This is a genomic window from Massilia sp. WG5 (assembly GCF_001412595.2).
Lineage (GTDB): Bacteria > Pseudomonadota > Gammaproteobacteria > Burkholderiales > Burkholderiaceae_D > Telluria.
The window spans coordinates 4,099,141-4,214,483 of the sequence record NZ_CP012640.2; the positions used below are offsets into that span (position 1 = coordinate 4,099,141).

The 115,343-nt window shown below is 64.3% G+C and carries 81 protein-coding genes, 9 tRNA genes, 9 rRNA genes and 1 riboswitch (1 of these 100 running past the window's edge); of the genes, 55 read left to right on the forward strand and 44 right to left on the reverse strand.

Features of this window, described 5'->3' with window-relative positions; genetic code table 11:
• Positions 1 to 87: 87 nt before the first annotated feature.
• The 11 genes from AM586_RS18320 to AM586_RS18370 all read left to right on the forward strand — a co-directional run bounded on the left by AM586_RS18320 (position 88) and on the right by AM586_RS18370 (position 21,288).
• Positions 88 to 3,114: a TonB-dependent receptor gene (locus AM586_RS18320; protein WP_229411283.1), complete on the forward strand. Its 3,027-nt coding sequence runs from the start codon at positions 88 to 90 to the stop codon at positions 3,112 to 3,114.
• A 58-nt stretch (positions 3,115 to 3,172) separates the two neighbouring features.
• A complete protein-coding gene (locus AM586_RS18325; RefSeq protein WP_047826560.1) occupies positions 3,173 to 4,693 on the forward strand; it encodes a tryptophan halogenase family protein in 1,521 nt (506 codons plus the stop codon).
• Positions 4,657 to 7,365 (forward strand): glycoside hydrolase family 2 protein, encoded by a 2,709-nt coding sequence (locus tag AM586_RS18330; protein ID WP_229412935.1) that lies wholly within the window; start codon positions 4,657 to 4,659, stop codon positions 7,363 to 7,365. Before AM586_RS18325 ends, AM586_RS18330 begins: the two co-directional genes overlap by 37 nt.
• A 140-nt stretch (positions 7,366 to 7,505) precedes the next feature.
• A complete protein-coding gene (locus AM586_RS18335) occupies positions 7,506 to 8,492 on the forward strand; it encodes a LacI family DNA-binding transcriptional regulator (protein ID WP_047826561.1) in 987 nt (328 codons plus the stop codon).
• 29 nt (positions 8,493 to 8,521) lie between these two features.
• Positions 8,522 to 9,739 carry an AGE family epimerase/isomerase gene (locus AM586_RS18340; RefSeq protein ID WP_047826562.1) on the forward strand — a complete coding sequence of 406 codons (1,218 nt, stop codon included), beginning with the start codon at positions 8,522 to 8,524 and terminating at the stop codon, positions 9,737 to 9,739.
• Positions 9,732 to 10,670: a carbohydrate kinase gene (locus AM586_RS18345; protein WP_047826624.1), complete on the forward strand. Its 939-nt coding sequence runs from the start codon at positions 9,732 to 9,734 to the stop codon at positions 10,668 to 10,670. The genes AM586_RS18340 and AM586_RS18345 overlap by 8 nt, the downstream gene beginning before the upstream one ends.
• Positions 10,667 to 13,078 (forward strand): GH92 family glycosyl hydrolase, encoded by a 2,412-nt coding sequence (locus AM586_RS18350; protein WP_052234462.1) that lies wholly within the window; start codon positions 10,667 to 10,669, stop codon positions 13,076 to 13,078. The genes AM586_RS18345 and AM586_RS18350 overlap by 4 nt, the downstream gene beginning before the upstream one ends.
• 9 nt (positions 13,079 to 13,087) lie before the next feature.
• The gene (locus AM586_RS18355; protein WP_047826563.1) at positions 13,088 to 14,371 is read left to right on the forward strand and encodes a sugar MFS transporter; all 1,284 of its coding nucleotides are present in this window, start codon (positions 13,088 to 13,090) and stop codon (positions 14,369 to 14,371) included.
• Positions 14,368 to 16,836, forward strand: a complete 2,469-nt coding sequence (locus tag AM586_RS18360; protein WP_060566654.1) for a TIM-barrel domain-containing protein — start codon at positions 14,368 to 14,370, stop codon at positions 16,834 to 16,836. Before AM586_RS18355 ends, AM586_RS18360 begins: the two co-directional genes overlap by 4 nt.
• Before the next feature lie 76 nt (positions 16,837 to 16,912).
• Positions 16,913 to 19,843 carry an EAL domain-containing protein gene (locus AM586_RS18365; protein ID WP_052234464.1) on the forward strand — a complete coding sequence of 977 codons (2,931 nt, stop codon included), beginning with the start codon at positions 16,913 to 16,915 and terminating at the stop codon, positions 19,841 to 19,843.
• 83 nt (positions 19,844 to 19,926) lie between these two features.
• Positions 19,927 to 21,288: a 2-hydroxycarboxylate transporter family protein gene (locus AM586_RS18370; RefSeq protein WP_047826564.1), complete on the forward strand. Its 1,362-nt coding sequence runs from the start codon at positions 19,927 to 19,929 to the stop codon at positions 21,286 to 21,288.
• A gap of 21 nt (positions 21,289 to 21,309) precedes the next feature.
• Here AM586_RS18370 and AM586_RS18375 read toward each other — a convergent pair whose 3' ends face one another.
• Positions 21,310 to 22,062: a hypothetical protein gene (locus AM586_RS18375; RefSeq protein WP_156328271.1), complete on the reverse strand. Its 753-nt coding sequence runs from the start codon at positions 22,060 to 22,062 to the stop codon at positions 21,310 to 21,312.
• A gap of 241 nt (positions 22,063 to 22,303) precedes the next feature.
• On the opposite strand from AM586_RS18375, the gene AM586_RS18380 reads away from it, so the two are divergent.
• Positions 22,304 to 23,230, forward strand: coding sequence for an ornithine cyclodeaminase family protein (locus AM586_RS18380; protein ID WP_047826566.1), 927 nt, complete (start codon positions 22,304 to 22,306; stop codon positions 23,228 to 23,230).
• Between the two features lie 89 nt (positions 23,231 to 23,319).
• Here the strand turns inward: AM586_RS18380 and AM586_RS18385 are convergent, their stop codons facing one another.
• The 5 genes from AM586_RS18385 to AM586_RS28205 form a co-directional block, all read right to left on the reverse strand.
• On the reverse strand, positions 23,320 to 23,646 hold the full coding sequence (locus AM586_RS18385) for a hypothetical protein (protein WP_047826567.1): 327 nt from the start codon (positions 23,644 to 23,646) through the stop codon (positions 23,320 to 23,322).
• Positions 23,647 to 23,661: 15 nt separating this feature from the next.
• Positions 23,662 to 23,985, reverse strand: a complete 324-nt coding sequence (locus AM586_RS18390) for a glycoside hydrolase family protein (RefSeq protein ID WP_052234465.1) — start codon at positions 23,983 to 23,985, stop codon at positions 23,662 to 23,664.
• Complete coding sequence (locus tag AM586_RS28200; protein WP_162600560.1) at positions 23,982 to 24,194, reverse strand: hypothetical protein; 213 nt, start codon at positions 24,192 to 24,194, stop codon at positions 23,982 to 23,984. Before AM586_RS28200 ends, AM586_RS18390 begins: the two co-directional genes overlap by 4 nt.
• Positions 24,195 to 24,334: 140 nt before the next feature.
• A complete protein-coding gene (locus tag AM586_RS18395) occupies positions 24,335 to 25,135 on the reverse strand; it encodes a PEP-CTERM sorting domain-containing protein (RefSeq protein ID WP_047826628.1) in 801 nt (266 codons plus the stop codon).
• Between the two features lie 198 nt (positions 25,136 to 25,333).
• Positions 25,334 to 25,404: transfer RNA gene (locus AM586_RS28205), tRNA-Ser, on the reverse strand.
• Between the two features lie 92 nt (positions 25,405 to 25,496).
• Between AM586_RS28205 and AM586_RS18400 the strand changes: the two genes are divergently transcribed.
• The 4 genes from AM586_RS18400 (at position 25,497) to AM586_RS18415 (ending at position 28,936) form a co-directional block, all read left to right on the forward strand.
• The gene (locus AM586_RS18400; protein WP_047826568.1) at positions 25,497 to 26,657 is read left to right on the forward strand and encodes a low temperature requirement protein A; all 1,161 of its coding nucleotides are present in this window, start codon (positions 25,497 to 25,499) and stop codon (positions 26,655 to 26,657) included.
• Between the two features lie 174 nt (positions 26,658 to 26,831).
• Positions 26,832 to 27,323, forward strand: a complete 492-nt coding sequence (locus AM586_RS18405) for a redoxin domain-containing protein (RefSeq protein ID WP_047826569.1) — start codon at positions 26,832 to 26,834, stop codon at positions 27,321 to 27,323.
• Positions 27,301 to 27,876 (forward strand): thioredoxin domain-containing protein, encoded by a 576-nt coding sequence (locus AM586_RS18410; RefSeq protein ID WP_052234472.1) that lies wholly within the window; start codon positions 27,301 to 27,303, stop codon positions 27,874 to 27,876. The genes AM586_RS18405 and AM586_RS18410 overlap by 23 nt, the downstream gene beginning before the upstream one ends.
• 76 nt (positions 27,877 to 27,952) lie before the next feature.
• Positions 27,953 to 28,936 (forward strand): LLM class oxidoreductase, encoded by a 984-nt coding sequence (locus AM586_RS18415; RefSeq protein ID WP_047826571.1) that lies wholly within the window; start codon positions 27,953 to 27,955, stop codon positions 28,934 to 28,936.
• A gap of 183 nt (positions 28,937 to 29,119) precedes the next feature.
• Here AM586_RS18415 and AM586_RS18420 read toward each other — a convergent pair.
• The 3 genes from AM586_RS18420 to AM586_RS18430 all read right to left on the reverse strand — a co-directional run bounded on the left by AM586_RS18420 (position 29,120) and on the right by AM586_RS18430 (position 31,270).
• Positions 29,120 to 29,195 (reverse strand) — tRNA-Phe (locus AM586_RS18420).
• A 76-nt stretch (positions 29,196 to 29,271) separates the two neighbouring features.
• Positions 29,272 to 29,757, reverse strand: coding sequence for an acyl-CoA thioesterase (locus tag AM586_RS18425; RefSeq protein WP_047826572.1), 486 nt, complete (start codon positions 29,755 to 29,757; stop codon positions 29,272 to 29,274).
• Positions 29,758 to 29,782: 25 nt separating this feature from the next.
• Positions 29,783 to 31,270, reverse strand: a complete 1,488-nt coding sequence (locus tag AM586_RS18430; protein ID WP_047826573.1) for an amidohydrolase family protein — start codon at positions 31,268 to 31,270, stop codon at positions 29,783 to 29,785.
• A 39-nt stretch (positions 31,271 to 31,309) separates the two neighbouring features.
• Between AM586_RS18430 and AM586_RS18435 the strand changes: the two genes are divergently transcribed.
• Positions 31,310 to 32,017 (forward strand): alpha/beta fold hydrolase, encoded by a 708-nt coding sequence (locus tag AM586_RS18435; RefSeq protein ID WP_047826574.1) that lies wholly within the window; start codon positions 31,310 to 31,312, stop codon positions 32,015 to 32,017.
• Here AM586_RS18435 and AM586_RS18440 read toward each other — a convergent pair.
• The 3 genes from AM586_RS18440 to AM586_RS18450 form a co-directional block, all read right to left on the reverse strand.
• Positions 32,002 to 35,256 carry a DUF4214 domain-containing protein gene (locus AM586_RS18440; RefSeq protein ID WP_047826575.1) on the reverse strand — a complete coding sequence of 1,085 codons (3,255 nt, stop codon included), beginning with the start codon at positions 35,254 to 35,256 and terminating at the stop codon, positions 32,002 to 32,004. The genes AM586_RS18435 and AM586_RS18440 overlap by 16 nt on opposite strands.
• A gap of 106 nt (positions 35,257 to 35,362) precedes the next feature.
• Positions 35,363 to 41,437, reverse strand: a complete 6,075-nt coding sequence (locus AM586_RS28900) for a type I secretion C-terminal target domain-containing protein (RefSeq protein WP_060566656.1) — start codon at positions 41,435 to 41,437, stop codon at positions 35,363 to 35,365.
• A 79-nt stretch (positions 41,438 to 41,516) separates the two neighbouring features.
• A complete protein-coding gene (locus tag AM586_RS18450; protein ID WP_047826577.1) occupies positions 41,517 to 42,992 on the reverse strand; it encodes a catalase in 1,476 nt (491 codons plus the stop codon).
• 214 nt (positions 42,993 to 43,206) lie between these two features.
• On the opposite strand from AM586_RS18450, the gene AM586_RS18455 reads away from it, so the two are divergent.
• On the forward strand, positions 43,207 to 44,589 hold the full coding sequence (locus tag AM586_RS18455) for an HD-GYP domain-containing protein (RefSeq protein WP_047826578.1): 1,383 nt from the start codon (positions 43,207 to 43,209) through the stop codon (positions 44,587 to 44,589).
• Positions 44,590 to 44,690: 101 nt separating this feature from the next.
• Here AM586_RS18455 and AM586_RS18460 read toward each other — a convergent pair whose 3' ends face one another.
• Positions 44,691 to 45,119, reverse strand: coding sequence for an organic hydroperoxide resistance protein (locus AM586_RS18460; RefSeq protein WP_047826579.1), 429 nt, complete (start codon positions 45,117 to 45,119; stop codon positions 44,691 to 44,693).
• 130 nt (positions 45,120 to 45,249) lie between these two features.
• A complete protein-coding gene (locus tag AM586_RS18465; RefSeq protein WP_047826580.1) occupies positions 45,250 to 46,104 on the reverse strand; it encodes a CAP domain-containing protein in 855 nt (284 codons plus the stop codon).
• A gap of 161 nt (positions 46,105 to 46,265) precedes the next feature.
• Here AM586_RS18465 and AM586_RS18470 point away from each other — a divergent pair, with 161 nt between their 5' ends.
• The 3 genes from AM586_RS18470 to AM586_RS18480 all read left to right on the forward strand — a co-directional run bounded on the left by AM586_RS18470 (position 46,266) and on the right by AM586_RS18480 (position 49,993).
• The gene (locus AM586_RS18470) at positions 46,266 to 48,347 is read left to right on the forward strand and encodes a M13 family metallopeptidase (protein ID WP_047826581.1); all 2,082 of its coding nucleotides are present in this window, start codon (positions 46,266 to 46,268) and stop codon (positions 48,345 to 48,347) included.
• 306 nt (positions 48,348 to 48,653) lie between these two features.
• Positions 48,654 to 48,998 carry a CzcE family metal-binding protein gene (locus tag AM586_RS18475; protein ID WP_047826629.1) on the forward strand — a complete coding sequence of 115 codons (345 nt, stop codon included), beginning with the start codon at positions 48,654 to 48,656 and terminating at the stop codon, positions 48,996 to 48,998.
• Between the two features lie 41 nt (positions 48,999 to 49,039).
• Positions 49,040 to 49,993 (forward strand): LysR family transcriptional regulator, encoded by a 954-nt coding sequence (locus tag AM586_RS18480; RefSeq protein WP_047826582.1) that lies wholly within the window; start codon positions 49,040 to 49,042, stop codon positions 49,991 to 49,993.
• A gap of 18 nt (positions 49,994 to 50,011) precedes the next feature.
• Here the strand turns inward: AM586_RS18480 and AM586_RS18485 are convergent, their stop codons facing one another.
• Together AM586_RS18485 and AM586_RS18490 are read right to left on the reverse strand one after the other, a co-directional pair.
• Complete coding sequence (locus AM586_RS18485) at positions 50,012 to 50,902, reverse strand: PEP-CTERM sorting domain-containing protein (protein ID WP_082439396.1); 891 nt, start codon at positions 50,900 to 50,902, stop codon at positions 50,012 to 50,014.
• Positions 50,903 to 50,954: 52 nt separating this feature from the next.
• On the reverse strand, positions 50,955 to 51,110 hold the full coding sequence (locus tag AM586_RS18490) for a DUF2256 domain-containing protein (protein WP_082439397.1): 156 nt from the start codon (positions 51,108 to 51,110) through the stop codon (positions 50,955 to 50,957).
• A 30-nt stretch (positions 51,111 to 51,140) separates the two neighbouring features.
• Between AM586_RS18490 and AM586_RS18495 the strand changes: the two genes are divergently transcribed.
• From AM586_RS18495 to AM586_RS28255, 3 genes are all read left to right on the forward strand, one after another.
• Positions 51,141 to 52,283 carry a branched-chain amino acid ABC transporter substrate-binding protein gene (locus tag AM586_RS18495; protein WP_047826584.1) on the forward strand — a complete coding sequence of 381 codons (1,143 nt, stop codon included), beginning with the start codon at positions 51,141 to 51,143 and terminating at the stop codon, positions 52,281 to 52,283.
• Between the two features lie 79 nt (positions 52,284 to 52,362).
• Positions 52,363 to 53,880, forward strand: a complete 1,518-nt coding sequence (locus tag AM586_RS18500) for a BCCT family transporter (protein WP_047826585.1) — start codon at positions 52,363 to 52,365, stop codon at positions 53,878 to 53,880.
• Positions 53,880 to 54,524: a hypothetical protein gene (locus tag AM586_RS28255; protein WP_047826630.1), complete on the forward strand. Its 645-nt coding sequence runs from the start codon at positions 53,880 to 53,882 to the stop codon at positions 54,522 to 54,524. The genes AM586_RS18500 and AM586_RS28255 overlap by 1 nt, the downstream gene beginning before the upstream one ends.
• On the opposite strand, the gene AM586_RS18510 is transcribed toward AM586_RS28255, so the two are convergent.
• Entirely contained in the window at positions 54,521 to 54,892 is a 372-nt protein-coding gene (locus AM586_RS18510; protein WP_047826586.1) for a lipoprotein, read from the reverse strand. The genes AM586_RS28255 and AM586_RS18510 overlap by 4 nt on opposite strands.
• Positions 54,893 to 55,622: 730 nt before the next feature.
• On the opposite strand from AM586_RS18510, the gene proV reads away from it, so the two are divergent.
• From proV to proX, 3 genes are read left to right on the forward strand one after another with little or no spacing between them, the layout of a single operon-like run.
• Positions 55,623 to 56,858, forward strand: coding sequence for a glycine betaine/L-proline ABC transporter ATP-binding protein ProV (proV, locus tag AM586_RS18515; RefSeq protein WP_047826587.1), 1,236 nt, complete (start codon positions 55,623 to 55,625; stop codon positions 56,856 to 56,858).
• Positions 56,855 to 57,937 carry a glycine betaine/L-proline ABC transporter permease ProW gene (gene proW / locus AM586_RS18520; protein ID WP_047826588.1) on the forward strand — a complete coding sequence of 361 codons (1,083 nt, stop codon included), beginning with the start codon at positions 56,855 to 56,857 and terminating at the stop codon, positions 57,935 to 57,937. The genes proV and proW overlap by 4 nt, the downstream gene beginning before the upstream one ends.
• Before the next feature lie 14 nt (positions 57,938 to 57,951).
• Positions 57,952 to 59,001: a glycine betaine/L-proline ABC transporter substrate-binding protein ProX gene (gene proX / locus AM586_RS18525; protein WP_052234467.1), complete on the forward strand. Its 1,050-nt coding sequence runs from the start codon at positions 57,952 to 57,954 to the stop codon at positions 58,999 to 59,001.
• Positions 59,002 to 59,034: 33 nt separating this feature from the next.
• Here the strand turns inward: proX and AM586_RS18530 are convergent, their stop codons facing one another.
• Both AM586_RS18530 and AM586_RS18535 read right to left on the reverse strand, forming a co-directional pair.
• Positions 59,035 to 59,379: a zinc ribbon domain-containing protein YjdM gene (locus AM586_RS18530; RefSeq protein WP_047826589.1), complete on the reverse strand. Its 345-nt coding sequence runs from the start codon at positions 59,377 to 59,379 to the stop codon at positions 59,035 to 59,037.
• Positions 59,380 to 59,445: 66 nt separating this feature from the next.
• Positions 59,446 to 59,521: transfer RNA gene (locus AM586_RS18535), tRNA-Phe, on the reverse strand.
• A gap of 130 nt (positions 59,522 to 59,651) precedes the next feature.
• Here AM586_RS18535 and AM586_RS18540 point away from each other — a divergent pair.
• The 6 genes from AM586_RS18540 to AM586_RS18565 all read left to right on the forward strand — a co-directional run bounded on the left by AM586_RS18540 (position 59,652) and on the right by AM586_RS18565 (position 67,031).
• A complete protein-coding gene (locus tag AM586_RS18540) occupies positions 59,652 to 60,902 on the forward strand; it encodes an FAD-dependent monooxygenase (protein ID WP_047826590.1) in 1,251 nt (416 codons plus the stop codon).
• Between the two features lie 30 nt (positions 60,903 to 60,932).
• Positions 60,933 to 61,655: a DsbC family protein gene (locus AM586_RS18545; RefSeq protein ID WP_047826591.1), complete on the forward strand. Its 723-nt coding sequence runs from the start codon at positions 60,933 to 60,935 to the stop codon at positions 61,653 to 61,655.
• 180 nt (positions 61,656 to 61,835) lie between these two features.
• The gene (locus tag AM586_RS18550; protein ID WP_047826592.1) at positions 61,836 to 62,294 is read left to right on the forward strand and encodes a (2Fe-2S)-binding protein; all 459 of its coding nucleotides are present in this window, start codon (positions 61,836 to 61,838) and stop codon (positions 62,292 to 62,294) included.
• Positions 62,295 to 62,303: 9 nt separating this feature from the next.
• On the forward strand, positions 62,304 to 64,538 hold the full coding sequence (locus tag AM586_RS18555) for a xanthine dehydrogenase family protein molybdopterin-binding subunit (RefSeq protein WP_047826593.1): 2,235 nt from the start codon (positions 62,304 to 62,306) through the stop codon (positions 64,536 to 64,538).
• A gap of 4 nt (positions 64,539 to 64,542) precedes the next feature.
• On the forward strand, positions 64,543 to 65,127 hold the full coding sequence (locus tag AM586_RS18560; protein ID WP_047826594.1) for an NTP transferase domain-containing protein: 585 nt from the start codon (positions 64,543 to 64,545) through the stop codon (positions 65,125 to 65,127).
• A gap of 71 nt (positions 65,128 to 65,198) precedes the next feature.
• A complete protein-coding gene (locus AM586_RS18565; protein ID WP_047826595.1) occupies positions 65,199 to 67,031 on the forward strand; it encodes a M61 family metallopeptidase in 1,833 nt (610 codons plus the stop codon).
• 1 nt (position 67,032) lies between these two features.
• Here the strand turns inward: AM586_RS18565 and AM586_RS18570 are convergent, their stop codons facing one another.
• The 8 genes from AM586_RS18570 to rpe form a co-directional block, all read right to left on the reverse strand.
• On the reverse strand, positions 67,033 to 67,473 hold the full coding sequence (locus AM586_RS18570) for a TonB C-terminal domain-containing protein (protein ID WP_052234468.1): 441 nt from the start codon (positions 67,471 to 67,473) through the stop codon (positions 67,033 to 67,035).
• Between the two features lie 75 nt (positions 67,474 to 67,548).
• The gene (trpC, locus tag AM586_RS18575) at positions 67,549 to 68,349 is read right to left on the reverse strand and encodes an indole-3-glycerol phosphate synthase TrpC (RefSeq protein ID WP_047826596.1); all 801 of its coding nucleotides are present in this window, start codon (positions 68,347 to 68,349) and stop codon (positions 67,549 to 67,551) included.
• Between the two features lie 10 nt (positions 68,350 to 68,359).
• Positions 68,360 to 69,001 (reverse strand): LysE family translocator, encoded by a 642-nt coding sequence (locus tag AM586_RS18580; RefSeq protein WP_047826597.1) that lies wholly within the window; start codon positions 68,999 to 69,001, stop codon positions 68,360 to 68,362.
• Between the two features lies 1 nt (position 69,002).
• Complete coding sequence (gene trpD / locus AM586_RS18585) at positions 69,003 to 70,037, reverse strand: anthranilate phosphoribosyltransferase (protein WP_047826598.1); 1,035 nt, start codon at positions 70,035 to 70,037, stop codon at positions 69,003 to 69,005.
• A gap of 2 nt (positions 70,038 to 70,039) precedes the next feature.
• Positions 70,040 to 70,603, reverse strand: a complete 564-nt coding sequence (locus tag AM586_RS18590; protein ID WP_047826599.1) for an aminodeoxychorismate/anthranilate synthase component II — start codon at positions 70,601 to 70,603, stop codon at positions 70,040 to 70,042.
• A gap of 1 nt (position 70,604) precedes the next feature.
• Positions 70,605 to 72,107, reverse strand: coding sequence for an anthranilate synthase component I (gene trpE, locus AM586_RS18595; protein ID WP_047826600.1), 1,503 nt, complete (start codon positions 72,105 to 72,107; stop codon positions 70,605 to 70,607).
• Positions 72,108 to 72,313: 206 nt separating this feature from the next.
• Positions 72,314 to 73,012, reverse strand: a complete 699-nt coding sequence (locus tag AM586_RS18600; RefSeq protein WP_047826601.1) for a phosphoglycolate phosphatase — start codon at positions 73,010 to 73,012, stop codon at positions 72,314 to 72,316.
• Positions 73,012 to 73,686, reverse strand: a complete 675-nt coding sequence (gene rpe / locus AM586_RS18605; protein WP_047826602.1) for a ribulose-phosphate 3-epimerase — start codon at positions 73,684 to 73,686, stop codon at positions 73,012 to 73,014. Before rpe ends, AM586_RS18600 begins: the two co-directional genes overlap by 1 nt.
• Before the next feature lie 97 nt (positions 73,687 to 73,783).
• Between rpe and apaG the strand changes: the two genes are divergently transcribed.
• Positions 73,784 to 74,158: a Co2+/Mg2+ efflux protein ApaG gene (apaG, locus tag AM586_RS18610; RefSeq protein ID WP_047826603.1), complete on the forward strand. Its 375-nt coding sequence runs from the start codon at positions 73,784 to 73,786 to the stop codon at positions 74,156 to 74,158.
• Positions 74,159 to 74,182: 24 nt separating this feature from the next.
• Here the strand turns inward: apaG and AM586_RS28260 are convergent, their stop codons facing one another.
• A complete protein-coding gene (locus AM586_RS28260; protein WP_162600505.1) occupies positions 74,183 to 74,338 on the reverse strand; it encodes a hypothetical protein in 156 nt (51 codons plus the stop codon).
• On the opposite strand from AM586_RS28260, the gene AM586_RS18615 reads away from it, so the two are divergent.
• Complete coding sequence (locus tag AM586_RS18615) at positions 74,283 to 75,554, forward strand: murein transglycosylase A (protein WP_047826604.1); 1,272 nt, start codon at positions 74,283 to 74,285, stop codon at positions 75,552 to 75,554. The genes AM586_RS28260 and AM586_RS18615 overlap by 56 nt on opposite strands.
• 12 nt (positions 75,555 to 75,566) lie before the next feature.
• Here AM586_RS18615 and AM586_RS18620 read toward each other — a convergent pair whose 3' ends face one another.
• Positions 75,567 to 76,829 (reverse strand): MFS transporter, encoded by a 1,263-nt coding sequence (locus AM586_RS18620; RefSeq protein WP_047826605.1) that lies wholly within the window; start codon positions 76,827 to 76,829, stop codon positions 75,567 to 75,569.
• Between the two features lie 94 nt (positions 76,830 to 76,923).
• On the opposite strand from AM586_RS18620, the gene AM586_RS18625 reads away from it, so the two are divergent.
• The 6 genes from AM586_RS18625 (at position 76,924) to rrf (AM586_RS18650) (ending at position 83,298) form a co-directional block, all read left to right on the forward strand.
• Positions 76,924 to 77,700 (forward strand): enoyl-CoA hydratase, encoded by a 777-nt coding sequence (locus tag AM586_RS18625; protein WP_047826606.1) that lies wholly within the window; start codon positions 76,924 to 76,926, stop codon positions 77,698 to 77,700.
• A gap of 476 nt (positions 77,701 to 78,176) precedes the next feature.
• Positions 78,177 to 79,709, forward strand: a 16S ribosomal RNA gene (locus AM586_RS18630).
• Positions 79,710 to 79,790: 81 nt separating this feature from the next.
• Positions 79,791 to 79,867, forward strand: a tRNA-Ile gene (locus AM586_RS18635).
• A gap of 15 nt (positions 79,868 to 79,882) precedes the next feature.
• Positions 79,883 to 79,958 (forward strand) — tRNA-Ala (locus AM586_RS18640).
• A gap of 217 nt (positions 79,959 to 80,175) precedes the next feature.
• Positions 80,176 to 83,068 (forward strand): 23S ribosomal RNA (locus AM586_RS18645).
• A 117-nt stretch (positions 83,069 to 83,185) separates the two neighbouring features.
• Positions 83,186 to 83,298, forward strand: a 5S ribosomal RNA gene (gene rrf / locus AM586_RS18650).
• Together the 16S, 23S and 5S rRNA genes with 2 tRNA genes alongside form the textbook arrangement of a ribosomal RNA operon.
• A gap of 32 nt (positions 83,299 to 83,330) precedes the next feature.
• On the opposite strand, the gene AM586_RS18655 is transcribed toward rrf (AM586_RS18650), so the two are convergent.
• From AM586_RS18655 to cobT, 15 genes are all read right to left on the reverse strand, one after another.
• Complete coding sequence (locus AM586_RS18655; protein WP_109370487.1) at positions 83,331 to 84,182, reverse strand: M20/M25/M40 family metallo-hydrolase; 852 nt, start codon at positions 84,180 to 84,182, stop codon at positions 83,331 to 83,333.
• Between the two features lie 468 nt (positions 84,183 to 84,650).
• Complete coding sequence (locus AM586_RS18660) at positions 84,651 to 85,049, reverse strand: DUF2061 domain-containing protein (RefSeq protein ID WP_060566662.1); 399 nt, start codon at positions 85,047 to 85,049, stop codon at positions 84,651 to 84,653.
• Positions 85,050 to 85,122: 73 nt separating this feature from the next.
• Positions 85,123 to 86,583 carry a cobyric acid synthase gene (locus tag AM586_RS18665; RefSeq protein ID WP_060566664.1) on the reverse strand — a complete coding sequence of 487 codons (1,461 nt, stop codon included), beginning with the start codon at positions 86,581 to 86,583 and terminating at the stop codon, positions 85,123 to 85,125.
• A complete protein-coding gene (locus AM586_RS18670) occupies positions 86,580 to 87,482 on the reverse strand; it encodes a cobalamin-binding protein (RefSeq protein WP_060567154.1) in 903 nt (300 codons plus the stop codon). Before AM586_RS18670 ends, AM586_RS18665 begins: the two co-directional genes overlap by 4 nt.
• Complete coding sequence (gene cobD, locus AM586_RS18675) at positions 87,479 to 88,459, reverse strand: threonine-phosphate decarboxylase CobD (RefSeq protein WP_060566665.1); 981 nt, start codon at positions 88,457 to 88,459, stop codon at positions 87,479 to 87,481. Before cobD ends, AM586_RS18670 begins: the two co-directional genes overlap by 4 nt.
• Positions 88,452 to 89,408, reverse strand: a complete 957-nt coding sequence (locus tag AM586_RS18680) for a CobD/CbiB family cobalamin biosynthesis protein (RefSeq protein WP_060566667.1) — start codon at positions 89,406 to 89,408, stop codon at positions 88,452 to 88,454. Before AM586_RS18680 ends, cobD begins: the two co-directional genes overlap by 8 nt.
• Positions 89,402 to 89,962: a bifunctional adenosylcobinamide kinase/adenosylcobinamide-phosphate guanylyltransferase gene (gene cobU, locus AM586_RS28630; RefSeq protein WP_060566669.1), complete on the reverse strand. Its 561-nt coding sequence runs from the start codon at positions 89,960 to 89,962 to the stop codon at positions 89,402 to 89,404. The genes AM586_RS18680 and cobU overlap by 7 nt, the downstream gene beginning before the upstream one ends.
• Entirely contained in the window at positions 89,959 to 91,260 is a 1,302-nt protein-coding gene (locus AM586_RS18685; protein WP_060566671.1) for a cobyrinate a,c-diamide synthase, read from the reverse strand. The genes cobU and AM586_RS18685 overlap by 4 nt, the downstream gene beginning before the upstream one ends.
• Entirely contained in the window at positions 91,260 to 91,901 is a 642-nt protein-coding gene (gene cobO, locus AM586_RS18690) for a cob(I)yrinic acid a,c-diamide adenosyltransferase (RefSeq protein ID WP_060566673.1), read from the reverse strand. Before cobO ends, AM586_RS18685 begins: the two co-directional genes overlap by 1 nt.
• Positions 91,882 to 92,685 (reverse strand): ABC transporter ATP-binding protein, encoded by an 804-nt coding sequence (locus tag AM586_RS18695; RefSeq protein ID WP_060566675.1) that lies wholly within the window; start codon positions 92,683 to 92,685, stop codon positions 91,882 to 91,884. Before AM586_RS18695 ends, cobO begins: the two co-directional genes overlap by 20 nt.
• A 1-nt stretch (position 92,686) precedes the next feature.
• On the reverse strand, positions 92,687 to 93,709 hold the full coding sequence (locus AM586_RS18700; protein WP_060566677.1) for an iron ABC transporter permease: 1,023 nt from the start codon (positions 93,707 to 93,709) through the stop codon (positions 92,687 to 92,689).
• Positions 93,710 to 93,727: 18 nt separating this feature from the next.
• The gene (locus AM586_RS18705; RefSeq protein WP_060566679.1) at positions 93,728 to 95,578 is read right to left on the reverse strand and encodes a TonB-dependent siderophore receptor; all 1,851 of its coding nucleotides are present in this window, start codon (positions 95,576 to 95,578) and stop codon (positions 93,728 to 93,730) included.
• Between the two features lie 71 nt (positions 95,579 to 95,649).
• A riboswitch (cobalamin riboswitch) is annotated at positions 95,650 to 95,881 on the reverse strand.
• A gap of 20 nt (positions 95,882 to 95,901) precedes the next feature.
• Positions 95,902 to 96,447: a histidine phosphatase family protein gene (locus tag AM586_RS18710; protein WP_060566681.1), complete on the reverse strand. Its 546-nt coding sequence runs from the start codon at positions 96,445 to 96,447 to the stop codon at positions 95,902 to 95,904.
• 3 nt (positions 96,448 to 96,450) lie between these two features.
• Positions 96,451 to 97,230 (reverse strand): adenosylcobinamide-GDP ribazoletransferase, encoded by a 780-nt coding sequence (locus tag AM586_RS18715; RefSeq protein WP_060566682.1) that lies wholly within the window; start codon positions 97,228 to 97,230, stop codon positions 96,451 to 96,453.
• Positions 97,231 to 98,271: a nicotinate-nucleotide--dimethylbenzimidazole phosphoribosyltransferase gene (cobT, locus tag AM586_RS18720; protein WP_060566685.1), complete on the reverse strand. Its 1,041-nt coding sequence runs from the start codon at positions 98,269 to 98,271 to the stop codon at positions 97,231 to 97,233. It lies immediately after the preceding gene.
• Between the two features lie 425 nt (positions 98,272 to 98,696).
• Here cobT and AM586_RS18725 point away from each other — a divergent pair.
• The 14 genes from AM586_RS18725 to AM586_RS18790 all read left to right on the forward strand — a co-directional run.
• Positions 98,697 to 100,229: ribosomal RNA gene (locus AM586_RS18725) — 16S ribosomal RNA — on the forward strand.
• Between the two features lie 81 nt (positions 100,230 to 100,310).
• Positions 100,311 to 100,387 (forward strand) — tRNA-Ile (locus tag AM586_RS18730).
• Positions 100,388 to 100,402: 15 nt separating this feature from the next.
• Positions 100,403 to 100,478: transfer RNA gene (locus AM586_RS18735), tRNA-Ala, on the forward strand.
• Between the two features lie 217 nt (positions 100,479 to 100,695).
• Positions 100,696 to 103,572: ribosomal RNA gene (locus AM586_RS18740) — 23S ribosomal RNA — on the forward strand.
• Between the two features lie 118 nt (positions 103,573 to 103,690).
• A 5S ribosomal RNA gene (gene rrf / locus AM586_RS18745) occupies positions 103,691 to 103,803 on the forward strand.
• Between the two features lie 338 nt (positions 103,804 to 104,141).
• Positions 104,142 to 106,778 (forward strand): TonB-dependent receptor, encoded by a 2,637-nt coding sequence (locus AM586_RS18750; protein WP_229412936.1) that lies wholly within the window; start codon positions 104,142 to 104,144, stop codon positions 106,776 to 106,778.
• 373 nt (positions 106,779 to 107,151) lie between these two features.
• Positions 107,152 to 107,817, forward strand: coding sequence for a TonB-dependent receptor plug domain-containing protein (locus tag AM586_RS29290; protein ID WP_373995246.1), 666 nt, complete (start codon positions 107,152 to 107,154; stop codon positions 107,815 to 107,817).
• Positions 107,818 to 107,883: 66 nt separating this feature from the next.
• Entirely contained in the window at positions 107,884 to 108,198 is a 315-nt protein-coding gene (locus AM586_RS18760; RefSeq protein WP_162600562.1) for a hypothetical protein, read from the forward strand.
• A gap of 570 nt (positions 108,199 to 108,768) precedes the next feature.
• Positions 108,769 to 110,301 (forward strand): 16S ribosomal RNA (locus AM586_RS18765).
• 81 nt (positions 110,302 to 110,382) lie between these two features.
• A tRNA-Ile gene (locus AM586_RS18770) sits at positions 110,383 to 110,459 on the forward strand.
• 15 nt (positions 110,460 to 110,474) lie between these two features.
• A tRNA-Ala gene (locus tag AM586_RS18775) sits at positions 110,475 to 110,550 on the forward strand.
• Positions 110,551 to 110,767: 217 nt separating this feature from the next.
• Positions 110,768 to 113,660, forward strand: a 23S ribosomal RNA gene (locus tag AM586_RS18780).
• Positions 113,661 to 113,777: 117 nt separating this feature from the next.
• A 5S ribosomal RNA gene (rrf, locus tag AM586_RS18785) occupies positions 113,778 to 113,890 on the forward strand.
• A 123-nt stretch (positions 113,891 to 114,013) separates the two neighbouring features.
• On the forward strand, positions 114,014 to 115,343 hold the 5' portion of the coding sequence (locus AM586_RS18790; protein WP_047826815.1) for a DUF2868 domain-containing protein. 155 nt of this gene lie beyond the right edge of the window; the window shows 1,330 of its 1,485 coding nt (coding positions 1-1,330); its start codon is at positions 114,014 to 114,016; the stop codon falls past the right edge of the window.

The window sequence follows — 115,343 nt, forward strand, 5'->3', positions numbered from 1 at the left end:
CTGCATATGATGTTCAGGAACGTTCTTGCTTCTCGACAGGGCGGGCGCCTGTGCGCAACCCCGATTGCCACGGCAGTTGCTTTGGCTATGTTGAGCATTGGCACTGCCCAAGCGCAAACCGCCGCCGACCAGCCGGCCGCGCCGCAGGCCGATACCCCGCAACCGGAGAAAGTGGTCGTCACCGGTTACCGCTATTCGATCGAGAAGAGCCTCGACCAGAAGCGCAACGCCAACGCGGTGGTCGACGTGGTCACCGCCGAGGATATCGGTAAATTCCCAGACAAGAACGTGGCCGACGCGCTGCAGCGCGTGCCGGGCGTGATCATCGACCGCAGCGGCGGCGAGGGCAAGAACGTCAGCGTCCGCGGCCTGTCCTCGGAACTGACCCTGACCGAACTGAACGGCAACTACGTCGCCACCGCCGAATCCAACGGCGATCCGACCCGTTCCTTCAACTACACCCTGATGCCGTCGAACATGCTGTCGAGCGCCGAGCTGTTCAAGACGCCGGAAGCGCGCATCGACGAGGGCGGCATCGGCGGCACCGTGATCCTGCACACCCGCCGTCCGCTGGAGGTGAAGTCGGGCAGCGGCTTCGTCAACGCCGAGGGCACCTGGGCCGACACGACCAAGAAGGGCGACGGCCAGTTCTCCGGCCAGTACGCCTGGCATGACGAGAGCAACCGCTTCGGCGTCCTGGTCGGCTATACCCAGCAGAAGCGCACCACGCGCACCATGGCCGGCAGCACCGAAAACTGGCAGTGGTACGCGGATGACTACAAGACGCATCCGGCCACCGACGTCAACGGCCGGCCTTCGGGCCTGACTTCGCGCTGGTGGGGCCAGTCGGGCTTCTACGACCAGAGCGGCAAGTACTACACCAACTTCATGATGCCGACCTCGGTCAACGAGAGCGTCAAGACCGAGGACCGCGAACGCAAGGGCGGCCAGCTGACCCTGCAGTTCAAGCCGATGCGCAACCTGAACCTGACGGCCAACTACTTCCGCTTCGACCTGTCGCAGAACTCGCAGACCAATACCCTGAAGATCCCGGAGTGGAACCTGGCCCGCTATGACGGCGACGGCAACTGGCCGGGCGGCCGCATGCTGGACGGCCTGACATTCGATCCGAGCGGCACCATCGTCACCGGCGCGAACTACAGCGCCCATCCGGGCAAGACCTACTATTGCAGCGAAGCGCAGGCCGCGGCGGCGGGCCAGAAACCGGGCGGCTGGGGGCCGGACGACTGCACCATCCCGACCCCGCAGATCACCGGCAGCTACAACCGCGAAAAAGCGCGCTCGCAGACCTTCGACATCGGCGCCGAATGGCGCGGCGCGTCGCTGGACGCCGACTTCAAGGCCGGCCGCACCTGGGCCTCGGGCGGTCCGTCGCTGCAGTTCACCATGCCGATCAAGCCGCGCGTGCAGAATGCGGACGGCAGCTGGACCCTCGGCAACTACGCCAGCGCCTGGAACACGGCCGGCACGCCGACCATGACCTTTTCGCCGGAACTGATGGCCAACCTGGCGAAGGGCATCGGCGAGATCGACCTCGGTTCGACCTCGTCCTCGTGGACCCACAACAGCAACAAGCAGAACTACGCCCAGGCCGATTTCACCTGGCATACCGACTTCAACTACCTGGACTCGCTGCAGTTCGGCGCCAAGTACCGCGACGGCGGCATCCACCGCAACACCGGCAACAACTACTGGGTCTGCCCGGGCGCCGATCCGAGCAACTACGACGCGCGCTACCAGGCCGGTTGCGATCCGACCGCCAACAAGTTCCAGCCGTCCTTCCTGTACTCGCAATCGCTGGGCAACCTGGCCGGCGGCATCAAGGCCAGCGCCTTCCCGGCGATCGACTACGCGAGCTACATCGCTTACCTGAACAAGACCTACGGGCAGCAGCAGACGCGTAACGAAGACAACTTCGTCTACAACGTCGACGAGAAGATCACCTCGACCTACCTGCAGGCCAACTTCAAGGCCGACCGCATGCGCGGCAACTTCGGTGTACGCCTGGTGCGCACCAAGCAGCATGCCGACTCGACCGACCAGGTCGACAACTACAAGGACTACTTCTACAACGGCGCCAACGGCGCACCGGCGCCTTGCCAGGCGGGCGGCGCACCGGCCGCCGGCGCGCCAAGCGGTTCGGGTTGCGTGAGCGGCTTCACAACCCTGCCGGACAGCACCGCGCATACCCAGTCCTTCGCCGTCAGCGCGCTCGACCGCACCTACAACGACGTGCTGCCGAGCCTGAACGTCGCCTACGACCTGACCGACACCCTGCTGCTGCGCGCCGCCGCATCGAAGGTGATCGCACGTCCGAGCTACGGCGACATCGCGGCCCCGGGCGGCCTGCAGAACTACAGCCAGGAATACGTCAACGACCGCCGCCTGATCGGTGGCGGCGACGAGGTGGGCTGGTTCGGCAGCGGCAGCAACAAGAACCTGCAGCCGTACAAGGCCACCCAGTTCGACCTGGGCCTGGAGTGGTACTACCAGCGCGGCTCGGTGCTCGGCCTCGACCTGTTCCGCAAGAACGTCAGCAACTTCTCGGTGCCGGTCGTCATGAACGTGAACATGAGCGTCGCCGGCGAGGCTGTGACGGTGCAGAACTACTCGACCAGCGCCGGCGGACGTAACGGCGTGTCGCAGGGCGCCGAGTTCTACGCACAGCATACGCTGCCTTCCGGTATCGGCTTCCAGTTCAACTACACGTACAACAAGACCAACGAGGCGGCCATCACCCTGGAAGACGGCACCAACGTCGGCCAGTCGCCGCTGGTCGGCAGCGCGAAGAACCAGCTGAACCTGACCGTGTTCTACGAAACCGACAAGCTGCTGCTGCGCGCTTCGTACAACCGCCGCGGCGAAGTGGTGGACGGCCTGATCAACGGCTTGAACGTGTATGAGGATCCGTACAGCCAGGTCGACCTGAACGCGGCCTACAACTTCACCAAGCAGCTGAGCCTGACCGCCTCGGTGTTGAACCTGACCAGGCAGGAGACCCGTTCCCACCTGGGCAACGACACCAAGGACCGCTTCTACTCCAACGGTTACGCCGGCCGCATCGCGTACGTCGGTCTGAACTACAAGTTCTGAATCCCCTTCATCCTCCCCGGGCCTGGCAGGCCGGGGAGGTTTTTTTTTGGGAGGCCGTATGGAGTCGCACAAGCGCATCAACCGCATCACCATCGTCGGCGGCGGCAGCGCCGGCTGGATGGCCGCCGCCGCCCTGGCCACCTACCTGGGCAAGGGCGCCACGATCCGCCTGATCGAGTCCGAGGAAATCGGCATCGTCGGCGTGGGCGAGGCCAGCGTGCCGCACATCCGGATGTTCAACGGGCAGTGGCTGGGCATCGACGAAGCCGAATTCGTCAAGCGGACCCAGGCCACGGTCAAGCTCGGCATCCAGTTCAATGACTGGGGCCGCATCGGCGACAGCTACATCCACGGCTTCGGCGCCATCGGCCGTTCGCTGGGGCCGCTACCCTTCCACCAGTTCTGGCTCAAGCTGCACCTGGCCGGGCGCGCGGGGCCGATCGGCGACTATTCGCCGCAGACCGTGATGGCGCCGCAGGGCAAGTTCGCGCCCGGCGACCGCAACGCCGCGCCGAACTCGCCGCTGGCCGACATCGCCTACGCCTACCACTTCGACGCCACCCTGTACGCGCGCTTCCTGCGCGAACTGGCGGAACAGCGCGGCGTGCAGCGCATCGAGGGCAAGGTCGTCGGGGTGCAGCAGCGCGCCGGCGACGGCTTCATCGAGTCGGTGACGCTGGAAAGCGGCCGCCTCGTCGATGGCGAACTGTTCATCGACTGCTCGGGTTTCCGCGGCCTGCTGATCGAGCAGACCCTCGATACCGGCTACGAGGACTGGTCGCACTGGCTGCCCTGCGACCGCGCGCTGGCCGTGCCCTGCGAAAGCGTCGCTCCGATCACGCCTTATACGCGCTCGACCGCGCGCGCGGCCGGCTGGCAGTGGCGGATCCCGCTGCAGCACCGCACCGGCAACGGCTACGTCTATTCGAGCAAACACCTCAGCGACGACGAAGCCACCGCGACCCTGCTGGCGAACCTGGACGGCAAGCCGCTGGGCGAGCCGCGTCCCTTGCGCTTCACCACCGGCATGCGCAAGAAGCTGTGGAACAAGAACGTGGTGGCGCTGGGATTGGCCAGCGGCTTCCTGGAGCCGCTCGAGTCGACCAGCATCTACTCGGCCCAGTCGGGCATCACGCGCCTGCTGAGCTTATTCCCCACGCGCGACTTCAATCCGCTGCTGGCCGAACGCTACAACCGCGATTCCGTGTTCGAATTCGAACGGATCCGCGATTTCCTGATTCTCCACTACCACGCGACCGAACGGAAGGACACGCCGTTCTGGGACTATTGCCGCACAATGGCTATCCCGGACAGCCTGCGCGAGGCGATGGACCTGTTCCGCGCCGATGGCCGCTACTTCCGCAACGGCGAGGATTTCTTCGCGCTGCCGAGCTGGGTCCAGGTGATGCTGGGCCAGCGCATCGTGCCGCAAGGCTACCACCCGATGGTGGACGAGATGCCCGAAGACCGGCTGCTCGACCATGTCGACAGCATGCGCGCGCTGCTGGCGCATGCCGTTGCCGCGATGCCGACCCACCAGGAGTGGATCGATCGCTACTGGAAAGCCCCGGCGGCATGAGGGCGCGGCGCTTCCTGGGACTGTGCCTGGTCCTGGCCGCGGCGGGCGCGGCATCGGCCATGGCGGCCACGCCGGACGGCTTCGCGATCGACAAGGGTTGGCGCTTCCGCCTGGTTCCCGGCAACGCACAGGCGGCGTCCCATCCCGAAGCCGCGCCCTGGCACACGGCGGCGGTGCCCGGCACGGTGCATACCGACCTGTTCGCGAACAGGGTGATTCCCGACCCGTATGTGGGCGCGCCCGAAGCCGGCCTGCAATGGATCGGCCTGGCCGACTGGGAATACCGCACGCGCTTCGACGCGCCGCGCGGCGCACTGTCGGCCGCGCGCAGCGACCTGGTGCTCGACGGCCTCGACACCTTCGCCGAGGTCTGGCTGAACGGCGTCAAGCTGCTCGATGCCGACAACGCCTTCCGCACCTGGCGCCTGCCGGTGCAGGGCCGGCTGCGTGCCCGGGGCAACGACCTGCGCATCGTGCTGCATTCGCCGATCGCGAAGCTGCTGCCGCAGGTCGAGGCAATGCCGCACAAGCTGCTCGGCAACTATCCCTCTCCCTACGGCGACGAGCCGAAGGACGCGATGACCGCGAATTTCGCGCGCAAGCCCGGCTACCACTACGGCTGGGACTGGGGCCCGCGCTACGTCACCGCCGGCATCTGGAAACCGGTCGTGCTGCAGAGTTGGGATGCGGTGCGCATCGATGACCTGCAACTGCGCCAGGACCACGTCGACGCCGCGCGCGCCGACATCGCCGCCATCGCCTCGCTCGACGCGGTGCGCGACGGCGCGGCCGAGCTGCGCCTGTGGCAGACGACCCCGGGTGGCCGGCGCTCGCTGGCGGCGCGGCAGCGCGTCGCACTGCACGCCGGCGCGAACCGCATCGACCTCCCCGTGCACGTCGACCGGCCGCAGCGCTGGTACCCGAACGGCTACGGGGCGCAGCCGCTGTACCGCTACGAGCTGGAAGTCCGGGCCGAGCATGGCAAGGGCGCAGGCAAGGCCGCGATTGCCAGGGCCGGCGCACGCACCGGCCTGCGCAGCATCGAATTGCGCCGCGATCCCGACGACAGGGGCCGCAGCTTCTACTTCGCCGTCAACGGCATCCCGGTCTTCGCCAAGGGCGCCAACACCATCCCCTTCGACATGTTCCAGCCGCGCGTGAGCAAGGCCCGGCTGCGCCGCGTGCTGCAATCGGCCGCCGATGCGAACATGAATTTCCTGCGCAGCTGGGGCGGCGGGTATTACGAGAGCGAGGATTTCTTCGACCTGGCCGACGAACTGGGCTTGCTGGTCTGGCAGGACTTCATGTTCGGCGGCGGCATGCCGCCGGCCTACGACGAAGCCTTCCGCGCCAATGTGGTGGCGGAAGCCCGCGACAACGTGCGCCGCCTGCGCAATCACCCTAGCCTGGCCCTGTGGTGCGGCAACAATGAGGAAGAGATCGCCTGGAAATACTGGGGTGCGGGCAAGGAAATGAAGGCCGCCGCCCCAAGCCTCGCCGACAAGGTGTGGAAGGGCTATGTGCAGCTGTTCGGCGCCGACCTGCGCAAGGTGGTCGCGGAGGAGGGCGGCGGCATCGCCTACTGGGCCAGTTCGCCCGGCGACGACCTGGCCGAGGTGGCGAACACCCCGGCCAGCGGCGACATGCATTACTGGGAGGTGTGGGGCAACCCGGCTTACCCGCCAAGCAAATACCTGGAGATCACGCCGCGCTTCATGTCGGAGTACGGCCTGCAGGCCTGGCCGGTGCAGGCCACGATCGACGCCTTCGCCAGGCGCGCGGAGCAGGGCATCGCCGCGCCGGTGATCGAGGCCCATCAAAAATTCCTTGCTGGCAAGGGTAACGAGCGGCTGATGAAGTACGTCGACTACGAATTCGGCGCCACGCAGGATTTCGCCGGCTTCGTCTACCTGAGCCAGGCCGCGCAGGCCGAGGGCATCGAACTGGCCGCGCTGCACCACCGCGCCAGCCGTCCGTTCACCATGGGTTCGCTGTACTGGCAGCTCAACGACGTGTGGCCGGGCGCGTCCTGGTCGAGCGTGGACTGGTTCGGGCGCTGGAAGGCGCTGCACTTCCATGCGCGCCGCTTCTATGCGCCGGTTGCGCTTGCCGCGCTGCGCGACGCCGGGGGCAAGACGACCGTCAGCCTGCTGAACGACCGCACCCGGCCGCTGCGGGGCGAGCTGCGCCTGCGCCTGATGAGCCTCGACGGCCAGGTATTGCGCGACGAGCGCAGGCCGGTCGAGCTGGCGCCGCTGTCGTCGACGAGGGCGGGCGATTACCTGGACGCGGATTTGCTCGGCGGCGCCGACCCGGCGCGCACCGTCGCGGTGTTCGAGCTGCGGGCCGAGGGCGAGCCGGCGTCGCGCGGGGTCGTGTATTTCCGCGCGGCCAAGGAGATGGCCTGGCCCGACCCTGGCCTGCAGGCGCAGTTGCGCCGCGATGACGCCGGCTACGCGCTCGAGCTGCACGCGGCGCGCTTCGCCCGCGCCGTCTGGATCGATGTGGACGGCGCCGATGCCGATGCCGGGCTGTCCGACAATGCCCTGACCCTGTTGCCGAACGAAAGCGTCTCCCTGCGCCTGTCGTCGAAAGCGGGGCTCGAAGCGCTGCGCGGCGCGCTGCGCCTGCGTTCCCTGGCCGACATGCCATCGTTTACTAAAACGCGCTAAAAAGCACGCTGTTTTAGCCGACCTGGTTGACGCTCCAGAGACGGCTGGGATAAAAAAGCGTTTATTAAACAAAAATACCGGAGACCCATCATGCACTCGATTCCGCTGCATGAGCGCCCGCGCCGCACACGGAGGCGGACGTGAGCCACGCTACCCTGCGCGACATTGCGGAGACCACCGGCCTGTCGATCGGCACCGTGTCGCGCGCCCTCAAGAACCAGGCCGGCATGACCGAGGCGACGCGCAACAAGGTGCGCGAAGCGGCATTGCATCTGGGCTACGACTTCTCGCAGCTCAAGAAGGGCCGCATCCGCCGCATCGCCTTCCTGCTGCACAGCCAGCACAACACGCTGGCCTCCAGCCCCTTCTTCTCGCCGGTGCTGCATGGCGCGGAAGAGGCCTGCCGGCGCGAAGGCGTCGCCCTGTCCTTCATCGCGGTCGATCCGGCCGAGCCGGTGCTGGCGCAGATACGCGTGCACCAGCCCGACGCCATCATCTGCGCCGGCTTCTTCGAGCCGGAGGTGCTGGCGGCGCTGCAGCAGGTCGGCAAGCCGATCGTGCTGGTGGACATCCACCGGCGCGGCTTCACCTCGGTCAACCCCGACAACATGCGCGGCGGCTACCTGGCCACCCAGCACCTGCTGCGCTGCGGCCGCAAGCGCATCGCCATGCTGTCCGGCTCGCTGGCCCACTACAGCATCCAGCAGCGCAACCGCGGCTTCCGCCAGGCCTTGTTCGACGCCAGGGTGCACGCCGATCCGGACCTCGAAGTCATCGTGCCGACCATGGGCGAGGGCGAGGAGGCCGTGGTGGAAGCCATGCGCAGCCTGCTCAGCCTGCCGAAACGGGCCGATGCGGTCTTTTGCTACAACGACAGCACCGCGCTGGCCGCCATGAAGTATTGCCTGAACGAGGGGATGAAGATCCCCCACGACATCGCGATCGTCGGTTTCGACGACATCGCCGCGGCGGCCGCCGCCATCCCCCCGCTCAGCACGATCCGTGTGGACAAGGAAGCGCTGGGGCGGGCCGGGGTCGAATTATTGCTCCACAAGCCAGAAGAAAACGCCCCCCAGATAACCGTGCCAGTCCAGCTGATCGTGCGCGAGAGCAGCTGCGACGACTAAGCCCACTGCACCCTAACCCAACAACGACCATGTCCACTTTCCCGAACTTCCGCAGCCCGGCCGTCCTGCTCGAGCATGCGCAGCACACCATGCGCTTCTATCACCCGCGTGCGATCGACCCTGCCGGCGGCCTGTACCAGTACTTCAAGGACGACGGCGCCATCTACGACGCCCAGCACCGGCACCTGGTCAGCAGCACGCGCTTCGTGTTTACCTATGCGATGGCGTACCGGCATTTCAAGGATCCGGCCTACCTGGATGGGGCGAAGCACGCGCTGCGCTTCCTGCGCGAGGCGCACCGGGCGCCGGATGGCGACGGCTACGCCTGGATGCTGAACGGCCGCGCGGTCGAGGACGGCACCCAGCACGCCTACGGCGAAGCCTTCGTGCTGCTGGCCTATGCGCACGCCACGATGGCGGGGATCGACGAAGCGCGCGCCTGGATCGGCGAAACCTTCGAACTGATGGAAAAGCGCTTCTGGGACGAACAGGCCGGCCTGTATGCCGACGAGGCCAGCCAGGACTGGGACGTGCTCTCCAGCTACCGCGGCCAGAACGCGAACATGCACTCGGTCGAGGCGCTGCTGGCCGCGCACCAGGCCACCGGCGAGATCCGTTACCTGGAACGCGCCTACACGGTGGCCTCCAACATCACCCGGCGCCAGGCCGAGCGCTGCGGCGGCCTGATCTGGGAGCACTACGACGAGCAATGGCAGCCCGACTGGCGCTTCAACTTCGACGACCCGGAAAACCTGTTCCGCCCCTGGGGCTACCAGCCCGGCCATTTCACGGAGTGGGCCAAGCTGCTGCTGCAGCTGGAGGCGCGCGCCGTAGGCGTCCTGGAACAGGACCTGGGCTGGCTGCTGCCGACCGCCGAGAAGCTGTTCGGCGTTGCGCTGGACAAGGGCTGGGATGCGCAGCATGGCGGCGTCTGCTACTCGCTGGCCCCGGACCTGAGCGTGTGCGACGCGCACAAGTATTTCTGGGTGCAGGCCGAGAGCGCTGCCGCCGCCGCCATGCTGGCGCAGCGCACCGGCAATGCGAGCTACTGGGACTGGTACCAGCGCCTGTGGGAATACAGCTGGACCCATTTCGTCGATCACCGCTACGGCGCCTGGTACCGCATCCTCGACCGCGAAAACCGCAAGCTGAGCGACGAGAAGAGCCCGGCCGGCAAGGTGGATTACCACACCATGGGCGCCTGCTACGACATCGTGGCCGTGCTCGGAAAGGCCGGCAATGAATGATGTGACGACCAATACGACGCCGCTGATGCTGTGCGCCGGCGAGGCCCTGACCGACATGATCGACCAGGGCGGCGAGCGGTGGGTGAGCCGCGTCGGCGGTTCGGTGTGGAACGTGGCGCGCGCGCTGGCGGTGCTGGGCGAGCCGACCGCCTTCGCCGGCGCCATCAGCCGCGACCGTTTCGGCGATGCGCTGTGGGCGGCCAGCGAGGAAGTCGGCCTGGACCTGCGCCTGCTGCAGCGCGTCGAGCGCTCGCCGCTGCTGGCGGTGGTCGAGAAATGCGAGCCGCCGCGCTACTTCTTCATCGGCGACGACAGCGCCGACCTGCACTTCGATCCGGCGCAGCTGCCCGCCGGCTGGGCGGATTCGCTGCGCTGGGCCCACTTCGGCGGCATCAGCCTGGCGCGCGAGCCGCTGGCCGCGACCCTGGTCGCGCTGGCCGCGCAGCTCAAGGAAAAAGGCGTGGCGATCAGCTACGACCCGAATTACCGCAAGCTGATGGACGAGCGCTACACGCCGACGCTGGAACGCATGGCGGGCCTGGCCGACGTGATCAAGGTCTCCGACGACGATTTGCGCGGCCTGTTCCCGAAGCTCGAACTCGACCAGGCGCTGCAGCGCGTGCGCGCCTTCAACCCGGCGGCGTACTGCCTGCTGACCCGCGGCGGCGAGGGCGCCAGCCTGTACCACGGCGCGCAGCGCTGCGACGCCCGCGCGCCCAGGGTCGAGGTGGTGGACACGGTCGGCGCCGGCGACGCCAGCGTAGCGGGCCTCCTGCACAGCCTGGCGCGCCACCCGGGCCGGCCCTTGCTGTCCCACCTGCACGCCGCGCTGGCGGCCGGTTCCGCCGCCTGCCTGCAGGCCGGCGCGACCCCGCCGCCGCCGGCGGCCATGCACCGATTGTTCGAACTGCTCCAAGGAGAGACCTCGTGACGAGCCGCACCCGCATCACCCTGTTCCTGCTGGCGGCGTTTGCGCTGCCGCTGGCTGCCGACTGTGCCCCCCAGGGCGCGGCGCCTGCCACGCCGGTCAACACCTTCATCGGCACCCAGGACGAGGGCAATACCTTCCCCGGCGCCTCGGCCCCGTTCGGCATGATCCAGGTCGGCCCGATCACCGACCATTACGCCGGCTACCGCTACAGCGACAAGCGCATCCGCGGCTTCGGCCACTCCTTCCTGTCCGGCGCCGGCTGCTGGGAGCAGGGCGGGCAGCTGTCGGTACTGCCGGTGACCGGCACCATCGGCCCCGGCGGCGAGTTCGACACCAGGAAGGCGGACAGCTTCAACCACAAGACCTACGCCGCCGAATACAGCCACGAGGGCGAGGTCGGCCAGGCCGGCTACTACAAGGTCCAGCTCACCAGCTATGGCGGCATCACCGCCGAGACCACCGCGCTGACCCGCGCCGCGGCCGAGCGCTACACCTTCGCCCCCGGCGCGAATACCGGCCACGTGCTGCTGAATGTCGGCCAGGCCAACGAGCGCCATTCGGTGGTCGGCAGCGAACTGCGGGTGCTGGACGAGCACAGCGTCGAAGGCAAGATCGTCACCAACAGCTTCTGCGGCGGCGCCAAGTACACCACCTGGTTCCGCATCACCTTCGACCAGCCCATCGCCGCGCACGGCATCTGGGACGAACGCGGCGGCTTCCCGGGCGCCAGCGGCCCGACCCAGCAGGGCGACAGCCGCCCGCACGGCGCCTGGCTGAGCTTCGACCTGAAGAACGGGCGCGCGGTCACGGCGGTCAGCGCCATCTCCCACGTCGACGCCGCGGGGGCGCGCGCCAACCTGCAGGCCGAGGGCATGGCCGGCGGCAAGCCGTTGGGCTTCGACGCGATGCGCGCCAAGGCGCAGGCGGCGTGGCAGCGCGAACTGGGCAGCGTGCGCATCGACGGCGGCAGCAACGACGACCGCACCGTGTTCTATACCGCGCTCTACCACGCGCTGCTGCAGCCGCTGACCGGCAACGACGCCGACGGCCGCTACCGCGGCTACGACGACGCCATCCACACCGCCAGGGACTGGACCTATTACGAGTTCTTCTCGCTGTGGGACACCTACCGCGCGCAGAACCAGCTGCTGGCCCTGCTGCGCCCGCAGCGCGCGCGCGACATCGCCAATTCGGTGCTGAAGATCCGCGAGCAGGGCGGCTGGCTGCCGCGCTGGGGCTACGCCAACTTCGAGACCAATGTGATGACCGGCGACCCGGTCACGCCTTTCCTGGTCGACCTGTGGCGCTTCGGCGCGCTCAAGGGCCGCGAGCAGGAAGCCTATGCGGCGCTGCGCCAGAATGCGTTCGGCGTACCCCCGTTCAATATCCGCCCGCAGGGTCGCTCGGGTAACCCCAGTTACCTGCGCCAGGGCTTCGTGCAGTACGACCGCACCTTCATGGCCAAGGGCATGGATACCGATCCGCACCACGGCGCCTCGGCGACCCTGGAATATGCGCTGGCCGACAGCGCGCTGGCGAAGATGGCCTGGGCCCTCGGCCAGGAAGACGACGCGCTGACGCTGTCGCAGCGCGCCCTCAACTGGAAGAAGGTCTGGGATGCGGGCGTGCAGGACGCCCCGACCGGGCTGCACGGCTTCCCGCGTCCGCGCCTGCTCGACGGTGCCTGGTTCAAGGACGTCGGCGGCACCTACGATCCGCGCAGCGAGAGCGGCTTCCACGAGGGCACGGCCTGGCAATACCAGTGGCTGGTGCGCCAGGACATCCCGGGCCTGGCCGCGGCGATGGGCGGTCCGGACGAGGCGCTGCGCCGCCTGGACCTGTTCTTCGACTACGACGCCCTGCAGGCCGATCCGCAGGCGGTGCGCAAGTCCTGGGTGGTCGGACCGTACAGCTACTACAGCCAGTTCCGCTACAACCCGAACAACGAGCCCGACCTGCATGCGCCCTGGGTCTACACCCTGATGGGCCAGCCCTGGAAGACCACCACCGTGCTGCGCGCCGCCGAGACCCTGTTCGGCAACGGCCCCAGCGGCGTGACCGGCAACGACGACCTCGGCACCATGTCGGCCTGGTACATCTTCAGCGCGCTGGGCATGTACCCGGACACGCCGGGCAGCGGCCGCTTCCTGCTGCATGCGCCGCGTTTCGCCCGCGCCGAGATCGACCTGACGAACGGCCGTACCTTGCGCATCGAGGCGCCCGAGGCGAAGGTCGGCGAGCGCCGCTACGTGCAGTCCGTGAACTGGGCCGGCAAGCCGGCGCCGCGCGTGTGGCTGGACTGGGAGCAGCTGCAGGCCGGCGGCAAGCTGGAGTACCGCCTGGCGCCGCAGCCGGACAAGAACGGGTGGGGCACGCAGGCGCGTGACCTGCCGGCCGCACTACAATAAGGAGACAGCATGGAACATATCTCGCAGCCGTCGCTGCGGCCGCAATCGCAGCCGGCAACCGGGAATACCGGTCCGCTCGTCATCGTCACCACCCTGTTCTTCATGTGGGGCCTGCTGACCGCGCTGAACGACGTGCTGATCCCGCACCTGAAGGCGCTGTACACGCTGAGCTACGTGCAGGCCATGCTGGTGCAGTTCTGCTTCTTCGGCGCCTATTTCGCGGTATCGCTGCCGGCAGGCATGCTGATCAGGAAGATCGGCTACCAGAACGGCGCGGTGGCCGGCCTGGTCGTCGCGGCCGGCGGCTGCACGCTGTTCTACCCGGCCTCGAACAGCGGCTACGGCCTGTTCCTGCTCGGCTTTTTCGTGCTGGCTTCCGGCATCACCATCCTGCAGGTGGCGGCCAATCCTTACGTGACGGTGCTGGGCGACGCGCGCAACGCGTCGAGCCGGCTGACCCTGACCCAGGCCTTCAACTCGCTGGGCACCACGGTGGCGCCGGCCCTGGGCGGCATCCTGATCCTGTCCGGACACGCGCTGGACCGCGCGGCCCAGGCGGCCAGCGTGCAGGGACCTTACCTGGTGCTGGCCGCCGCGCTGCTGGTGCTGGCCCTGCTGTTCGCCTTTGCGCGCCTGCCGAAAATCGAACACGCGGACGAGGGCGCGGTGCAGGCCGCGGGCGTCGAGAGCGCCGCCGGCATCGACGGCGTCCCCAGGGGCTCGCTGCTGGCCCATCGGCACCTGGTGCTGGGAGCCATCGGCATCTTCCTGTATGTCGGCGCCGAGGTGAGCATCGGCAGCTTCCTGATCAACTTCTTCGGCGAGCCGGACATCGCCGGCCTGGCGCCCGCCGACGCCGCCCACTACGTCAGTTACTATTGGGGCGGCGCCATGATCGGGCGCTTCATCGGCTTTGCGGTCATGCGTTTCATCAGCCCGGGCAAGGCGCTGGCCTTCAATGCGGCCATGTCGATCGCGCTGGTCATGGTGGCCATCTTCGGCCATGGCCACGCCGCCATGTGGGCGCTGATCGCGGTCGGCCTGTTCAACTCGATCATGTTCCCGACGATCTTCAGCATGGCCCTGTACCGGCTCGGCAAACTCACCGGCCAGGCCTCGGGCGTCCTGTGCATGGCCATCGTCGGCGGCGCCCTGGTGCCCTTCGTGCAGGGCATGCTGGCCGATACCCTCGGCCTGCACTGGTCCTTCCTGATGCCGGCGGCCTGCTATGCCTTCATCCTGTATTTCGGCCTGAAGTTCGCGGGACTGTACGGCGCGGGCCCACAGCAATGAGGACAGCGCGGCGGCTGCCGGCTGCCCTGGCCTGCGCCGGGCTGCTGGCGCTGGCGGCGACGCCGGCCGCCGCCGCCCTGCGCACGGTCGGCGCCGTGGTGCAGGCCGTGCCGACCGGTGACGGCCTGGACCTGCGCCTGTCCAGCGGCGCGCGCGTGCACGTCGGCTTCGTCACGCCCGACGTGGTGCGGGTGCGCATGAACCCCGGCGGCCGCTTCGGACCGGATGTCTCCTATGCCATCGAAGGCGCGCCGCCGCGCGCCAGGGTAAGGCTGGCGACCAGGGGAGGGGTGCGGGAACTGCGTTCCGCGAGCGGCACGCGGGTGGTGATCCGCAGCGCGCCCGAGCTGGCGATCTCGGTGTACGACCCCGGTGGCCGCCTGGTCGTCGCTGGCGATCCGGCGCGGCCGATGGCCTTCGACCCGCAGGACGGCGCCATCGAAACGGCGATGCGCCGCGACGACTACGAGCTGTATTACGGCTTCGGCGAAAAGACCCTGCCGCTGTCGCGCCACCAGCAGAACATGGTGATGTGGAACGCGGACGTGGCCCCGTATCCGGCCGGCCACGATCCTTCCTACCAGGCGATTCCCTTCTTCATCGCCCTGCACGAAGGCAGGAGCTACGGCCTGTTCTTCAACAATACCTGGCGCAGCTGGTTCGACATGGGCAAGCGCGACCCGCATCGCTACAGCTTCGGCGCCAGCGGCGGCGAGCTGGATTACTACGTCTTCACCGGCGGCCCCGAACGCACGCCGGCCGGCGTGCTGCGCGACTACACGGCGCTGGCCGGACGCGGCGCCCTGCCGCCGCTGTGGGCGCTGGGCTACCAGCAGTCGCGCTGGTCCTACATGAGCCAGGAAAAGCTGCTGGACATCGCGGGCAGCTTCCGCCGGCGCCGCATCCCGGCCGATGTGCTCTACCTCGACATCGACCACATGGACGGCTTCCGCGTGTTCACCTGGAATCCGAAGACCTTTCCCGATCCGCAAGCGATGCTGGACCGCCTGCACGAGGAGGGCTTCCACGCGGTGACCATCGTCGACCCGGGCATCAAGTTCGACCAGGACTACCCGATCTACCGCAGCGGCCGCGAGCAGGGCGCCTACGTGCGCAATGCCGACGGCAGCGAGCTGCACGCCAAGGTCTGGCCCGGCGTCTGCGCCTTCCCGGATTTCACCGCGCCGGCGGCGCGCGCCTGGTTCGGCGGCCTGTACAAGAATGCGCTCGACCTCGGCGTCGACGGCTTCTGGAACGACATGAACGAGCCCGGCGTGTTCCCGGCCGACGGCTTCGACCGGCCCGAGATCAGCCTGGGACCGCAGCGCAGCTTCCCGCTCGACGTGCGCCACGCCGGCGACGGCCATCCCGGCAGCCATGCGCAGTACCACAACGTCTACGGCATGCAGATGGCGCGCGCCAGCTTCGAAGGGCTGCGCAGGCTGCGGCCGGAAAAGCGCCCGCTGGTGCTGACGCGCGCCGGTTTCGCCGGCGTGCAGCGCTACGCCGCGGTCTGGACCGGCGACAATTCGCCGAGCTGGAGCCACCTGGCGCTGAGCATCCCGATGCTGAGCAATCTGTCGGTATCGGGCGTGCCTTTCGTGGGCGCCGACGTCGGCGGCTTCATGGGCAGCCCGAGCGCGGAGCTGTACGCGCGCTGGCTGCAGGCGGCGGCGCTGACCCCGTATTTCCGCACCCATTCCAACGACGTCTCCGCCGCGCGCGAGCCCTGGGCCTTCGGCGCCGACTACGAGCGCATCAACCGCGCCACCATCGAGCTGCGCTACCGCCTGCTTCCCTACCTGTACACGCTGTTCGCGGACAGCGAGCAGTCGGGGCTGCCGCCGATGCGTCCCCTGTGGTTCGCCTATCCCGGCGACACCCGCGCCAGCCTGGTCGACGACCAGTTCCTGCTGGGCGGCGACCTGCTGGCGGCGCCGGTCCTGCACGAGGCCCAGCGCAGCCGGGAAGTCTATTTTCCGAAGGGCGATGCCTGGATCGACTGGTGGGATGGCAGCCGCCACGAAGGCGGCAGCTCGGCCATGGTCGCCGCGCCGCTGGAGCGCCTGCCGCTGTTCATCCGCGCCGGCGCCGGCGTGCCGGCGGCGCCGGTGGTGCAGCACACGGGCGAGCTGAAGGACGCGCCGCTGACGCTGGTCGTGGCGCTGGGCGGGCAGGGCGCAAGCCACGTCTTCCAGGATGCCGGCGACGGCTATGGCTACCGCGAGGGCGCTTTCCGCAGGATCGAGGTGCGCGCGGACGGACAGGGGCTGCGGCTGGAGATCCCGCCGAACCACGGCTATCAGCGCGTGGGCGCGGTCGAGTTCATCGGCCTGGCGCTGGCGCCCGCTGGCGTGCGCATCGACGGCAAGCCCGCGCAAGAGGTCCGCTTCGACGCCGCAACCCGCCGTCTGCGCATCGCCTTGCCGGATGAAAACGTAAAAGAGCTTGTCTTGAGTCGATAGGCCTTGGCGCGGGGCTGGAACCAAAGGCCATGCCAGAGGTCTGAAATCTATCGGCTCGGATGTGGGAGGGGCAAGCATGAGTGCGGGGGCGCTCGACGACACCATTCCGGCGGAACTGGAGCAAACCTGTGCGCAGGAGCCGATCCATCTGCTGGGCACCGTGCAGGCCTACGGTTTCCTGCTGGCCGTCGACCTGGCGAGCGGGCGTATCGTGCAGGTGTCCGAGGGCATCCTGCGCCATTGGCCGGGGCTCGAGAACGTCGCCGCGCTGCTCTCCCGGCCGCTGTCCGAATGGGCCGCTGCCGTGGAAGATCCCGCGATCCCGCTCGATCTCGAATCCTTGCCCACCATGCACACGGTGTCCTTGCCCTGGCGCCCCCGCTTCGAACAGACCTGTCCCTTGCCGGCCCCGCCCTTGGCCGTGCAATGGGAATGCCTCGGCCACCGCAGCGGCGCAGTCGCCGTGATCGAATGGCTGCCGGTGAACACCAATACCGACGAGTTCCGGCGCCAGCACCAGATCCTTGCCGCGTTCGGGGAAGTGATTGCCCGCCTGCGCCGCGTGGAGGGACTCGGGCCCTTCCTTGACGAATGCGTGAAGGTGATCCAGGAAGTCACCCAGTTCGACCGGGTGATGATCTACCGTTTCATGGCCGACGGCTGCGGCGACGTCGTGGCCGAGCACACCGCCAGGGCTTACCAGCAAAAATACCTGGGACTGCGCTTTCCCGCTTCCGATGTTCCCAGCCAGGCGCGCCGGCTCTACCTGATCAACCGGCTGCGCGTGCTGGCGGATGTGGAGGCGTCGATGGATGCGCTGGTCCCGTCGGCGCTGCCGGATGGAAGCGCGCTCGATCAAAGCCACTGCATGCTGCGCGGCCTGTCCGAAGTCCACCTGGCCTATATGCGGAACATGGGCGTGCGCGCCACGCTGACCCTGTCGATCGTGTGCAATGGCAGGCTGTGGGGGCTGGTCGCCTGCCACCACCACCGTCCCAGGACGCCGCCGGACCAGCTCAGCGACGGTATCCGCCAGCTGTCCGAGCTGCTGGCGGAAATCGCCAGCATGCGCATCGAGGCCCTGTCCAACCTGGAAGCGATGCGCCATCGCCTGGCGCTGGACCGCTTGCTGAACCAGTTCCACCAGGCCCTGATCCAGGATGGCGATATCCCGAACCTGCTGGAACTGTGGCTGCCCAGGCTGCTGCCCGCTTTCAATGCCAGCACGCTCGGCGTGCAGATCGGTACGCTCGCCTGGGTCGGCGGACCGGCAAGGCGGCAGGGGGCCGCGCACCAGGTCCTCGACGAGGTCGCGGCCCGGCTCGACATACGCAACCCCAGCCCGTATGTCCGCATGTGGGACGACCTGTTGGCGTCCAGGAAAAACGCGCTGACGTTCCTGCCGGAAGCGGCGGGCCTGTTGCTGGCGCAGCGGCATGATGGCGACATCATTTTCTGCTTCATGACCCGGCCGGAAGTGGTGCAGCAGGTGCACTGGGGCGGCGAGCCCGTGAAGGACCTGGTCGCGCTTCCCGATGGACGCATCCGCCTGGAGCCGCGGCGATCCTTCGAAGTATGGAAGCAGGCGGTGCGCGGCCATGCGGATCCCTGGCACCAGGCCGAGGCGGATGCGCTGCAAAGCCTGCTGCAGATCCTGAGCGAAGTGAACAAGCTGCGGGTCAACCGGAAAATGCAGGAAACCCTGCACTGGCGGGCCCACCACGACCATCTGACCGGGCTGTACAACCGCCGGGCCATGGAGGACGAGGTCTCCAGGCGCCTGGAAGACAGCCAGTACGACACCGCGCTGATGCTGCTGGACCTGGACCATTTCAAGAAGATCAACGACACCTACGGCCACGAAACCGGCGACCAGGTGCTCCAGCAATTGAGCCTGAGGCTGAAGGCGGTGATGCGGGAGGGCGACCTGCTGGCGCGCCTCGGCGGCGACGAATTCATGCTGCTGCTGCAGATCCCGCACCCGAACGCCGCTACCGCCCTGACCTTTGCCGAGCGCCTGCACCAGGCGGTTGCCGCCCCGTTCGACATCAAGGGCCAGCAATTCCGTCTCGGGATTTCGGTCGGCATTGCGATACCGCCCGCCCACGGCCGCACGGTCAGCGAACTGCTGCGCCACGCCGACCTCGCGCTGTACCAGGCCAAATCGCTGGGCCGCTGCCGCAGCGTGGTGTTCGAACTGGCGATGGCGGCGAACCAGCGCGACTACTACCTGCTCGAACGCGACCTGGACGAAGCGGTCGAGCGCAACCAGTTGTCGCTGGTGTTCCAGCCCAAGGTGGATCTCATCAGCAGCAAGGTGGTGGGCCTGGAAGCGCTGGTGCGCTGGAACCATCCGACCCGGGGCCAGAACAGTCCTTGTTCCTTCATCCCGATCGCCGAGAACAGCGACCAGATCATCCGGATCGACCGCTGGGTCATGCGCCACGCCATCGCCGAGCAGGCCCGCCTGCGCGCGCACGGCCTGATGGCGCTGCCGATCGCGATCAACCTGTCGATTGCGGACATCCTGTCGCCGAACCTGGTGGCCTACCTGACCGAGCTGCTGGAGGAATACCAGGTGCCGCCGGACGCCCTGGAAATCGAGGTGACCGAATCGAGCTTCATGCGCCAGCTCGACGAGACCCAGAGCGTGCTGCGGGCCCTGAACGAGAGCGGCATTTCCACCGCCCTGGACGATTTCGGCACCGGCTTTTCCTCGCTGAGCTACCTGCGCCAGCTGCCGCTGCAATGCCTGAAGATCGACCAGTCCTTCACGCGCAGCATGCTGGTGGACCCGAATGCGGAGAAGCTGACCCAGGCCATCGTCGCCATGGGCAACGCCCTGCAGATGACCATCGTGGCCGAAGGCGTGGAAACCAGGGAGCAGATGAACTGGCTGCTCGCCCATGGCTGCCACATCGGCCAGGGCTATTTCTTCAGCCCGCCGGTACCGTCCGAGGACGTGCACCGGGTGATCGAACGCATCGAGGTGCGCTTGACGAGCTGATCGATCCGTTTGAAGACTGAAAGCTAAATGAAGGGGAGCCGCGGTTAGAGTTGCGTCATTCATCAGAATCATAGGTGGTATTCATGACGCAAGCTAACCGACTCCCGCGCGAACAAGCGCAAGCACCAACCGAGGCACAGGCACCTGTTCAGGCCAAGCCGCATCTGTTCTGGAAACTGATGGACATCCGCCTGGGCATCATCCCGCTGCCCACGTATCTCCTGCTGGTGGCGCTGATCGGCGGCTTTGTCGCGACCGGCAAGGTGCCCAACGATATCTGCATCTCGATCGCGATCCTGACCGTCGGCGGCTTCTCGTGCGCGGAACTGGGCAAGCGCCTGCCGTTCTTCCGCAACATCGGCGCCGCCGCCATCTTCGCCACCTTCATCCCGTCCTACCTGGCCTTCAGCCACCTGATTCCCGAGCCGGTGCTGAAGAACGTGGTGAGCTTCACCAAATCCACCAACTTCCTCTACCTGTTCATCTCCTCGATCATCGTCGGCAGCATCCTGAGCATGGACCGCTCGGTGCTGATCAAGGGCTTCATCAAGATCTTCGTGCCGCTCGCGGCTGGTTCGGTCGTGGCCGCCATCGTCGGCACCGCGGTCGGCGTGGCGCTGGGCGAGGACGCCTTCCACACCTTCTTCTACCTGGTCGCGCCGATCATGGCCGGCGGCGTCGGCGAAGGCGCGATCCCGCTGTCGATCGGCTATGCCGGCATCCTGCACCAGGAACAGGGCGAGATCTTCGCGCACGTGCTGCCGGCCGTCATGCTGGGCAGCCTGACCGCGATCCTGCTGTCGGGCATGCTGAACGGGATCGGCAAGAAGCGTCCGCACCTCACCGGCGAAGGCCGCCTGCAGCCGGGCGAACACGACGACGGCAAGCCGCTGGCGGAAGTCCTGCCGCTGCACATGGACATCGGCCATATCGCCGCCGCAGGGATCACCTCGATTTCGCTGTACATGGTCGGCGTGCTCAGCTTCAAGCTGTTCGAATTCCCGGCGCCGGTGGTCATGCTGTTCGTGGCCGTCATCTTCAAGCTGTCGCGCGCGGTGTCGCCGCAGCTGCAGCAAAGCTCCTACGTGGTCTATAAATTCTTCTCGACCGCCGTCACCTATCCGCTGCTGTTCGCGATCGGCGCCTCGATGACGCCGTGGGACAAGCTGGTTGCCGCATTCACCGTCGTGAACCTCGTCATCATCGCATCGACGGTGGTCAGCCTGATGGCAACCGGCTTCCTGGTCGGCCGCAAGATGAATATGTACCCGATCGAAGCGGCGATCATCAACGCCTGCCACAGCGGCCAGGGCGGCACCGGCGACGTCGCGATCCTGACCGCGGCCAACCGCATGCAGTTGATGCCGTTCGCCCAGATCGCTACCCGCATCGGCGGCGCGATCACCGTCACCCTGACGCTGATCGCGATGGCGCAGCTGCACTAAGACCTGCCGCGCCCGGCCGGCCTAGCGGCCCTGCCGGGCCTTCACCCGATCCCAGCCCTGGCGCACCGCCTCCCTGATCCGGTGCCACGCCGACGCCTCGCCGTGCTCGCGCGTGCGCTCCCAGGCGCTCTGCAGGCTGGGTTCGGCTTCTTCCCACGAATGGTCGCGGTAGCTGTCGCTGGCGCCCATGTTCTTGCCGTAGCGATAGGCCATCTCTTCGTCCGGGTGGCGCCAGTGCGACGCCGCGCCCATCGAATCCTGGTAGGTGTTGCCGGATGGCCGGGAAGCGGCGTTCTGGGTGCCGAAGTAATAGCCGTCGTCGAGGGTGCGGTATTGCAGCGAGCCGGGCTCGGTGCCGGGCGGCCAGTCGCCGATCGCGGCCACGCCGGGCATGAAGGCAGCGCTGTCCTGGCCCGACGGTTCGTGGTGTTCCTCGATGCCGGCCGGGCCGAAGCGGCCGATGATGCCGGCGGCGCGCTCGGCTTCGGGCTCGGATTCGGTCGTGAACAGGACCACGTGATGTCCATGCATGGCCTCGCCGGCGGACGGCGCCGGTTCGCTCGCCGGCGCGGCATGGTGTTTCGATCCGAACAGCCTGTCAAAGGTATGCCTGACCGAGGCGCCGAAGCCTTCGTGGTGGTCGGCCTCCGGCGTCGCGTCGTCGCTGTCCGAGAGTGCGACGTCGGCGTGTGTGTAGCCTGAGGCGAGCAATTCTTCCAGCACATGCTGGGCATCGCTCCGGTTGTCGAAGACTGCTTTCAAAGTGTGTCGCATGATGTTCCCCCCATAGCGCTCGCGCCGTGTCGAGAGGGCCGGACAGCCTGGGGCAGCGCGTGCACGGCGCTTGCTGATTTCATCCTACTCCGAATTTTGGCGCGGTGTGAGGGCTTTGGCATGTTGCTGTAGACCTTTTCTCAGCGCAACAACTGGAGCAGGGCGCTGGCTCGGGCCGCAAGGCGATATCGATTCGTGTTAGTCTCGCCATCAGGCAAGCCTGCAGCAAAGCGAATGCGCCATGAAGATCATCGACCAAGCCGCCACCCGGCGGGCACTGCCGTTTGACGCCCTGATCGAGGCGATCGCGCGCATGTTCGCGAGCGGATGCCGGGTGCCGCCGCGGCATGTGCATACGGTCGGCGACGGCAAGGGCGCAGAAGGCACCGTCCTCATCATGCCGGCGTGGCACGGCGATTACATGGGCATCAAGACCGTCAACATCTTCCCCGGCAATGCCGCGCGCGGCCAGCCGGGCCTGTACTCCACCTATATCCTCTACAGCGCGGCGACCGGCGAACCGCTGGCGCAGATGGACGGCAACGAGATCACCTCGCGCCGCACCGCGGCTGCCTCCGCACTGGCGTCGCGCCACCTGGCGCGGCGCGACGCACGGCGCCTGGTCGTCGCCGGTTCCGGGCGCGTCGCCAGCCTGCTTCCTGAAGCATACCGGACCGTGCTGCCGATCGAGGACATCACGATATGGAGCCGCAACCCGGAGGCGGCGCGCCGCCTGGCCGGCGAATTGCAGCTGGAAGGATGGCGGGTGCGGCCCAGCGCCGACCTCGAGCAGGCCGTACGCCTGGCCGACATCGTGTCCTGCGCGACGCTGGCGAACGCGCCCATCATCCGGGGCGAGTGGCTTGCGCCCGGCAGCCATCTCGACCTGATCGGCGGCTTCACGCCGGCGATGCGCGAAGCGGACGACGCCTGCTTTTCCGGCAGCCGCCTGTATGTCGATACCGTGGAGGCCTTGCAGAAATCCGGCGACCTGCTGGGGCCGATGTCGCGCGGCGTATTTGCTCCGGGCGATGTTGCCGGCACCCTGGAATCGCTATGCCGTACGCAGGCCGGCGGACCGGAAGGGACGCAGGTGCGGACGGTCTTCAAGTCGGTCGGCACCGCGCTGGAAGACCTGGCCGCCGCGATCCTGGTGTATGAAGGCTAGGGCGGCGTTTTGTTGGCGCTACTTTTTTGGGTAGCTGCCGGCCTCGTGGAAAAAGCCGTCCCAGGAGACCACGATGCGGTTCTTGCCCTTCAGGAGCGCTTCGGTGCAGCCAATCCCAAGCGGCCGACAGGCGCATGGTAGTTTTCACGTATGTATTTCGCAGCCGGTTCGCGATGACGTTCGAAGTCGGCCTTGTCACAGGCTTCGCCAATCATGACGATTTTGTCGGGCTGAATGCTGACTGTTTTTCCTAAAAGTCTGGCGGCCCCCTGGTCGTCCATCGAGGTGATCTCTGCCGAATCAAGGACTTTCGTCAGCGTCCATATTCCCAGGGCGTCCGCATTTTTCGGTTGCGCGGCCTGGGTGGCGTTCGTTGCCAGGACGACTGCGATCGTAACAAGCATATGTCGGAACATTGTGGACTCCTCTCGTCACTTCTTGGCCATGATCGTGACCGACCGGAATGGCGCGCTTTCTTCGGCCCGGCGCGCGATGAGTCCATGTGCGAGCACTCTTTTCCCGTTCACCGTGGTGCTTGTCATTCGGCTGATGCTGGCTGCCGCCAGGGAGAATTCACCTTTTTCTATCAGCCTGAAAACGTGGCCTGAGCCCCCGACGCCAGCGTTGTATGCCAGACTGACCAAGACGTCAAACTGGTCTTGTATCAGAGCGGTTTTGCGAACATGGCGCCGTACGCCGCGCTCTGCTTCAGCAACGCCTCTGGCGAATTCAGCTTCTACTGCCGTCGGGCTCACCTTTTTGCCGACTTCATTGGCGGCGCATGGCCCGCGATGCGCCAGGATGCCTGGCCCCAGGTGCAATTACCCTTGCCGGGCCCCATGCCATCGTAATAGTTAAAGACGTCGCGTTCGCGCCTGCGCATCCTGGTGCGCGCCGCGGCGCTCATGGTTGCGCTGTCGTTAGCACCAGCCGACGCTACTGCTGCCTGCGTTTTTCCAGACATGGCCGCTGCCTCCCGTTGTGGACAGGTGCTTAATCTACCTTCGGAAAGGAAACGAACTCTGCGTCTTCACAAGCGCAAAAACAAAACGCCACCCGAAGATGGCGTTTTTTTTTGGAACTATTCGAAAGGCGGGAGCCGCTTTACGAGCCCATCTTGCGGCCGCGCCGGGACGCCAGCAGTCCCGCGCCGCCGGCGGCCATCAGCAGCCAGGTGGCCGGCAGCGGCACGCCGATCGGCGGCGGGTTGCCGTCGCCTGCCGTGCCCTGGATGCCGACGGAAAAGCCGTTCCAGTACTCGCTGGTCAGGCTGCGCCAGGTCAGCGAGTCGAATTCGCCTGTGAAGCGGATCGCGCCATGCGGCTCGCCGGTGCCGATCAGCCGGTATTCGGTGTTGCCGTTGCCGAGATCCACCACCTGCTTGGACACGCTGCCGCAACCCCAGTAGCCGCAGCTGTTGTCGCCAGGCGCGGCGGTGCCGGGGCCGCCGCCGAAACTGAGGATGTCGAAGTCCTGGTTCAGGAAGGCATAGCCGTTGCCGTTCAGGCTGACGAAGGCGAATACCGGATTGACGACCGTCTGCGAGAACGTGAGCGTCTGCTGGCCCGCGTAGCGCAGGGCGATGATGTCGGTGCCGCTGGGCGGGTTGTCGACCTGGCTGCTGGTGTAAGGCGAGTTGCTCACCGGCGTGCGCGGCGTCCAGTAGTCGATGCCGCCGCTGGGCTGGTAGAAGCCGACGCCGGCGGGATTCGAGTAAGTGACGTTGACGGTCTGGTTCGGGGTGGTGATGGTGCCGTGGCCGGTGAATCCGGGACCGGCGTCGGTATCGGTGCCGGTCCAGTCGGTCCAGTAGACCGGGCTTGCGCTGGCCGCGCCGCCGGCCAGCGCCAGGATTAAAACAGGGATTGCGTGAAACAGCGTTGCGGTAAGACGTTGCGTGTTCATAAGTCCTCCCTTGTTGTTGCCGGCCATCTGGTGACAGTCGGTAGGCGGGACTTAGCAAGCTTCGTGCCTAAAAAATAAGCAGTTGATTATTAAGGGAAGAATGGAGCAGGGCGCGGCACGGCGTCAATTTTTTCGACAAGTGGTCGATGCCGGAAAACAAAAACGCCACCCGAAGGTGGCGTTTTCGCTTTCAAACTTTGGTGGCCCGGGGCGGAATCGAGCCACCGACACAAGGATTTTCAATCTTCGCGCCGTGCCTACTACCGGCCGTCATTTCTGACACGGCCCGCGGCAGGAACATGGACTACAATCGATCTGCCCAGCCTGGGAGAATTTGACTTGGGCAACGAGGCCAGACGATATGCACAACACAAAATATTTTGAGCCTAATCGCACCGCCACCTGGCTCGAGTTGTTCTTCGACCTGATTTTTGTGGTGACGATCAGTGACGTGACGCATATCTTGAGCCACACGCACGAGGGTCATCTCGACCCGCTCCAGTTCTGGAAATTCGTCCTGATTTTCATCCCTTTCTGGTGGATCTGGGCGAGCCACACGATGTATGCCAACCGGTTCGACGCGGATGACCGGAAGCATCGGCTGGCAACCCTGTTCATCATGTTCCTGCTGATTATCATGTCAGGCTTGATCGACCAGCGATTCCTGACCAGCTTCGACGCCATCGTCGTCTGCTACGCCGGTTCGCGATACATCATCGCCATGATGTATCTCGTGTCGAAATACCGGCACAAGGAAAGCGATGAACTCACAACGGTCGTTTGCTGGGTGATCGGCGCTGGCGCCACCATCAGCCTCGCTTCGATCCTGTTCCCGGCGCCACAGCGATATGTCGTGTTTTACCTGGGAATAGCGTTCGATCTGCTTGCGTTCATCTTTTTCTTGCCGCGTCGACTCGAGGTCATCCCGGTGCATACCGAACACCTGATCGAGCGTGTGGGCCTGCTCACGATCATCATACTGGGAGAATCCGTCAGCAGCCTGTCCGCGGGACTGGCCAACTTCAGCTGGACTATGGATACCCTGCTGACCGCCGCCACCGGTTTTGTGATGATCTCGGCCATCTGGTGGGTCTACTTTGACAGTTTTCACCTGCTGACCAAACAGAAGCTCACGACCGGCCACTCGGTGCTTTACTCGCACTTTTTCGTCTTCATCGGACTGTCGATTCTAGCCAGCCTGATCCGGCACGCGATTCTGGACAACATGCTGCTGTCCGATTTCAGGGTACTGTCGGCCCTTGGCGCGGTCTGCTTTTTCATTGGCAAGCAGTACGCCTACTTCATGGAGCTCCCCGCGCTGCGGCCGCAGCTGGTCGTCAACACCCTGGTCGTCTTCGTGCTGACCGGGTTTGCCCTGCTATTGCCCAGAACTGCCTATATCCTGCTCGGTCTTACCGCTGCGGTGATTTGTTATGCTTTCCTCAGTCTCAGATACCTGAACGTCTCCCCGGGACGTGACGACCATCCGCGCAAGAGTCCGGGCACAGGAGACCCGCCATGAGCCACACAGCAGACCAAAAAACATGCTTTCCTCCACGTCGCGCTCAGATATGGTGAAAGCTGGTCATCCATTCCCAGCCTTGCCCTTGCCGCCATCTCATATATAGTGGAACTTGGCTCGCCACCTCCCGTCCTGCGGGTTACCGGATTTTTTTAAGCGATCGAGGAGGTCAGTATGAACGCATTAAAGGCGGGCACACCCGCCCCAGAGTTCGAACTGAATTCCACTCCCGACCAGCGTGTAAAACTCTCGGACTTTCGCGGCCAGCGTGTGATTCTCGCGTTCTATCCGGCCGACTGGAGTCCCGTCTGCGGCGACCAGCTGGCACTCTACAACGAGCTGCGCGATGAGTTCGCCAAACACAAGGCGATTTGCATCGGCATTTCAGTCGACGGCGCCTGGTGCCATGCTGCCTTTCGCGAGCACCGCGGCTACAAACTTGCGCTGCTCTCCGACTTCGAGCCCAAGGGCGAAGTTGCACGTGGCTACAGCGTATACCGGACCAGGGAAGGGGTGAGCGAACGGGCCTTGTTCATCATCGATGAGGAAGGCGTCGTGCGCTGGACTTATGTTTCGCCGATCGGCATCAATCCGGGCGCCGACGGTATCCTCAAGGCTCTGGAAGAAATGGATGGGGGAAATCATGAGTTTAGCAAAGCCAGTTGATGAAACCGACCACGTGCTGGGACTGGCGGATGCGCCGGTGACACTGGTCGAGTATGGCGATTTCCAATGCCCGCATTGCAGAGCGGCGCATTTTTATTTGAAGAACGTGCTGGCGACGATGGGTGACGACATGCGTTTCGTGTTCCGCCACATGCCGCTGACCCAGGTCCACCCGATGGCGCAACCGGCGGCCGAGGCAGCCGAAGCGGCGGGCGCGCAAGGCAGGTTCTGGCCCATGCACGACTTGATCTACGAGAACCAGGACCTGCTCAGCCCAGCGCTGCTAACGCGACTGGGGCAGCGCCTCGGGCTCGACATGCAGCGTTTCACCGACGATGTGGCGTCCCACCGCTTCCTTCCCGAGGTGAAAGAGGACTTCATGAGCGCTGTGCGCAGCGGCGCGGCCGGCACCCCAAGTTTCTTCATCAATGGCGAGCCATATGAAGGCAGCTTCGACGATGAGGCGCTGATCGACGCACTGCGCTTTGCCGCGCAGGCGCGTGCCCCGCACGTGCCGAAGGGGCGCCACGCACCACGGCCAAGGGCGCACTGACTGTCGCAGCGCGGGCGCCGCCCACGCTGCGGACCTTGTCGTTCATTGTCGAATAGCCGAAGCGAAGCGTCACATCATGGCAGACCTGCTGACACCGAACCGGACGGCCAGGCCTGGCGATTCCAGAGGCTTTGAGCGAATGTTTGCGCCGGATCGGTTGACGCTCGGGGTGTTCTTCCCGATCGAGGCTTTCTCCGGCGACCAGCCGACGATGCTCGGCCAGGAGGGCCTGGCGCGCCGCGCCGAAGAGCTTGGATACGCTGCGCTGTGGTGCCGCGACGTTCCCCTGCGCGACCCTAACTTCGGCGACGTGGGCCAGGTGTACGATCCGTGGGTCTATCTCGGCTGGATCGCGGCGCAGACCAACGAGATCGCGCTGGCCACCGGCGCCTTGGTCCTTACGCTGCGCCACCCCTTGCATACTGCCAAGGGTGTGGCATCGGTCGACCGGCTCTCGGGCAACCGCCTGGTCCTCGGCATTGCCTCCGGCGACCGGCCGGTCGAGTTCCCGGCCTTCGGCGTCGACTTTGAACAGCGTTCCGACCTGTTCCGTGACAACCTGCGCGTCGTGCGCGCCGCCCTCGCCGAGGAGTACCCGATGCTCCAGTCGTCCTACGGCAGGCTCGCCGGGACCGCGGATCTCGTGCCCAAGCCGATCACACCCGTGCCGATGCTCGTTACCGGCCACAGCGGGCAGCCGCTGGAATGGATCGCGAAACATGCGGACGGGTGGATTACCTATCCGCGCGGACTCCAGCGCCAGGCCGAGGTCGCGGCGCACTGGCGCGCCGCTGTGGGAACTGCGGCGCCCGGCGCCTTCAAGCCGTTCGTGCAATCGTTCTATGTCGACCTGAGCGACGATCCCGACGCGGCGCCAACGCCGATCCACCTGGGCTTTCGCGGCGGACGGCATTTTGTCCTGCGCTTTCTCGAGGCGCTACGCTCGATCGGGGTCAATCACGTCATCCTTAACTTCAAGTACGGCGCGCGCAACGCTGGAGACGTGCTCGAAGAGATCGGCAAGGAGATCCTACCGCAACTGGCGGCATCCCAGCCCTGAGCCAAACCGGGGGCCAAGCCTGGAATGCACGGCATCCGTACATGGGATCCAGGCATCGCTTCTGCGTTGGCAATTCCGGACGATTCCCGGACGGGGCGGCCAGGTTTTTGAACCTGGGGGCAAGCGACGCCGCACCGGAAAACAAAAACGCCACCCGAAGGTGGCGTTTTCGCTTTGAAACTTTGGTGGCCCGGGGCGGAATCGAACCACCGACACAAGGATTTTCAATCCTCTGCTCTACCAACTGAGCTACCAGGCCAAGGCGGCGAATTATAGCACGTCCTCGCACCTCTTCAATAGCCGCCGTGCCCTGAGGGCTTCGTTGGACGCTTTGCTTATGAACGCGCCGCCTGCCGCTCGGCGTGCTGCCGATCCAGCGCCAGGCGCAGTTCCTTGCGGCCCTTGGCTTCCTCGAAGCGGCGCACTTCGTCCGGCGTGGACGGCGCCAGCGCCGGCACCGGGACCGGTTTCTTGTCGTCGCCGACCGCCACCATGGTAAAGAAGCAACTGTTCACGTGGCGGACTTCCTGGGTGCGGATGCTTTCGGCCAGCACCTTGATGCCGATTTCCATCGAGCTGCGGCCCGTGTAATTGACGGCCGCGAGGAAGGTCACCAGTTCGCCGACGTGGATCGGCTGGCGGAAGGTGACCTGGTCGACGCTCATCGTCACCACGTAGGCGCCGGCGTAGCGGCTGGCGCAGGCGTAGGCGACCTGGTCGAGCAGCTTGAGGATGTGGCCGCCGTGGACGTTGCCGGAAAAATTGGCGGTGTCGGGGGTCATCAGCACCGTCATGCTGAGCTGATGGTTGGGAAGACTCATTGCGATTTACTCCTTGTTTAGCTACTTAGCGTGTGCCGACCATGCCGCGCACCGAGGCATTCAACTTCGCGGGATCATAGCCCACGCCGTCCTTGAACACGATCTCGACGTTCTCGATGTCCTGGATGCGGCGACTCGGGTCGCCGTTCACGACGACCAGGTCGGCGTTCTTGCCGGCTTCCACGGTGCCGATGCGGTCCAGCCTGCCGAGATAGCGGGCGCCGTTCGCGGTCGCGACCTGGATCGCTTCCACCGGACTGAACCCGGCTTCGACCAGCAGCTCGACTTCGCGGTGGTCGCCAAAGCCGGGCAGGACGCCGCCGTTGCCGGTCGGGTCGGGGCCGGCCAGCAGCAGGCCGCCGGCGCGCACGAACGCCAGTTCGAAGGCCATCTCCTTCTTCAGCGCCGCTTCCTGCTTGGCGGCGCGCGCCGGATTGCCGGCCGCCGCCGCGCGCGCGGCGAGATGGCTGCGCAGCGATTCGGCCGACATCATCGACTGCTGCTTCCGGGACAGCAGCGGGCGCGTGGCGACGAAGGACTCGAAGACCGGCAGGGTCGAGGTGATCGCCACCTTGCGCGCCACCAGTTCGCGGATCAGGTCCTGGACCTGCGGGCTCGTCACCTCCAGCTTTTCCCACGAAGCCGCGATCTCGGCGCCCGGCGGGCACACGTCCTTCTTGCGGTTCGGGACGAATTCGGTGTCGGTGAAGACCGGACCGTGTTCCAGGTTGTCGATGCCGATGCGCGCCGCCTGGCGGTAGTCGACCGAGCACAGGTGGCCGGTCAGCCTGGTGCCGCGCTTGTGCGCTTCAACGATGGCGGCGGCCAGCACGTCCTCGGGGATGTTCATGTAGGCCTTGAACGAGGTCGCGCCTTCGCCGGCCCAGAAGGCCACCGTGCGGCGCGCCTGCTCGCGTTCGTCCATCGCCGTCATCTGCGGGAAGAAGCTGGCCTTGCCTTCGAGGTAGGGGCCGGTCACGTCGATGTGCGGGCCGGGGATCTGGCCGGCGTCCACCAGGCGGCGGATGTTCAGGTCGGTGTAGGGCTCGACGCTGCCGGTGGTGCGCATCGTCGTCACGCCGGCGGCCAGGTACATGCGCGGCGCCGAGAACGCGATCTCGGTGACGAAGAAGCCCGGCGGCGGGATCTTGTCGTCCTCGTCGAGGTTGATCGAGGCCGTGTACATCAGGTGGTTGTGCATGCCGACCAGGCCGGGCAGCACGCTGCGGCCGCGCAGGTCGAGCACCTGGGCGCCGGCGGGCGGCGCGGCCGCGGCGTCGACGATGGCCTCGATGCGGCCGCCGCGCACGATCACGGTGCGGTCGTCAACCGCGGGCGCGCCGGTGCCGTCGATCACGCGCACATGGGTCAGCGCCAGCAGGGGGGCGTCGAGCTTGATGAACTTGCGGACTTCCGCGGACAAGGCCTGCGTGGGCGCCTGCGCGCCCGCAAGGCCGGCCATGCCGAGCAAGGCGGCCGCCAGGGCCAGGGTGCGTTGTCGCTTCATTGTCATGAAGTCTCCTTTGTCGATCCCCTATGCTAGCATGCGCGCATGTCCCTCCTGCTCGTCCCCGGCTTCATGGCCGATGAAACCCTGTGGCGCGACATGGAAGCGCCGCTGGCGCGCTTCGCGCCGCTGCATTACGCCGACCTGCGCCACGACAGCTCGATCGAGGCGATGGCGCGCCGCGCGCTCGAGAATGCGCCGCCTTCCTTCCTGCTGCTCGGCTTTTCGATGGGCGGCTACGTCGCCCGCGACATCGCGCGCCTGGCCCCGGAGCGGGTGCAGGCGCTGGTCCTGGTCGCGACCTCGACCCGCCCCGATACGCCCGCACTCCGGCAGCGCAAGGGCGCGATCGGCAAGGCCGCGCCCTCGATCGCCTTCAGCGGCTTGAGCCGTACCGCGGTCGCCACCTCGCTGCATCCGAAGGAGCGCGACAACGAAGCGCTCATCGAGCGCGTGCGCGCGATGGGCATGCGCCTGGGAGGAGAAGTGTTCCGGCGGCAGTCGATGCTGGAACGCCCCGGCGACCTCGATCGGCTGGACGAGATCCGCTGCCCGACGCTGGTGGTGGCGGCGGCCCAGGACCAGCTGCGCAGCCTCGACGAGGCACGCGAGCTGCAGGCCGGCATTCCCGGCGCGACCCTCGAAGTCATCGAGGACAGCGGCCACATGATCCCGATCGAGGCGCCGCAGCGCCTCGCCGGAGTCATCGTGCCCTGGCTGGCGCGTTACCAGCTACCTCAAGCCGGGGCGTAGGGCGCGTAGGGCGTGTACACGATGCCGTTGCCGATCAGCGCGGCCACGCCGTCCTGGTTTTCCGGGCTGTCGCTGAAGAAGGCCAGCACGTAGGGCAGCGTCGCCTGCTTGTTGTCGAGGATGCCGACCCAGTAGGCGTAGCCGCCCGCATCCGGCTCGCGGTGCAGGATGTTGTGGTACAGGCGCAGCACGATGTCGGCATTGCCGGGCGCGCTGCCGTACAGGTCGGCGAATTCCTTCGAACCCGCGAAGCCGGCGGCGATGTCGCGCAGCGAAGCGTCATGGTCGAGCCGGTCGATCCAGTAGCCGAGGCCGGCCAGGTCCGGCGTGCGGTCGAAGGCGGCGCGGTAGATCCGGTAGGCCTGCGCGGCGACGCCGTCGATGTCGAGCGCGACCGCCTGGTCGGCAAACGCGATCCTCTCCACGCCCTGCAGGGTGTCGTTGCCGTCGTTGCCGCTGCTGCCGCTCCTGCTGCGCTGGTCGGCCACGTGCCAGCCGCCGGCGTCGTGGCTGATCTTGTAGTCGCCCAGCTTGCCGCCGTAGGTGGCGGTATCGCGGCCGTCGCCGCCGATCAGGGTGTCGTTGCCGGCGCCGCCGTGCAGGATGTCGTCGCCGGCGCCGCCGGTGCGGATCACGCCCGGGGTGGCGGGGAGAGGCGGCGGGGTGACCACCACGGGCGGCGTAACGACCGGCGGCGGCGGCGGTGGTGGTGGCGGCGTGACGACGACCGGTGGCGGCGTCGGATCGGTTGGCGGTGTGGCCGGCGCGCTGGGCAGGTCGACATGCTGGACGAAGTTCTCGGCTTTGAGGTCCGCCACGTGCACGCCCTTCAGGTACAGCAGGTTGCTGAAGTAGGCGTCGGAGGCCGACATCGTCGCCTGCAGTACCGTGTACTCGCCGTTTTGCAGCAGCTTCAGTTGGCCGCTGGCGAAAGGCGTGTCGGATTTGTCGAGGCGCGCCAGCACCTGGGCCAGGTCGATCAGGTCGCCGCCGGCGCCGGTCTGGAAATCGGCGACGATATAGGGGTAGGCGTTTGCTTCGAACACGTCATGTCCCGCGCCGCCGATCGCGGTGACGAGCTGCTTCTCCGACGTCCAGTTGCCCACGCGGAAGGTGTCGTTGCCCGCGCCGCCGTCCAGCACCAGGTCGAAGTCGCTGCCGCCAGGGAGGACTTCGAGCAGGTCGTCGCCGTCGCCGCCCTCGAGGACGGTATGGCCGCTGGCTGCGGCCAGGTGGTCGTTGCCGGCCCCGCCCAGCAGGGTGTCGTTGCCCTCGATGGCGACCAGCTTGTCATTGCCGGGGCCGCCGTCGAGCAGGTCGTTGCCGCTGCCGTCGATGAGCCAGTCGTCGCCGTCGCCGCCCTCGATCACGTCGTCGCCGGCGTCGCCGGACAGCACGTCGTTGCCGCCGCCGCCGTGGATGGTGTCCGACAGGATGCCGCCCGTTAGCGTGTCGGCGCCGGCGCTTCCCTCGATGAGCTGCCCCTTGCTATTGCCGTCGATATTCCAGCCCTGGGTGTTTTCCGGCGTCAGCTTGCCGATCTTGAAGTTCTGCAGGACGAGCAGATCGCGGAAGGCATAGGTTCCCGCCGCCCCGTCGCGGTCGTACTGGAAGACCGTGTCGGCGCCGCGCTGGATGACCTGGTAGTAGCCGCCGGAAAAGGGCGTGACGCCTTCCCAGTGCATGCCGAAGATATCCAGGACGTCGCCACCGGCGCCCCCTTCGAAATCGGTGATGATGACCGAGTCGCCCAGTGCGAAGGGGTAACCGGTGATGGTGAAGACATCGCTCCCTGCGCCGCCGGACAGGTGCAGCACCATGTTTTGTGCGAATGAAAGGTTGGCGATGATGGTGTCGTGGCCCGCGCCGCCATTCGCCTCCACGGTCTTGTAGTCGCGCGTGGCGGTGCCGGGGACGTCGCTGATCCACAGGGTGTCGTCGCCGTTTCCGCCGTCCAGGGTGTCGCTGCCGGACAGGCTGTGCAGCTCGTCGTTGCCGTCGCCGCCGGACAGCTTGTCGTTGTCCCTGAGCGCCGCCCATCCTCCCTGGTTGACGGCACTGTCGAACAGGATGTCGTCGCCGGCGCCGCCATCGAGGACATCGTTGCCGGGATTGCCGTACAGGACGTCGTTGCCGTGGCCGCCGGTCAAGCTGTCGTCGAGCCAGCCGCCGTCGAGCCGCCCGCCGCCGTCGGGGGCGGCCAGCCGGTAGCCGGTCAGGCTGCCGTCGGGATTGAAGCCGTTCCAGAAGTTGTCCGGCGTGAGCGTCGTTTTGTCGACGTTTTTCAGGAGGAGCAGGTCGACGAAGGTCCCGGGCCTGGCGCCATTCAGGGTACCCGTGATTGCCGTGTCGGCGCCGCGCTGCTCGACCCGCAGGCTGCCATACTGGGCATCGAAGGGCGTCGGCCCGGCATAGCCGGAAAAGGCCGACAGGTCGATCAGGTCGCCGCCCGCACCCGCCTGGAAATCGTCGATCGTCACGCCGACGCCGGAAGCCGAGCGCATCAGGTAATAGGTATCGCTGCCGCCGCCGCCGTGGGCGAGCACGGCGGTCGCGGGCTCGTTGAGCAGGAAGGAGATCCTGTCGTTGCCGTCGCCGCCGTCGATTTGCAGGGGCGCGGCGGAAGACGGGTCGTTCCACTCGATCGACACCTGGATCGTGTCGTCGCCGCTGCCGCCCTTGACGGTATGCCCGAGGCCATGCGTCTGCAGGGTATCGTTGCCGGCGCCGCCATCGAGCAGGGCGTCGACGCCCATCACCGTCAGCAGGTCCTTGCCGGCGCCGCCGTCCAGCGTATCGTAGCTGCTTGCCGACAGCGTGTCGTCGCCGTCCGTGCCGGTCAGGTGAAGGGGTGTCCGCTCGAGCGCCGTAGAGAACTGGAAGGCTTGCGGCCTACCGCCATTGAGCGGGTTCCCGGACAGGTCGGTCAGCGCGCCGCTGTCCAGGGTGAAGCTGTACCGGGTCTCGGGGGCGAGCACATTGGCAAGGTGCAGGATGAGCTGGTTGCCCGAAATCTCGGCCACTGGGTTGCCGTCGATGGGGCCATTGAACAGCGCCGGCCTGTTCTCCGGGGCCACCGAGATGCTGCCGCCACCCGCGCGGATCGCTTCGCTGAAGACCAGCACCAGGTCGTGATTGGCGGCTTGCCAATCCCTGGGCCAGATGATCAGGGAGGGTGGGGTCGTATCGACGGTATCGGCGCCGCCGCCGGACAGCGCGCTGCTTCGGATGGTGGCCATAATGATGTCTTTTTTATAAAAATATCACTATGAACCAGCTCATCCATACAGTCCAGAACTTCTTTTAAATGAAGGACTTAGTGAGATTTTGTGATATTTCTTTGTGTCATCCTCCGTAGGGCGTGTACACGATGCCGTTGCCGATCAGCGCGGCCACGCCGTCCTGGTTTTCCGGACTGTCGCTGAAGAAGGCCAGCACGTAGGGCAGCGTCGCCTGCTTGTTGTCGAGGATGCCGACCCAGTAGGCGTAGCCGCCCGCATCCGGCTCGCGGTGCAGGATGTTGTGGTACAGGCGCAGCACGATGTCGGCATTGCCGGGCGCGCTGCCGTACAGGTCGGCGAATTCCTTCGAACCCGCGAAGCCGGCGGCGATGTCGCGCAGCGAAGCGTCGTGGTCGAGCCGGTCGATCCAGTAGCCGAGACCGGCCAGGTCCGGCGTGCGGTCGAAGGCGGCGCGGTAGATCCGGTAGGCCTGGGCAGCGACGCCGTCGATGTCGAGCGCGACCGCCTGGTCGGCAAACGCGATCCTCTCCACGCCCTGCAGGGTGTCGTTGCCGTCGTTGCCGGCGCTGCTGCGCTGGTCGGCCACGTGCCAGCCGCCGGCGTCGCGGGTGATCTTGTAGTCGCCCAGCTTGCCGCCGTAGGTGGCGGTGTCGCGGCCGTCGCCGCCGATCAGGGTGTCGTTGCCGGCGCCGCCGTGCAGGATATCGTCGCCGGCGCCGCCGGTGCGGATCAAGCCCGGGGTGGCGGGGGGCGGCGGCGGGGTGACCACCACCGGCGGCGGGGGCACGACGACCGGCGGCGGGGTAACGACCGGCGGCGGCGTGAACAGGGGGTTGACGTGTTCGACGAAGTTGTCGGCGGTGAGCGTCGATGCCTGGACGTTTTTCAGCGTCAGCGCGGTCTGGTAGTAGGTTCCGAAGCCGCCGCCGTCCAGGTCATACTGCAGCAGGGTGTCGCTGCCGCTCTGGATCAGCCGCATGTAGCCGGTGGCGAAGGGGTTGCTGCCTGGGGCCGCCGGGTCGAGGCGCTCTGCCAGTTCGATCAGGTCGCCGCCCGCGCCGGCCTGGAAGTCGGCGACGGTATAGGGTGTCAGGACATGGAACACGTCACGTCCGCTGCCGCCATAGGCCGTGATCTGGCTGCCCTGGCCGAGCACCAGGTGGACCGCAATGGTGTCGTTGCCCGCATCGCCGCGCAGTGTCGCCGTGATTTTTTCGGGGTAGGTGTTTCCCGTCAGTTCCAGCAGATCGTCGCCGTCGCCGCCTTCGAGCACCATGGTGCCGCCGTTCGCGGCGATCAGGTGATCGTTGCCGCTGCCGCCCTGCAGCAGGCCGCCGCCCCAGCCGGCGTCGAGCAGGTCGTCACCGTTGCCGCCGACCAGCGTATCGTTGCCGGCGCCGCCGAACAGGCTGTCGTTGCCGTCGCCGCCGCTGATCGTGTCGTCCAGGGCGCTGCCGTTCAGGCGGTCGGGCAGCGGTGTGCCGTCGAGATGCAGTCCCGCGGTCGAGCCATCCGATGGCCAGCCGCCCGTGTTGTCGGTCGTCAGGTCCTTCCTGTCGACGTTCTTCAGGATGACGAGGTCGCGGAAACCGCCCGCGCCCAGCGGACCGTCGGCATCGTAGCGGAACACCGCGTCGGCGCCGCGCTGCTCGACCTGGTAGTAGCCGCCGGAATAGGGCGTGATGCCCGACCAGTCCCCGCTGGCCAGCAGGTCCAGCATGTCGCCGCCGGGGCCGGCCTGGAAGTCGCTGATCGTGATGCTGCCCTTGAGCTGGTGGGCATCGAGATAGAAGAGATCCTGTCCGGCGCCGCCGCTGAGTTCGACAGTCGCCTGCGATTCAAGCTGCAGGACGACTTCGAAGCGATCGTCGCCGTCGCCACCGCTCGCGTGGATGGTGCTTGCGCCGGGGGACGCGCCCGGCAGCAGCGGCCCGGACCAGATCAGCAGGCGGTCGTTGCCGGTGCCGCCGTCGAGCGTGTCGTTGCCGCTCCAGCTGTACAGCGTATCGTTGCCGGCGCCGCCCAGCAGGCGGTCGTTCCCCGCCACATCGGCGGCGGAGATGTCGGTCTCGCGTTCGCCGGCGATGGTGTCGTCACCATCGCCGCCATCGATGATGTCGTTGCCGAAGCTGCCGCTGAGCCAGTCGTTGCCGCCACCGCCCGTCAAGGTATCGTCGAGGTAGCCGCCGCGCAGGGTATCCGCCGCGCCGCTGCCGATCAGCGCCAGACCCGTATGCGAGCCGTCGGGATTGAAGCCGTTCCAGAAGTTGTCCGGCTTCAGCATGGCGCTGTCGACGTTCTTCAGCACCAGCACGTCGATGAAGCCCTCGGCGCCGGCGCCGTCGCGGTCCACCTGCACCACTGTGTCGGCGCCATGCTGGACCAGCTGTACCCGGCCCCCGGGTCCGAACGGCGTGCCGCGCTCGTCGGGCACGATGCCGCGCAGGTCGACCAGGTCGCCGCCTTTGCCGACCTCGAAATCGGCGACGGTGATGGCCAGCTTCGGCGAGGCCTGGTTGACGGCGAAGGTATCGCTGCCGCTGCCGCCGCGGATGGTGACCAGGGTGTCCGCATCGGGATCGAGCGCCACCTGGATGAAGTCGCTGCCGGCGCCGCCGTCGATGCGCAGCAGGCCGTCCGAGGGAATGCCGGTATAGCGTTCGGCGGCGGTGCCGGCGGCGATCATGTCGTCGCCGTCGCCACCGTCCAGCATGCCTTTCCCGGTGTGATACAGCCTGTCGTTGCCGAGTCCGCCGATCAGGGTCGATTCGCCATCGGCATCCAGGACGTCGTCGCCGTCGCCGCCGTCCAGCGTATTCTGGCCGATGCCGGCGGCCAGGACATCGTTGCCGGCGCCGCCGAGGAGGAGGTTGGCGCCCGCTTGTGCATTCAGGTTGTCGTAGCCGTCGCCGCCGGACAGGGTGTCGTGGCCGCTTTCTCCGATGAGGATGTCGTTGCCGGCATTGCCTTCGAGGATGTTATGGCCGAGGCCGCTGTGGATGTAGTCGTCGCCGGCGCCGCCTTCGATGGTGTCGTCGAGCATGCCGCCGGTGAGCGTGTCCCGGTAGTCGGTGCCGATCAAATGGAAGCCGGTGGACGAGCCATCCGGCCGGATGCCGAGCGGGAAGTTATCGAGCGTCAGGTCTTTTGCCGATACGCCCTTCAGCACGGCGATCGTCACGAAGCCGCCCGCGCCGGCCGGTCCGTCGTCGTCCAGGTCGAGCAGGGTGTCGCTGCCGCTCTGGACCAGGCGCAGCCGGGTGTCCGGGCCGAAGGGGTTGGTTTCGGGGAGGTTCTTCATCATCGACAGCACGTCGAGGATGTCGCCGCCCGGTCCCGCCTGGAAATCGCGGATCGTCAGCACACCGGCCGGCGCCGCGTAGACGCGCTCGAAACGGAAGGTATCCACGCCCGCGCCGCCGCTGGCGAGGACGATGTTGTCGGTGCTGAGGCCGTGCAGGCGCAGCGTGATCGTATCGTTGCCGGCGCCGCCGTCGAGGTCGAATTTGTAGGCGCCGTCGTAACCCAGTTCGGCGGTGATATTGTCGTTGCCGATACCGCCGGTCACGGTGCTGTCGCCGAGGCCGACGCTGATCAGGTCGTCGCCCGCACCGCCGTCGACCGTCGTGCTGGTCCTGACATACGGGTTCGCGAACTGGCTGGCATTGATGCTGTCGTTGCCGGCGCCGCCGCGCAGGATATTGCTGCCTTCGCTGTCGAGGAGGAAATCGTTGCCGTCGCCGCCGTCGAGGACATCGTTGCCGGCGCCGCCGGACAGGGTGTCGTCGCCGGCGCCGCCGTCGAGCGTGTCGTTTCCTTCTTCGCCGCTCAGGTAGTCCCTGCCGGCGCCGCCTTTCAGCATGTCGTTGCCGAGGCCGCCCCACAGGGTGTCGCCGTAGAAGGTCTGCTCGTCGCCGCCGTCCAGCCAGTCGTCGCCCGGGCCGCCGCGCAGCAGGTCGGCGCCGCCGCTGCCGCCGCTGATGGTGTCGTCGAGGCCGTTGCCGCTCAGGGTGTCGTCGCCGGCCCCGCCGGTCAGCACCAGGCCCTTGCTGGTGCCGGAAGGGTCGTAGCCGCCGATGATGGCGGTGGCCGGCAGGGACGCGAGGCTGACGCCGCCGAGCGTGACCAGCAAAGTCGGACTGGCGGCATTGCCGGCGGCGCCGTCGGGGTCATAGTAGATGCGGGTGTCGGCGCCGGCCTGCTCGGCCTTCAGGTAGCCGAGGGCGCCGAAGGGATTGCCGCTCAGGCTGGCTGGCAACAGGGCCTGCAGGTCGAGGCGGTCGCCGCCGGCGGCGGAGAAATCGCTGATCGTGAGGTCCTTGGCGTGGCCGTCCGGAGCGTTCTGCAGCCGGAAGGTATCGGCGCCGGCGCCGCCGCTGGCCCTGACCTCGTCCGAGCCGTGCTGGAACACCAGCAGGTCGTTGCCGTCGCCGCCGAGCACCTGCACGATGTGCACGGGCTGGCCGCGGCCGCCGTCCACGACCGTGATCAGGTCGTTGCCGATGCCGCCGTCGAGGGTGTCGTTGCCAGCCCCGCCCTGCAGGACATCGTTGCCGGCACCGCCGCGCAGCAGGTTGTTGCCGGAGGAAGAGACGGTAAGCGTATCGTTGCCGTCCCCGCCATCCAGCAGGTTATTGCCGGCACTATCGAATAGCCGGTCGTCGCCCTTGCCGCCGGCCAGGCTGTCGTTGCCGTCGCCGCCCCACAGCTGGTCCTGGCCGTCGCCGCCGTCGAGCAGGTCATTGCCGGCGCCGCCTGACAGTGTATCGTCGCCGCCCAGGCCGCTGATGGTGTCGTCGCCCAGCATGCCGCTCAGATTGTCGGCCAGGCCGGTGCCGGTGAGCATCATGCCGATCGACGACCCTGCGGGGTCGAAGGCGCCGACGAAGTTGGCGCTGGTGAGCTGCCCCGGCGTCAGTCCCGCGAGGTGCAGGACGGTCAGGTAAGCGCCGTCGGCGGACGAGATGCGCGACTGCAGCAGCGCTTCGCCATCGCCGGCAAGCAGGCGCAGGTCGCCGTTGCCGAAGGGGTTGCCGCGGTAGGACTCGCCCAGCAGGTACGTCAGGTCGATCAGGTCGCCGCCGGCGCCGGGCTGGAAATCGCTCACGTCGATCGGGGTGTCCGTATCGGGCCAGCCGACATGCCGGAGAAGCACGTAGGTGTCGGCGCCGTCGCCGCCGGCGATGTGCACGTGGCCGGTCGTACCCGCGCGGTAGAGCAGGGTGATGCGGTCGTTTCCTGCGCCGCCGCTGACGCTCGAGTCAGGCGCGCCGGAGGAGCGGATCTGGAGGTCGATGGTGTCGTCGCCCGTGCCGCCGATGTAGTTGGCGTCGTTGGTGCCGTACAGCCAGTCATTGCCGGCGCCGCCGTCCAGGGTGCCGCTGCCTGCCGAGATATCGTCGAAGAAATCGGTGGACTGCAGCGTATCGTTGCCGTCGCCGCCGAGCAGGAGGTTGGTGCCGGAGAAATCGGCCAGCCAGTCATTGCCGGCGCCGCCGTCGAGGAAGTCGTTGCCCGCGCCGCCGCCGAGGCTGTCGTCATGCAGGCCGCCGAAGAGCTGGTCGTCGCCGTCGCCACCCAGCAGCCTGTCGATGCCGCTGCCGCCGTTCAGCGTGTCGTTGCCGGCGCCTCCATCGAGGACATCGTTCGCTTCGAACGACGCCGGCTCATCGCCGCCGTTCAGCAGGTCGTTGCCGCCATGGCCGTAGAGGACATCGTTGCCGGCGCCGCCCGACAGCGTATCGGCCAGGTCGCTGCCGTGCAGGGTGTCGGCACCGTCGGTCCCGTGCAGGTCGAGGGCCACGGGGCTGAGGCCGGACTGGAAATAGTAGGGCGACGCATTCGCGGTGAAGGGATTGCCGGCCAGGTCCTTGACCACGCCCGTCTCCAGTTTCACGTTGTAAGTCGTCGCATAGCTCAGCGGCTGCGCCAGGTGCAGGGTCAGCGTGTTGCCGGCGATGCGGATGCCTGGATCGGTGGCGCTGGCGCTGAACACGACCTGGCCGTGCTCCTGATCGGTGAGCGTCAGCAATCCGCCGCCGGCCTGGATGTCTTCGCTGAAGGTAAAGACGAGGTCACCATCGGCCGGCTGGCCGTATTCTGGGAAAGCGACAAGGACCGGTGCGGTGGTATCCGCCAGGTCCGCCGCACTGCCCGACATCGTTCCGAGCGTGGTCATGGATAGTTATGATTTTTATAAAACATCACTATCGCCCAGCTCGTCAATATGGTCCAGAAATTTCTTTCAAATTAGATAGTTAGGTGAGATTGTGTGAGTTTTTGCCGCCGTCAGACAGCCGGTAAATCGCCTCCGCCACCCCATGCCCATACGCCGGATCGGCGCGCAGGAAGTGCCCGATCTGGCGGTCCTGGGTCACGGCGTCGGCCTGGCCCAGCGAGCCGGCGATGTTCTGGATCAGCTCGCGCCGGCCGTCCTCGCCGAGCAGGCGGAACAGGTTGCCGGCCTGGCTGTAGTGGTCGTCGGTGGCGCGGGTGTCGTAGCGGCCGGCCGCGCCTTCGAGCGGCCAGCCGGCGTCGCCGTGGCCGAAGCCGCCGGCCGCCGGGGTATCCGCACGCACGGGATCGTAGTTGGCGCTTGCGCCGCCGTTGGCGATCGCCATCGCGCCGTCGCGCTGCTGGTTGTGGAAGGGGCAGCGCGGACGGTTCACCGGCAGGTGCTGGTGGTTGGTGCCGACCCGGTAGAGCTGGGCGTCGTGGTAGGCGAACAGGCGCGCCTGCAGCATCTTGTCCGGGCTGTAGCCCATGCCGGGCACGATGTTCGAGGGCGACAGCGCGGCCTGCTCGACATCGAGGTGGTAGTTGTCCGGGTTGCGGTTCAGTTCCAGGATGCCGACCTTGATGCGCGGGAAGTCGCCCTGCGGCCATACCTTGGTCAAATCGAACGCGTCCCAGCCGGTACGGGCTTCCCAGGCGGCGCGCTGTTCGTCGTCCATCACCTGGATCTCCACGCTCCAGCGCGGATAGTCACCGTTGGCGATCGCATTGAACAGGTCGCGCTGGGCATAGTCCGGGTCGGCGCCGGCCAGGCGCACGGCCTCGGGCGCACTCAGGTTCTTGATGCCCTGCAGGGTCTTGAAGTGCCACTTGACCCACACGCGCCGGCCTTCGTCGTCGATCAGGCTGTAGGTATGGCTGCCGAAGCCGTCCATGTGGCGGTAGCCGTCCGGGGTGCCGCGGCCCGAGAACAGGATCGTCACCTGATGCAGGCTTTCCGGCGCCTTGCTCCAGAAGTCCCACATGTTCTGCGCGGACTTCAGATTGGTCTGCGGATCGCGTTTCTGGGTGTGGATGAAGTCGGGGAACTTGATGCCGTCCTTCAGGAAGAAGGTCGGGGTGTTGTTGCCGACCAGGTCCCAGTTGCCGTCCTCGGTATAGAAGCGCAGCGCGAAGCCGCGCGGATCGCGCTCGGTGTCGGCCGAACCCTTTTCGCCGCCGACGGTCGAGAAGCGCAGGAAGGTCTCGGTGCGCTTGCCGATTTCGCTGAACAGCTTCGCTGTCGTGTACCGCGTGATGTCGTGGGTGACGGTGAAGCTGCCGTAGGCGCCCGAGCCTTTCGCGTGCACGACGCGCTCGGGAATGCGCTCGCGGTTGAAGTGCTGGAGCTTTTCGATCAGGTGGAAGTCCTGCAGCAGGACCGGACCGCGCGGGCCCGCGGTGATCGAGTTCTGGTTGTCGGCGACGGGAATGCCGGAGGCGGTGGTGAGGATCGTCATGGCGAGGTTCTCGTTTCTCGTTATATCTATCGATTATTTGAAATCAATAGAATCGGTTAATGTGAAACGATGGTAAGCCAGCTGGGCGATTTGCACAAACTATCTATTTCTATTTGATTCATAGAAAAAACAAATGTAGAGCTGCATCGGCATTGGCGTACTCTATTTCCTTAAATCATCAAATTTTTCTCCTGACGCAATTCAGTCTCCCATCATGAAAGCCGAATTTCTCCCCGCCGCAGAGCTGAAACTGTCGGAATTGATCGCATCTCTCAGCTACGCCCTCGACATCACGGAAGGCCAGCCGGCTGGCCACTGCGTGCGCGCGTGCTGGATCGGCATGCACATCGGCCGTCAGGCCGGCATGTCCGAGGACCAGTTGTGGGAGCTTTACTACACCTTGCTGCTGAAGGACCTGGGCTGCAGCAGCAACGCCGCGCGCATCTGCGAGCTCTACCTGACGGACGACCTGAACTTCAAGCGCGACTACAAGACGGTCGGCGACAGCCTGCCGCAAGTGCTTGGCTTCGTGCTGAAGCACACCGGGCTGAAGGCCGGGCTGGCCGAGCGCTTCCGCAGCGTGATGACGATCCTGCGCGACGGTCCGGAAATCGCGCGCGAGCTGGTCGCCACCCGCTGCCAGCGCGGCGCCGAGATCGCGCGCCTGCTGCGCTTCCCGGAGGGTGTGGCGGACGGTATTTATTCGCTGGACGAACATTTCAATGGCAATGGCAAGCCGGCGCGGCTGGCGGGCGAGGCGATCCCGCTGTACTCGCGCATCGCCCTGCTGGCGCAGGTGATCGACGTGTTCCATGCCGAGAGCGGGCGCGAGGGCGCGCTGAAAGAGGCGCGCGCGCGCTCGGGACAGTGGTTCGACCCGGCCCTGGTGCAGGCTTTCGAACAGGTGGCGCAAGCGGACGCCTTCTGGGCCACGCTGGCCGGGGACAGGGTCGACGAGGCGGTCACGGCGCTGCAGCCGGCCGGGGCGGGGCGCCAGCATGCGCTGGACGACGACTACCTGGACGACATCGCCACCGCCTTCGGCCAGGTGGTCGATGCCAAGAGCCCGTACACCAGCGGCCACAGCACGCGAGTGGCGCTGTACACGGACATGATCGGGGAGGCGCTGGGCCTGGGGCCGGAACGCCGGCGCTGGCTCAAGCGCGGTGCGCTGCTGCACGACGTCGGCAAGCTGGGTGTCAGCAACAGCGTGCTGGACAAGGCGGGTGCGCTCGACCGCGCCGAGTGGGACGCCGTCAGGCAGCATGCCGCGTTCACGGAAACGATCCTGGGACGGATCGGCGCCTTCCGCGAGCTGGCGGCCATCGCCGGCGCCCATCACGAGCGCCTGGACGGCAGCGGTTATCCGCGCGGGCTGGCGGCGGCCGAGATCCGTATCGAGACGCGCATCATCACCACCGCCGACATCTTCGACGCGATCACGGCCTCGCGGCCTTACCGCGGCGCGATCCCGATTCCGCAGGCCCTGGAAATGATGGGCAAAACCGTGGGAACGGCGCTCGATCCGGCCTGCTACGACGCCCTGGTGCGGGCGGTGGAGCGGGTGCCGTTCCCGGAGGCAGCCGTGCCGGTGTGAGTGGTCAAGCCGCCGGCCTCGCTGGTGTAGGCGGCGTTTTGATGATGAAAAAGGCGACAACCCTGCGGTTGCCGCCTTTTTCATGTGCCCTGCGAACAGGCTTACATGACCGTCAGCGTGACGTCGATATTGCCGCGGGTCGCGTTCGAGTAGGGGCAGACGCCGTGGGCGGCTTCGACCAGTTCCTGGGCGGCGGCGCGGTCCATGCCCGGCAGGCTGACCGCCAGTTCCACGGCCAGGCCGAAGCCGGCGGGGATCGGGCCGATCGAGACGCTGGCGTCGACGGCCGCATCGGCCGGCACGGTCAGCTTCTTCTGGCCGGCGACGAATTTCATCGCGCCCATGAAGCAGGCCGAATAGCCGGCGGCGAACAGCTGTTCCGGGTTGGTCGCATCGCCCTTGCCGCCCATTTCCTTCGGCGGCGCCAGGCGCACGTCCAGCAGCTTGTCGCTGGAGACGGAGCGGCCTTCGCGGCCGCCGATGGTGTGCGCCTTGGCGGTGTACAGGACTTTGTCGAGCTTGGTGGTCATTGCGTTACCCTTTCGTTGGTGAGTGTTTCGTGTGCATCGATGGGATGAATAATAGCGCACAATTAGATAGCGCGCTATTTATCTTCTCGATAAGCACGATAGATTAAGGTAATCGCGTTTTCCGGGCGCTTCAAAGCGGGCGGCCGAACATCTGGGTCCAGTACAGCGTACGGTTCTCGCTGGCCGGATTGACGGCATACGCCGCGCCCATTTCGGTGACCGCCGGATTCATGATGTTGGCGCAGTGGCCCGGGCTGTCCAGCCAGCCGGCCACGACTTCCGCCACCGTGCGCTGGCCGGAGGCGATGTTCTCGCTGATCTGGCGCCAGCGGTAGCCGGCTTGCGTCGCGCGGGTGGACGGATCGCTGCCGCCCGGTTCCTTGTGCTTGAAATAGCGCTTCATCGCCATGTCCCGGCTGTGGCCGAGGGCGGCGCGCGCCAGGATCTCGTTCCAGGTCAGGGGAGGGGCCGCGCCGAAGGCTTGCACGCCGCAGCTGCGCGGGGTAGCGCGCGCCGCGTTGACCAGGGCCAGCAGCTCCTGGCCGAACGCCGACGGGTCGGGCAGGGCGGGGAGGACCAGCGGCCGGGCGAGCACGACCTGCCACTCCTTGCCGCGGTGCGCCGTGCCGACCACCGAGAAGTCGCCGCTCAGCAGCTTGCCGCAGTAGTGCTCGCGCAGCACGGCCAGCGCCGCCGCCGCGTCCTCGGGTCCCGTCACCGTGATCGCCTCGGCCTGGGCGGTGGCATAGCCGGCCTGCTTGAGCGCCGATTCCAGGAAGGTGCCGGCGCCGATCCGCACCGAGGACAGCGCCGGCTCGGCGGCCAGCGGCGCGGCCGGCGCGGCGGCGCGGCCCGCGCAGGCGCCGGGCGCGGCGCGGTAGGCGTTGATCAGGGCGGCGAGCTGGTCGCCGTCATGCGCGCGGGCAGCGGGCACGCACAGGGCCGCGGCGCAGGCGGCGGTCAGCAGACGGGGAAATGGGGGCATGGAAGGGGCAGGAAAGATCTTTACCTGACATGGGGCCGGCAGCCGCGGAATCAAGCCGGCCGGGCACTGTATGGGCGCTCATATGCATCGAAGAAACCTTGGCACAGGGCGAAGTTTAAATTAGGATCGGCAACCCCCGATTCACCCATGGAGACAAAACAATGAAGCGTACCCTGTGCAGCGCCCTGATCGCGGGCCTGTTCGCCGGCCTTGCCCACGCCGGCGCACCTGCCGCCAACCCGGCGGCAGACGCACCTTCCGCAGCCCCGGGTCAGGCGGCAGCGCATGCCCGCTCCGGCGTCGACACCGGCGCCCTGGACGCCGCGGTACGCCCGCAGGACGATTTCTTCCGCTACTCGCAAGGCAAGTGGCTGAAGGACGTCGACATTCCCAACGACCGCTCCAGCTGGGGCGCCTTCAACGTCGCCCAGGACAAGGTCGAAACCCAGATCCGTACCCTGATCGAGCAGGCCTCGCAGGACAGGAATGCGAAAGCGGGTTCCGACACCCAGAAGATGGGCGACTTCTACGCCAGCTACATGGACGAGGCGCGCCGCAACGCGCTCGGCCTCGCGCCCCTGAAGGCGGAACTGGCGCGCATCGACGCGCTGAAGGACAAGAAGGCGCTGGCCGTGCTGGCCGCCCGCTTCGAGCGCCTCGGCGCCGGCTCGCCCGTGAGCATGGGCGTCCACCAGGACAACAGGGATTCGACCCGCTATATCGTCGACATCTCGCAGTCCGGCCTCGGCATGCCCAACCGCGACTTCTACCTGCAGGACGAAGCCAGGCTGGCCGACACCCGCGCCAAGTACCAGGCCCACGTCGAGAAGATGCTGGCCCTGGCCGGCCACCAGGACGCGGCGCGCGAGGCGAAGGCCATCGTGGCGCTGGAAACCGCGATCGCGAAGGCGCAATGGAGCGCCGTCGAGAACCGCGACCCGGTCAAGGGCTACAACAAGATGAAGCTCGCCGACCTGGCCAGGCTGGCGCCGGGCTTCGACTGGGCCGCCTACCTGAAGGACTGCGGCGTGGCTGGCAAGGCGAACGAGGTGATCGTCAGCCAGCCCTCGTATCTGCAGGGCCTCGACAAGATCATCGCCGCGACGCCGGTCGAGACCTGGAAGTCCTACTTCGCCTTCCGCCTGATCAGTGCCTACGCGCCTTACCTGTCGCAGCCTTTCGTCGACGAGAGCTTCGCCTTCCGCGGCACCGTGCTGACCGGCGCCAAGGTCAACCGTCCGCTGCAGAAGCGCGCGATCGCCGAGATCAACCGCGACCTGGGCGAAGTGGTCGGCAAGGTCTACGTGCAGAACTACTTCCCGGCCGAGCGCAAGCAGCAGGTCGAGGAGATGGTCCACAACTTCCTGCTGGCCTACAAGGAGCGCATCGATACCCTGGACTGGATGACCGATGCCACCAAGAAGCAGGCGCAGGCCAAGCTGGCGAAGATCTCCGTGAAGGTCGGCTATCCGGACAAATGGCGCGATTACGCCGCGCTGGCGGTCAAGCGTGACGACCTGGTCGGCAATGTGATGCGTTCGCGCGGCTTCGCCCACGATTTCGATATCAACAAGCTCGGCAAGCCGGTCGACCGCGGCGAGTGGGAAATGACCCCGCAGACCGTGAACGCCTACTACAGCCCGGAAAAGAACGAAGTCGTGTTCCCGGCCGCGCGCCTGCAGTCGCCGCTGTACGATGCGGACGCCGAACCGGCGATCAACTACGGCGCGGTCGGCATCTCGATCGGCCACGAGATCAGCCATGCCTTCGACGACCAGGGCGCGCAGTACGACGGCGACGGCAACCTGCGCAACTGGTGGACCAGGGAAGACGGCGAGAAATTCGCCGCCAAGGGCAAGGTGCTGGTCGCGCAGTACGCCGGCTACAGCCCGGTCGAGGGCTACCACCTGAACGGCGAGCTGACGCTGGGCGAGAACATCGCCGACAACGCCGGCGCCATCATGGCCAGCCGCGCCTACCGGATCTCGCTGAAGGGCAAGCCGGCCCCGGTCATCGACGGCTACACCGCGGAGCAGCGCATCTTCATGGGCCTGGCCCAGGCCCGCCGCGGCAAGGCGCGCGACGCCGCCCTGATCGCGCAAGTGAAATCGGACCCGCACTCGCCATCCGAATTTCGCGTCAACGGCAGCCTGCGCAACCATCCGGGCTTTTATGAGGCCTTCGATGTGAAGCCGGGAGACAAGATGTACCTGGCGCCCGAGGAGCGGGTGATTTTCTGGTAAGACTGATCAGTCCGTCGTTCCCGCGCAGGCGGGAACGCACGCTCTGTTTGATCTGACAGTACGACAGTACATATGCAACTCCGGATCCCCGCCTGCGCGGGGACGACGCATTTGGATCGATTGTTACGTGATGCGTAACAAACAATCCCTTCCACCCCTATTTTTCCTTTCGATGCTGGCAATTACCATTTGCTTGTCAGCAAAACGCCCACAACAAAGCGACTGACGTGCCACCGTCGCCAGGTGGCACACCAGAACAACGCACGGCGCCGTGGCGGCGCCGTGCACATCGAAATGGAAACCATCATGAACACCAAGCTGCTTCTCTCCGTCCTCACCGCCGTCACCCTCGCCAGCGCCGGCAGCGCCGCCCTGGCCGTCGTCCAGCCGGCCGACTTCCGCGGCAATGCGGCGCCGGCCCAGGCCCCGGTCGACCAGGTCATCGTCATCACCGATGCGACCCGCCATGTCAACGTCACCGGCGGCACCACCGTCCGCTTCGTCGTCGGCGACCAATCCTTCAGCTGGAGCTTCCAGAACGGCAGCGCCCACGTCGTTCCTTTTGACCTGGCACTGATCGCGCCGAAAGGCCTGCTGAACCATCCGGTCACCGCCTACGTGTCGGACAACCCGCTGTACCAGACCAACTAAGACGCGACCTTAGGGCAGCCGCTCGGGTAACATGAATGGCTATGCGCAAGGATCTCGATTACGGACTGCTGCATGCCATGAACGCGTTCGTGCATGTGATGGATGGCGGCAGCTTCACGGCCGCCGCCGAACACCTCGGCATGTCCAAGGCGCAAGTCTCGCGCCTGGTGACCCTGCTGGAAGACCGCCTGCAGGCCAAACTGCTGCACCGTAGCACCCGGCGCATCGCCGCGACCGAAGCAGGAGAGCGCTACGCCGCCCACTGCAAGACCATCCTCGACATGGTGGCCCAGGCGGAAGGCGAGGTCGGCGGCGGTGCGAGCGAGCCGTCGGGCCGCCTGCGCGTGACCAGCATGACCGCCTTCGGCAACCGCTACGTGACGCCCCTGGTGTCCGCCTATTGCGCGGCCAATTCCCGCGTGACCGTCGAATACAGCTCGTCGCAGAGCCCGCCCGACCTGCTGGCGGAAGGCATCGACGTCAGCATCTACCTGGCGCAGTACCTGCCCGATTCCGCCCTGGTGGCGCTGAAGCTGGGCCGCATGTTCTCGGTGCTGTGCGCGGCGCCGGACTACCTGGAGCGGCGCGGCACGCCCCAGCATCCGAACGACCTGGGCCGGCACACCTGCCTGCGCCTGGTGAATTCCTCCTTCACTTCCAGTTGGCAGCTCGACCGCGGTACGGAACGCGCGACCCTCGACCCGCAAGGACCGCTGGTCGGGAATACCACCGAGGTGCTGCTGGACGGCGCGCTGAGCGGCATGGGCATCGTCCTGCTGCCCGCCTACAGCGTGGTCGACGACCTGCGCAGTGGAAAGCTGGTGCAGATCCTGCCCGGCTGGCGCTCGCCGGAAATCGGCATCTTCGCGCTGCTGCCGTCCGGCCGCTTCGTGGATGCGAAGACGCGCGCCTGGATCGACCTGCTGAAGGAAGCGCTGCCGCCGGCCATCGAACGCGACATGGCCTACTTCGCGGCGCCGGCCGCCGATTCGTGACGGCGCGTCACAAATCCCTCATTGCTCCGTCAGCTGTTCCGCCGCCACCCGCTGCAGCGCGGCGGCCGTCGCGGTGCCGATGCCCAGTTCCTTCGCCACATACTCGCCGCCGCCCAGCGAGCGCGGATCGCGGCCGGTGACGCTGCCGAAGATGGTCAGCGCCTCGAGGTAGTAGCCGTACACGCTGGCGTGGTAGGCATCCGGCGCCCACAGGTTGATGCCGATGAGCTTGCCGTCGTAGGGATTGTCGTCCGCCAGGCCGTTGGCGATCGCCCGGTTCCAGGCCTGGCCGACCGGGATCACGCCATTGATCAGGCCCGACGCCAGCCTGGCCTTGTCGTAGCCGGCGCGCACGTCCATGGCCATCTGGGTGATCGGCTGGCCGTACCAGGCGCCGCCCGGTTTATAGGTCTGGTCGGCGCGCGACCAGGTCGCGTCCAGGCGCACGTCGACCTCCGGGTTGCAGTCGTGGAAGGCGCGGGCCAGCAGGCCGGAATACTTGACCAGCGTGGCCGGATCGCCGGGATGGGCGCCGTCCAGCGTGCTGTAGCTCTGCAGCACCACTTTGTCGAAGGGTTTGGCGATGGTGGCGAGCTTGTTGTCGTAGTGCCAGTCCAGGCCCTTGCCGGGCGCGGTCTCCAGGCTCACCTCATAGTCCAGCCCCGCCTGCAGCGTGAAGGCCTTGAACAGGGCCGGGACGCCGCCGAGATGGCTGCCGTTCAGGTCGGTAACGGTGTCGGGACGGTATTCGCGCACCAGCGGCGCGGCGCCGGCCGGATCGCCGTAGGTGAAACTGTTGCCGACGAACAGGATGGTGGTGGCCGCCGAAGCCGGCGCCGCCACGGCGCCCAGCGCCAGGGCGGCGCTCATGGCGAACTTCAAACGGCAGGGAATGCGGGGCAATAGCATGGCTGTCTCTCCAATATCGGGTTGGCAATATTGTAGAGCCAGTCTGGCCACTTCAGCTTGCGCCCGCAGATCTGGCGGCGCGGCGGCAGCGCTCCGAACAATATTTCACCTGGTCCCAGTCCCGTTCCCACTTCTTGCGCCAGCTGAAGGGCAGGGCGCAGTGGGCGCACAGCTTCACGGGCAAATCGGATTTCTTGCGCATCTTCATTACAATGTGTCATCGATTGAAAGGAAAGCCATGCGCCCGACGATGTATTCCCTGTTCGCCCTCATCCTGGCCGCGCCCGCGGTGCAGGCCCAGTCCCAGCTTGACGTAAAAATCGGCAGCGTGTCGCCGCTGTCCGGCACCGGCGCCCACCAGGGCAAGGATATCGAGAACGGGGCGCGCATGGCGATCGACGACCTGAACGCGAAAGCCCTCGCCATCGGCGGCAGGAAGATCCATTTCGTGCTGCAGGCCGAGGACGACGGCGCCGATCCGAAGATGGGCACGGCGGCGGCGCAGAAACTGGTCGACAATGGCGTGGTGGCGGTGGTCGGCCACCTGAATTCGGGCACCACGGTGCCGGCCTCGAAGATCTACAACAGCGCCGGCATTCCGCAGATCTCGCCGGCCGCGACCACGCCGCTGTACACCCGCCAGGGCTACAAGACGGCCTTCCGCGTGGTGGCCAGCGACAGCCTGGTGGGACGCACGCTGGCCAGCTATGCCATCAAGACCCTGAAGGCGAAGAAGATCGCGGTGATCGACGACCGCACCGCCTTCGGCCAGGGCCTGGCCGACGAATTCACGAAAGGCGTGAAGGCGGTGGGCGGCGCCCAGCTGGTCAGCCGCCAGTTCACCAACGACAAGGCGACCGACTTCAACGCGATCCTGACCCAGATCCGCGCGCACCAGCCCGACGTGATCTTCTACGGCGGCATGGATGCGGTGGCCGGTCCCATGCTCAAGCAGATGAAGGCGCTCGGCATCGGGGCGAAACTGGTGTCCGGCGACGGCGTGTGCTCGGAAAAGCTGCCGCAACTGGCCGGCGACGCGCTCGGCAGCGACAAGGTGATCTGCGTGGTGGCCGGCGGCGTCGGCAGCGCCGCGGAAGAGGCGGCGGCCAGCGCCTTCGCCGAACGCTACCGCCAGCGCTACAAGATGCCGCTGCAGACCTATGCGCCGTATGCCTACGACGCGACGATGGTCTTTGCCCAAGCCATGCAGCAGGCCAATTCGACCAACCCGGCCACCTTCCTGCCGGCGCTGGCGAAGATCAAGTACCACGGCGTGACCGGCGACATTGCCTTCGACCCGAACGGCGACCTGCACAATGCGGCGCTGACGCTGTACACCTATCGCGAGGGCAAGCAGGTCAAGCTGCAGGTGGTGCGTTAGCCCTGGCGCCAGCGATCGGTGCGACGAATATATGTTTGCAAAAATATAATCGATGCTCGGGCTGGCAAAAGGAGTTTCGATGCAAATGATTTTATCGGCAGGGTTCATCCTGCTCGTGGTCCTGTGGGGGATCTTCGCGCCGAAGAACATGGCGACCGTCCTCGATGACGTGCTGGCCTTGCTCACCCGCGACTTCGGCTGGCTCTACCTGTGGGCCGTGCTCGGACTGGTGGTGTTCGCCGCCTTCGTGGCCTTCAGCCGCTATGGCGACCTGAAGCTGGGCGGCGAGGACGAGGAGCCGGAATTCTCGGGCCTCAGCTGGTTTTCGATGCTGTTCGCGGCCGGCATGGGCATCGGCCTGGTGTTCTGGGGCGTGGGCGAGCCGGTCTCCCACTACATGACGGCGCCGCCCGGCATCCAGTCCGGCACGCCGGAAGCGGCGAATGCGGCGATGCGCTACGTCTTCTTCCACTGGGGCCTGCATCCGTGGGCGGTGTACGGCGTCGTGGCGCTGGCGATCGCCTTCTTCCAGTACCGCCGCAATGGCGACGCCCTGATCAGCACGGTGACCGGCAGCCTGCCCTGGCGGCAGGTGGCCTCGCTGTCCGGACTGTTCAACGGCCTGGCGGTGGTGGCCACCGCCTTCGGCGTCGCCGCCTCGCTGGGCATGGGCGCGCTGCAGATCAACAGCGGTCTGCAAGCCGTGTTCGGTATCGAGGTCAGCAAGACCTGGCAGGTCACGATCATCGTCATCACCACCACCCTGTTCATCCTGTCGGCGGTGAGCGGGGTCGAAAAGGGCGTCAAGCTGCTGTCGAACTTCAACATGGTGCTCGCGGCGCTACTGGCGCTGGCCGTGTTCCTGCTGGGGCCGACGGTGGCGATCATCGACACCCTGACCAATACGCTGGGCAATTACCTGAGCGATTTCGTGCGCATGAGCCTGCACGCCACGCCTTTCCGGGACAGCAACTGGGTCGGCACCTGGACCATTTTCTACTGGGCCTGGTGGATTTCGTGGTCGCCGTTCGTGGGCCTGTTCATCGCGCGCGTCTCGCGCGGGCGCACGATCCGTGAATTCATCATCGGCACCGTGCTGGCGCCGTCGCTGGTGGCCTTCCTTTGGTTCTCGATCTTCGGCGGCAGCGCGCTGACGATGCAGATCTGGCAGCACGTGCCGATCGCCGCGGCGGTCAAGAACGACGTCGCCACCGGCCTGTTCGCCATGTTCGCCGCACTGCCTTTCGGCCTCGTGATGTCGGCCGTCGCCACCCTGCTGGTGCTGGTGTTCTTCGTCACCTCCGGCGACTCGGCGGTGCTGGTGCTGGGCATGATGAGCACCGGCGGCAATCCGAATCCGCCGGCCCGCGTCAAGATCATCTGGGGCGCGCTGGTGGCCGGCATCGCGATCAGCCTGCTGCTGGCCGGCGGCCTGCAGGCGGTGCAGACCGCGACCATCGTGTTCGCCTTGCCGCTGACCCTGGTGATCGTGCTGATGGTGCTCGCGTTGTGGCGCGCGATGCAGATCGACTGGGCCGAGGAAAACCGGCGCGAGCGCGAGCTCCGGCGCAGGATGCGCGAGCTGGCGGGGAAATGATGCGCGCCATGGATTTCAGTTCCCTTCATGCGGTCCTGACGACCTTCCTCTCGCTCGCCGTCGTCACCCTGGTCGGCGTCGGCATCCGCGTGCTGATGATGCAGACGATCCAGCAGCGCCGCGAGCGCATGAACCGCCAGATCAACGAGCGGCTGCGGACCCTGATCGCGGCCTATAAAACGCTGGGCGGCTCCTTCACTGGCGAGCTGACGGTCGACCCGACCCATCTGCGCGACCTGCCCACGCCGCCCGGTTCCGACCGCGCGCGGCGCATCCGCGATGCGGTCGAGGCGGCGCTGGCCGACATCCTGCTGCTGGGCACCGAAGAGCACTGCCGGCTGGCCGGCCAGGCCGCGCGCGACATGGCGGCCGGCCGCCCGATTCACACGGCCGAGCTGGTCGTCTCGCTGCGCGACTTCATCCGCGAAGCCCTCGACCTGGCGCCGATGCCACGGGATGTCGCGATTCCGCTGCAGGGACCGACCCGCACCCAGGGCAGCGGCGCCCGCGGCAAGGGCGAGGGCGGTGGTGGCGGCGGTAAGGGAGGTGGCGGCGGCGGGGCTGCTGCCGGCGGCGGCATGGGAATGGGGCTCGGCATGGGGCTGGGCAGCGGCCACGCCGAGCACGACCAGCAGGAGCGCTAGTCGGTCACGACGTGCCACATGTCCTTCACCTTGTCGCCGTGCTTGTCGCCCGGCTTCTTGTCCTTGGCGAAGGTGTATAGCGGTTTGCCGTTGTAGGCGAGCTGCTTGCTGCCGTCGTCGCGGGTGATGGTCGAGTAGGGGGCGGACATTTCGCCGCTGTCGGCATGCACGGCCGGCCAGTTTTCCGCGCAGCCGCCGGTACAGGCGCTCTTGCCGCTGTTGGCGGTGTCCTTGTCGAAGGTATAGACCGTCATCCCTTTCGAGTCGACCAGCATGCCGTTCATTTTCTTGACCGGCGGATCGGCCGCGTGCGCGGACAGGGAGAACAGGGTAAGGAGGATTGCAGAACCAAGGCTGACTGATTTCATGGGCGTCTCCAGTGAAAGTTTCAGTACGCGAATCGGTGTGAACTGCGCGGCCATTGTAGTCCTGTGCGAAAACCTCCGCCGTTCCGTATGCGCCTATTGTGTATTAGCGTACGGACAACGACGCGTGCTCAAGCCACCATGGAACCGTATTCATTGCACAACATTTTAAAGGAGCACGATCATGGGCAAATATTTCCTGGCGTGGATTCTGGGCGTGCCGGCAATTGTTCTGGTACTGATCTATCTGTTCTTCCATTGATTGCAGGCCGCGCGGCACCAGCCCGCAGGCACGCATGAATGCCATCGTTTGCCAACGCCTCGGCGTTGGCAAATTTTTATTAGCACAAGTAAAGCGAAAATACCACTGGACTTTCATATTTATTTGCGCTATCATTCGTGCAATACATTGGTTCAAATATATATCTGCAGTACAGGTTTCCCTCGCAATTCGCGGGAAATCATTCCTGGGCCATGCGCCCATATCCGTCGTCGGTTGACGCTATTCGTCAACTATCCCGGCGCCATGCATGTGCGTGGCGCCTGCGTGCTTGAAAGTCCTGAGCCCAGCCTCTTTTGACACGCCAATGACACCCTGCGCCGGCTGCCTGTCGCCGGAAAAGCGTGCTTCGTCCCTGTTCGTCGATTGCCTGCGCTGATGCGCCCTTGCTTCGCTTGAAGCCGGTCGCTACGGGGTTGCATTGCCTTTGCCAACCAGAAGGAGAACCACAACGTGGCAAAACAAATCATCATCGACCATGTCTTCAAGGTATATGGCGACCGGCCCGACGAGGCACTGGCGCTGGTCCACCAGGGAGCCAGCAAGCAGGAAATCCTGGCCCGGACCGAATGTACCATCGGTGTGTTCGACGCCACCTTTACCATCGAGGCGGGAGAGATCTTCGTCATCATGGGCCTGTCCGGTTCGGGCAAGTCGACCCTGGTGCGCATGCTGAACCGTCTGATCGAGCCCACCGCCGGCCGTATCATGATCGACGGCAATGACATCAATGCACTGCCGGACGCGCAGTTGCGCGCCTTGCGCCGCAAGGACATCAGCATGGTGTTCCAGTCGTTCGCGCTGCTGCCGCATGTGTCCGTGCTCGACAACACCGCGTTTGGCATGGAGCTGGCCGGCATTCCCAAATCCGAGCGCCATGCGCTGGCCCGGCAGGCGCTGGACCAGGTCGGCCTCGCGGCCTATGGCGCCAGTTATCCTGACGAGTTGTCTGGCGGGATGCAGCAGCGTGTGGGACTGGCCCGCGCGCTGGCCTGCGATCCATCGATCCTGTTGATGGACGAGGCGTTTTCCGCACTCGACCCGATCATGCGCACGGAAATGCAGTCGGAGCTGCTGCGCCTGCAGCAGATCAAGCGCCGCACCATCGTCTTCATTTCGCATGACCTCGATGAAGCCATGCGCATCGGCGACCGGGTCGCCATCATGAAAGATGGGCATGTAGTGCAAGTGGGCACGCCGGAAGCGATTCTGCGCAAGCCTGCCAACGATTACGTGCGCAACTTCGTGCGCGGCGTCGATGCCGCGGCCGTCTTCAAGGCCGGCGACATCGCCCGCAAGAGCCAGATCGTGGTGTCGGAATCGCCGACCCGCGGTTCGCGTGCGGCGCTGTCGATGCTGGAAGAGCAGGATCGCGCCTATGCCTATGTCGTCAATCCCGGGCGCGAATTCCTCGGCGTGGTGTCGGCCGATTCGCTGCGCGGCGCCCTCGACGGCCATACCGGTCCGCTGGGCCTCGCGCATGCGTACCTACCGGATGTGCAGACGATTAATGCGGAAGAGCCCGTTGCCGGCCTGTTCGGCCAGGTGGCGCAACTGCCGTACGCCGTCCCCGTCGTGGGCAACGACGGCAGCTTCCGCGGCGCCATCAGCAAGACCACCTTGCTGAAGTTCCTCGACCGCGATACGCCTCCCATTGCGGAGCCACAAACACAGAAAGGACAAGCATGAATTCCAGCACCGCTATCGCCGCGAAGCCAGCCCAGGTCAACCCATGGCTGCCGACGCCGCCGACCGACACGTCCTGGCTCGACGCCGCGAATCCGGTCGCCGCGTCCGCGCACGACACGGGCTTTCACCTGACGCAGCTATTCAATGGTTCGCTGCCGCTGGAAGACTCGATCAACCGGGGCCTGGGCTGGGTTGTCGCGCATTGTCGTCCGTTTTTCCAGGCCGTGCGGGCGCCGATCGATGCGACGCTGAATGGCGTCAGCGACCTGCTGCTGGCCATGCCCTCGCTGGCGGTGATCGTCATCATCGGCCTGCTGGCCTGGCAATTTACCAGCCGTACGCTGGCGATCGGCACCGTGCTGGCGCTGCTGCTCCTGTCGATGCTGGGCGTGTGGCCGGAAGCGATGATCACCCTGTCGCTGGTGCTGACCTCGCTGGCTTTCTGCCTGGCGATCGGCTTGCCCCTCGGGATCGTCCTGGCCAATAGCGACCGCGCGCAAAACATCCTGCGGCCGCTGCTGGACGCCATGCAGACCACGCCCGCCTTCGTGTACCTGGTGCCGGTGGTAATGCTGTTCGGTATCGGCAATGCGCCGGGCGTGATCGTCACCATCATCTTCGCGCTGCCGCCGCTGGTGCGCCTGACGAACCTGGGGATCCGGCAGGTGCGTCCCGACCTGGTCGAGGCGGCGCGCGCTTATGGCGCCTCGCCCTGGCAGCTGCTGAGCCGCGTACAGTTTCCGTTGGCCATGCCTTCGATCATGGCCGGCATTAACCAGTCGCTGATGCTGTCGCTCTCGATGGTGGTGATCGCCTCGATGATCGCGGTCGGCGGCCTGGGCCAGATGGTGCTGCGCGGCATCGGGCGCCTGGATATGGGCCTGGCCACCGTGGGCGGTCTCGGTATCGTGCTGCTGGCCATCACGCTGGACCGCCTGACACAGGCGATGGGGCAGCCGCGCCGTGGCGTGCGTCACTGGTACCAGACGGGGCCGGCCGGCATCATCCTGCGCCTGGTGCGCGGCGGTGCGGCGCGCGACGACGCGGCCGCGCCTGCCCGCTCCGCGACCGCGCAATGACAAGAAAGGACATCATGCAACGTATCGAACAATTCAAGGCCACCTATAAAAGACAGCGCAGGTTCCAATGGTTTTCGGCCCTGGCGCTGGCCGCATTCGCCCTGACCACCACCCTGGCGATGGCGCAAACGCCGGCTGCCGGGTTGCCCGGCAAGGGCATCAAGGTGCAGGCGCTGCAAAGCCCGATCGCCGAGGAGACATTCCAGACCATGCTGGTCGACCGCGCCCTGGCACAGCTGGGCTACGAGCCGCAGCCGATCAAGGAAGTCGAATACCCGACCGCGCACATCGCCGTCGCCAACGGCGACGCGACCTTCCTTGCGGTGCACTGGGATCCTTTGCACCGGGACTACTACAACAATGCCGGCGGCGACGCCAAGCTGCTGCGCGTGGGCGAATACGCCGGCCCGGCCGCACAAGGCTACCTGGTCGACAAGGCGACGGCCGAGAAGTACCACATCACGAATATCGCTCAGCTGCGCGACCCGGCGCTGGCCCGGCTGTTCGACCATGACGGCGATGGCAAGGCCGACCTGACCGGTTGCAATCCGGGCTGGGGCTGCGAGGCGATGATCGAGAACCACATGGACGCCTACAAGCTGCGCCCGACGGTCAAGCATGTGCAGGGCAGCTATTCCGCCCTGATTGCCGATACCATCGGCCGCTACCAGCGCGGCGAACCCATTCTGTATTACACCTGGACGCCTTACTGGGTGAGCGGGGTACTGGTGCCGGGCAAGGATGTGGTCTGGCTGCAGGTGCCGTTCTCGTCGAATCCGCAGAAGGCCAATACCCGTCTCGACGATGGCAGCGATTACGGTTTTGCCGTCAATACGACGCGGATCGTCGTGAATCGCGCCTGGGCCGACAAGAATCCGGCGGCCGTGAAGCTGTTTGAAGTCATGCGCCTGCCGATTGCCGATATCAATGCGCAAAACGAGCGCATGCGGAAGGGCGAAAACACGCAGGCCGATATCGCGCGCCATACGGCAGGCTGGATCAAGTACCACCAGCAGCTGTTCGACAGCTGGATCGCGCAGGCGCTGGCGGCGGCGAAGCCCTGAACCGGAAGCGGTGGGATGGAGCCTTAATTCAGCTCAGCTTTTCCGGACAAATTCCGACTTCAGGCTCATTGCGCCAAAGCCGTCGATCTTGCAATCGATGTCGTGGTCGCCGTCGACCAGGCGGATGTTCTTGACCTTGGTTCCTTGCTTGACCACGCCGCCGCCGCCTTTCAGTTTCAGGTCCTTGATGACGGTGACGGCGTCGCCGTCCTGCAGGAGATTGCCGGCCGCGTCGCGCCATACACGGACCGCTTCGGCGGCGGCGGCTTCGGCCCGGACCGGCCACTCATGCGCGCATTCCGGGCAGACGTAGTTGCCCGAGCCGTCTTCGTAGGTCAGCGTGGAGCCGCAAGCGGGGCAGGGAGGAAAGGTCGTCATGGCAGTATCCTTATGAAAAACAAAAACGCCACCCGAAGGTGGCGTTTTGTTTTACTACTGAATTCTTGGTGGCCCGGGGCGGAATCGAACCACCGACACAAGGATTTTCAATCCTCTGCTCTACCAACTGAGCTACCAGGCCAAGAGAGGCATGATTATAGCCAGTGGTTTTCAAGGCCGCAAGTCCCGGGCGGCAATTTTTTCAAACCCGGCAGCGCGAGCCCGGCACGGCACGGCAAAGCCGCCCCAAGGCAAAGGGATATAATGTCCGCATGACTACACAGACCTCTTCCTCCGCACAATATCGCACCGATGCCCGTCGCAGCGACGTCTGCATCGTCGGCAACGGCGCGATCGCCAAGACCGCCGCCCTGGGCTTTTCCCAGGCCGGGCACAGCGTCACCCTGCTGGTGCCGCCCGCGCGTCCGGGTGCTGAAGAGGCGTCCGCATCCTCGTCGTCCGGCGGCGACAAGCCCTGGGACGTGCGCGTGTATGCGCTCAACCATACGGCGCAGAAGCTGCTGGCCTCGCTGAAGGTCTGGGGCGCACTCGACATGGCGCGCGTGGCCCCGGTCGACGCCATGGACGTCAAGGGCGACGGCGAGCAGGGCGGCCAGCTGGGCTTAGATGCCTTCGGCGCCCACACCGGCACCCTGGCCTGGATCGTCGAGGACAGCAACCTGAACACCGCGCTGGACGCGGCCCTGCGCTTCGCCCAGAACGTCGACATCGTCACCGGCCGCGCCTGCAAGCTGAGCAGCAGTCCGCTCGGCGCCAGGGTCGAGCTGGAAGAGGGCGCACCAATCGAAGCCCAGCTGCTGCTCGGCGCCGACGGCCGCGACTCCTGGGTACGCGGCCAGTGCGATATCGGCATCGACTACCGCTCCTATCACCAGCGCGCCATCGTCGCCAATTTCTCCTGCGAAAAGCCGCACCACAACGTGGCCCGCCAGTGGTTCACTTGCAAGGAAGGCATTATTGCGCTGCTGCCGCTGCCGGATAACAAGGTGTCGCTGATATGGTCGGCGCCGGAAACCCTGGCCGACACCATCATGGACGAGTCGCTCGGCGAACTGGCGATCCGCCTCGGCGAATACTCGGAAGAGCAGCTGGGCCTGCTCAAGCCCCTGCAACCGGAAGCGGTCAAGGCGATCCCGCTGGCGCTGGTGCGTCCGCATGCGATCGTCGCGCCGCACGTCGCCCTGATCGGCGACGCCGCCCACGCCGTCCATCCGCTGGCCGGACACGGCATGAACCTCGGCTTCGGCGACATCGTCGACCTGCTGCGGGTCGTGAATGCCCGCGAAGCACAGCACGGCATCGGCGACGAGCGCGTGCTGGCGCGCTATGCTAGAACCCGCAAGGAAGACGTGCTCCTCATGCAATTGGCCACCGATGGGCTGGAACGTTTGTTCGGCGCCAATCTTGAACCTGTGCGCGTGATCCGGAATTTGGGATTAAACTTGCTCAATAAGTTGCCGCTGGTAAAGCGCAGACTGATCGCTCACGCGATGGGCAAATAAGTGGGCAAATAATTTTTAAGGAATGAATTCATGGGCAAGACCAAACTCGCCGTCCTGCTGGCGACCGGCCTGATCACGTCCTGCGTCGGCGCGCAGAATTCGGTCGAAGCGACCATCAAGAAGAACATCGAGCCGCGCCTGGGCGGGGCCAAGATCGAGTCGATCAAGGAAACGCCTTACGGTGGCCTGTACGAGCTGCGCGTCGCCGGCGACATCCTGTACACCGACAAGAAGGGCGAATACCTGGTCATCGGCCACGTCTACGATGCCAAGACCACCCGCGACCTGACCCGCGAGCGCATCGACGACATCAACAAGATCAAGTTCTCGGACCTGCCCTTCGACTCCGCCATCAAGCAGGTCAAGGGCGACGGCAAGCGCGTGATCGCCGTGTTCGAAGATCCGAACTGCGGCTACTGCAAGCGCCTGCGCCAGACCGCGCTGAAGGATCTGAACAACGTCACCATCTACACCTTCATGTACAACATCCTGTCTCCCGATTCCTTCGTGAAGTCGAAGAACATCTGGTGCTCCGCCGACCGCGTCAAGGCCTGGGATGACTGGATGATCGGCGGCAAGGCCGCACCGGCGGCCCCGGCCAGCTGCGAGACCCCGAACGACAAGATCCTGGCGCTGGGCCAGAAGCTGAAGATCCAGGGCACGCCGGCGATCTTCTTCGCCGACGGCACCCGCATCCCGGGCGCGGTCGACCTGCCGACGCTCGAGAAGAAGCTGGAATCGATCAAGCAATAGTGGATGGGGCCTCGGCAAACCTACTGCGCGTTGCAGGTGCGGCCTGCGATGCTCGCTGTACCGTAAGTACAGCTGCGCTTCTCGGCCACACCTGCCGCCGCTCGCTACGGTTTTCCGAAGCCCTTTTACGTTGGTATTTAAAAACAAAACAGCAGCACGTCCAAACCGAAGGAAACTCACTTGGTCACTCTGAACATCAACGGGCGCGACCAGCAGGTCGATGCCGATCCCTCCACGCCCATCCTCTGGGCGCTGCGCGACAACCTCAACATGACCGGCACCAAGTTCGGCTGCGGCGCGGCCCTGTGCGGCGCCTGCACCGTGCACCTGAACGGCGAAGCGATCCGCTCATGCATCACGCCGATCTCCGCCGCCGCCGGCCAGAAGATCACCACCATCGAGGCGATGGAAAGCGATAAAGTCGGCAAGGCCGTGCAGGATGCCTGGGTCAAGCACGACGTGCCGCAGTGCGGCTACTGCCAGAGCGGCCAGGTGATGAGCGCCACCGCGCTGCTGCGCGTGAACAAGACGCCGACCGACGCCGACATCGACAACGCGATGAGCGGCAACATCTGCCGTTGCGGCACCTACCAACGGATCCGCGCGGCCATCAAGGATGCCGCGAAGACCATCGCGTAAGGAGCCGACATGCGACCAACCTGGTTCAAGAACGCGGGCCTGCCCGGCGCCGCGACGGCTGCGTTCACCGTCAATTCGCGCCGCGGCTTCCTGAAGGCCGGCGCGGCCGCTTCCGGCGGCCTGGTGCTGGGCTTCTTCCTGCCTGGCGGCGGCCGCCTGGCGCGCGCCGCCGATGCCGGTAAGCCGGCCGTCTATGCGCCGAACGCCTTCCTGCGCGTGGCGCCGGACAACACCGTCACCGTGATCGTCAACCGTCTCGAATTCGGCCAGGGCGTGCATACCTCGCTGCCGATGGTCATCGCCGACGAGCTGGATGCCGACTGGAGCCAGATACGCGCCGAGCTGGCGCCGGCCGCCGACGCCTATAAAGACCCGGCCTTCGGCATGCAGATCACCGGTGGCTCCGGCACCATCGCCCACTCCTTCACCCAGTACCGCGAAATCGGCGCCCGCGCCCGCGCGATGCTGGTGGCCGCCGCCGCCGAGCAGTGGAAAGTCAGCCCGGCCCAGTGCCGCACCGCCAAGGGCATCGTCCATGGCCCGGCGGGCCAGAAGGCGAGCTTCGGCCAGCTGGCCGACGCCGCGATGAAGCAGCCGGTGCCGGATGCCGTCACCCTGAAGGATGCGAAGCAGTTCCGCTACATCGGCAAGCCGATGAAGCGCCTGGATGCGCGCGCCAAGTCCAGCGGCCGCCAGCAGTTCGGCCTCGACTTCAAGCCGGAAGGCGGCAAGCTGGCCGTCGCCGTGGTGGCCCACCCGCCGGTGTTCGGTGCCAGGGTGGCGAAGTTCGATGCCTCGAAAGCCAAGGCGATCCGCGGCGTGATCGACGTGCTGGAGATCCCGGTGGACCGCGGCGGGCGCGGCATCGCCGTGATCGCCGAAGGCTACTGGCCGGCCAAGCAGGGCCGCAATGCGCTGCTGGTCGAATGGGATACCGGCGGCGTCGGCAAGCTCGATTCCGCCGCCCAGCTGGCCGAATTCACCGAGCTGTCGAAGACCAAGGGTGCGGTCGCGCGCACGGCGGGCAGCGCCACGCCGGGCAGCGTCGCGAAGACCATCTCGGCGGTGTATGAATTCCCCTACCTGGCGCACGCGCCGATGGAGCCGATCAACTGCACGGTCGACCTGAAGCCTGATTCCTGCACGCTGTGGGTCGGCTCGCAGTTCCAGACCGGCGACCAGGCCGCTGCCGCGAAAACGGCCGGCCTGAAGCCGGAGCAGGTGACCCTGCACACGATGATGGCGGGCGGCGGCTTCGGCCGGCGCGCGGTGCCGACCTCGGACTTCGTGGTCGAGGCGGTCAACATCGCCAAGGCCTACAAGGCGGCCGGCCACGCCGGCCCGGTGAAGATGATCTGGAGCCGCGAAGACGACATCAAGGGCGGTTACTACCGTCCTTCGCACGTGCACCGCGCCGACCTCAAGCTGGACGGCCAGGGCAATATCCTGGCCTGGGACCACGTCATCGTGGGACAGTCGATCGCCGCCGGCACGCCTTTCGAAGGCTTCATGATCAAGGACGGCGTGGACAGCACCATGGTCGAAGGCATGGGCGAACCGTATGCCGTGCCGATGAACCTGTCGGCCCACTCTGCCCGCGCCAACGTGCCGGTGCTGTGGTGGCGCTCGGTGGGCTCGACCCACACCGCCTTCGTGATGGAGACGCTAATCGACGAGGCCGCGCATGCGGCCGGCGCGGACCCGGTCGCCTACCGCAAGAAGCTGATCGACAAGAAGCATGCGCGCCACCATGCGGCGCTGGACCTGGCGGTGGCGAAGTCCGGCTACGGCAAGAAGACCCTGCCGAAGGGACATGCCTGGGGCGTGGCCGTGCACGAGTCCTTCAACACCGTGGTCGCCTACGTGGTCGAGGCCTCGATCAAGGACGGCACGCCGCGCCTGCACAAGGCGACCGCCGGCGTGCACTGCAACCTGGCCGTGAACCCGCTCAGCATCGAGGCCCAGATCCAGGGCGCCGCGCTGATGGCGCTGGGCACCACGCTGCCGGGCGCCGCGATCACGCTGAAGGATGGCGTGGTCGAGCAGCAGAACTTCGGCGACTACACGGTCGCGCGCATGAACGACATGCCGCAGGTCGAGGTGCACATCGTGCCGTCGAACGAGCCGCCGACCGGCCTGGGCGAACCCGGCCTGCCGCCGCTGGCGCCGGCCTTCGCCAACGCCCTGTTCAAGCTGACCGGCAAGCGCCTGCGCAAGCTGCCGTTCGACCTGGCCGCGGCCTAAGCGTATGCACGCCCCTGTCGTCGGTATCTTGCTGGCCGCGGGCAGGGGACGCCGTTTCGATCCGCTGGGGCAGCGCAACAAGCTGCTCCAGCCATTGGCGCAAGCCGGCGGCGAGCCGGTGGTCGTCGCCAGCGCGCGCAAGCTGCTCGCCGTGCTTCCCAGGGTGATTGCCGTGGTGCCGCCCGATGATGGCGGCGTCAATGCGCTGCTGGCCGCCGCCGGCTGCGAGGTGAGCGTCTGCCCGGATGCGGACAGCGGGATGGCGGCTTCGCTGGTGCACGCGCTGCGCCATTCTCTCTCCTACGACCCTGCGGCCTGGCTGGTGGCGCTGGGCGACATGCCTTATGTGGCCCCGCCGACTTTGACGGCACTGGCCGATGCGCTGGCCGCCGGCAGCCCGATCGCCGCCCCCGTGATGGGCGGCCGGCGCGGCAATCCGGTCGGTTTCGGACGCGTCCACCTGGAGGCGCTGCTGGCGCTGAGCGGGGACCAGGGCGCGCGCCGCCTGCTGCAAACCTGTCCCGTCACCGAGCTGCCGGTCGATGATCCCGGCATCTTCCGGGATATTGACAAGCTTACCGATTTGTAAGCGGTTCGAACTCCCTCTTGCCGAAGAATGCGATTACACTACGGCGAATAAGAGAGCGATTGTTCACACCCATGAAAAAAACCAATCAGAAGAAGCAGGCCGCGGTCCAGTACACCATCGTGCCGAAGGACCTGGCGGGACACCTGTTCAATGTCACCGTGACGGTTGCCGCACCGAGTGCGGAAGGGCAGGCGTTCTCGCTGCCGGCCTGGATCCCGGGCAGCTACATGATCCGCGAGTTCGCGCGCAACATCGTGCGCATCCGCGCCGAATCGGGCGGCCAGCCGGTCGAGCTGGTCAAGCTCGACAAGCACAGCTGGCGCGCCGCGCCGGTGGCCGGCCCGCTGACGCTGCACTACGAGGTGTACGCCTGGGACCTGTCGGTGCGCGCCGCCCACCTGGACCAGACCCACGGCTTCTTCAACGGCACCAGCGTGTTCCTGCGCGTGCTCGGCCAGGATGCGAGCCCGCACCAGGTCGACATCCAGCGCCCGGGCGACGCTGCCGCCTCCGATTGGCGGGTGGCGACTTCGCTGCCCGAACTGGGCGCCAAGCGCTACGGCTTCGGCACCTACATCGCCGCCGACTATGACGACCTGATCGACCATCCGGTGGAGATGGGCGATTTCGCGCTGGCTTCCTTCAAGGCGCACGGCATCCAGCACGACATCGTGGTTACCGGCCGCGTGCCCAACCTGGACATGGAGCGCCTGCAGCAGGACCTGAAGGCCATCTGCGAAACCCAGATCGCCTTCTTCGAGCCGGCGACGAAAAAAGCGCCGATGGACCGCTACGTCTTCCTGACCATGGCGGTGGGCGACGGCTACGGCGGCCTCGAACACCGCGCCTCGACGGCCCTGATCTGCTCGCGCAACGACCTGCCGACCACCGCCGCGCCCAAGACCGCCGAACGCAGCGAAGGCTACGTCACCTTCCTGGGCCTGTGCAGCCACGAGTATTTCCACACCTGGAACGTCAAGCGCATCAAGCCGGCCGTGTTCGCGCCCTACGACCTGCAGGTCGAGGCTTACACGCCGCTGCTGTGGCTGTTCGAAGGCTTCACCAGCTATTACGACGACCTGATGCTGGTCCGCAGCGGCATCATCAGCGAAGCGACTTATTTCAAGCTGCTCGGCAAGACCGTCGGCAGTGTCTGGCGTGGCAGCGGCCGCACCAAGCAGAGCATCGCGGAATCCAGCTTCGACGCCTGGACCAAGTACTACCGCCAGGACGAAAATGCGCCGAACGCCATCATCAGCTACTACACCAAGGGTTCGCTGGTCGGCCTGGCCTTCGACCTGACGATCCGCGCCAAGACCGGCGGCGCGAAGTCGCTGGACGACGTGATGCGCGCGCTATGGGAGCGTTACGGCCGTGATTTCTACGCCGGCGCTTCCGGCAGCGGACGCGGCGTGACGGAAAAGGACGTGGAGGCGCTGTTCGACGAGGTCAGTGGCCTGCGCCTGAAACCTCTCTTCGAACGCCATGTGCGCGGCACCGACGACATCCCGCTGGCCAAGCTGTATGCGCCTTTCGCCGTCAAGGTCCTTGACGAACGCAAGAACAGCAAGCCGTCGCTGAACGTCGGCGTCGGCCGCGACCCGCTGGGCGCCAGGCTGACCCAGGTGCACGAAGGCGGCGCGGCCCACCGGGCCGGACTGTCGGCGGGCGACATCGTGATCGCGGTGGATGGCCTGCGCGTGAACGGCAACCCGTCCAACCTGGACCAGCTGTTCGCGCGCTACCGCGTCGACGATGCCGTCGAAGTGCATGCCTTCCGCCGCGATGAGCTGATGCGCTTCGACGTGACCCTGCAGGGCTGCGTGGCGCCGGTCGTCAGCATCGGCGTGGCGCCTGCGGGTGCGCGCCGGGCGGCGACGATCGCGCGGCCCAGCGCGAGCTGAATCAGTCGGGAGTCTGCGGCCCGGCCAGGCTGCGCAGCTGGTAGCGCTTGCTGTCCGCGAACAGGAAGGTTTCCGAGAATTTCAGTTTGCCGCCTGCCTTTGCCAGCTGCAGCGGTGGCGGCAGCGGCGTGCTGCGCCGCATCGAGTCGAGCGCGATCCGCGACGCGTCCGGATCGCGTGAGCGCTGTACTGCCACATCCTCCAGCTGGCCGTTGCGGTCCACCGTGATCTCGAGGACCACGATGGCCGGCAGCATTGGCGGCAGCTTGCCGTTGTAGTTCCGTTCGGGATTGTGCTGCACCACGTGTTGGGCGACCTGGGTCTTGTAGTCGTCGAGGCCGGCGGGAGCGGGCTTCGATGCGGGGGCGGGGGAGAAGGGATGCGCGATCTTTTCGGCGACCCGTTCTATGGAAGAGCCGACGGTACCTGCCACCGTCGTCACGCTCGAGCATCCGCTCAAGCCTGCCAGAACGATTAACGTGGGAACCAGGCTCGTGCGGATGATCGTTTTCATGATCTAGTCAAATAAACGTTGCAGTTCCGTGCCAGGATCGGGCGCGCGCATGAAGGCCTCGCCCACCAGGAAGGCATGCACGTTGGCGTCGCGCATGCGCTTGACGTCGGCCGGCGCCAGGATACCGGACTCGGTGACCACCAGGCGCTCCGCCGGAATGTTCGGCAGCAGGCCGATGGTGGTGTCGAGCGTGACCTCGAAGCTGCGCAGGTTGCGGTTGTTGATGCCCAGCAGCCTCGTCTTGAGGCGCAGCGCAGCGTTCAACTCGTCGCCGTCATGTACTTCGACCAGCACATCCATGCCGAGTTCCTGGGCACAGGCTTCCAGTTCCGCCATCAGGCCGTGGTCCAGGGCCGAGACGATCAAGAGGATCGCATCGGCGCCCATCGCGCGCGCCTCGTACACCTGGTACAGGTCGACCATGAAATCCTTGCGGATCACCGGCAGCTCGCAGGCGGCGCGCGCCTGTTTCAGGTAGTCGGCGGCGCCCTGGAAGAACTGTGCGTCGGTCAGCACCGACAGGCAGGAGGCGCCGCCCCTGGCATAACTTTCGGCGATGGCGGCCGGCTGGAAGTCGGGACGCAGCACGCCCTTCGACGGCGAGGCTTTTTTCACTTCGGCGATCACGCCGGCGCGTCCCGCGTCGATGCTGCGGCGCAGGCTGGACTCGAAGCCGCGCAGATTGCTGCGCAGTTCGCTGTCGCCTTCGACTTCGCGGCGCAGGCTGTACAGGTCGCGGTGCTTTTTGGCGGCGGCGACTTCGTCGGCTTTCACCGCCAGGATCTTGTTCAGGATGTCGGACATGATGGGACTTTCAGGATTGCTTCGACAGCGCCAGTTTGACGCCGAGCCAGACGAACAGGCTGCCGGTGGCGCGACTGAGCCACAGCGACACCGCTGGCGCGAGCTTGATGCGCGCACTCGCGCGGGCCGTGAACAGGGCCAGCGCGTTACACCACAGCATGCCGTTGAGATTGAAAATGCAGCCGAGGACGATGAAGGCCAGGGCCTTGTGCGGCGCATCGGCATGGATGAATTGCGGCACGAAAGCCAGGAAGAACAGCGCCACCTTCGGGTTCAGCACATTCGTGAGGAAGCCCTGGGCGAAGATTTTCCGGTAGGGCAGGCGCGGCAGCATAGGTGCTGCTTTCACCGCTGTTTCTTCATGCTTTTTAGCGCGCAGCAGGCCGACCGCCATCCACAAGATGTAAGCCGCGCCGAGCAGCTTGACCGCCGTGAAGGCGGTGCTTGATGCCGCCAGCACCGCGGACAGGCCCAGCGCAGCGGCCAGGATGTGCACGCAGGTGCCGGCGCCGATACCGATTGCAGCGGCGCTGCCGGCGCGCCAGCCCTGGGTGGCGCTGCGGGTCATGATCAGCAGCGAATCGGGGCCGGGCAGGATGTTGAGCAGCAGCCCCGACAGCACGAACACCGGCAGGTCGTGGATGCCCAGCATCTCAGTTCGCCGCGCCCAGCTGGCGCGTGACGCTCACGAACTGGTCGAGCTTGGCCAGCGCAGCGCCCGAGGCGATGGCGGCGCGCGCCTTCTGCAGGCCTTCCTCGATCGAGGCGGCAACGCCCGCCGCATACAGTGCGGTGCCGGCGTTCAGCGCCACGATGTCGTGCGCCGGACCGGGCTCGCCGCGCAGCGCTTCCAGCACGCGCAGCTTCGACTCGGCGGCGTCGGCCACCTTCAGGTTGCGACTGGCGATCATCTGCAGGCCGAAGTCTTCCGGGTGGATCTCGTATTCGCGGATCTCGCCATTGACCAGTTCACCGACCATGGTGCCGGCGCCCAGCGAGACCTCGTCCATGTTGTCGCGGCCCCAGACCACCACCGCGTGTTCGGCGCCGAGGCGCTGCAGCACGCGCACCTGGATGCCGACCAGGTCGGGGTGGAACACGCCCATCAGGATGTTCGGCGCGCCGGCCGGGTTGGTCAGCGGGCCGAGGATGTTGAAGATGCTGCGCACGCCGAGTTCGCGGCGCACCGGCGCCACGTTCTTCATCGCCGCATGGTGGTTCGGCGCGAACATGAAGCCGATGCCGGTCTGGGCGATCGACTGGGCGATCTGCTCGGGCTTCAGGTCGATCTCGGCCCCCAGCGATTCGATCAGGTCGGCGCTGCCGCTCGACGAGGACACGCTGCGCCCGCCGTGCTTGGCCACGCGCGCGCCCGCGGCGGCGGCCACGAACATGGACGCCGTCGAGATATTGAAGGTGTGCGCGCCGTCGCCGCCGGTGCCGACGATGTCGAGCAGATTGGTGGTGTCGGCCATCGGCACCTTGGTCGAGAACTCGCGCATGACCTGGGCCGCGGCGGTGATCTCGCCGATGGTTTCCTTCTTCACGCGCAGGCCGACGGTAATCGCCGCGACCATGGTCGGGGAAATCTCGCCCGACATGATCTGCCGGAACAGGTGCAGCATCTCGTCGTGGAAGATTTCGCGGTGTTCGATACAGCGCAGGAGCGCTTCTTGCGGGGTGATCATGTTCAGCGCTCCAGGAAGTTCTTCAGCATCGCGTGGCCGTGTTCGGACAGGATCGACTCGGGGTGGAACTGCACGCCCTCGATGTCGAATTCCTTGTGGCGCACGCCCATGATTTCGCCGTCGTCGGTCCATGCCGTCACTTCCAGGCAGGCCGGCAGCGAGGCGCGTTCGATCGCCAGCGAGTGGTAGCGGATCACGGTGAAGGGGCTCGGCAGGCCCTTGAACACGCCTTCGCCGGTGTGGGCGATCTTCGAGGTCTTGCCGTGCATGACCTGCTTGGCTCGGATGATCTTGCCCCCAAAAGCTTCGCCGATCGCCTGGTGACCCAGGCACACGCCGAGGATCGGCTTCCTGCCCTTGAATGTCTTGAGGACCTCGACCGACACGCCGGCATCCTTCGGGCTCTTGGGGCCCGGCGAGATGCAGATGCGGTCCGGGTTCATGTCGGCGATCTGTTCCAGCGAGATCTCGTCGTTGCGCACGGTGCGCACATCCTCGCCCAGCTCACCGAAGTACTGCACGATGTTGTAGGTGAACGAGTCGTAGTTGTCGATCATGAGCAGCATGTCAGATCTCCCCATCCAGTCCGTCTTGCACTTGCTCGGCCGCGCGCAGCACGGCGCGCGCCTTGTTTTCCGTTTCCAGCCATTCCATCTCGGGGATGGAATCGGCCACGATGCCTGCCGCCGCCTGCACGTACAGGTTGCCGTCCTTGATCACGCCGGTGCGGATCGCGATCGCCACGTCCATCTCGCCGCCGAAGGACAGGTAGCCGCAGGCGCCGCCGTAGATGCCGCGCTTCACGGGCTCGAGTTCGTCGATGACTTCCATCGCCCGCACCTTCGGCGCGCCGGTCAGGGTGCCGGCCGGGAAGGTGGCGCGCAGCACGTCCAGGTTCGACATGCCTTCCTTCAGCTCGCCCTCGACGTTCGAGACGATGTGCTGCACGTGCGAGTATTTTTCGATGACCATCTGGTCGGTGACCTTCACCGTGCCGGTCTTGGCGATGCGGCCGATGTCGTTGCGCGCCAGGTCGATCAGCATCACGTGCTCGGCGACCTCCTTCGGGTCGTTCAGCAGCTCGTGGGCCAGTTCGGCGTCGCGTTCCGGCGTCGAGCCGCGCGGGCGGGTTCCGGCGATCGGGCGCAGCGTGACCTTGCGGCCGCCTTCGGGATTCTGTTCGTTGCGGACCAGGATCTCCGGCGAGGAGCCGACGATCTGCATGTCGCCGAAGTTGTAGTAGTACATGTACGGCGACGGGTTCAGCGAACGCAGCGCGCGGTACAGCGACAGCGGCGAATCCACGTAGGGCTTGCGGATGCGCTGGCCGATCTGCACCTGCATCAGGTCGCCAGCCATCACGTATTCCTTGGCCACCGCCACCGCCTTCAGGTATTCCTCCTTGCCGAAGTCGCGCACCGCTTCGGTACGGACCGAGGACGACGTCACCGGCGCGTCGACGCTCCGGCGCAGCATCACGCGCAGGTCCTTCAGGCGCTGCTTCGCCCGCGCATAGGCTTCCGGCTGGGACGGGTCGGCGTAGACGATCAGGTAGAGCTTGCCCGACAGGTTGTCGATCACGGCCAGCTCTTCGGTCTGCATCAGCTGGATGTCCGGCAGGCCCAGCTCGTCCTTCGGCGCCTTGCCGGCCAGTTTCTTCTCGATGTGGCGCACGGTGTCGTAGCCGAAGTAGCCGGCCAGGCCGCCGCAGAAGCGCGGCATTCCCGGACGCAGCGCGACCTTGAAGCGCTGCTGGTACTGCTCGATGAACTCCAGCGGATTGCCCTGGTGGGTTTCGACGATCTCGCCGTTCTTCTCGACGGTGATGCCGTTGCCGTCCTGCGTCGCGCGCAGGATGGTCCTGGCCGGCAGGCCGATGAAGGAATAGCGCCCGAAGCGCTCGCCGCCGACCACCGACTCCAGCAGGAAGGTGTTCCTGCCGGCGTCCTGGCTCTGCGCCAGTTTCAGGTACAGCGTGAGCGGGGTTTCGAGATCGGCGAATGCTTCCGCGATCAGGGGGATACGGTTATAGCCTTGCGTGGCGAGCGATTTGAATTCGAGTTCGGTCATGCTTTTCTCCGGGCCGGCCGAGGGGAGGGAGGTCGGACGGCGTTTTCTTCAAAAAACCTGCCGGCGTTTCTGCACGCAGGAGCGTGCGCCGGCAGCAATCAATCGGGTTTAGTCAGCCCAGGATTGCCAGCGTCGCCACAGCCAGGCCTCAAGGGCGCCGGTTTGGTTGACGGTGTGTTTTTTGGTGAAAAACATGTATAGATAAGTTAGTTTGACGTGCTGTTGTGAACAGATATCAGCTTCGCTGCATCGAGCAGCGAATCAACTATACCATCGGAATTAATACTTTGCACAGGCATTCCGTGGTTATAACCATATGGAACTGTCAGCACAAAGCAACCGGCGGCCCGCGCCGCCTCGGCGTCGTTGCTCGAATCGCCGATCGCCACCACGCTTGCCGGCGCCAGGTCGAAGTCGCGGCAGACCTGCTGCAGCGGCAGCGGATCCGGCTTTTTCCTCGGCAGCGAATCGCCGCCGTAGACCAGCTCGAACCACGGCGCCAGGCCCTTCTTCTCCAGCAGGGGCAGCGTAAAGGAGATCGGCTTGTTGGTGACGCAGGCCAGGCGCAGGCCCAGTTCCTTCAGCGCGCGCAGGCCTTCGATCACGTCGGGGAACAGGGTGGCGCGCTCGCCGTTGATGGCCAGGTAGTGCCGCTGGTAGGCGGCCATGGCCTGCTCGAACACGGCGTCGATGCGGGCGGCGTCCATATCCAGGGCCAGCACGTCGCGGATCAGCTTTTCCGAGCCCTTGCCGACCATCGGTTCGATGGTGGCCTGGTCGATCGGGGCGAGGCCGAAGTCCGCGCGCATGCCGTTCAGCGCCAGTTCGAAATCCGGCACCGTATGCAGCATGGTGCCGTCGAGGTCGATGATGGCGGCCTGGATTGCCGCAGCGCCCGCCCGCATTATTGCGCCTCGACGCCGGCCAGTTCGGCGCGCATGGCGTCGATCACGGCCTTGTAGTCAGGCTTGCCGAAGATGGCGGAACCGGCCACGAAGGTGTCGGCGCCGGCGGCAGCCACCGCGGCGATGTTGTCGGCCTTGATGCCGCCGTCGACCTCCAGCATGATGTCGCGGCCCGATTCGTCGATCAGGCGGCGCGCCTGGGCGACCTTCTTCAGCGCTTCCGGAATGAAGGACTGACCGCCGAAGCCCGGGTTGACCGACATGATCAGGATGATGTCGATCTTGTCCATCACATGGTCGAGGTAGTGCAGGGGCGTGCCCGGGTTGAACACCAGGCCGGCCTTGCAGCCGTTATCGCGGATCAGCTGCAGCGTGCGGTCGATGTGCTCGGACGCTTCCGGGTGGAAGGTGATGATGTCGGCGCCGGCTTTCGCGAAGTCGGGGATGAGGCGGTCGACCGGCTTGACCATCAGGTGGACGTCGATCGGCACCTGTACGTGCGGACGGATGGCCTGGCACACCATCGGGCCGATGGTCAGGTTCGGGACATAGTGGTTGTCCATCACGTCGAAGTGGATGATGTCGGCGCCGGCGGCGACGACATTGCGTACTTCCTCGCCCAGGCGGGCAAAGTCGGCGGACAGGATGCTGGGAGCGATGCGGTAGGTGGTCATGGCGGTCTGCAAGTCTGCAATTCTAAAAGAGCGCTATTGTACGACGCCGCGCTTTTCGCCAGCGTTGTATGATGGCGTCTTAGAAAAAAGGAAAGCCATGGCCGTTTACGATTTCGCGATCAATGTCAGGACGCAATACCTGCCCGAGCAGTCCAAACCCGAGCGGACATTGCACGTGTTTACCTACACGATCACGATCAAGAATACCGGCGACGTGCCGGCCCAGCTGATCTCGCGCCACTGGGTGATCACCGATGCCAGCGGCAAGACGCAGGAAGTGCGCGGCCTGGGCGTGGTTGGCCACCAGCCGCTGCTCAAGCCCGGCGAGGAATTCGAATACACCAGCGGCACCCAGCTGGAAACGGCCCAGGGCTCGATGATGGGCGAATACTTCTTCGTGGCCGAGGATGGCCACCGCTTCGAAGTGACGATCCCCGAATTCGTGCTGTCGCTGCCGCGCGCCCTGCACTGAACGGGCCCTCGGCGCGTGCGCTGATTACTTGCGCCCGGAGAACATCGTCCACCAGACGATGAAGATCAGCAGGAACAGCGCCGCTCCCGCTTCCAATACCAGTATCCACATCACACTGCCCCTTATGTTTTCGACACGTCGAAGTGTACCCGCCCGCAGCCTTGCCGGGTTGGTTTCCATCGCCGCCTTCCTGGCCGCCTGCACCACGGCGCCGCCTCAGCCGGCGCCCCAGCCGAAACCGCAGCCGAAACCGCAGCCGAAACCGCAGCCCCAGCCGCCGGTAAAAATGCCGCCGCCGGCCGCACCCGCGCCGTCGGCGCCTTCGCAGCTGCCGCCCGCTCCGCTGTTCACGCCGGTCAGCTTCGACCTGCTGCCGGGCTGGCAGCAGGACGACCTGCGCCAGGCCTGGCCGGCCTATCTGGCCTCCTGCCGGGCACTGGCGAGAAAGCCGGACTGGAAGACGCCCTGCGCCACCGCGAAGCTGGTTGACGCCGGCGACGGCGCGGCAATCCGCCAGTATTTCGAAACGTATTTCGTGCCCAACCTGGTGCGTGCTGCCGACGGCGCCGACAGCGGCCTGATTACCGGCTACTACGAACCGATGCTGCACGGTTCGCGCACGCGCGGCGGCGACTACCAGACCCCGCTGTACAAGGTGCCGGACGATCTCGTCACCGTCGACCTGGCCAGCGTCTATCCGAACCTGAAGGGCATGCGCCTGCGCGGTCGCCTGGTCGGCAAGACCGTGGTCCCCTACGGCAGCCGCGCCGAGATCGAACGTGCGCGCCTGCCCGGCAAGGAGCTGGTCTGGGTGAACGACCCGGTCGAAGCCTTCTTCCTCGAGGTGCAGGGGTCGGGCCGGGTGCAGCTCGACGATTCCGGCGATACGGTGCGCATCGCCTACGCCGACCAGAACGGCCATCCCTACAAGGCGATCGGGCGCTGGCTGGTCGAGCAGGGAGAGCTGACGGCCGGCGAGGCCTCGGCCCAGGGCATCAAGGCCTGGATCGCCGCCCATCCGGAGCGCCGCCAGGAACTCTTCAATGTCAATCCGAGCTATATCTTCTTCCGCGAGGAGCGCCTGCCGGATCCGAGCGTCGGTCCGAAGGGCGCGCTGGGCGTGCCGCTCACGCCGAGCCGTTCGGTGGCGATCGACCCATCCTTCCTGCCGCTGGGCGCGCCGATCTTCCTGTCGACCACCGAGCCGTCCAGCGACGTACCGGTGCAGCGCCTGGTGATGGGGCAGGACACCGGCGGCGCTATCCGCGGCGCCGTGCGCGCCGACTTCTTCTTCGGCTTTGGCGGCCAGGCGGCCGAGAATGCCGGGCGCATGAAGCAGCGCGGCCAGCTCTGGGTACTGTTGCCCAGGCCGGTCACGGTACAGGCGTCGCGCTGAAGGAGCGGCCTGCTAGGCCCGGATGCGGTGCAGACGGGTGCCGAACAAGGTGCCCGCCGTCAGCAGCAGGGCGCCGCCCGCCACCACTGTCAGTCCGCCGCGCACGCCGATCCGTTCCGCCAGCAATCCGGCCCCGGCCGCGCCCAGCGGCGCCACGGCCACCGTCAGGAAGCGCATCGTCGAGGTCATCCGGCCCAGCAGGGCGTCCGGCGTGACGCGCTGGCGCAGGGCGAGGTAGGGCAGGAAGAACAGGGTGGCGCCGCAGTCCAGCCAGAACACCACCACCGCGTAGGCGGCCGCGCTGGCGATGCTGCTGCCGAACAGCTCGCGCGGGATGGCCGGCATCAGCACGAAGCCGATGCTCGACGCGCACAGCCCGATCGCGACCGTGCCGCCGGAACCGAAACGGCGGCTCAAGGGCTTGAGCAGCACCGAGCTGGCCAGCACGCCGGCCCCGCCCAGCATCTGGGCCGAACCCATCATCCCCGGCGACATCCCGAGTACGCGGGTAGCGAACAGCACATACAGCGCCGTATAGCCGTAGAACAGCAGGTGCCAGCAGGCCGAGGTCCAGGCCAGCAGGCGCAGTACCGGCTGGCGCCACACGAAGGCCAGGCCGGCCAGCATGTCGCGCAAGACGTGCGACTCCGGCGGCGTCGGCTGCGGCTCGCGCGCGCGGATGCGGCGCAGGTTCCAGATCGACACCGAGAAGCCCGCCACATTGCAGAGGATGGCGAAGGGCGCGCCCAGCGCCTGCACGAGCATGCCCGCCAGGCCGGGGCCGAGCAGGCGCGAGGCCGATTCCGTCGCCGCGAACTTCGATTGCGCATCGATCAGACCAGCGCGGCCGACCAGAAAGGTCACGAAGATCTGCTCGGCGCCGCCGCCCACCACATAGCCGGTGCCGAGCACGAACTCGACCGCGTACAGCCAGTGGATCGTCAGCCAGCCGTGCCACCAGGCGATCGGCACACTCGCAAGACTGAGCGCCACCATCGCATCGCTGCACAGCATGACGGGCAGGCGCCGGCTGCGGTCGAGCAGGACCCCGACCGGCAGCCCGAACAGGAGGAAGGGCAGGGAGCCGACCGCCGCCAGCGTCCCCATCTGGGCCGGGCTCGCATGCAGCAGCAGGGCCGCGCAGATGGGCAGGGCCAGCAGCGTGATCTGGGCGCCGAAGTTGCTCAGGATGCTGCTGAACCAGAAGCGGCGGAAATCGGGATTGCGCAGCTGGACATCGCTGGATAGTTTGCGTAGGAAGGTGATCGGGGGCACAGCGCAATGATAGCAAAGCATCCTTGCCTTTTTTGCCACCGCTGGCGCTACAATCGCGGTTTATCTTCTCATTTTCTTATTTTTAGGGTGCCCCATGGAATATTCTGATCTGCTGATCGAGAATCACGGCAAGGTAGTCGTGATCCGCCTGAACCGTCCGAAGGCGATGAATGCCCTGAACGACAATATGATGAACGAGTTGGGCGACGCGCTGTACAAATTCGACGCCGACCCGGCCGTCAACGTCATCATCCTGACCGGCAGCGAGAAGGTGTTCGCCGCAGGCGCCGACATCGCCGCCATGGCGAACTACACCTATGCCGATACCTATCCCGGCAACTACATCGGGCGCAACTGGGAACACATCCTGAATGTGCGCAAGCCGGTGATCGGCGTCGTCGCCGGCTATGCGCTGGGCGGCGGCTGCGAGCTGGCGATGATGTGCGACTTCCTGATCGCGGCGGACAGCGCCAAATTCGGCCAGCCGGAAATCAAGGTCGGCGTGACCCCGGGTGCGGGCGGTACGCAGCGCCTGCCGCGCGCGATCGGCAAGTCGAAGGCGATGGACATGCTGCTGACCTGCCGCATGATCGATGCGGCCGAAGCCGAGCGTACCGGTCTGGTATCGCGCGTGGTCCCGGCCGACAAGGTAATGGAAGAGGCGCTGGCGGTGGCGAATACCATCGCCGCGATGCCGGTATCGGTCGCCATGCAGATCAAGGATTCGGTCAACCGCGCTTTCGAAACCACGCTGACCGAAGGTGTGCGCTATGAGCGACGTTTCTTCCATGCGGGCTTCGGCACGCCGGCGCAGAAAGAGGGCATGGCGGCCTTCCTGGAAAAGCGCAAGCCGAATTTCGACGGTCTGTAATCGAGGCTGCCTGACGGAGCCTTTGCCCGGGCTGGCGCAGCCAGCCCGGGCTTTTGACTGCCTGTTGTGCCGGCGCCGCAAATTCTGGATCGCGCCCCTTGCGGGCCTTCGCTCCGATTTGCTATAGTTCGGTCCCTGCTTCTGCAGCGCACCAAAAAGCTTCAACATCGAGTGCACACTGCGGAAAAGGATGAGTTGACGGATTAAACGAAACACTGCATAATCTCGCTTCTCTGCTGCTGACGAACACAACGATTCGCAAACGCAGCAAGGCAGTACCGAACACAGTTCTTTAACAATCAACAGTCGATAAGTGTGGGCGTTTGATGAAGTGCCAGCAGCCGCGTCAGTGGTTGCTGAATGCTTAAATTATCAAATGTTCACACAAAAGAAATACGTTGCTCAGCAATGAGTAACGGTCAGTATTTTGAGTGAGCGACACGTTGTCTGCGAAAGCGGATGACAAAACAGAGATTAAACTGAAGAGTTTGATCCTGGCTCAGATTGAACGCTGGCGGCATGCTTTACACATGCAAGTCGAACGGCAGCGCGGGGCAACCTGGCGGCGAGTGGCGAACGGGTGAGTAATACATCGGAACGTACCCAGAAGTGGGGGATAACGTAGCGAAAGTTACGCTAATACCGCATACGTTCTACGGAAGAAAGTGGGGGATCTTCGGACCTCATGCTTTTGGAGCGGCCGATGTCTGATTAGCTAGTTGGTGAGGTAAAGGCTCACCAAGGCGACGATCAGTAGCTGGTCTGAGAGGACGACCAGCCACACTGGGACTGAGACACGGCCCAGACTCCTACGGGAGGCAGCAGTGGGGAATTTTGGACAATGGGCGCAAGCCTGATCCAGCAATGCCGCGTGAGTGAAGAAGGCCTTCGGGTTGTAAAGCTCTTTTGTCAGGGAAGAAACGGTTGAGGCTAATATCCTCGGCTAATGACGGTACCTGAAGAATAAGCACCGGCTAACTACGTGCCAGCAGCCGCGGTAATACGTAGGGTGCAAGCGTTAATCGGAATTACTGGGCGTAAAGCGTGCGCAGGCGGTTTTGTAAGTCTGACGTGAAATCCCCGGGCTCAACCTGGGAATTGCGTTGGAGACTGCAAGGCTGGAGTCTGGCAGAGGGGGGTAGAATTCCACGTGTAGCAGTGAAATGCGTAGAGATGTGGAGGAACACCGATGGCGAAGGCAGCCCCCTGGGTCAAGACTGACGCTCATGCACGAAAGCGTGGGGAGCAAACAGGATTAGATACCCTGGTAGTCCACGCCCTAAACGATGTCTACTAGTTGTCGGGTCTTAATTGACTTGGTAACGCAGCTAACGCGTGAAGTAGACCGCCTGGGGAGTACGGTCGCAAGATTAAAACTCAAAGGAATTGACGGGGACCCGCACAAGCGGTGGATGATGTGGATTAATTCGATGCAACGCGAAAAACCTTACCTACCCTTGACATGTCAGGAATCCTCGAGAGATCGAGGAGTGCCCGAAAGGGAGCCTGAACACAGGTGCTGCATGGCTGTCGTCAGCTCGTGTCGTGAGATGTTGGGTTAAGTCCCGCAACGAGCGCAACCCTTGTCATTAGTTGCTACATTCAGTTGAGCACTCTAATGAGACTGCCGGTGACAAACCGGAGGAAGGTGGGGATGACGTCAAGTCCTCATGGCCCTTATGGGTAGGGCTTCACACGTCATACAATGGTACATACAGAGGGCCGCCAACCCGCGAGGGGGAGCTAATCCCAGAAAGTGTATCGTAGTCCGGATCGCAGTCTGCAACTCGACTGCGTGAAGTTGGAATCGCTAGTAATCGCGGATCAGCATGTCGCGGTGAATACGTTCCCGGGTCTTGTACACACCGCCCGTCACACCATGGGAGCGGGTTTTACCAGAAGTAGGTAGCTTAACCGCAAGGAGGGCGCTTACCACGGTAGGATTCGTGACTGGGGTGAAGTCGTAACAAGGTAGCCGTATCGGAAGGTGCGGCTGGATCACCTCCTTTCTAGAGTGGCACTGGAGCGAAAGCTCAGCATCAAGCGCCTACGCTTATCGACTGTTCAAAAGTTAAACGAGAAGAGTTTTCGGGGCTGTAGCTCAGCTGGTTAGAGCACCGTGTTGATAACGCGGGGGTCGTTGGTTCGAGTCCAACCAGCCCTACCACGTTAGATGTATGTCGGGGGATTAGCTCAGCTGGGAGAGCACCTGCTTTGCAAGCAGGGGGTCGTCGGTTCGATCCCGTCATCCTCCACCAAACTCTCTGTGTACTGCATTTATGTAAGAGCTGACTCTTAGATAAGTGTAGTTCTCGTTCTTTAACAATCTGGAAGAAGTAAAGTTTTCTTTAAGCGTTCAACGCATCGAAAGATGTATTGAACACTTAGGGTAGTAATCTGTTGTATCAACAAACATAGTAAGCTGTCATTTGCCTATGACGTTCTCTATTACTCATGTAGAGGCCAACGTTATAGGGACAAGTGAATAAGTGCACATGGTGGATGCCTTGGCGATTACAGGCGATGAAGGACGTAGTAGCTTGCGATAAGCTGCGGGGAGTGAGCAAACACACTTTGATCCGCAGATTTCCGAATGGGGAAACCCGGCCCTTTGGGTCATCACTCACTGAATACATAGGTGTGTGAAGCGAACGCGGCGAACTGAAACATCTAAGTAGCTGCAGGAAAAGAAATCAACCGAGATTCCCAAAGTAGTGGCGAGCGAAATGGGATGAGCCTTGTACGTGATAGTCGATCGGATAGTGGAAGCTTCTGGAAATAAGCGCCATAGCGGGTGATAGCCCCGTACACGAAATCCGAACGGTGGTACTAAGCGTACGACAAGTAGGGCGGGACACGAGAAATCCTGTCTGAAGATGGGGGGACCATCCTCCAAGGCTAAATACTCGTAATCGACCGATAGTGAACCAGTACCGTGAGGGAAAGGCGAAAAGAACCCCGGGAGGGGAGTGAAATAGATCCTGAAACCGTGTGCATACAAACAGTCGGAGCCTCTTCGTGGGGTGACGGCGTACCTTTTGTATAATGGGTCAGCGACTTACATTCAGTGGCGAGGTTAACCAGATCGGGGAGCCGTAGAGAAATCGAGTCCGAACAGGGCGACAGTCGCTGGGTGTAGACCCGAAACCAGGTGATCTACCCATGGCCAGGATGAAGGTGCGGTAACACGCCCTGGAGGTCCGAACCCACTAATGTTGAAAAATTAGGGGATGAGCTGTGGGTAGGGGTGAAAGGCTAAACAAACCTGGAAATAGCTGGTTCTCTCCGAAAACTATTTAGGTAGTGCCTCAAGTATCACCACCGGGGGTAGAGCACTGTTATGGCTAGGGGGTCATTGCGACTTACCAAACCATTGCAAACTCCGAATACCGGTGAGTGCGAGCTTGGGAGACAGACGTCGGGTGCTAACGTCCGGCGTCAAGAGGGAAACAACCCAGACCGCCAGCTAAGGTCCCAAAGATTGGCTAAGTGGAAAACGAAGTGGGAAGGCTAAAACAGTCAGGATGTTGGCTTAGAAGCAGCCATCATTTAAAGAAAGCGTAATAGCTCACTGATCGAGTCGTCCTGCGCGGAAGATGTAACGGGGCTAAGCCAGTCACCGAAGCTGCGGATATATTTCTCGTGATTTATCACTTGATCTATATGGTAGGAGAGCGTTCTGTAAGCCTGCGAAGGTGTCTTGTAAAGGATGCTGGAGGTATCAGAAGTGCGAATGCTGACATGAGTAGCGATAAAGGGGGTGAAAAGCCCCCTCGCCGAAAGCCCAAGGTTTCCTGTTCAACGTTCATCGGAGCAGGGTGAGTCGGCCCCTAAGGCGAGGCAGAGATGCGTAGCTGATGGGAAGCAGGTTAATATTCCTGCACCGTCGTATGATGCGATGGGGGGACGGATCGCGGAAGGTTGTCTGCCTGTTGGAATAGGCAGTTTCTGGTTCATAGAAGGCGCTTAGGCAAATCCGGGCGCGGAATTCAAGGGACTGGGACGAGCGGCTTTATGCTGCGAAGCAATCGGAAGTGGTTCCAAGAAAAGCCTCTAAGCTTCAGTCATACGAGACCGTACCGCAAACCGACACAGGTGGGCGAGATGAGTATTCTAAGGCGCTTGAGAGAACTCGGGAGAAGGAACTCGGCAAATTGGTACCGTAACTTCGGGATAAGGTACGCCCCGGTAGCTTGATTGGTTTACTCCATGAGGGTGAAAGGGTTGCAATAAACTGGTGGCTGCGACTGTTTAATAAAAACACAGCACTCTGCAAACACGAAAGTGGACGTATAGGGTGTGACGCCTGCCCGGTGCTGGAAGATTAAATGATGGGGTGCAAGCTCTTGATTGAAGTCCCAGTAAACGGCGGCCGTAACTATAACGGTCCTAAGGTAGCGAAATTCCTTGTCGGGTAAGTTCCGACCTGCACGAATGGCGTAACGATGGCCACACTGTCTCCTCCCGAGACTCAGCGAAGTTGAAATGTTTGTGATGATGCAATCTACCCGCGGCTAGACGGAAAGACCCCATGAACCTTTACTGTAGCTTTGCATTGGACTTTGAACCAATCTGTGTAGGATAGGTGGGAGGCTTTGAAGCGGGGACGCCAGTTCTCGTGGAGCCATCCTTGAAATACCACCCTGGTTTGTTTGAGGTTCTAACCTTGGCCCGTTATCCGGGTCGGGGACAGTGCATGGTAGGCAGTTTGACTGGGGCGGTCTCCTCCTAAAGTGTAACGGAGGAGTTCGAAGGTACGCTAGGTACGGTCGGACATCGTGCTAATAGTGCAATGGCATAAGCGTGCTTAACTGCGAGACCGACAAGTCGAGCAGGTACGAAAGTAGGACATAGTGATCCGGTGGTTCTGTATGGAAGGGCCATCGCTCAACGGATAAAAGGTACTCTGGGGATAACAGGCTGATTCCTCCCAAGAGTTCATATCGACGGGGGAGTTTGGCACCTCGATGTCGGCTCATCACATCCTGGGGCTGTAGCCGGTCCCAAGGGTATGGCTGTTCGCCATTTAAAGTGGTACGTGAGCTGGGTTTAAAACGTCGTGAGACAGTTTGGTCCCTATCTGCCGTGGGCGTTGGAAATTTGAAGGGGGCTGCTCCTAGTACGAGAGGACCGGAGTGGACGAACCTCTGGTGTACCGGTTGTCACGCCAGTGGCATTGCCGGGTAGCTAAGTTCGGAAGAGATAACCGCTGAAAGCATCTAAGCGGGAAACTCGCCTTGAGATGAGATTTCCCGGAGCCTTGAGCTCCTTGAAGGGTCGTTCGAGACCAGGACGTTGATAGGTCGGGTGTGGAAGTGCAGTAATGCATTAAGCTAACCGATACTAATTGCCCGTACGGCTTGTCCCTATAACCTTGGCAGTCCTTGCCGGGTTTTGACAGCTGCTTGTTGAGACAACAGATAAAACACTTCTTCCAGATTCAGGGTAGCGTCGCCACACGACGACGAAACCCGTACAAGTCATGCCTGATGACCATAGCAAGTCGGTACCACCCCTTCCCATCCCGAACAGGACCGTGAAACGACTTTGCGCCGATGATAGTGCTGCAACCAGTGTGAAAGTAGGTTATCGTCAGGCTAATTATTAAGCAAAGCCCACTGAGTAGATACTCAGTGGGCTTTTTGCTTTTCTAAAACCGCTTGATCGCTCCCCATTTCGATCGCATATGCGGCCGCCAGCCGGGCAAATTTCAGGGCGTGTGCGGCTTGTCCGCCCGAGTTGGCATACGTGTCTTTCGCGGTATGAATTGCAGGGTTATCGCGCGCAAAGCTCGATTCGAACGGCATCGACGTCGGAAAGCCTTGGGCTTGCCAGCTCGCATGGTCCGAGCATGCATAACCACACTTGTCATAACCGAGTTTCAAGTCGGGCAGATAGCTTGAAATCAGTTGCACGAGAAAGGCATTCTGCATGCTGTCGGTGTAATCCGTGAACAGATAAATATCGTTCGCTGCGCCCTTGTAATTCGTCATATCGAGTTGCAGGACGCCGACCACCGAGCCTTTCCCCTGCCTGTAAGTCCGCGCAATGTCCTGCGACCCCCGCAGGCCCACTTCTTCCGCAGCGTAGGCAATGAAATGGATGTTGCGTTTTGGCCGGTAGCCGCGGTCGAGCATGGAACGCAGCGCTTCCGTGAGGCTGGCGATGCCGGAAGCATCGTCATCCGCGCCCGGCGCCTGGGCCGTGTCGCTCATCCTCGATACCAGGATGGAGTCCAGATGGGCACCGAGAACGACGCTCTCATCCGGCTTCTCGCTGCCGGCAATGCTGAGCATGACCGACGCTTGCGGATAGCCGGCGTGCGTCACCTGCTTGACCGTGATATTCGGCCGTCCCGCAGCGATTCCGGTCCATTTTGCCGCCAGCCAGTTCGATGCGTCGACACCCGATTGGCTTTTGTAATAGCGATTGGGAAAGGCCGACAGCGCGAGAATCGTCGCCTCGATATTCTTGTCGCTCATCTGCGCAAGCACCGGCTCGACCAGCTCGCGCTGGTTGATGGCATGGGAAAAAGCAGATGGCGCCCCCGCCTTATCGTGCAGCGCCGCTCGTGCCTCCGCTTCCGTCTTATGGAAAACGAAGCCACCGCATTGCTGCCGGCCTTGATGGATCGCGACGGCGACCGTCTCGAGTGCCGCTTCGCTGACGCTGACTGCGTGGATTTTTTCTCCGCCGCCTGCGAGCTGGCGGGATTCGACCGAGGCGATATCGGGACAAGCTGGCGTACCTGGCGAAACGCCGCGTCACCGATCGTGATCCACGCTTTCTTGTCTGCTGCCGACGAGGCGGGCGCATGCAGACCGAAGGCCAGCGCCGTCGCGAGTCCAAACAGATGCACTTTCATCGGCTTTCCCGCTGGCACGAAAGAGAAAAGCCTAGCATTGCGGCGTCAGCACCGCCGGACTCGCGCGCTTAGATGTTGAGACCGGTCATGCGGCCTGTAGCCCGCGACCACATCGCAGCTTGTCCCACACACGATCATGCAGTGGCATCAGCACGACATTGCAGACCGGCTCGAGCAGCGCTGCCAAACCGCCAACCGCCACCGAGCCGGTCGCATAATACAAGACGCAAAAGGCAATGACCATGTGCATGGCCGCCAGGCTGAATTTTTCGAGCGTAAGCATCAGATAACGCCGCTGGCCGCTCACGCCGCGCAGCCGGCGATGCCATGCGCGCTCATGAAAGGGCACCAGCAAGACATTCAGCAGCGGCTCGACGAGCACGGCCAACCCACCGAGGGCGATCGATCCCGTTACCGCGTAGGCGATCGCGAAACCGATCGCCAGGTGGGTGATGACTTGACTGCCTTTGCGTACCACTGCCATGGAAAACTCCTGTCGTTCTCTACCATGCAGTGAATGATATCGATTCTCATTTGATCGGTAAAATCGATAAGTTTTAGCGAGTCGATAGAATTAGACTATTGAGAAGCGGCACGCTCGCATCCGCGATCCGGTCCAGGCTCGCTTCGCGCAAGGCTGCTGCATTGACGGCATGTTGGCTGTGCAGCCCCGCCCAGCGCAGCAGGGCAGCGCAGGCGGATGCACTGTCGAACATCCCGTGCAGATAGCTGCCGAGGATCTGGCCGTCCTCCGAGCACGCGCCTTCGCCGCGCCCTTCGATCTCGAACGCCGGCCGGGCCAGCGCGGCTCCGCTCGACACGCCCATGTGGATTTCGTAGCCGCCTACTGCTGCTCCGATGGACGCGGGGTCGAACACGCTGTGTCCGCTGACCTGGGCCAGGCGCTTTTCCCGCGTCAGCGTGGTCGCCATGTCGAGCAGCCCGAGCGCCTCGGATCGCCCGGCCGCGCCCTCGACACCTTCCGGATCGTCGACGGTGCGCCCCAGCATCTGGAAGCCGCCGCAGATGCCGATCACTTTGCCGCCATAGCGCAGGTGGCGGCCAATCGCGTCCGGCCACCCTTGCTGCTGCAACCAGGTCAGATCGGCCCGCGTATTCTTGCTGCCGGGGAGGACGATCAGGTCGGCTCCCGGAATCGCTTCGCCTTCGCGCACGAAGCGCAGGTCGAGGTCCGGATGCGCGCGCAGCGGATCGAAGTCGGTGTGGTTGCTCATCCGCGGCGTGCTCGGCACGACTACCCGGAATTTGCCGTCGCGCCGCGTGACTGCCTGCACGGCGTCTTCCGCATCGAGATACAGCCCGTGCAGATAGGGCAGCACCGCCAGCACCGGCTTGCCGGTTTCGCGCTCCAGCCATTCCAGTCCGGGTTCGAGCAGCTTGAAGTCGCCGCGGAAGCGGTTGATCACGAAGCCGACAATGCGATTGCGCTCGCTCTCCGACAGGCAGGCGAGCGTGCCGACGATGTGTGCGAACACGCCGCCGCGGTCGATGTCGGCGACCAGCACGACCGGGCAATCGACCGCTTCGGCAAAGCCCATGTTGGCGATGTCGCGGTCGCGCAGATTGATCTCGGCCGGGCTGCCGGCGCCTTCCACGATGATCGCGTCATACTGGGCCCGCAGCCGCGCGTGCGATTCCAGCACCGCGCCCATCGCCACCGTCTTGTACTGGTGATAGTCGCGCGCGTTCATTTCGGCGCGCACGCGGCCGTGGATGACGACCTGGGCGCCGGTGTCGCTCGACGGTTTCAACAAGACCGGATTGAAATCGGTGTGCGGTTCGACGCCGGCGGCAATCGCCTGCAGCGCCTGGGCGCGCCCGATCTCGCCGCCATCCTGTGTGACCGCACTGTTGAGCGCCATGTTCTGCGGCTTGAATGGCGCCACCTTCACGCCGGCGCGCTTCAAGAGCCGGCACAGCGCGGCGACCACGGTGCTCTTGCCGGCATCGGACGTGGTCCCCTGGATCATCAGGGTCTGGTACGGGAAGCGCGTCATTTGCTGCCGCGCTCAGTGCGATGCTCAGTTCGATGCTCACGCGCCAGTTCCAGCTTCTCGCACAGCGTCGCTGCGCCTGCGATCATGCGCGGGCCCGAACGGTTGACCAGGTTGCCGTCGATGGTGAACAGGTTATCGTTGCGCACCGCCAGCAGCGTGCCGTAGGGTTTCCACATGCTGACGCCGCCGTAGTTCTTCTCGGCTGTCGCGAAGATCGCTTCGGGGTTCTCCTGCAGGACGCCCTCGACGCTGACCACCGGCGCCGTCACCGGCAACTTCGCGAAGATGTTCTCGCCGCCGCACATGCGCAGCGCGTCGCTGACGATGTGCTTGCCGTTCAGGGTGTACAGCGGCTTGTCCCAGACCTGGTAGAAGACGCGCACGGTCGGACGGCTCGCATAGCGCTTGCGCAGACCGGCGAGCTGCCGGCGCAGATCGGCCGCGGCCGGATTGGCGACCTGCTCGGTGCCCATCAGCTGGCCGAGCCTGGCCACGCCCTCGGGAATGTCGTCGAGCGCTTGCGGCTCGCTGTGGAACAGCGGCACCCCGAGCTTGCGCACCATGTCGATCTGGCGCTCCGAACTTCCATGGCGCCAGACCACGATCAGGTCGGGCTTGAGCGCCATGATGCGCTCCAGGTCGACCTCGCGGTTGGAGCCGATCTGCGGGATCTTGCGTGCCGCTTCCGGGAAATCGCTGTAGGCCACGACGCCGACCACGTGGCTGCCGCCCCCGGCCGCGAACAGCATTTCGGTAACGTGCGGCGCCAGCGAAATCACGCGCTGCGCCGGCTTCTGCAGGGTGACGAGCTTGCCGTCGTCGTCCTTCACCGTGATGGCCGCTTGGGCCTGGGCTGCCGCCAGCGCGGCCAGAAAAATCAGTGTCGTCGATGTCTTCATCGCTTGGTCCATTCTTGAAGTGCGCATTCGATGCGGTCCCAGTCCCGTTCGCAGACCGGCAGGCCGAGGCGGATGCCGCGCGCCGCCTGGCGGAACAGGCGCACCCAGATCGCGCGGCGCGCCATGTGTTCGTGAAAATCGTCGGGCCGGCGCTCCGGCCACCAGTGAAACAGCGGCGTGCCCGCGGCCTGGATACCGTGGGCGGCGAGCAGGCTGCGCATCCGTGCGCCGTCGCGTGCCAGCCGTGCCTGTGTGTGCCGCTGCCAGTTCCGGTCGCGTAGCGCCGCCAGCGCAATGCGTTGGGCCGGGCCGCTGACGGCCCAGGGGCCGAGCAGGTCGGCCAGCGCCGCCAGCAGCGCCGTCTCGGCCGCGACGAAGCCCAGCCGCAAGCCGGCCAGGCCAAAAAACTTGCCGACCGAGCGCAGCACGATCAGTCCCGGCCGGCCCGCGTGCGCGGCCAGGCTGAGTGCGGGCGTCGTGTCGCAGAAGGCTTCGTCAACCACCAGCCAGCCGCCGCGCGCAGCCAGTTCGGCTGCCCAGCGCAGCAAGCTTGCGGGCGGGACGGTCTCCCCGGTCGGGTTGTTCGGATTGCAGACCACGACCACGTCGCTGCCGCCCACCGCATCGTCGAGCATCGAATAGCCGGCCTGGCGCAGCGCATGCCCATGCTGCGACCAGTGATGGGCGTGCTCCGCGTACGAGGGCGCGGCCACCGTCACCCGCGAGGCAGGCCGCAGGCGCGGCAAGGCCTGGATCGCGGCCTGGGTGCCGGCGACCGGCAGCAGCACGGGCGCGCCATAATAGCTGCAGGCGGCGTCAAGCAGCGCCGGATCCGCTTCCGGCAGCCGGTGCCAGGCATCCGGCGGGACGGGCGGCGCCGGATAGCCGATCGGATTCAGGCCGGTCGACAGGTCGATCCAGTCGATGCCGCCGTAGCGCCGCTGTGCCTCGCGCAGATTGCCGCCGTGTTCAAGCATGCCGGGCTCCGATCAGCTGCAGGGCTGCGCCGGTGCACAGGGCGAGGGTCATCCACAGCAGGGTCGTATGCAACACCAGGCGCCAGGCACGCGGAATGTCGTCCGCAGTGGCGGCGGGACCGAAGCCCAGCACCGGCCGCAGCTCGACTTCGCCCGCATAGCTTGCGGCGCCGCCCACGCTGATGCCGAGCGCGCCGGCGCCGCTGGCCATTACCGGACCTGCGTTCGGGCTGCTCCAGGCCTTTGCCTGTGCGCGCCAGCAGCGCAGCGCGCGCAGCCGGCCGCCGGGCGCCAGCAGCGCGTACGACAGCGCGGTCAAGCGCGCCGGCACATAGTTCAACACATCGTCGATGCGTGCGGCCACGCGGCCGAACAGATTGAAGCGCGTATTCCGGTAACCCCACATCGCATCCAGCGTGTTCGCCAGCCGGAACAGCAGGGCGCCGGCGCCGCCACCCACCAGGAAGCAGAACAGGGTGCCGAACACGGCGTCGTTGCCGTTTTCGAGCAGCGATTCGGCGCCGGATTTCGCCAGGTCGGCCTCGCTCGCCTGCGCGGTGTCGCGGCTGACAATGCGCGCAGTCAGGCGGCGCGCACGCGGCAGCTCGCTGGCCGCCAGGGCCGCATGGATGGGCAGGGCATGGTCGCGCAGGCTGCGCAGCCCAAGGCACAGGTAGAGCAGCACGGCGTGCATCGCCAGGCCACCAGCGCCCTCGATCGCGCACAGCCAGGCTGCGAGCGCCGTCAGCGGCAGCACGGCCAGTGTCCAGCCGACGGCGCCGCGTGCGATGCGCCAGCCACCGGCGTTCAGGCGCCGCTCCAGCCGCTGCGCCAGCGCGCCGAAGCCGACCAGCGGATGCCAGCGCCGTGCCTCGCCCAGCAGCAGGTCGAGGGCGATCCCGGCGGCCAGCAGCAGCGCGAGCGTGAGCGGAGGCAGCCCGCTCAGCACGGTGCTCCCTTCAAGGCCAGCGGCAGGCCGGCGGCGACGAACAGCACCCGCTCGCAGCGCGCCGCCACTTCCTGGTTCAGGCGGCCCGCTTCGTCGACGAACGTGCGCGAGACCGCGCCCGCCGGCACGATGCCCATGCCGACTTCGTTCGATACGAACACGACGTCGCCAGGGGCCGGTTCGTCCAGCCATGCAAGCAGATCGGCGCGCTCCCAGGCAAACACGGGCGGCAGCACGATCTCACCGACTTCCGGATAGTCGCGCTGCGACGAAAACATCAGGTTGCTGAGCCATAGGGTCAGGCAGTCGACCAGCACGATGCGCTCCGGTACGCACAGGCGCCGCAGGGTGGCGGCAAGCGCGCGCGCTTCCTCCACCGTCTGCCATTCGGCCGGCCGGCGTTCACGATGGTGGGCGATGCGCGCCGCCATCTCGGCGTCGCCGGCGTGCGAGGTTGCGACATACACGACCTCCTTGCCGGACTCCCGCGCCAGCCGCTCGGCAAGAAGACTCTTGCCGGAACGGGCGCCGCCGAAGACCAGGGTGCGGCTCATGGCGCTTCCTTCGTGAACAGGCGGGCGGCGGCCAGCGGGTTCGAGGCGAAGAAGCCGTGGAAGTAGGACGCCGTCAGGGAGCCGATCCGGTACACCGCTTCGCCCTGGGCGCCGGACGGATGCTTGACCGTGTAGGCGACCGGCGCCAGGCCGGTGTCCAGCTGCGAATAATGGAAGGTGTGGCCGCGCAGCTCGCCGGCCGGGGTCGGCATTTCCTGCGAGCCGAGCCCGCCCAGGCGCTGCTGCATGACGACCCGGCCCGGCAGCAGGGCGGGCATGGGCCAGCTGCGGCCTTCGATGTCGGTGATGGATTCCGCGACCGCCATCATGCCGCCGCATTCGGCCAGGATCGGCAGGCCGGCGGCGTGCGCCGCGCGGATCGAGCCGCGCCAGTGCGCCGCCCTGGACAGCGCCTCGGTATGCAGTTCCGGATACCCGCCCGGCAGCCAGACCACGTCGGCGCCGGCCGGCACCGCTTCGTCGGCCAGCGGAGAAAAGAAGCACAGTCGGGCGCCCAGGCGCCGCAGCACGTCCAGGTTGGCGGGGTAGATGAAGCAGAAGGCGGCGTCGCGCGCGATCGCCACCGTCTTCCCGGCCAGCAGCGGGGGGATCGCTTCGTCCTGGTCGAGGTGCTCGGGCAGGCGCGGCGTCAGGGCCTGCCAGGCCTGGGCGTCCAGGTGCAGCTGGTCGGCCAGCTCGTCCAGGATTGCGTCGATGTCGTCGACTTCTCCCGGCAGCACCAGGCCGAGGTGGCGCTCGGGCAGCTTGCGCGCCTGCCGGGGCAGGCTTGCCAGCAGGGGAATGTCGCGCAGCGAGTCCGCCACCATCTGCCGGTGGCCTTCGCTCGCCACGCGGTTCGCGACCACGCCTGCGATTTGCACCGGACCGTAGTCGCGTAGGCCCCGCACCACGGCGCCGGCGGTCTGCGCCATGGCGGAGGCGTCGATCACTGCCAGCACCGGGATGTCGAAGGCGCGCGCGAGGTCGGCGGCGGACGGGGTGCCGTCATACAGGCCCATCACGCCTTCGATCAGCACCACGTCGGCATCGCGCGCGGCCTCCGCCAGGCTGCGCCGGCACGCCTGCAGGCCGACCATCCACAGGTCGAGCGTGTGCACGGTCGCGCCGCAGGCGCGCTCCAGCAGCATCGGGTCGATGAAGTCGGGACCGCATTTGAATACCCGTACCCGCTGGCCCTGGCGGACCAGGCCGCGCGCGAGGGCGGCGGTGACGGTGGTCTTGCCCTGGCCGGAAGCCATCGCCGCCACCAGCAGCATGCGTGCGCCTGGATGTGCCATCACCACTCCGTTCCGGCTTGCGCCGCGATGCCCGCCTTGAAGGCGTGCTTGACCACGTTCATTTCGGTGACGGTGTCCGCCACCTCGATCAGCTCGGGCGGCGCGGCCCGCCCGGTTACCACCACGTGCTGCATGGCCGGGCGGTCGAGCAGGTCGGCGATCACCGTGTGCACGTCCAGGTAACGGTACTTCAGGGCGATGTTCAGCTCGTCGAGCACCACCAGGCCGATGTCCGGATCGGTGAGGAAGCGCTTCGCCTGTTCCCAGGCTTCTTCCGCCTTGGCGATGTCGCGCTCGCGGTTCTGGGTTTCCCAGGTATAGCCTTCGCCCATCGCATGGAAGCTGACTTCATCGGGGAAGCGCCGCAGGAACTGTTCTTCGCCGGTCGACATCGCACCCTTGATGAACTGGACCACGCCGACCTTCATGCCGTGGCCCAGCGCGCGCACCGCCATCCCGAAGGCGCTCGAGCTCTTGCCCTTGCCGTTGCCGGTATTGACGATGATGATGCCGATCTTCTTGTCGGCCGCCGCGATTTTTGCGTCGATGACGGCCTTCTTGCGCGCCATGCGCTGGCGGTGGCGCTCGTTCAGCGCCGCGGTGTCGTCAGAGACGGTGTCTTCAGGCGTCGAGTGGTTCATGGTAGTCCTCGCGGGGAATGAAGATGCGGCGGCCGCCGTGCTCGATCATCTCGATCGGGTGGCCAAGGTAGTCGCCCAGCAGCGCCGGCTGCATCACCTGCGCGACCGGACCGGCCAGCCAGCCGCCGTCGCCACGCAGCAGCAGGGCGTGGGTGGAAATGCCGTGCGCCAGGTTGAGATCGTGGCCGATCATCACGACCGTCTTGCGCTCGCGCCGGCACAGGCGCGCCAGCAGGCCCATGACGCTGACCTGGTGGGCCAGGTCGAGCGCATTGGCCGGCTCGTCCAGCAGCAGCAGCGGCGTGTCCTGGGCCAGCAGGGCGGCGATCGCAACCCGCTGGCGCTCGCCGCCGGACAGGGTGCGCACGTCGCGCGCCGCCAGGTGATCGACCTCCATCGCGGCCAGTGCCTGCAGCGCCGCCTGGTGGTCGTCGCTGCCTTCCCAGTAGCGGTTCGCATGGTAGGGGTGGCGCGCAGAAAGTACGGTGTCGATCGCGCTGTAGGCGAAGGCGTCGGTGCGCGACTGGGCAAGATAGGCGCGTTTGCGCGCCAGTTCCTCGAGCGGCCAGTCGTCCAGCGTCCTGCCGTCGAGCTGCACCGCCCCCTCGTGGGCGCCGCGCAGTCCGGCCACGGTGCGCAGCAGGGTGCTCTTGCCGGCGCCGTTGCGGCCGATGATGCTCCAGCATTCGCCCGCCTGCACGGTCCAGTCGAGATCCCGCACCAGCGTACGGCCGCCAATCTGCAGGCTCAGTTCCTGCGTCTTGAGTAGTTGATGAGCGATCATCTTATTTGCGCAACTGGTGCAGTTGATACAGGAAGACCGGTGCGCCGATCAGGGCCGTGATCGCGCCCACCGGCAGCTGGGTCGGCGCGACCGCGGTGCGCGCCAGGGTGTCGCACAGGACCAGGAAGCTGCCGCCGGCCAGCACGGCCGAGGGAATCAGCACCCGGTGGTCCGGGCCGAAGGCGAAGCGGCAGGCATGCGGCACGATCAGACCGACGAAGCCGATCGAGCCGGCACTCGTGACCGCGCTGGCGGTCAGCACGCCGGACACGAAGAACAAGCCCTTGCGCAGGCGGCCGACTTCGATGCCGAGCGTGCGCGCGGTGTCGGCATGCAGGGCCAGCACGTTCATCGCACGGGCATTCCGGAGGGCGAAGGCCAGCGCGCCGCCCAGCACGATCCAGGGCAGCACCCGCAGCGGCGCGCCGGCCAGGTCGCCGATCATCCAGAACACCATATTGCGCAGGCTGCCTTCCGGCGCGATCGACAGCATCAGCGTCACCAGGGCCATGCAGGCCGACGCCAGGATCACCCCGCTCAGCAGCAGCGTCGACGCGCCGCCTTCGGCCGCCACGCCGCCGCGCATGTCGCGCCGTGCCAGCAGGTAGAGCAGCATCGAGACCGCCACCGCGCCCGCCAGCGCGGCGCCGTCGACCACCACTGCTGCGCTCATCATCAGCAGCGCGAACAGGGCGCCGACCGACGCGCCGGCCGAGATCCCCAGAACATAGGGATCGGCCAGCGGGTTGCGCAGCAGGGCTTGCATCATGACGCCCGCCAGCGCCAGCGCGCCGCCGGTGACGAACGCCGTCAGGGCCCGACCGGCGCGCAGCGCGAGCAGCGAGGCGGCCAGCGAATCCTGGCGGCCATGCAGCAGCTCAGTGAGCGCCTGCGGCAGTTCCGGCAGCGCGACCCTGACCGATCCCGTGACGCCGGCGAACAGCAGGCAGGCAAGGGCGGCAAGCACGAGCGTGCCGATGATCGCGGTGGCGCGCTGGCGCGCGGATGGCTGGACTGGGTGCATGCTGGCTTGATGAGTAAGTTAACGGATCCCGTAGCGCAGCGCGGCGAACCAGCTGCGTCCGGCCGTGCCGTAGTTGCGCGCCAGGTCGTAGCGCTTGTCAAGCGTATTGTCGAGGCGTAGCAGCAGCGACCAGCCGGGGGTGAACCGCCATGTAGTGTACAGGTTCAGCAGGCCGTAGCCACCGAGGCGGTTGGCGTTCGCGGCATCGTCGAAGCGGCTGCCTGACGCCTGCAGTTCCGCGCCCAGGTCGAGCCGGTCGAGGGCATAGTCGGCGGTGAGGCTGGCGTGGCGGCGCGCGCGGCGGGCCAGCTGCTTGCCGGTGGTCTCGTCGCGCGGATCCTGCAGGTCGACGCTGGCGCGCAGGTCGATGCCCCGCAGCCGGGTCCCGGCCGATATCGTCAAACCCTCGAGCAGGGCATGGTCGACGTTGTAGGCGCAGCTGCCGGTGCGGCTCGGGCAGGGATTCGCCGTCACGATCATGTCGGTCAGGCGGTTGCGATAGTAGTTCGCCTGGAGCTCGGCGCCGGCCAGCTGGTAACGGATGCCTGCCTCGGCATTGCGACCCTGTTCCGGCTTGTTGGTGGGCAGACCGTAGCCCGGGTAGTACAGCTCGTTGTAGGTCGGGGCGCGGAAGCTGGTGCCGAAGCTGGCGGTGGCGCGCAAGTCCTTGCTGAACTCGTAGCCATAGCCGGCCGCGCCGGTGGTCTTCGCGCCGTAGATGGAATGGTCCCTGCGCAGGCTGAGGTCAAGCAGCTGGCTGCCGCGCCGCAGGTCGTAGGCGGCGGCGACCGAATTGGTGATGCGGGAGCGGTTCAGGGCGTCGCTGGAGCTGGACAGCACCTGCTCCTTGCGGTGGCCGAACAGGATCTGCAGGGTGTCGCCGCCGAGCTCGAAGGTGTTCTGCCAGGTGGTTTCATCCTGGCGCGTGTCGATCTGGCTGGCGCCGCTGGCCGCCGTACTGGTGAAGCTGCCCAGCCTGTCGTTCGAGCGCGCGGCCTGCAGGCTGCTGCGCCAGTTCGGCAGGATACGAGCGTTCAGGAACACGGCGTAGCTGTCGATGTTCTGCTGGTTGTGCGTGTCGTAGCTGGAGGCGCCGTTGTCGTATTGCGCGCGCAGGCGGCTCTTCAGGAATTGTGCGCCGGCGTCAATGCCCGGCGCGAGCTGCACCGCCAGGCGTCCATTCACGCTGTTGCGCGAGTAAGCGTCGTCGTCCGGGTTGTAGCCGAACGCGCCGGGGCGGGTGGCCGAGAAGCCGTTCGCATCTTCATGCGCGCCGCTCAGTGCGTAACTGATGCTGTGCTCACCCCCGGTTGCGCCGTGCACGCCGGCGTCGTATTGACTTGTGCCGTAGTTGCCGGCGCCGGCGCTGGCGCTGAAGGCGGGCGCACCCGCGCTGTTCTTCGTGAAGATCTGCACCACGCCGCCGATCGCGTCCGCGCCGTACAGGGAGCTGAGCGGGCCATAGACGATCTCGATGTGGTCGATGCCGGAGAGGGGAATCGCGTTCCAGCTGGCGGCGCCGGTGGTCGAGGAACCGATCCGCACGCCGTCGATCAGGACCACGACCTGGTTGCTGTTGGCGCCGCGCAGGAAGACGCTGGTGCTGGCGCCCGGGCCGCCATTGCGGACGATTTCGATGCCCCGCTGGCGGCGCAGCAGGTCGGCAACCGAGCCGGCGCCGGCGCGCGCGATCTCTTCGCTGGTGATGACGGTCGTGTCGGGGATCACCTCATCGGCGCGCTGGGGCGTGCGGGTGGCGGTGACGACCACGGCGTCGATGGCCGGATCGGCCAGGGCGGAAACCGAAGGCGAAGCAAGGGTGAGGGCGAGCAGCGGCGCGGCCGCGTGCCGTGAAGCGGGAAAACGCATGACGATGTTTTTCTTTCGTAGACAACCGGCCGACGTCCCCGTAGGCCAGATTGAACAGAAGCGCCGGCAAGCCGTCGCTTCCACCTTTTGGCCGGTATCCGGGCTGGCAAGTATGGCCGTCTGACCTTCCCATGCTTGCGCACAGTGGTATGAGAAGACGGTTGCCGCATTGACGATCACGTCCTGCGGTACTTGCTTACCGTTGCGGGGGCAGCACACCTTGACTCGTTCGACGAGCTTCGTGTTTCCCGTTTAACTGCGCCTGAGAACACAGGCGCGAGCACCAAAACGTTGACATTATAGGCGCGGGCAGGCTTGCGTTGTCAAACTTCCAGCACGGCGATCTCGCCATACGCGATGCGATGCGGCGTCCCGGCGGCCCGCAGCGCGGTCTGTTCGAGAGGCAGGCTGCCTTGCATGGCGCTCAGCAGGCGGATGGTGCCGGCATGGCAGACCAGCAGGGCTTCCGCATGGCCGGCCTGGCGCAGATCCCGGATAAAAGCGGCGACGCGGCGCGCGACGTCGAGCACGCATTCGGCGCCGCCTGGGCGGTAGTGGAGCAGATCGGCGGTCCAGGCCTCGACCTCGATGCGCGGGATGCTGTCCCAGGGCTGCATCTCCCAGCGGCCGAAGTCCATCTCGGCCAGGCGGACATCGAAGCTCAGCGTGGCCGGGGCCAGGCGCCGGGCGAGCAGGGCGCAGCGTTGCAGCGGGCTGCTGACTACGGGCAGACTGCCCGGCAGGCCGGCGGCGAGCAGACGCGCCTGTACGCGCGCGAGCTCGGCCTCGGCAACCGTTACGTCGCTGGCGCCGTAGCAGAGGCCATGCCCGATCTCGGGCTGGGGATGACGGACCAGGTGCAGTTTCACCGTTCAGGACCAGGCGCCGTGACCGAGGGTGGCCAGCACGCCGATATAGACGAAGATTTCGGCCAGCTGCTGTACGGCCCCCAGGCAGTCGCCCGTATAGCCGCCGAGACGGCGTTGCAGCTTGTGGCCGAGCCAGAGCGCGGCCAGCAGGGCGCCGAGCAGCGCGGCCAGCAGGGCAGCAGGCGTGACCCAGCCGCTTGCGAGCAGGATCGGCGCGGGCAGCAGCGCGGTGAGGGCCGCAATCGCGAATTCGCGACTCGTCATCTGCTGGGCGAGCGGCTTGGCCTTGCCTTCGCCGCGCACGTACTCCAGCGTCCAGATCAGCGAGGCCGCGGCCAGGCGTGACAGCGGATGGGCCAGGAAAAGGGCGCCGACCGCCACGCGCGGCGGCAGCATCGCCAGCGTAGTCAGCTTGGCCGCCAGCATGCAGACGATGCCGATCGCGCCATAGGCGCCGACGCGCGAATCTTTCATGATCTCGAGTACGCGCTCGCGTGTCATGCCGCCGCCAAGGCCGTCGCAGCTGTCGGCGAAGCCGTCTTCATGAAAGGCGCCGGTCAGGTAGATCGACGCGACAGTCGACAGCACGGCCACCACCGGCGCCGGCAGCACCAGCGCTGCCGCGAAGTAGACGGCAGCGGCGACTGCCGCGACCACGCAGCCTACCAGCGGGAAGTAGCGTGAGGCATGTTGCAGCCAGCTGGCCTCGAAGCCGACCCAGGACGGGATCGGCAGGCGCGTGAAGAACTGCAGCGCGATGAAGAAAAGGCGGACCTGCTGCATCTATTCGGCGGCAGATTTTTCGCTGACGCTGGCAGACGAGAAGGTCGCCATCTCGTTCAGGAAGTTGGCGGCCGCATGCAGCAGCGGCAGCGCGAGCGCGGCGCCGGTGCCTTCGCCGAGGCGCATGCCCAGCTGCAGCAGCGGCCGCGCATCGAGCTGCTCCAGCATGCGGCGGTGGCCGGCTTCGTCCGAGCAGTGTGCGAACACGCAGTAGTCGAGGATGGCGGGCGCGATGCGGCTGGCGGCGAGCAGGGCGGAGGTGACGATGAAGCCGTCGATCAGCAGGGTCTTGCGCAGCGCCGCGGCCTTCAGCATGGCGCCGGCCATCATCGCGATCTCAAAGCCGCCGAAAGTGGCCAGCACCTCCAGCGGCGCAGTCACACCGGCGTGGCGGGCGACGGCGGCCTCGATCACCTGCTGCTTGCGCAGCACGCCATGCGCCGACAGGCCGGTGCCAGCGCCTACGCAGTCCGCGACCGGAATGCCGGTCAGCTTGTGCATGAGCGCCGCGGCGGAAGTCGTGTTCCCGATGCCCATCTCGCCGAAGCCGACCACATTGCCAGGCAGGTCTGCGATCAGGGCGGCGCCATGCTCCATCGCAGTCGCGCACTGCGCGGGCGTCATCGCTGCTTCGAGCGCGAAGTTGCGGGTGCCCGGGCCGATCTTGCGGTCGACGAGACCTGCGCGCGGGCTGAAATCGTGGTTCACGCCCGCATCGACCACGTGGAGCGCGGCGCCGTTCTGGCGCGCGAACACATTGATGGCCGCGCCATTGGCGAGGAAGTTCTCGACCATTTGCCAGGTGACGTCCTGCGGGAAGGCGGAAATGCCCTCGGCGACCACCCCGTGATCTCCGGCGAACACGATGATGGCCGGCCGGTCGACCGTGACCGCGACGGTCTGCTGGATCAGGCCGAGCCGCTTCGCGAGGTGTTCCAGTGCGCCGAGGCTGCCGAGCGGTTTGGTCTTGTTATTGATAGCCGCGTCGAGCTGGAGGGCGAGCTCGGGATTCGCCGTGGCGGCAATGGAGGGGAGACGCATGCTGGCTCCGGAGTGAGAAAAGCGGCAAAGATAGCATACGGACAAGCGTTGCAGACTGCGGGCGGCTTTGTTATAGTTCTGTCCCTGCTTCTGCAGCGCACCAAAAAGCTTCAACATCGAGTGCACACTGCGGAAAAGGATGAGTTGACGGATTAAACGAAACACTGCATAATCTCGCTTCTCTGCTGCTGACGAACACAACGATTCGCAAACGCAGCAAGGCAGTACCGAACACAGTTCTTTAACAATCAACAGTCGATAAGTGTGGGCGTTTGATGAAGTGCCAGCAGCCGCGTCAGTGATTGCTGAATGCTTAAATTATCAAATGTTCACACAAAAGAAATACGTTGCTCAGCAATGAGTAACGGTCAGTATTTTGAGTGAGCGACACGTTGTCTGCGAAAGCGGATGACAAAACAGAGATTAAACTGAAGAGTTTGATCCTGGCTCAGATTGAACGCTGGCGGCATGCTTTACACATGCAAGTCGAACGGCAGCGCGGGGCAACCTGGCGGCGAGTGGCGAACGGGTGAGTAATACATCGGAACGTACCCAGAAGTGGGGGATAACGTAGCGAAAGTTACGCTAATACCGCATACGTTCTACGGAAGAAAGTGGGGGATCTTCGGACCTCATGCTTTTGGAGCGGCCGATGTCTGATTAGCTAGTTGGTGAGGTAAAGGCTCACCAAGGCGACGATCAGTAGCTGGTCTGAGAGGACGACCAGCCACACTGGGACTGAGACACGGCCCAGACTCCTACGGGAGGCAGCAGTGGGGAATTTTGGACAATGGGCGCAAGCCTGATCCAGCAATGCCGCGTGAGTGAAGAAGGCCTTCGGGTTGTAAAGCTCTTTTGTCAGGGAAGAAACGGTTGAGGCTAATATCCTCGGCTAATGACGGTACCTGAAGAATAAGCACCGGCTAACTACGTGCCAGCAGCCGCGGTAATACGTAGGGTGCAAGCGTTAATCGGAATTACTGGGCGTAAAGCGTGCGCAGGCGGTTTTGTAAGTCTGACGTGAAATCCCCGGGCTCAACCTGGGAATTGCGTTGGAGACTGCAAGGCTGGAGTCTGGCAGAGGGGGGTAGAATTCCACGTGTAGCAGTGAAATGCGTAGAGATGTGGAGGAACACCGATGGCGAAGGCAGCCCCCTGGGTCAAGACTGACGCTCATGCACGAAAGCGTGGGGAGCAAACAGGATTAGATACCCTGGTAGTCCACGCCCTAAACGATGTCTACTAGTTGTCGGGTCTTAATTGACTTGGTAACGCAGCTAACGCGTGAAGTAGACCGCCTGGGGAGTACGGTCGCAAGATTAAAACTCAAAGGAATTGACGGGGACCCGCACAAGCGGTGGATGATGTGGATTAATTCGATGCAACGCGAAAAACCTTACCTACCCTTGACATGTCAGGAATCCTCGAGAGATCGAGGAGTGCCCGAAAGGGAGCCTGAACACAGGTGCTGCATGGCTGTCGTCAGCTCGTGTCGTGAGATGTTGGGTTAAGTCCCGCAACGAGCGCAACCCTTGTCATTAGTTGCTACATTCAGTTGAGCACTCTAATGAGACTGCCGGTGACAAACCGGAGGAAGGTGGGGATGACGTCAAGTCCTCATGGCCCTTATGGGTAGGGCTTCACACGTCATACAATGGTACATACAGAGGGCCGCCAACCCGCGAGGGGGAGCTAATCCCAGAAAGTGTATCGTAGTCCGGATCGCAGTCTGCAACTCGACTGCGTGAAGTTGGAATCGCTAGTAATCGCGGATCAGCATGTCGCGGTGAATACGTTCCCGGGTCTTGTACACACCGCCCGTCACACCATGGGAGCGGGTTTTACCAGAAGTAGGTAGCTTAACCGCAAGGAGGGCGCTTACCACGGTAGGATTCGTGACTGGGGTGAAGTCGTAACAAGGTAGCCGTATCGGAAGGTGCGGCTGGATCACCTCCTTTCTAGAGTGGCACTGGAGCGAAAGCTCAGCATCAAGCGCCTACGCTTATCGACTGTTCAAAAGTTAAACGAGAAGAGTTTTCGGGGCTGTAGCTCAGCTGGTTAGAGCACCGTGTTGATAACGCGGGGGTCGTTGGTTCGAGTCCAACCAGCCCTACCACGTTAGATGTATGTCGGGGGATTAGCTCAGCTGGGAGAGCACCTGCTTTGCAAGCAGGGGGTCGTCGGTTCGATCCCGTCATCCTCCACCAAACTCTCTGTGTACTGCATTTATGTAAGAGCTGACTCTTAGATAAGTGTAGTTCTCGTTCTTTAACAATCTGGAAGAAGTAAAGTTTTCTTTAAGCGTGTAATTGGTCTAACGACCGAATGCACACTTAGGGTAGTAATCTGTTGTATCAACAAACAAAGTAAGCTGTCATTTGCCTATGACGTTCTCTATTACTCATGTAGAGGCCAACGTTATAGGGACAAGTGAATAAGTGCACATGGTGGATGCCTTGGCGATTACAGGCGATGAAGGACGTAGTAGCTTGCGATAAGCTGCGGGGAGTGAGCAAACACACTTTGATCCGCAGATTTCCGAATGGGGAAACCCGGCCTTTTAGGTCATCACTCACTGAATACATAGGTGTGTGAAGCGAACGCGGCGAACTGAAACATCTAAGTAGCTGCAGGAAAAGAAATCAACCGAGATTCCCAAAGTAGTGGCGAGCGAAATGGGATGAGCCTTGTACGTGATAGTCGATCGGATAGTGGAACGCTCTGGAAATGGCGGCCATAGCGGGTGATAGCCCCGTACACGAAATCCGAACGGTGGTACTAAGCGTACGACAAGTAGGGCGGGACACGAGAAATCCTGTCTGAAGATGGGGGGACCATCCTCCAAGGCTAAATACTCGTAATCGACCGATAGTGAACCAGTACCGTGAGGGAAAGGCGAAAAGAACCCCGGGAGGGGAGTGAAATAGATCCTGAAACCGTGTGCATACAAACAGTCGGAGCCTCTTCGTGGGGTGACGGCGTACCTTTTGTATAATGGGTCAGCGACTTACATTCAGTGGCGAGGTTAACCAGATCGGGGAGCCGTAGAGAAATCGAGTCCGAATAGGGCGACAGTCGCTGGGTGTAGACCCGAAACCAGGTGATCTACCCATGGCCAGGATGAAGGTGCGGTAACACGCCCTGGAGGTCCGAACCCACTAATGTTGAAAAATTAGGGGATGAGCTGTGGGTAGGGGTGAAAGGCTAAACAAACCTGGAAATAGCTGGTTCTCTCCGAAAACTATTTAGGTAGTGCCTCAAGTATCACCACCGGGGGTAGAGCACTGTTATGGCTAGGGGGTCATTGCGACTTACCAAACCATTGCAAACTCCGAATACCGGTGAGTGCGAGCTTGGGAGACAGACGTCGGGTGCTAACGTCCGGCGTCAAGAGGGAAACAACCCAGACCGCCAGCTAAGGTCCCAAAGATTGGCTAAGTGGAAAACGAAGTGGGAAGGCTAAAACAGTCAGGATGTTGGCTTAGAAGCAGCCATCATTTAAAGAAAGCGTAATAGCTCACTGATCGAGTCGTCCTGCGCGGAAGATGTAACGGGGCTAAGCCAGTCACCGAAGCTGCGGATATCCTTTATTGGATATGGTAGGAGAGCGTTCTGTAAGCCTGCGAAGGTGTCTTGTAAAGGATGCTGGAGGTATCAGAAGTGCGAATGCTGACATGAGTAGCGATAAAGGGGGTGAAAAGCCCCCTCGCCGAAAGCCCAAGGTTTCCTGTTCAACGTTCATCGGAGCAGGGTGAGTCGGCCCCTAAGGCGAGGCAGAGATGCGTAGCTGATGGGAAGCAGGTTAATATTCCTGCACCGTCGTATGATGCGATGGGGGGACGGATCGCGGAAGGTTGTCTGCCTGTTGGAATAGGCAGTTTCTGGTTCATAGAAGGCGCTTAGGCAAATCCGGGCGCGGAATTCAAGGGATCGGGACGAGCGGCTTTATGCTGCGAAGCAATCGGAAGTGGTTCCAAGAAAAGCCTCTAAGCTTCAGTCATACGAGACCGTACCGCAAACCGACACAGGTGGGCGAGATGAGTATTCTAAGGCGCTTGAGAGAACTCGGGAGAAGGAACTCGGCAAATTGGTACCGTAACTTCGGGATAAGGTACGCCCCGGTAGCTTGATTGGTTTACTCCATGAGGGTGAAAGGGTTGCAATAAACTGGTGGCTGCGACTGTTTAATAAAAACACAGCACTCTGCAAACACGAAAGTGGACGTATAGGGTGTGACGCCTGCCCGGTGCTGGAAGATTAAATGATGGGGTGCAAGCTCTTGATTGAAGTCCCAGTAAACGGCGGCCGTAACTATAACGGTCCTAAGGTAGCGAAATTCCTTGTCGGGTAAGTTCCGACCTGCACGAATGGCGTAACGATGGCCACACTGTCTCCTCCCGAGACTCAGCGAAGTTGAAATGTTTGTGATGATGCAATCTACCCGCGGCTAGACGGAAAGACCCCATGAACCTTTACTGTAGCTTTGCATTGGACTTTGAACCAATCTGTGTAGGATAGGTGGGAGGCTTTGAAGCGGGGACGCCAGTTCTCGTGGAGCCATCCTTGAAATACCACCCTGGTTTGTTTGAGGTTCTAACCTTGGTCCGTTATCCGGATCGGGGACAGTGCATGGTAGGCAGTTTGACTGGGGCGGTCTCCTCCTAAAGTGTAACGGAGGAGTTCGAAGGTACGCTAGGTACGGTCGGACATCGTGCTAATAGTGCAATGGCATAAGCGTGCTTAACTGCGAGACCGACAAGTCGAGCAGGTACGAAAGTAGGACATAGTGATCCGGTGGTTCTGTATGGAAGGGCCATCGCTCAACGGATAAAAGGTACTCTGGGGATAACAGGCTGATTCCTCCCAAGAGTTCATATCGACGGGGGAGTTTGGCACCTCGATGTCGGCTCATCACATCCTGGGGCTGTAGCCGGTCCCAAGGGTATGGCTGTTCGCCATTTAAAGTGGTACGTGAGCTGGGTTTAAAACGTCGTGAGACAGTTTGGTCCCTATCTGCCGTGGGCGTTGGAAATTTGAAGGGGGCTGCTCCTAGTACGAGAGGACCGGAGTGGACGAACCTCTGGTGTACCGGTTGTCACGCCAGTGGCATTGCCGGGTAGCTAAGTTCGGAAGAGATAACCGCTGAAAGCATCTAAGCGGGAAACTCGCCTTGAGATGAGATTTCCCGGAGCCTTGAGCTCCTTGAAGGGTCGTTCGAGACCAGGACGTTGATAGGTCGGGTGTGGAAGTGCAGTAATGCATTAAGCTAACCGATACTAATTGCCCGTACGGCTTGTCCCTATAACCTTGGCAGTCCTTGCCGGGTTTTGACAGCTGCTTGTTGAGACAACAGATAAAACTACTTCTTCCAGATTCAGGGTAGCGTCGCCACACGACGACGAAACCCGTACAAGTCATGCCTGATGACCATAGCAAGTCGGTACCACCCCTTCCCATCCCGAACAGGACCGTGAAACGACTTTGCGCCGATGATAGTGCTGCAACCAGTGTGAAAGTAGGTTATCGTCAGGCTAATTATTAAGCAAAGCCCCACCAGTGATCTGGTGGGGCTTTTTGCTTTCGGGCGGCCGAAAACAGCGCCGCCCGTTCAGGTCGCATTTCTTTTTCCCGCTGGTGTTCAAAAACGTTGCTGAACGTAAACAAAATTTCGACTTTTTGTAGGCATGGTCCTACAACAAACAGATAATAAAGATGTCGTAAATAAATAGAAGTTGTAGCGTTCACATAACCATGCAACAGCGAGAAGAGAGATGAGAATGAAAGAGAAAGCGACTGTTCGTTCCGTACGGCTGGCACTGGGTTTGCTCGCGACGCTGGCTACAGGGCAGGCGCTTGGCCAGGAGCAGGCAATGCAACGGGTCGAAGTGACCGGATCGGCGATCAAGCGTATCGCTGCCGAAGGTGCATTACCGATCCAGATCCTGAATCAGGAGACGATCGCAAAAACCGGTGCCACCAACGTCGCCGAACTGATCCAGGCGCTGCCCGCCATGCAGGGCTTCACGATTTCCGCGATTTCGGCAGGCACCAATTCCGGTGGCCGGGTGACCGCCTCGATTCACGATATCGGCGAAAGCTATACGCTGGTCCTGCTGAACGGCCGCCGACTGGCGCCGCAGGGTTCGGGCAGCGCAGTCAACCTGCAGGCGATTCCGATGAGCGCGGTCGAGCGGGTCGAAATCCTGACCGATGGCGCCTCGGCGCTGTATGGATCGGATGCCATCGCCGGCGTCGTCAACTTCATCCTCAAGCGCAACCAGCAGGGCGGCGATATCGAGGCCAGCTACAACACGCCGACCGAAAACCGCGCCGGCGATTCGAAGTATGTGAGCGCCAGTTACGGCTTCGGCGACCTCGAAACCAAAGGCTTCAACGTTCTGGCCGCCTACCGCCACGACCAGCAAAGCCAGATCAAGGCGACCGAGCGCGATTTCGCCAAGACCGCCTATATTCCCTTCGATTTTCACGGTAATCACTACATCTACGACCGTACCAGCACTGCGACGATTCCGGCCAACGTCACCGCAACTTTCAACAACAATATTCCGTCGACCGGCTTCTCGCCGTATTTGAAAAAAAATGGCGCTTGCCCCGCCATGAACTTCGTCAGCCTGAACAACACGGCGACGACACAGAACTGCGCCTTCGATTTCGTGCAGACCGTCGAAGTGGTCCCGGAAAACAAGCGTGACAGCCTTTTCCTGAAGGGTACCCTGAATGTCAGCGACAATCTCCAGCTGTTCAGCGACTTCGCATTCTCGCGTTTCGACATCACCGCGCGAATCGCGCCAAATACCGCGCCGTTCACCATCGCGGCCAATTCCGCGATGTTCACCGAGTATGTCGCTCCCTACCTGAGCGCGCAGCAGCTCGCCAACATCAAGTCGGTATCGGGTAATTACCGCACCTATGATTGGGGCACGCGCGACAGCCGCACCGTCACCGATTCGACCCACCTGGTCGTCGGCGCCGATGGCAATGCGGCAGGCTGGAACCTGAACAGTGGCCTGACCTGGTCGCGCAACAAGATCGACGAGCAATACGTAGGCGGCTATGCGAAGGACAAGGAATTCCGCGCGATGCTGGCGAACCGCTCTTTCGATCCGTTTGCCGCGATCGGCGGCCAGAGTGACGCCACCAAGACCCTGATCGCCGATTCGCTGTTCCATGGTTCGATCCGTGAAGCGTCGACGACACTCAAGAGTGCGGACCTGCGCGCGTCCCACGACCTGTTTGCCCTGGGCGGCGGTGCGGCCCAGTTGGGCGTCGGCGCCGACTACCGCCAGTACCATTACGAGCAGACGCCGCTGGCGAAAGACAGCGACATCTACAACTTCAACGCCGTGCCGGCCCTGGACATGAAGCGCGACAGCTACGGTGTGTTCACCGAGGTGCTGGCCCCGCTGTTCAAGCAACTCGAGCTCACGGCGGCCCTGCGTTACGACAGCATCGACGCGATCGAGGATGCGCTCGCCAACAAAACCATGGGCAAGAAGGCGTCGAAGACGACTTACAAGATCTCGACCCGCTATCAGCCGACCCAGGCGGTGCTGCTGCGCGGCTCCTTCGGCACCGGCTTCAAGGCGCCGAGCATGCTCGACATCGGGCAGTCGCTGGTCAGCGCCGGCTTCACGGCGGGCTCCTATACCTGTCCGATCCAGCACCCCGAGTACTGCCGTCCGGGCAAGACGCAGTACAACCTCCTGTCCGGCGGTAACGAAAACCTGAAGCCGGAAACCTCGAAGCAGTTCAGCCTCGGTATCCGCCTGGAGCCGTCGGCCGCGCTGTCGATGGGCCTGGACCTGTGGGACGTGACGATTCGCGACGCGGTGTCCGGTGTTTCGGAGCAGCAGGCCTTCGGCGACCCGGTCAAGTTCCGCGATCTCTTCACCACCTACACCGAACCGTCGACCGGCAATACCTACTGGGCCTTCAAGTCGCTGTCGGTAAACATCGGCCGCCAGCACAACCGCGGCATCGACTGGGATGCGACCTCGCGCTACAGGTTCGGCTGGGGCACCCTGATCGCCACGGTCAACGGCACCCATATGCTCAAGGCGGACTATACGCTGCCGGGTACCGACAACCAGTGGACCAGCAGCATGAACTTCTTCGGCGTGAACAACGCCGTCACCTTCCGCAACCTGGCGCGCTTCAGCGCGACCCTCGACACCGGCAAACTGTCGAACACGCTGATGCTGAATTACCGGAACGGCTATACCGACGCCTCGGCAACGGTGCGCAATACCGCGACCAATGCCAACGAGACGATCCGTCTCGACGTGCCCTCGTACTCGACCCTGGACTGGCAGGGCCGCTACCTGGTCAGCAAGGCGATCACGCTGCGCCTGGGTGTGAAGAACCTGCTGGACCGGGAGCCGCCACTGTCGCTGCGCGCCTCGTCGGGCCACCAGGTCGGCTATGACCCTCGCTATGCCGATCCGCTCGGCCGCCAGGTCTACGTCACCGGCAATTACAAGTTCTGATCCGCGCATGACGGACACGCCCGCCCGGTTCGCGCCCGGCGGCTTGCTCCGCTTCCGTAACACCTCTCTACAAGACCTGGTCCGTTTCGGAACAGTTGCGCCGCCCATATCCGAACTGCCCGGAGGGCATGCCAGTTGCTCGCTTATCGATAAACGACAAGACAGGGCGACAAGGATGGCGTATCGAACCGGTCCGGCAGCGACAGTGGCAGCCGCGGCCCTGGCGCGGCTCAGTATCCGTCTCGTTCCGTTGTCAGCCGGCTTCGCGATGGCCGCTGAGGACCTCAATGTCCGCGTTGCCAGGGTCGAGATGGTCGGCGTCGCGACCGATACCAGCCTGCGCAAGGCCGGCGGGGAAAACCTGGCCGAGTTCATGGCGTACAAGCCGAGCGGCGTGAACGTGAACGAGGTTTCGGGCAGTTCATTCCAGAGCGCTGTCACTTACCGCGGCTTCCGCGCTTCGCCGGTGCTGGGCAGCTCGCAGGGAATCTCGGTGTATCTCGACGGCGTGCGCGTGAACGGGCCCTTCGGCGACCTGGCCAACTGGGACATGGTGCCCGAGGCGGCGATCGGCGAGCTTTTGCTGGTCCCAGGCGCCAATCCCCTGTACGGCATGAACACGCTGGGCCGCGCGCTGGCGTTCAGGACGAAATCGGGCTCACGCATCCCGGCGGCGACGCCGAATTCTCCGCGAGCGACCAAGGCCGGCGCCATGCCGATCTCGGCTACGGCTGGCAGGGCACAGGCGGCTGGCACGGCTTCGTCGGCGCCACCCTGTTCGACGACAGCGGCTGGCGCGCACATTCCGCCGGGCGCCTTGGGACTGTCCTGCTCGAGGTCGGCCGCAGCGCGGCGTCCAGCGACTGGAGCGTCGCGCTGCTCGGTGGCCGCAGCCGCATGCTCGGCAACGGCCTCTTGCCCGACCGGCTGTACCGGGACGACCGCCGCGTCGTCTATACCTGCCCGGATACCCCTCGCAACCGCCTGCTGCAGGGCACGCTCAACTTCACGCAGCGCTTCGGCCGCGACAGCAATCTGAATGCCGTCGCCTACGTCGGCAACAGCCGCCGCGATACCGGCAACGGCGATATCGGCGGTGGCGATGATGAGCAGCAGCAGTGCGCGGCGCCGCATCCCGGCATCCCGAGTACGACCAGTACGCGCCAGGACAGTCAGCGCGAGCATCAGCGTCGGCACCCGGCACCCGGCACCCGGTACCCGGCGCAGCGCGCTGCGTCTCGACGCCAGCGCCGACCGGGGCGACGTCAACTACGCACAGTTCGCGCAGGCCGCCTTCATCCGGCTGACCGCCAGCGCCTGCCACGGCCGCACGCGCGTCGGTAACACCCTGCGCAATGAGCGCGGACCGCAGTCCGCCGAGCAGTTCCAGCTACAGCCGCCTGAACCGCGCGCTCGGTAGCAAATAGTTCAAGATGTTTGCAGTATTTTCAGTCATGAGTCCGAGTGGCGACGGCTGATTTTTCGGAATCAAGACTGGTATCAGGAATCGCTGAATCAAAGGGAACCGGATCTGGCCATTGCGGTTGGGTGTCTAAAATGCGTCGTCGGCGCAACAGGGCTTGTGCATTTATGCTTGGGTTTGCTATAGTTCGCGTCCTGCTTCTGCAGCGCAAGAAAAGCTGAACGAAATCAAGTAGTTGAGCTGGGTGTTTTGATAACACCGCTGGTGCTGAAGAAAAACGGAGGGGTTGACGAGTTAAGCGAAACACTGCATAATCTCATTCCTCTGCTGCTGACGAACACAACGATTCGCAAACGCAGCAAGGCAGTACCGAACACAGTTCTTTAACAATCAACAGTCGATAAGTGTGGGCGTTTGATGAAGTGCCAGCAGCCGCGTCAGTGGTTGCTGAATGCTTAAATTATCAAATGTTCACACAAAAGAAATACGTTGCTCAGCAATGAGTAACGGTCAGTATTTTGAGTGAGCGACACGTTGTCTGCGAAAGCGGATGACAAAACAGAGATTAAACTGAAGAGTTTGATCCTGGCTCAGATTGAACGCTGGCGGCATGCTTTACACATGCAAGTCGAACGGCAGCGCGGGGCAACCTGGCGGCGAGTGGCGAACGGGTGAGTAATACATCGGAACGTACCCAGAAGTGGGGGATAACGTAGCGAAAGTTACGCTAATACCGCATACGTTCTACGGAAGAAAGTGGGGGATCTTCGGACCTCATGCTTTTGGAGCGGCCGATGTCTGATTAGCTAGTTGGTGAGGTAAAGGCTCACCAAGGCGACGATCAGTAGCTGGTCTGAGAGGACGACCAGCCACACTGGGACTGAGACACGGCCCAGACTCCTACGGGAGGCAGCAGTGGGGAATTTTGGACAATGGGCGCAAGCCTGATCCAGCAATGCCGCGTGAGTGAAGAAGGCCTTCGGGTTGTAAAGCTCTTTTGTCAGGGAAGAAACGGTTGGGGCTAATATCCCCGGCTAATGACGGTACCTGAAGAATAAGCACCGGCTAACTACGTGCCAGCAGCCGCGGTAATACGTAGGGTGCAAGCGTTAATCGGAATTACTGGGCGTAAAGCGTGCGCAGGCGGTTTTGTAAGTCTGACGTGAAATCCCCGGGCTCAACCTGGGAATTGCGTTGGAGACTGCAAGGCTGGAGTCTGGCAGAGGGGGGTAGAATTCCACGTGTAGCAGTGAAATGCGTAGAGATGTGGAGGAACACCGATGGCGAAGGCAGCCCCCTGGGTCAAGACTGACGCTCATGCACGAAAGCGTGGGGAGCAAACAGGATTAGATACCCTGGTAGTCCACGCCCTAAACGATGTCTACTAGTTGTCGGGTCTTAATTGACTTGGTAACGCAGCTAACGCGTGAAGTAGACCGCCTGGGGAGTACGGTCGCAAGATTAAAACTCAAAGGAATTGACGGGGACCCGCACAAGCGGTGGATGATGTGGATTAATTCGATGCAACGCGAAAAACCTTACCTACCCTTGACATGTCAGGAATCCTCGAGAGATCGAGGAGTGCCCGAAAGGGAGCCTGAACACAGGTGCTGCATGGCTGTCGTCAGCTCGTGTCGTGAGATGTTGGGTTAAGTCCCGCAACGAGCGCAACCCTTGTCATTAGTTGCTACATTCAGTTGAGCACTCTAATGAGACTGCCGGTGACAAACCGGAGGAAGGTGGGGATGACGTCAAGTCCTCATGGCCCTTATGGGTAGGGCTTCACACGTCATACAATGGTACATACAGAGGGCCGCCAACCCGCGAGGGGGAGCTAATCCCAGAAAGTGTATCGTAGTCCGGATCGCAGTCTGCAACTCGACTGCGTGAAGTTGGAATCGCTAGTAATCGCGGATCAGCATGTCGCGGTGAATACGTTCCCGGGTCTTGTACACACCGCCCGTCACACCATGGGAGCGGGTTTTACCAGAAGTAGGTAGCTTAACCGCAAGGAGGGCGCTTACCACGGTAGGATTCGTGACTGGGGTGAAGTCGTAACAAGGTAGCCGTATCGGAAGGTGCGGCTGGATCACCTCCTTTCTAGAGTGGCACTGGAGCGAAAGCTCAGCATCAAGCGCCTACGCTTATCGACTGTTCAAAAGTTAAACGAGAAGAGTTTTCGGGGCTGTAGCTCAGCTGGTTAGAGCACCGTGTTGATAACGCGGGGGTCGTTGGTTCGAGTCCAACCAGCCCTACCACGTTAGATGTATGTCGGGGGATTAGCTCAGCTGGGAGAGCACCTGCTTTGCAAGCAGGGGGTCGTCGGTTCGATCCCGTCATCCTCCACCAAACTCTCTGTGTACTGCATTTATGTAAGAGCTGACTCTTAGATAAGTGTAGTTCTCGTTCTTTAACAATCTGGAAGAAGTAAAGTTTTCTTTAAGCGTTCAACGCATCGAAAGATGTATTGAACACTTAGGGTAGTAATCTGTTGTATCAACAAACATAGTAAGCTGTCATTTGCCTATGACGTTCTCTATTACTCATGTAGAGGCCAACGTTATAGGGACAAGTGAATAAGTGCACATGGTGGATGCCTTGGCGATTACAGGCGATGAAGGACGTAGTAGCTTGCGATAAGCTGCGGGGAGTGAGCAAACACACTTTGATCCGCAGATTTCCGAATGGGGAAACCCGGCCCTTTGGGTCATCACTCACTGAATACATAGGTGTGTGAAGCGAACGCGGCGAACTGAAACATCTAAGTAGCTGCAGGAAAAGAAATCAACCGAGATTCCCAAAGTAGTGGCGAGCGAAATGGGATGAGCCTTGTACGTGATAGTCGATCGGATAGTGGAAGCTTCTGGAAATAAGCGCCATAGCGGGTGATAGCCCCGTACACGAAATCCGAACGGTGGTACTAAGCGTACGACAAGTAGGGCGGGACACGAGAAATCCTGTCTGAAGATGGGGGGACCATCCTCCAAGGCTAAATACTCGTAATCGACCGATAGTGAACCAGTACCGTGAGGGAAAGGCGAAAAGAACCCCGGGAGGGGAGTGAAATAGATCCTGAAACCGTGTGCATACAAACAGTCGGAGCCTCTTCGTGGGGTGACGGCGTACCTTTTGTATAATGGGTCAGCGACTTACATTCAGTGGCGAGGTTAACCAGATCGGGGAGCCGTAGAGAAATCGAGTCCGAACAGGGCGACAGTCGCTGGGTGTAGACCCGAAACCAGGTGATCTACCCATGGCCAGGATGAAGGTGCGGTAACACGCCCTGGAGGTCCGAACCCACTAATGTTGAAAAATTAGGGGATGAGCTGTGGGTAGGGGTGAAAGGCTAAACAAACCTGGAAATAGCTGGTTCTCTCCGAAAACTATTTAGGTAGTGCCTCAAGTATCACCACCGGGGGTAGAGCACTGTTATGGCTAGGGGGTCATTGCGACTTACCAAACCATTGCAAACTCCGAATACCGGTGAGTGCGAGCTTGGGAGACAGACGTCGGGTGCTAACGTCCGGCGTCAAGAGGGAAACAACCCAGACCGCCAGCTAAGGTCCCAAAGATTGGCTAAGTGGAAAACGAAGTGGGAAGGCTAAAACAGTCAGGATGTTGGCTTAGAAGCAGCCATCATTTAAAGAAAGCGTAATAGCTCACTGATCGAGTCGTCCTGCGCGGAAGATGTAACGGGGCTAAGCCAGTCACCGAAGCTGCGGATATATTTCTCGTGATTTATCACTTGATCTATATGGTAGGAGAGCGTTCTGTAAGCCTGCGAAGGTGTCTTGTAAAGGATGCTGGAGGTATCAGAAGTGCGAATGCTGACATGAGTAGCGATAAAGGGGGTGAAAAGCCCCCTCGCCGAAAGCCCAAGGTTTCCTGTTCAACGTTCATCGGAGCAGGGTGAGTCGGCCCCTAAGGCGAGGCAGAGATGCGTAGCTGATGGGAAGCAGGTTAATATTCCTGCACCGTCGTATGATGCGATGGGGGGACGGATCGCGGAAGGTTGTCTGCCTGTTGGAATAGGCAGTTTCTGGTTCATAGAAGGCGCTTAGGCAAATCCGGGCGCGGAATTCAAGGGACTGGGACGAGCGGCTTCATGCTGCGAAGCAATCGGAAGTGGTTCCAAGAAAAGCCTCTAAGCTTCAGTCATACGAGACCGTACCGCAAACCGACACAGGTGGGCGAGATGAGTATTCTAAGGCGCTTGAGAGAACTCGGGAGAAGGAACTCGGCAAATTGGTACCGTAACTTCGGGATAAGGTACGCCCCGGTAGCTTGATTGGTTTACTCCATGAGGGTGAAAGGGTTGCAATAAACTGGTGGCTGCGACTGTTTAATAAAAACACAGCACTCTGCAAACACGAAAGTGGACGTATAGGGTGTGACGCCTGCCCGGTGCTGGAAGATTAAATGATGGGGTGCAAGCTCTTGATTGAAGTCCCAGTAAACGGCGGCCGTAACTATAACGGTCCTAAGGTAGCGAAATTCCTTGTCGGGTAAGTTCCGACCTGCACGAATGGCGTAACGATGGCCACACTGTCTCCTCCCGAGACTCAGCGAAGTTGAAATGTTTGTGATGATGCAATCTACCCGCGGCTAGACGGAAAGACCCCATGAACCTTTACTGTAGCTTTGCATTGGACTTTGAACCAATCTGTGTAGGATAGGTGGGAGGCTTTGAAGCGGGGACGCCAGTTCTCGTGGAGCCATCCTTGAAATACCACCCTGGTTTGTTTGAGGTTCTAACCTTGGTCCGTTATCCGGATCGGGGACAGTGCATGGTAGGCAGTTTGACTGGGGCGGTCTCCTCCTAAAGTGTAACGGAGGAGTTCGAAGGTACGCTAGGTACGGTCGGACATCGTGCTAATAGTGCAATGGCATAAGCGTGCTTAACTGCGAGACCGACAAGTCGAGCAGGTACGAAAGTAGGACATAGTGATCCGGTGGTTCTGTATGGAAGGGCCATCGCTCAACGGATAAAAGGTACTCTGGGGATAACAGGCTGATTCCTCCCAAGAGTTCATATCGACGGGGGAGTTTGGCACCTCGATGTCGGCTCATCACATCCTGGGGCTGTAGCCGGTCCCAAGGGTATGGCTGTTCGCCATTTAAAGTGGTACGTGAGCTGGGTTTAAAACGTCGTGAGACAGTTTGGTCCCTATCTGCCGTGGGCGTTGGAAATTTGAAGGGGGCTGCTCCTAGTACGAGAGGACCGGAGTGGACGAACCTCTGGTGTACCGGTTGTCACGCCAGTGGCATTGCCGGGTAGCTAAGTTCGGAAGAGATAACCGCTGAAAGCATCTAAGCGGGAAACTCGCCTTGAGATGAGATTTCCCGGAGCCTTGAGCTCCTTGAAGGGTCGTTCGAGACCAGGACGTTGATAGGTCGGGTGTGGAAGTGCAGTAATGCATTAAGCTAACCGATACTAATTGCCCGTACGGCTTGTCCCTATAACCTTGGCAGTCTTTGCCGGGTTTTGACAGCTGCTTGTTGAGACAACAGATAAAACACTTCTTCCAGATTCAGGGTAGCGTCGCCACACGACGACGAAACCCGTACAAGTCATGCCTGATGACCATAGCAAGTCGGTACCACCCCTTCCCATCCCGAACAGGACCGTGAAACGACTTTGCGCCGATGATAGTGCTGCAACCAGTGTGAAAGTAGGTTATCGTCAGGCTAATTATTAAGCAAAGCCCCACCAGTGATCTGGTGGGGCTTTTTGCTTTTGCGCGTCCCATCCGTCGCCCCACGGCGATTTGCGGCACAATGCAGCTGTTGTCTAACCATTAAGGCCAACAGCATGAAAGAACAGGTTGCGAGGAAGGTGACCCTGGTCCGCGCCATCGAAACTGCGGACATCAAACATGAGATCCTGAGCGACGACGACCGCATGTACGCCAGCCGCAGCGCACGCGAACTCGCGCAATGGTCCGCGGCCGACAGCAAATCGCCGCTCACGCTCGACCACTTCCTCGAACAGCGCTCCGAGCAGATCCTCAAACGCCTGGCCGAACGCACACCCGCCTTCCGCGCCTTCCTGCAGCGGCGCCCCTTGTTGCCGGTGCTGTCCGTGCTGCTGCCGCTGCTTGCCCTGATCCTGGGGGGCGCCATCGATCACATCGCCGATCCGCACCGCGTCGACCTGCTGTCGGCGCCGCTCCTGCTGATCATCGGCTGGAACCTGCTGGTCTACGTGATCCTGCTGGCCTGGCTCCTGGTTCCATCCAGGCGCACGGGCTGGGTCAGTGCCGAGACAATGCGCAGGCTCAGCGTCGGCAAGGCCAGGCTGCCGCGCAAGCTGCCGGCGCCGCTGGCGGCAGCCCTCGGCGAGTATGCCGCCGACTGGACCCAGCTCTCATGGAAGCTGAACCACGCGCGCCTGAGCCGCACCATTCACCTGTCGGCCGCCGCGTTCGCGCTGGGCGCCGTCATCTCCCTGTACGCGCGCGGCCTGCTGACGGAATATGCGGCCGGCTGGGAGAGCACCTTCCTCGACGCGAAGCAGGTTCACACCCTGCTGTCCTGGCTGTTCGCTCCCGCCATGTTTTTATTCCCGCTCGACGGCTTCAGCGTCGCCGACGTGCAGGCCCTGCGCTTCGTGCAGGAACCCTCTGCGGCCGGCGGCGCACGCTGGGTTCACCTGTACGCTGCGACCCTGCTGCTGCTGGTGATCCTGCCGCGCCTGGTCCTGTCGCTGTTCGCCGGCTGGCGCGCGGCCCGGCTCGCACGACGCTTTCCGCTCGACCTGCAGCAGCCGTACTACCTCAAGCTCGCCGACCACATCGGCGCCGGTCCCGGGCCGGTGACGCTGCGCGTGCTGCCCTACAGCTTCACGCTCGACGAACGCCGCGACCGCGGCCTGTCCGAGATCGCAGCAAGCATGTTCGGCGAGCAGACTCGCGTGATGCTGCGGCCGGCGCTGCCCTACGGCGAAGATCCGAAGTTCGTCCTGCAGGATCTGCGCCCCGAGACCGGCGAGACGAGAACCGTGACGGCGGTGCTGTTCAACCTCGCCGCCACGCCCGAACAGGAGAACCACGGCGCGCTGCTGTCCGCGATCGCGCGCCAGCTGCCCGGCGGCGTGACGGTGCTGGCCGACGAATCCTCCTTGACGGAACGCGCGATGCAGC

Bases quoted from the DNA above. Each gene is read 5' to 3' on its own strand.
- AM586_RS18685 (WP_060566671.1), bottom strand. From the start codon at position 91,260: ATGGCACATCCAGGCGCACGCATGCTGCTGGTGGCGGCGATGGCTTCC.
- AM586_RS18655 (WP_109370487.1), bottom strand. From the start codon at position 84,182: ATGAGCGACAAGAATATCGAGGCGACGATTCTCGCGCTGTCGGCCTTT.
- AM586_RS18530 (WP_047826589.1), bottom strand. From the start codon at position 59,379: ATGACGACCTTTCCTCCCTGCCCCGCTTGCGGCTCCACGCTGACCTAC.
- AM586_RS18370 (WP_047826564.1), top strand. From the start codon at position 19,927: ATGACGCAAGCTAACCGACTCCCGCGCGAACAAGCGCAAGCACCAACC.
- AM586_RS18565 (WP_047826595.1), top strand. From the start codon at position 65,199: ATGAAAAAAACCAATCAGAAGAAGCAGGCCGCGGTCCAGTACACCATC.
- AM586_RS18340 (WP_047826562.1), top strand. From the start codon at position 8,522: ATGTCCACTTTCCCGAACTTCCGCAGCCCGGCCGTCCTGCTCGAGCAT.
- AM586_RS28255 (WP_047826630.1), top strand. From the start codon at position 53,880: ATGCGCGCCATGGATTTCAGTTCCCTTCATGCGGTCCTGACGACCTTC.
- AM586_RS18540 (WP_047826590.1), top strand. From the start codon at position 59,652: ATGACTACACAGACCTCTTCCTCCGCACAATATCGCACCGATGCCCGT.
- AM586_RS18625 (WP_047826606.1), top strand. From the start codon at position 76,924: ATGGAATATTCTGATCTGCTGATCGAGAATCACGGCAAGGTAGTCGTG.
- AM586_RS18415 (WP_047826571.1), top strand. From the start codon at position 27,953: ATGGCAGACCTGCTGACACCGAACCGGACGGCCAGGCCTGGCGATTCC.
- AM586_RS18360 (WP_060566654.1), top strand. From the start codon at position 14,368: ATGAGGACAGCGCGGCGGCTGCCGGCTGCCCTGGCCTGCGCCGGGCTG.
- AM586_RS18495 (WP_047826584.1), top strand. From the start codon at position 51,141: ATGCGCCCGACGATGTATTCCCTGTTCGCCCTCATCCTGGCCGCGCCC.
- AM586_RS18395 (WP_047826628.1), bottom strand. From the start codon at position 25,135: ATGAACACGCAACGTCTTACCGCAACGCTGTTTCACGCAATCCCTGTT.
- AM586_RS18405 (WP_047826569.1), top strand. From the start codon at position 26,832: ATGAACGCATTAAAGGCGGGCACACCCGCCCCAGAGTTCGAACTGAAT.
- AM586_RS18475 (WP_047826629.1), top strand. From the start codon at position 48,654: ATGAACACCAAGCTGCTTCTCTCCGTCCTCACCGCCGTCACCCTCGCC.
- AM586_RS18440 (WP_047826575.1), bottom strand. From the start codon at position 35,256: ATGGCCACCATCCGAAGCAGCGCGCTGTCCGGCGGCGGCGCCGATACC.
- AM586_RS18580 (WP_047826597.1), bottom strand. From the start codon at position 69,001: ATGCTGGGCATCCACGACCTGCCGGTGTTCGTGCTGTCGGGGCTGCTG.
- AM586_RS18750 (WP_229412936.1), top strand. From the start codon at position 104,142: ATGCAACGGGTCGAAGTGACCGGATCGGCGATCAAGCGTATCGCTGCC.
- AM586_RS18435 (WP_047826574.1), top strand. From the start codon at position 31,310: ATGTCCCTCCTGCTCGTCCCCGGCTTCATGGCCGATGAAACCCTGTGG.
- AM586_RS18555 (WP_047826593.1), top strand. From the start codon at position 62,304: ATGCGACCAACCTGGTTCAAGAACGCGGGCCTGCCCGGCGCCGCGACG.
- AM586_RS28200 (WP_162600560.1), bottom strand. From the start codon at position 24,194: ATGTCTGGAAAAACGCAGGCAGCAGTAGCGTCGGCTGGTGCTAACGAC.
- AM586_RS18455 (WP_047826578.1), top strand. From the start codon at position 43,207: ATGAAAGCCGAATTTCTCCCCGCCGCAGAGCTGAAACTGTCGGAATTG.
- proW (WP_047826588.1), top strand. From the start codon at position 56,855: ATGAATTCCAGCACCGCTATCGCCGCGAAGCCAGCCCAGGTCAACCCA.
- AM586_RS28900 (WP_060566656.1), bottom strand. From the start codon at position 41,437: ATGACCACGCTCGGAACGATGTCGGGCAGTGCGGCGGACCTGGCGGAT.
- AM586_RS18400 (WP_047826568.1), top strand. From the start codon at position 25,497: ATGCACAACACAAAATATTTTGAGCCTAATCGCACCGCCACCTGGCTC.
- AM586_RS18320 (WP_229411283.1), top strand. From the start codon at position 88: ATGTTGAGCATTGGCACTGCCCAAGCGCAAACCGCCGCCGACCAGCCG.
- AM586_RS18470 (WP_047826581.1), top strand. From the start codon at position 46,266: ATGAAGCGTACCCTGTGCAGCGCCCTGATCGCGGGCCTGTTCGCCGGC.
- AM586_RS18345 (WP_047826624.1), top strand. From the start codon at position 9,732: ATGAATGATGTGACGACCAATACGACGCCGCTGATGCTGTGCGCCGGC.
- AM586_RS18365 (WP_052234464.1), top strand. From the start codon at position 16,913: ATGAGTGCGGGGGCGCTCGACGACACCATTCCGGCGGAACTGGAGCAA.
- AM586_RS18695 (WP_060566675.1), bottom strand. From the start codon at position 92,685: ATGATCGCTCATCAACTACTCAAGACGCAGGAACTGAGCCTGCAGATT.
- AM586_RS18485 (WP_082439396.1), bottom strand. From the start codon at position 50,902: ATGCTATTGCCCCGCATTCCCTGCCGTTTGAAGTTCGCCATGAGCGCC.
- AM586_RS18760 (WP_162600562.1), top strand. From the start codon at position 107,884: ATGAGCAGCAGCAGTGCGCGGCGCCGCATCCCGGCATCCCGAGTACGA.
- AM586_RS18590 (WP_047826599.1), bottom strand. From the start codon at position 70,603: ATGCTGCTCATGATCGACAACTACGACTCGTTCACCTACAACATCGTG.
- AM586_RS18450 (WP_047826577.1), bottom strand. From the start codon at position 42,992: ATGACGATCCTCACCACCGCCTCCGGCATTCCCGTCGCCGACAACCAG.
- cobD (WP_060566665.1), bottom strand. From the start codon at position 88,459: ATGCTTGAACACGGCGGCAATCTGCGCGAGGCACAGCGGCGCTACGGC.
- AM586_RS18465 (WP_047826580.1), bottom strand. From the start codon at position 46,104: ATGCCCCCATTTCCCCGTCTGCTGACCGCCGCCTGCGCCGCGGCCCTG.
- AM586_RS18380 (WP_047826566.1), top strand. From the start codon at position 22,304: ATGAAGATCATCGACCAAGCCGCCACCCGGCGGGCACTGCCGTTTGAC.
- AM586_RS18600 (WP_047826601.1), bottom strand. From the start codon at position 73,012: ATGCGGGCGGGCGCTGCGGCAATCCAGGCCGCCATCATCGACCTCGAC.
- AM586_RS18560 (WP_047826594.1), top strand. From the start codon at position 64,543: ATGCACGCCCCTGTCGTCGGTATCTTGCTGGCCGCGGGCAGGGGACGC.
- AM586_RS18700 (WP_060566677.1), bottom strand. From the start codon at position 93,709: ATGCACCCAGTCCAGCCATCCGCGCGCCAGCGCGCCACCGCGATCATC.
- AM586_RS18490 (WP_082439397.1), bottom strand. From the start codon at position 51,110: ATGAAGATGCGCAAGAAATCCGATTTGCCCGTGAAGCTGTGCGCCCAC.
- AM586_RS18355 (WP_047826563.1), top strand. From the start codon at position 13,088: ATGGAACATATCTCGCAGCCGTCGCTGCGGCCGCAATCGCAGCCGGCA.
- trpD (WP_047826598.1), bottom strand. From the start codon at position 70,037: ATGATCACCCCGCAAGAAGCGCTCCTGCGCTGTATCGAACACCGCGAA.
- AM586_RS18670 (WP_060567154.1), bottom strand. From the start codon at position 87,482: ATGAAGACATCGACGACACTGATTTTTCTGGCCGCGCTGGCGGCAGCC.
- cobO (WP_060566673.1), bottom strand. From the start codon at position 91,901: ATGAACCACTCGACGCCTGAAGACACCGTCTCTGACGACACCGCGGCG.
- trpE (WP_047826600.1), bottom strand. From the start codon at position 72,107: ATGACCGAACTCGAATTCAAATCGCTCGCCACGCAAGGCTATAACCGT.
- AM586_RS18510 (WP_047826586.1), bottom strand. From the start codon at position 54,892: ATGAAATCAGTCAGCCTTGGTTCTGCAATCCTCCTTACCCTGTTCTCC.
- AM586_RS18375 (WP_156328271.1), bottom strand. From the start codon at position 22,062: ATGCGACACACTTTGAAAGCAGTCTTCGACAACCGGAGCGATGCCCAG.
- AM586_RS18660 (WP_060566662.1), bottom strand. From the start codon at position 85,049: ATGGCAGTGGTACGCAAAGGCAGTCAAGTCATCACCCACCTGGCGATC.
- AM586_RS18385 (WP_047826567.1), bottom strand. From the start codon at position 23,646: ATGTTCCGACATATGCTTGTTACGATCGCAGTCGTCCTGGCAACGAAC.
- cobT (WP_060566685.1), bottom strand. From the start codon at position 98,271: ATGCGTCTCCCCTCCATTGCCGCCACGGCGAATCCCGAGCTCGCCCTC.
- AM586_RS18325 (WP_047826560.1), top strand. From the start codon at position 3,173: ATGGAGTCGCACAAGCGCATCAACCGCATCACCATCGTCGGCGGCGGC.
- AM586_RS18410 (WP_052234472.1), top strand. From the start codon at position 27,301: ATGAGTTTAGCAAAGCCAGTTGATGAAACCGACCACGTGCTGGGACTG.
- rpe (WP_047826602.1), bottom strand. From the start codon at position 73,686: ATGACCACCTACCGCATCGCTCCCAGCATCCTGTCCGCCGACTTTGCC.
- apaG (WP_047826603.1), top strand. From the start codon at position 73,784: ATGGCCGTTTACGATTTCGCGATCAATGTCAGGACGCAATACCTGCCC.
- trpC (WP_047826596.1), bottom strand. From the start codon at position 68,349: ATGTCCGACATCCTGAACAAGATCCTGGCGGTGAAAGCCGACGAAGTC.
- AM586_RS18665 (WP_060566664.1), bottom strand. From the start codon at position 86,583: ATGACGCGCTTCCCGTACCAGACCCTGATGATCCAGGGGACCACGTCC.
- AM586_RS18715 (WP_060566682.1), bottom strand. From the start codon at position 97,230: ATGCAGCAGGTCCGCCTTTTCTTCATCGCGCTGCAGTTCTTCACGCGC.
- AM586_RS18705 (WP_060566679.1), bottom strand. From the start codon at position 95,578: ATGCGTTTTCCCGCTTCACGGCACGCGGCCGCGCCGCTGCTCGCCCTC.
- AM586_RS29290 (WP_373995246.1), top strand. From the start codon at position 107,152: ATGGCGTACAAGCCGAGCGGCGTGAACGTGAACGAGGTTTCGGGCAGT.
- AM586_RS18615 (WP_047826604.1), top strand. From the start codon at position 74,283: ATGTTTTCGACACGTCGAAGTGTACCCGCCCGCAGCCTTGCCGGGTTG.
- AM586_RS28260 (WP_162600505.1), bottom strand. From the start codon at position 74,338: ATGGAAACCAACCCGGCAAGGCTGCGGGCGGGTACACTTCGACGTGTC.
- AM586_RS18545 (WP_047826591.1), top strand. From the start codon at position 60,933: ATGGGCAAGACCAAACTCGCCGTCCTGCTGGCGACCGGCCTGATCACG.
- AM586_RS18500 (WP_047826585.1), top strand. From the start codon at position 52,363: ATGCAAATGATTTTATCGGCAGGGTTCATCCTGCTCGTGGTCCTGTGG.
- cobU (WP_060566669.1), bottom strand. From the start codon at position 89,962: ATGAGCCGCACCCTGGTCTTCGGCGGCGCCCGTTCCGGCAAGAGTCTT.
- AM586_RS18460 (WP_047826579.1), bottom strand. From the start codon at position 45,119: ATGACCACCAAGCTCGACAAAGTCCTGTACACCGCCAAGGCGCACACC.
- proX (WP_052234467.1), top strand. From the start codon at position 57,952: ATGCAACGTATCGAACAATTCAAGGCCACCTATAAAAGACAGCGCAGG.
- AM586_RS18425 (WP_047826572.1), bottom strand. From the start codon at position 29,757: ATGAGTCTTCCCAACCATCAGCTCAGCATGACGGTGCTGATGACCCCC.
- AM586_RS18480 (WP_047826582.1), top strand. From the start codon at position 49,040: ATGCGCAAGGATCTCGATTACGGACTGCTGCATGCCATGAACGCGTTC.
- AM586_RS18430 (WP_047826573.1), bottom strand. From the start codon at position 31,270: ATGACAATGAAGCGACAACGCACCCTGGCCCTGGCGGCCGCCTTGCTC.